At 44.7% G+C, this 115343-nt stretch carries 86 protein-coding genes (2 of these 86 running past the window's edge); 42 read left to right on the top strand and 44 right to left on the bottom strand.

Annotation, left to right across the window (positions count from 1 at the left end; genetic code table 11):
• The 3 genes from T426_RS0112730 to T426_RS0112720 all read right to left on the bottom strand — a co-directional run.
• Positions 1–808 carry the 5' portion of a hypothetical protein gene (locus tag T426_RS0112730; RefSeq protein ID WP_025863920.1) on the bottom strand. 338 nt of this gene lie to the left of the window's left edge, so the window shows 808 of its 1146 coding nt (coding positions 1–808); it begins with the start codon at positions 806–808; its stop codon lies beyond the left edge, outside the window.
• A gap of 191 nt (positions 809–999) precedes the next feature.
• Complete coding sequence (locus T426_RS0112725; protein WP_025863921.1) at positions 1000–1545, bottom strand: hypothetical protein; 546 nt, start codon at positions 1543–1545, stop codon at positions 1000–1002.
• Complete coding sequence (locus tag T426_RS0112720; protein ID WP_025863922.1) at positions 1542–1871, bottom strand: hypothetical protein; 330 nt, start codon at positions 1869–1871, stop codon at positions 1542–1544. The genes T426_RS0112725 and T426_RS0112720 overlap by 4 nt, the downstream gene beginning before the upstream one ends.
• Before the next feature lie 576 nt (positions 1872–2447).
• Between T426_RS0112720 and T426_RS23640 the strand changes: the two genes are divergently transcribed.
• Positions 2448–2828: an HU family DNA-binding protein gene (locus T426_RS23640; protein ID WP_036985438.1), complete on the top strand. Its 381-nt coding sequence runs from the start codon at positions 2448–2450 to the stop codon at positions 2826–2828.
• A 267-nt stretch (positions 2829–3095) separates the two neighbouring features.
• Here T426_RS23640 and T426_RS0112705 read toward each other — a convergent pair whose 3' ends face one another.
• The gene (locus T426_RS0112705) at positions 3096–4121 is read right to left on the bottom strand and encodes a class I SAM-dependent methyltransferase (RefSeq protein ID WP_025863924.1); all 1026 of its coding nucleotides are present in this window, start codon (positions 4119–4121) and stop codon (positions 3096–3098) included.
• Between the two features lie 954 nt (positions 4122–5075).
• Here T426_RS0112705 and T426_RS0112700 point away from each other — a divergent pair.
• Positions 5076–5438, top strand: a complete 363-nt coding sequence (locus T426_RS0112700; RefSeq protein ID WP_025863926.1) for an endonuclease domain-containing protein — start codon at positions 5076–5078, stop codon at positions 5436–5438.
• A gap of 413 nt (positions 5439–5851) precedes the next feature.
• Here T426_RS0112700 and T426_RS0112695 read toward each other — a convergent pair whose 3' ends face one another.
• The 3 genes from T426_RS0112695 to T426_RS0112685 all read right to left on the bottom strand — a co-directional run bounded on the left by T426_RS0112695 (position 5852) and on the right by T426_RS0112685 (position 8316).
• Positions 5852–6352 carry a GNAT family N-acetyltransferase gene (locus T426_RS0112695; RefSeq protein WP_025863927.1) on the bottom strand — a complete coding sequence of 167 codons (501 nt, stop codon included), beginning with the start codon at positions 6350–6352 and terminating at the stop codon, positions 5852–5854.
• A gap of 162 nt (positions 6353–6514) precedes the next feature.
• Complete coding sequence (locus T426_RS23635) at positions 6515–7456, bottom strand: aldo/keto reductase (RefSeq protein WP_027585795.1); 942 nt, start codon at positions 7454–7456, stop codon at positions 6515–6517.
• A 77-nt stretch (positions 7457–7533) separates the two neighbouring features.
• On the bottom strand, positions 7534–8316 hold the full coding sequence (locus T426_RS0112685) for an alpha/beta hydrolase-fold protein (RefSeq protein ID WP_025863928.1): 783 nt from the start codon (positions 8314–8316) through the stop codon (positions 7534–7536).
• Between the two features lie 376 nt (positions 8317–8692).
• Between T426_RS0112685 and pafA the strand changes: the two genes are divergently transcribed.
• Together pafA and T426_RS0112675 are read left to right on the top strand one after the other, a co-directional pair.
• Positions 8693–10345: an alkaline phosphatase PafA gene (gene pafA, locus T426_RS0112680; protein ID WP_025863929.1), complete on the top strand. Its 1653-nt coding sequence runs from the start codon at positions 8693–8695 to the stop codon at positions 10343–10345.
• 33 nt (positions 10346–10378) lie between these two features.
• Positions 10379–11365, top strand: coding sequence for a zinc dependent phospholipase C family protein (locus T426_RS0112675; protein WP_027585794.1), 987 nt, complete (start codon positions 10379–10381; stop codon positions 11363–11365).
• Positions 11366–11462: 97 nt separating this feature from the next.
• Here the strand turns inward: T426_RS0112675 and T426_RS0112670 are convergent, their stop codons facing one another.
• From T426_RS0112670 to T426_RS23630, 8 genes are all read right to left on the bottom strand, one after another.
• Positions 11463–12158: a LytR/AlgR family response regulator transcription factor gene (locus tag T426_RS0112670; RefSeq protein ID WP_027585793.1), complete on the bottom strand. Its 696-nt coding sequence runs from the start codon at positions 12156–12158 to the stop codon at positions 11463–11465.
• On the bottom strand, positions 12155–13204 hold the full coding sequence (locus T426_RS0112665) for a sensor histidine kinase (protein WP_027585792.1): 1050 nt from the start codon (positions 13202–13204) through the stop codon (positions 12155–12157). The genes T426_RS0112670 and T426_RS0112665 overlap by 4 nt, the downstream gene beginning before the upstream one ends.
• Positions 13201–13848 (bottom strand): hypothetical protein, encoded by a 648-nt coding sequence (locus T426_RS0112660; protein ID WP_027585791.1) that lies wholly within the window; start codon positions 13846–13848, stop codon positions 13201–13203. Before T426_RS0112660 ends, T426_RS0112665 begins: the two co-directional genes overlap by 4 nt.
• A 282-nt stretch (positions 13849–14130) precedes the next feature.
• A complete protein-coding gene (locus tag T426_RS0112655; protein WP_051568989.1) occupies positions 14131–16332 on the bottom strand; it encodes a xanthine dehydrogenase family protein molybdopterin-binding subunit in 2202 nt (733 codons plus the stop codon).
• Positions 16333–16336: 4 nt separating this feature from the next.
• On the bottom strand, positions 16337–17320 hold the full coding sequence (locus tag T426_RS0112650; protein ID WP_027585789.1) for an FAD binding domain-containing protein: 984 nt from the start codon (positions 17318–17320) through the stop codon (positions 16337–16339).
• Between the two features lie 23 nt (positions 17321–17343).
• Positions 17344–17946 (bottom strand): (2Fe-2S)-binding protein, encoded by a 603-nt coding sequence (locus T426_RS0112645; protein WP_027585788.1) that lies wholly within the window; start codon positions 17944–17946, stop codon positions 17344–17346.
• A 224-nt stretch (positions 17947–18170) separates the two neighbouring features.
• Entirely contained in the window at positions 18171–18683 is a 513-nt protein-coding gene (locus T426_RS0112640) for a membrane protein (protein ID WP_036984377.1), read from the bottom strand.
• A gap of 174 nt (positions 18684–18857) precedes the next feature.
• Entirely contained in the window at positions 18858–20264 is a 1407-nt protein-coding gene (locus T426_RS23630; RefSeq protein WP_036985437.1) for a methyltransferase RsmF C-terminal domain-like protein, read from the bottom strand.
• Positions 20265–20439: 175 nt separating this feature from the next.
• Here T426_RS23630 and T426_RS0112630 point away from each other — a divergent pair, with 175 nt between their 5' ends.
• Positions 20440–22212, top strand: coding sequence for a glycoside hydrolase family 16 protein (locus T426_RS0112630; protein WP_025863936.1), 1773 nt, complete (start codon positions 20440–20442; stop codon positions 22210–22212).
• Positions 22213–22366: 154 nt separating this feature from the next.
• Here T426_RS0112630 and T426_RS0112625 read toward each other — a convergent pair whose 3' ends face one another.
• From T426_RS0112625 to T426_RS23625, 5 genes are all read right to left on the bottom strand, one after another.
• Positions 22367–23293, bottom strand: a complete 927-nt coding sequence (locus T426_RS0112625) for a YitT family protein (RefSeq protein WP_025863937.1) — start codon at positions 23291–23293, stop codon at positions 22367–22369.
• 233 nt (positions 23294–23526) lie between these two features.
• Positions 23527–23880 carry a 50S ribosomal protein L19 gene (gene rplS, locus T426_RS0112620; protein ID WP_025863938.1) on the bottom strand — a complete coding sequence of 118 codons (354 nt, stop codon included), beginning with the start codon at positions 23878–23880 and terminating at the stop codon, positions 23527–23529.
• Between the two features lie 140 nt (positions 23881–24020).
• Positions 24021–25694, bottom strand: coding sequence for a dipeptidase (locus T426_RS0112615; protein WP_027585787.1), 1674 nt, complete (start codon positions 25692–25694; stop codon positions 24021–24023).
• 116 nt (positions 25695–25810) lie between these two features.
• Positions 25811–26863 (bottom strand): anhydro-N-acetylmuramic acid kinase, encoded by a 1053-nt coding sequence (locus T426_RS0112610; RefSeq protein ID WP_025863940.1) that lies wholly within the window; start codon positions 26861–26863, stop codon positions 25811–25813.
• Complete coding sequence (locus T426_RS23625) at positions 26860–28578, bottom strand: M23 family metallopeptidase (RefSeq protein WP_025863941.1); 1719 nt, start codon at positions 28576–28578, stop codon at positions 26860–26862. Before T426_RS23625 ends, T426_RS0112610 begins: the two co-directional genes overlap by 4 nt.
• A gap of 123 nt (positions 28579–28701) precedes the next feature.
• Between T426_RS23625 and T426_RS0112600 the strand changes: the two genes are divergently transcribed.
• The 3 genes from T426_RS0112600 to rny all read left to right on the top strand — a co-directional run bounded on the left by T426_RS0112600 (position 28702) and on the right by rny (position 30984).
• Complete coding sequence (locus T426_RS0112600) at positions 28702–28995, top strand: hypothetical protein (RefSeq protein ID WP_025863942.1); 294 nt, start codon at positions 28702–28704, stop codon at positions 28993–28995.
• 14 nt (positions 28996–29009) lie between these two features.
• A complete protein-coding gene (locus T426_RS0112595) occupies positions 29010–29303 on the top strand; it encodes a cell division protein ZapA (protein WP_025863943.1) in 294 nt (97 codons plus the stop codon).
• 121 nt (positions 29304–29424) lie between these two features.
• Entirely contained in the window at positions 29425–30984 is a 1560-nt protein-coding gene (gene rny, locus T426_RS0112590) for a ribonuclease Y (RefSeq protein ID WP_025863944.1), read from the top strand.
• Between the two features lie 50 nt (positions 30985–31034).
• On the opposite strand, the gene T426_RS0112585 is transcribed toward rny, so the two are convergent.
• Together T426_RS0112585 and T426_RS0112580 are read right to left on the bottom strand one after the other, a co-directional pair.
• Positions 31035–31895, bottom strand: coding sequence for a transglutaminase family protein (locus tag T426_RS0112585; RefSeq protein ID WP_027585786.1), 861 nt, complete (start codon positions 31893–31895; stop codon positions 31035–31037).
• A 9-nt stretch (positions 31896–31904) separates the two neighbouring features.
• Positions 31905–32780: a nucleoside phosphorylase gene (locus T426_RS0112580; protein WP_025863946.1), complete on the bottom strand. Its 876-nt coding sequence runs from the start codon at positions 32778–32780 to the stop codon at positions 31905–31907.
• Positions 32781–32924: 144 nt separating this feature from the next.
• On the opposite strand from T426_RS0112580, the gene T426_RS0112575 reads away from it, so the two are divergent.
• Positions 32925–33737 (top strand): prohibitin family protein, encoded by an 813-nt coding sequence (locus T426_RS0112575; protein ID WP_025863947.1) that lies wholly within the window; start codon positions 32925–32927, stop codon positions 33735–33737.
• Between the two features lie 61 nt (positions 33738–33798).
• Positions 33799–34263 (top strand): DUF4293 domain-containing protein, encoded by a 465-nt coding sequence (locus T426_RS0112570; protein WP_025863948.1) that lies wholly within the window; start codon positions 33799–33801, stop codon positions 34261–34263.
• A 72-nt stretch (positions 34264–34335) separates the two neighbouring features.
• Here T426_RS0112570 and T426_RS0112565 read toward each other — a convergent pair whose 3' ends face one another.
• The 8 genes from T426_RS0112565 to T426_RS23615 all read right to left on the bottom strand — a co-directional run bounded on the left by T426_RS0112565 (position 34336) and on the right by T426_RS23615 (position 42418).
• Positions 34336–34794 (bottom strand): GAF domain-containing protein, encoded by a 459-nt coding sequence (locus tag T426_RS0112565; RefSeq protein ID WP_025863949.1) that lies wholly within the window; start codon positions 34792–34794, stop codon positions 34336–34338.
• Between the two features lie 59 nt (positions 34795–34853).
• Positions 34854–35306 (bottom strand): aspartate carbamoyltransferase regulatory subunit, encoded by a 453-nt coding sequence (pyrI, locus tag T426_RS0112560; protein WP_025863950.1) that lies wholly within the window; start codon positions 35304–35306, stop codon positions 34854–34856.
• Between the two features lie 26 nt (positions 35307–35332).
• Positions 35333–36244, bottom strand: a complete 912-nt coding sequence (gene pyrB, locus T426_RS0112555) for an aspartate carbamoyltransferase (RefSeq protein ID WP_025863951.1) — start codon at positions 36242–36244, stop codon at positions 35333–35335.
• A gap of 305 nt (positions 36245–36549) precedes the next feature.
• The gene (locus T426_RS0112550; protein ID WP_025863952.1) at positions 36550–37164 is read right to left on the bottom strand and encodes a YigZ family protein; all 615 of its coding nucleotides are present in this window, start codon (positions 37162–37164) and stop codon (positions 36550–36552) included.
• 3 nt (positions 37165–37167) lie between these two features.
• Complete coding sequence (locus T426_RS0112545) at positions 37168–38028, bottom strand: DMT family transporter (protein ID WP_025863953.1); 861 nt, start codon at positions 38026–38028, stop codon at positions 37168–37170.
• A gap of 79 nt (positions 38029–38107) precedes the next feature.
• Complete coding sequence (dnaA, locus tag T426_RS0112540; RefSeq protein ID WP_025863954.1) at positions 38108–39538, bottom strand: chromosomal replication initiator protein DnaA; 1431 nt, start codon at positions 39536–39538, stop codon at positions 38108–38110.
• A gap of 352 nt (positions 39539–39890) precedes the next feature.
• Positions 39891–41150: an MlaD family protein gene (locus T426_RS23620; protein ID WP_025863955.1), complete on the bottom strand. Its 1260-nt coding sequence runs from the start codon at positions 41148–41150 to the stop codon at positions 39891–39893.
• A gap of 74 nt (positions 41151–41224) precedes the next feature.
• Positions 41225–42418 (bottom strand): N-acetylmuramoyl-L-alanine amidase family protein, encoded by a 1194-nt coding sequence (locus tag T426_RS23615; RefSeq protein WP_025863956.1) that lies wholly within the window; start codon positions 42416–42418, stop codon positions 41225–41227.
• Between the two features lie 151 nt (positions 42419–42569).
• On the opposite strand from T426_RS23615, the gene T426_RS23610 reads away from it, so the two are divergent.
• Complete coding sequence (locus T426_RS23610; RefSeq protein WP_157604990.1) at positions 42570–45215, top strand: putative LPS assembly protein LptD; 2646 nt, start codon at positions 42570–42572, stop codon at positions 45213–45215.
• 8 nt (positions 45216–45223) lie between these two features.
• Here T426_RS23610 and T426_RS0112520 read toward each other — a convergent pair whose 3' ends face one another.
• Positions 45224–46402 (bottom strand): serine hydrolase domain-containing protein, encoded by a 1179-nt coding sequence (locus tag T426_RS0112520; RefSeq protein WP_148303710.1) that lies wholly within the window; start codon positions 46400–46402, stop codon positions 45224–45226.
• Between the two features lie 85 nt (positions 46403–46487).
• On the opposite strand from T426_RS0112520, the gene T426_RS0112515 reads away from it, so the two are divergent.
• Positions 46488–46961: a superoxide dismutase [Ni] gene (locus T426_RS0112515; protein WP_025863959.1), complete on the top strand. Its 474-nt coding sequence runs from the start codon at positions 46488–46490 to the stop codon at positions 46959–46961.
• Between the two features lie 68 nt (positions 46962–47029).
• Here the strand turns inward: T426_RS0112515 and T426_RS26100 are convergent, their stop codons facing one another.
• Positions 47030–47965 carry an HD domain-containing protein gene (locus tag T426_RS26100; protein WP_244957741.1) on the bottom strand — a complete coding sequence of 312 codons (936 nt, stop codon included), beginning with the start codon at positions 47963–47965 and terminating at the stop codon, positions 47030–47032.
• A gap of 193 nt (positions 47966–48158) precedes the next feature.
• Here T426_RS26100 and T426_RS0112505 point away from each other — a divergent pair, with 193 nt between their 5' ends.
• Positions 48159–50729, top strand: a complete 2571-nt coding sequence (locus T426_RS0112505) for a tetratricopeptide repeat protein (protein WP_025863961.1) — start codon at positions 48159–48161, stop codon at positions 50727–50729.
• Positions 50730–50771: 42 nt separating this feature from the next.
• Positions 50772–51881 (top strand): cellulase family glycosylhydrolase, encoded by a 1110-nt coding sequence (locus T426_RS0112500; protein ID WP_027585784.1) that lies wholly within the window; start codon positions 50772–50774, stop codon positions 51879–51881.
• 37 nt (positions 51882–51918) lie between these two features.
• Here the strand turns inward: T426_RS0112500 and T426_RS0112495 are convergent, their stop codons facing one another.
• Positions 51919–52797, bottom strand: coding sequence for an AraC family transcriptional regulator (locus T426_RS0112495; RefSeq protein WP_025863962.1), 879 nt, complete (start codon positions 52795–52797; stop codon positions 51919–51921).
• Between the two features lie 188 nt (positions 52798–52985).
• Between T426_RS0112495 and T426_RS0112490 the strand changes: the two genes are divergently transcribed.
• The 6 genes from T426_RS0112490 (at position 52986) to T426_RS0112465 (ending at position 61711) form a co-directional block, all read left to right on the top strand.
• Positions 52986–55589 carry a TonB-dependent receptor gene (locus T426_RS0112490; RefSeq protein ID WP_025863963.1) on the top strand — a complete coding sequence of 868 codons (2604 nt, stop codon included), beginning with the start codon at positions 52986–52988 and terminating at the stop codon, positions 55587–55589.
• 59 nt (positions 55590–55648) lie between these two features.
• Complete coding sequence (locus tag T426_RS0112485; RefSeq protein WP_025863964.1) at positions 55649–56938, top strand: MGH1-like glycoside hydrolase domain-containing protein; 1290 nt, start codon at positions 55649–55651, stop codon at positions 56936–56938.
• The gene (locus tag T426_RS0112480; protein WP_027585783.1) at positions 56935–58515 is read left to right on the top strand and encodes a sodium:solute symporter family protein; all 1581 of its coding nucleotides are present in this window, start codon (positions 56935–56937) and stop codon (positions 58513–58515) included. Before T426_RS0112485 ends, T426_RS0112480 begins: the two co-directional genes overlap by 4 nt.
• 3 nt (positions 58516–58518) lie before the next feature.
• On the top strand, positions 58519–60198 hold the full coding sequence (locus T426_RS0112475; protein ID WP_025863965.1) for a sugar phosphorylase: 1680 nt from the start codon (positions 58519–58521) through the stop codon (positions 60196–60198).
• Between the two features lie 58 nt (positions 60199–60256).
• On the top strand, positions 60257–61378 hold the full coding sequence (locus tag T426_RS0112470) for a glycerate kinase (RefSeq protein ID WP_025863966.1): 1122 nt from the start codon (positions 60257–60259) through the stop codon (positions 61376–61378).
• Positions 61379–61441: 63 nt separating this feature from the next.
• Positions 61442–61711: a hypothetical protein gene (locus T426_RS0112465; protein ID WP_025863967.1), complete on the top strand. Its 270-nt coding sequence runs from the start codon at positions 61442–61444 to the stop codon at positions 61709–61711.
• Between the two features lie 16 nt (positions 61712–61727).
• On the opposite strand, the gene T426_RS0112460 is transcribed toward T426_RS0112465, so the two are convergent.
• Positions 61728–63284, bottom strand: coding sequence for an ArnT family glycosyltransferase (locus T426_RS0112460; RefSeq protein WP_025863968.1), 1557 nt, complete (start codon positions 63282–63284; stop codon positions 61728–61730).
• Positions 63285–63758: 474 nt separating this feature from the next.
• Here T426_RS0112460 and T426_RS0112455 point away from each other — a divergent pair, with 474 nt between their 5' ends.
• From T426_RS0112455 to T426_RS0112415, 9 genes are all read left to right on the top strand, one after another.
• Entirely contained in the window at positions 63759–64655 is an 897-nt protein-coding gene (locus T426_RS0112455) for an ABC transporter ATP-binding protein (RefSeq protein ID WP_027585782.1), read from the top strand.
• A gap of 50 nt (positions 64656–64705) precedes the next feature.
• Positions 64706–68047 carry a golvesin C-terminal-like domain-containing protein gene (locus tag T426_RS0112450; RefSeq protein ID WP_025863969.1) on the top strand — a complete coding sequence of 1114 codons (3342 nt, stop codon included), beginning with the start codon at positions 64706–64708 and terminating at the stop codon, positions 68045–68047.
• Positions 68048–68058: 11 nt separating this feature from the next.
• Entirely contained in the window at positions 68059–69546 is a 1488-nt protein-coding gene (locus T426_RS0112445) for a TolC family protein (RefSeq protein WP_025863970.1), read from the top strand.
• Between the two features lie 22 nt (positions 69547–69568).
• Complete coding sequence (locus T426_RS0112440) at positions 69569–70624, top strand: efflux RND transporter periplasmic adaptor subunit (protein WP_025863971.1); 1056 nt, start codon at positions 69569–69571, stop codon at positions 70622–70624.
• A gap of 41 nt (positions 70625–70665) precedes the next feature.
• Positions 70666–73761 carry an efflux RND transporter permease subunit gene (locus tag T426_RS0112435; protein ID WP_025863972.1) on the top strand — a complete coding sequence of 1032 codons (3096 nt, stop codon included), beginning with the start codon at positions 70666–70668 and terminating at the stop codon, positions 73759–73761.
• A gap of 70 nt (positions 73762–73831) precedes the next feature.
• Positions 73832–78559 (top strand): efflux RND transporter permease subunit, encoded by a 4728-nt coding sequence (locus tag T426_RS0112430; RefSeq protein ID WP_025863973.1) that lies wholly within the window; start codon positions 73832–73834, stop codon positions 78557–78559.
• Positions 78560–78587: 28 nt separating this feature from the next.
• Positions 78588–79322: a hypothetical protein gene (locus T426_RS0112425; RefSeq protein ID WP_051538697.1), complete on the top strand. Its 735-nt coding sequence runs from the start codon at positions 78588–78590 to the stop codon at positions 79320–79322.
• Between the two features lie 83 nt (positions 79323–79405).
• Positions 79406–80302, top strand: a complete 897-nt coding sequence (locus T426_RS0112420; RefSeq protein ID WP_025863975.1) for a DMT family transporter — start codon at positions 79406–79408, stop codon at positions 80300–80302.
• Between the two features lie 195 nt (positions 80303–80497).
• Entirely contained in the window at positions 80498–82393 is a 1896-nt protein-coding gene (locus tag T426_RS0112415) for a KamA family radical SAM protein (protein WP_081782407.1), read from the top strand.
• A 322-nt stretch (positions 82394–82715) separates the two neighbouring features.
• Here T426_RS0112415 and T426_RS23605 read toward each other — a convergent pair whose 3' ends face one another.
• Positions 82716–85031, bottom strand: a complete 2316-nt coding sequence (locus T426_RS23605; RefSeq protein ID WP_082229547.1) for a beta-N-acetylhexosaminidase — start codon at positions 85029–85031, stop codon at positions 82716–82718.
• 332 nt (positions 85032–85363) lie between these two features.
• Here T426_RS23605 and T426_RS25165 point away from each other — a divergent pair, with 332 nt between their 5' ends.
• The 5 genes from T426_RS25165 to T426_RS23595 all read left to right on the top strand — a co-directional run bounded on the left by T426_RS25165 (position 85364) and on the right by T426_RS23595 (position 92631).
• A complete protein-coding gene (locus tag T426_RS25165) occupies positions 85364–85909 on the top strand; it encodes a hypothetical protein (RefSeq protein ID WP_051568986.1) in 546 nt (181 codons plus the stop codon).
• A gap of 92 nt (positions 85910–86001) precedes the next feature.
• Complete coding sequence (locus T426_RS0112395) at positions 86002–89154, top strand: SusC/RagA family TonB-linked outer membrane protein (RefSeq protein ID WP_025863978.1); 3153 nt, start codon at positions 86002–86004, stop codon at positions 89152–89154.
• Positions 89155–89166: 12 nt separating this feature from the next.
• A complete protein-coding gene (locus T426_RS0112390) occupies positions 89167–90663 on the top strand; it encodes a SusD/RagB family nutrient-binding outer membrane lipoprotein (RefSeq protein WP_051538704.1) in 1497 nt (498 codons plus the stop codon).
• A gap of 842 nt (positions 90664–91505) precedes the next feature.
• A complete protein-coding gene (locus T426_RS0112380) occupies positions 91506–91703 on the top strand; it encodes a hypothetical protein (RefSeq protein WP_025863980.1) in 198 nt (65 codons plus the stop codon).
• Between the two features lie 460 nt (positions 91704–92163).
• Positions 92164–92631, top strand: coding sequence for a GNAT family N-acetyltransferase (locus tag T426_RS23595; RefSeq protein WP_025863981.1), 468 nt, complete (start codon positions 92164–92166; stop codon positions 92629–92631).
• A gap of 64 nt (positions 92632–92695) precedes the next feature.
• Here T426_RS23595 and asnB read toward each other — a convergent pair whose 3' ends face one another.
• Both asnB and T426_RS0112365 read right to left on the bottom strand, forming a co-directional pair.
• The gene (gene asnB / locus T426_RS0112370) at positions 92696–94363 is read right to left on the bottom strand and encodes an asparagine synthase B (RefSeq protein ID WP_025863982.1); all 1668 of its coding nucleotides are present in this window, start codon (positions 94361–94363) and stop codon (positions 92696–92698) included.
• A 310-nt stretch (positions 94364–94673) separates the two neighbouring features.
• On the bottom strand, positions 94674–95195 hold the full coding sequence (locus T426_RS0112365; protein WP_025863983.1) for a hypothetical protein: 522 nt from the start codon (positions 95193–95195) through the stop codon (positions 94674–94676).
• 339 nt (positions 95196–95534) lie between these two features.
• Between T426_RS0112365 and T426_RS0112360 the strand changes: the two genes are divergently transcribed.
• Together T426_RS0112360 and T426_RS0112355 are read left to right on the top strand one after the other, a co-directional pair.
• A complete protein-coding gene (locus T426_RS0112360; RefSeq protein WP_025863984.1) occupies positions 95535–96626 on the top strand; it encodes a glycosyltransferase family 4 protein in 1092 nt (363 codons plus the stop codon).
• 125 nt (positions 96627–96751) lie between these two features.
• On the top strand, positions 96752–97987 hold the full coding sequence (locus tag T426_RS0112355) for a hypothetical protein (protein ID WP_025863985.1): 1236 nt from the start codon (positions 96752–96754) through the stop codon (positions 97985–97987).
• Here T426_RS0112355 and T426_RS25160 read toward each other — a convergent pair.
• A complete protein-coding gene (locus T426_RS25160; RefSeq protein WP_025863986.1) occupies positions 97984–99450 on the bottom strand; it encodes a sensor histidine kinase in 1467 nt (488 codons plus the stop codon). The genes T426_RS0112355 and T426_RS25160 overlap by 4 nt on opposite strands.
• A gap of 313 nt (positions 99451–99763) precedes the next feature.
• Between T426_RS25160 and sfsA the strand changes: the two genes are divergently transcribed.
• The 3 genes from sfsA to T426_RS0112335 all read left to right on the top strand — a co-directional run bounded on the left by sfsA (position 99764) and on the right by T426_RS0112335 (position 102395).
• Positions 99764–100456: a DNA/RNA nuclease SfsA gene (gene sfsA / locus T426_RS0112345; protein ID WP_025863987.1), complete on the top strand. Its 693-nt coding sequence runs from the start codon at positions 99764–99766 to the stop codon at positions 100454–100456.
• Between the two features lie 30 nt (positions 100457–100486).
• Positions 100487–101716: a PNGase F N-terminal domain-containing protein gene (locus T426_RS0112340; RefSeq protein WP_025863988.1), complete on the top strand. Its 1230-nt coding sequence runs from the start codon at positions 100487–100489 to the stop codon at positions 101714–101716.
• Between the two features lie 112 nt (positions 101717–101828).
• A complete protein-coding gene (locus tag T426_RS0112335; protein ID WP_025863989.1) occupies positions 101829–102395 on the top strand; it encodes a hypothetical protein in 567 nt (188 codons plus the stop codon).
• 1 nt (position 102396) lies between these two features.
• On the opposite strand, the gene T426_RS0112330 is transcribed toward T426_RS0112335, so the two are convergent.
• Both T426_RS0112330 and T426_RS0112320 read right to left on the bottom strand, forming a co-directional pair.
• On the bottom strand, positions 102397–102786 hold the full coding sequence (locus T426_RS0112330; RefSeq protein WP_025863990.1) for an HU family DNA-binding protein: 390 nt from the start codon (positions 102784–102786) through the stop codon (positions 102397–102399).
• A 525-nt stretch (positions 102787–103311) separates the two neighbouring features.
• A complete protein-coding gene (locus T426_RS0112320) occupies positions 103312–104619 on the bottom strand; it encodes a cytidylate kinase family protein (RefSeq protein ID WP_025863991.1) in 1308 nt (435 codons plus the stop codon).
• A gap of 332 nt (positions 104620–104951) precedes the next feature.
• Here T426_RS0112320 and T426_RS0112315 point away from each other — a divergent pair, with 332 nt between their 5' ends.
• The 3 genes from T426_RS0112315 to T426_RS23585 all read left to right on the top strand — a co-directional run bounded on the left by T426_RS0112315 (position 104952) and on the right by T426_RS23585 (position 108257).
• Positions 104952–106184 (top strand): alpha/beta hydrolase family protein, encoded by a 1233-nt coding sequence (locus T426_RS0112315; RefSeq protein WP_025863992.1) that lies wholly within the window; start codon positions 104952–104954, stop codon positions 106182–106184.
• Between the two features lie 120 nt (positions 106185–106304).
• Complete coding sequence (locus T426_RS0112310) at positions 106305–107498, top strand: M24 family metallopeptidase (RefSeq protein WP_025863993.1); 1194 nt, start codon at positions 106305–106307, stop codon at positions 107496–107498.
• A gap of 135 nt (positions 107499–107633) precedes the next feature.
• Entirely contained in the window at positions 107634–108257 is a 624-nt protein-coding gene (locus tag T426_RS23585) for a histidine phosphatase family protein (protein ID WP_025863994.1), read from the top strand.
• A gap of 64 nt (positions 108258–108321) precedes the next feature.
• On the opposite strand, the gene T426_RS0112300 is transcribed toward T426_RS23585, so the two are convergent.
• The 4 genes from T426_RS0112300 to T426_RS0112285 all read right to left on the bottom strand — a co-directional run.
• Positions 108322–109626 (bottom strand): M16 family metallopeptidase, encoded by a 1305-nt coding sequence (locus T426_RS0112300; RefSeq protein WP_027585778.1) that lies wholly within the window; start codon positions 109624–109626, stop codon positions 108322–108324.
• A 30-nt stretch (positions 109627–109656) separates the two neighbouring features.
• On the bottom strand, positions 109657–111015 hold the full coding sequence (locus T426_RS0112295) for a M16 family metallopeptidase (RefSeq protein ID WP_025863997.1): 1359 nt from the start codon (positions 111013–111015) through the stop codon (positions 109657–109659).
• Between the two features lie 315 nt (positions 111016–111330).
• Complete coding sequence (locus T426_RS0112290; RefSeq protein WP_025863998.1) at positions 111331–113757, bottom strand: ABC transporter permease; 2427 nt, start codon at positions 113755–113757, stop codon at positions 111331–111333.
• 15 nt (positions 113758–113772) lie between these two features.
• Positions 113773–115343, bottom strand: the 3' portion of a protein-coding gene (locus T426_RS0112285) for an ABC transporter permease (RefSeq protein ID WP_027585777.1). 775 nt of this gene lie beyond the right edge of the window; the window shows 1571 of its 2346 coding nt (coding positions 776–2346); its start codon lies off the right edge, out of view; it ends in the stop codon at positions 113773–113775.

Here is a 115343-nt window from a genome sequence, read left to right as displayed (position 1 = left end):
TTTTTATGCAGTTTATAAATCCTGATTTAGTTCTAGAAATGTATGCGTCAATTCCAGATTGGATTATTTCTTTTTTATTATTTAAGACTGGATTCCTCCACCATCTAGCAACTATTTTACGTAAATGGTCATCTGTGAAAGAATCAACTACTTTCTCTGTATAGCTATTAAACTTCATGTCCTCTTCATAGTAAGCTATCAGATTATTAAACTGACCATTTAATAATCGAATAAATGGAAACCAGCCGTCATTAATCAATGATTTAAAATGTTTTTCAGTTGATAAAAACGAATACATTTCAAGATAAAGCATTTTCTTATAATGGTACCCTAGCTCACTCAACATTGCTGCTCTATCAAGCAACCTTGAAAAATCAAAGTGCAATCCAAAATGCCAATTATCTCTAAACAGCCATACAATCTGATCTCCTTTTTCGGGATTTAAATCAATCGTAGCATCATGAAATGATACATTATCTAAATCGGCAAAATCTCCAAACATTACAAGCTCTCCTTTTTTTAAATCACGAGAAGCTTTAATATTAATGCTCAAAGGGAATTTTGTGTAAACATATGCTTTGAAATCAGGTTTGATAATTACCAAAAGATTATTCAAGGAGTTTCCAGCATTCTGATTAAGAAAAAGTGAAATTATGTTATTGAAATGACGTGAAAAATTAGGAGATAAAGAGGATGTAAATTTTCTAACAATAATATTTCCACTTTGTCCAGGAGGAATAGTCCCATCTGCAATTCCCGAAACTCTCAGGTTGTCAATTATTATTGGTTTATAAAATTCATTTTCCATCGTTGCCGTTTATGGTTAATAGGGTGCTTTCAAATATTGTCTAACGTTAATAATATGAGCATGTAGCGGTCTTAAATGCGGTTTCGTATCAAGTTACAAAGTAGCCAAAGCTACGCAAAATTAAATAGTCAAATCCGTAGATTTGGCGGGGATGATTAGAACCACTACCGCCCGAATACCCACAGAAACAGCTATTGCTTATATTTATTGTTGTGGGTAGTTATTATTGTTCTCAGTTCACTTTTTTCAAAATATTTCACCGCTTCTTTGAAATTCTTTCCTTGCGAGTCAAGTAAAAGTTTCTCTGAATCAGTTTCTATCAGAAGTTCAAATCTTTCGTTGTAAAATCCTCTTGATAATAACCAATACTTTCTCAAAAAGCTTCTTTTAAATCCAATTGCATATAGAAATCCAGTCAAATTAATCGGGAATATTTTTTCTTCTCCTTCCTTTAAAATCATTCTTAGATTTTCATTTTTTGATAGCGGAAGAACATAATAATGTTGTCTGTCATTAATTCTGAGTAAGAGTCCATACTCGAAAAGTTCAAAATTGCAACGTGCATTTGGTTCAAGCTCAAAATCATTCTTTTCGTTGAAGATTCTTATGTCTCTGAGGTTGAACAAACAACTCCCCGTTATATTAATCAACTTGTTTTCCTTTTCAGATATAGGTCTACCAATTTGCTGATAAATTGATTTATTTAATTTTCCAGTATTGTCAATCTTGTGAATCATAAATCAATCCATTTACCATTTACTAATTTCTCAAGTTTACCCCACTCAGGTTTCCCAATCTCTCGTCCTTTTACTCTTACAGGTTCTATCCAATCGTGTTGGCAATTTTCCATAGGGTCTGGTATTTCTTGCCAATCATTTTGGTCAACACTGTATTCTTGTGAAGCTTCAATTGCATACTCTACTTTCTCAAACCAGTTGTCCCAAATTGCACTTGAATCAGTTTCTTTATCGTATCCAAATAGATACACGCCATCTTCAGAGTCGTAAATCATTAATCTTTTTACGTCTGAATCAGGATGTTTTATGTTTGCTGTTAGTCTCATTTTTAATTACCCACAACTAGTGTGTATCACCTATGGTTGTTATTTCTCTTTTAACAAATTTCCAGGTGTTGTTACACTACCCAAATCAGGGGTATAACAACACCTATTATGTTGAATCGATATTCTTCCGGGTTTTAGATTCCGTTGTATGGTTTGGCTTAATTCCATCCGTCAGTTTTACGACGTTCAAATTAGCAAAAACATATCATATCCCCATCGCATGGTAGCAGGTATTTATTAACTTAAAGTTGATAACCAGTCAGAAAAAGACCCGGAGGGGCGGAGTGGAAGCAGAGCAGAAGATTTCTTTTTCAAACATTTTGATATGTTATTCGGCAGTTTGAGGGTATGATTCGAAGAATTATTGCTAATTTATATCCCGAAAGAAACCAACAGATTATGACCACTAAATCGAAAGCCGAACTCCACTTGCGACCACATTGCGTAATTCCATGCCGGTATCTGTTCGTCGTGAGTGGAGTACCTGAGCGCGGCTAGCCGACCTGCTTTTTTGCCTGCCATCTTATCATTTCCGGGCTATCACCGGATTTTTCATTCATCTTTAAAACCTTTATTATGTCTATATTATATAGCAAGGTTCAGCGGATTAATCCACGGGACCTGCAAGCTCCGAAAAAATGGTACATCGTCCCGCAACGGATAGGGCAGAAAAGTGAAAAGGAAATAGCTGAAGCGCTTAGTAAGAACACGACTTTAAGTCGTGGGGAAGCCAGCCTGGTGCTGGACGAGGTAAAAGCCGTTATCATCAGCTCGTTGCTCGACGGTTACACCGTGCAGATGGGCGACTGGGGTTCGTTCCAGCTAACCCTTAGCAGCGACGGCGCTGACACGGAGGCCGATTGTACCGCCGATAAAATCAAAGCGGTGAACATCCGGTTTCGTCCCGGTAAGGGGATGAAAGAGGCCGTTGCCAAGGCTTCGTTCACTCCCCGTTAATCCGCTGAAGTGCTCCCGGAACCCGCCAGTTCCGGGAGTTTTTTTCTCGTTATTTTGTTCCTGTTTTTGCCTTCTCAAGTTGTCGCCCAAAACTTCTACGTATAAGTTCAAAAACTTCTACTGTTCTTTTCGGAAACTTCTACTTAGAAGTGATCCACCTTTCTACTTAGAAAGATGGCAAGAGAAACGTAGAAGTTTTTTCAGAGGGTTTTTTAGGGCACAAGAAGAGCTTATGGGGTAATATCCTATCGGGCTTACTTTTTTTATTTACAGCTTTTCAGCTTCAACAATACAGTAAAATGGTTCGATACCCAGTTTCTCTCCGAACTGGCTTATTCCTGTCATTCTTAATCCACATTCATTTAAAAATGATTCAACGGCTGCGTTAGGCTCATTTCTCATATCAATTCCGAATTTCCAGGGCTCCCTTTTTTCTATCATTCTTGCAGCTCTTTTAACTGTTTTTGAAGCTTCACCTGATATGAATGCCTGGGAATAAAAGTCTTGAGCGATGATACTTCCATCTGCACATAAATCAGCCATTTCCCTAAGTGTTTCTTTGACAAGCTCAGCTTCCAAGAACAGAGAGACGCTTTGCCAAAGGAACAAGGTCTTTTTAGTTTTATCAAAGCCAGCTCCTAATAGTTTATCAACCCAGGATTCATTTGAATAATCAACCGGGATATAGGTAATCCAATCATGCTTTATGCCGGTTTTTTCCAATGTTTCAACTTTAACATCCAGTGTTTTAACCTGGTCGAGTTCGAAGACCTTTATTTTCTTCCCCTTCGTAAATTGCAACGCGATTAGATCAAAGCCAGCTCCCGGAAGGACAAGCTGCTCCATTTCATCAATATATTTTTCCATTATGCAGTCGAACATGAGCACCCGTGGACCAGCAAAGGAAATAAAGGTCTCTTCACCCTTCTCATCGACTTTTCCCAACCTGGTGGTGAAACCGAATAACCGTTGAGAAATGATAAGAGCTCCAAAAGTCGACAACAAACCAAAATGTGATTCACACGGAAACTTTTTTGTGAATGCAATGGAAAGGGGATCCGGTCTGATATTAAAATAATGCATGAACCATTTGTATTGAAGCGAGCGGCATGCCGAGAAAGAGACCCCCATTTTCCTGCTTTTTATTATCCCCTTGTAAATTCCATCTGTTAGTCCAATAATAGCAACAGGAATGAAGATTATTTGAATGGGTATATAAAGGATGATTTGAAGCAACGTTTTTATGAAACTTAATATTTTGGGTGGCTGTTTATTTGTTTGGTTATCTGTCATCTAATTCTCGTTTCTGTGCTGATTTAGTAATATGGCATGGTTCATTTCCATTCGTCGGTTTTATGTAGTTCAAATTAGCGAAATCTTAGCAGAAAACCGAGTGGCTGGAAGTTGTTGTTTTTTTTGCTCTTTGTTGAAAACCAGTGTATATGATGTGTGTGACAGCTCGGGAAAAGATAGTAAAGAGGGGCTTGGCCGGTGGTTGGAGCAGCGTTTGGTTCCAATAGCTTTGCTGGTGGAGTTACGTCCCTGAAAATTTGCAGTGTCCTGAGCCCTCTCGATGTTAGAGAGGGTTGGGTGAGTAGAAAGTATTTGTGCAGCCTGAGACGGTTGATGTTTACTCACCCCATCCAGACTGCGTCTGAATTGCCCCTCTCTACAAGTAAAGAGGGGTGTGGCCGGTGGTTGAATCGACGTTTGGTTCCAATAGCTCTGCTGGTGAAATTAAGTCCTTGAAATCATGTAGTTTCCTAAGCCCTCTCTATGTTAGAGAGGGTTGGGTGACTAGAAAGTATTTGTGCAGCCTGAGACGGTTGACGTTTACTCACCCCATCCAGACTGCGTCTGAATTGCCCCTCTCTACAAGTAAAGAGGGGCTTGGCCGGTGGTTGAATCGATGTTTGGTTCCAATTGCTTTGCTGGTGGAATTAAGTCCCTGAGAATTTGCAGTGTCCTGAGCCCTCTCTATGTTAGAGAGGGTTGGGTGAGTAGAAAGTATTTGTGCAGCCTGAGACGGTTGACGTTTACTCACCCCATCCAGACTGCGTCTGAATTGCCCCTCTCTACAAGTAAAGAGGGGCGTGGCCGGTGGTTGAATCGACGTTTGGTTCCAATTGCTTTGCTGGTGGAATTACGTCCCTGAAAATTTGCAGTGTCCTGAGCCCTCTCTATGTTAGAGAGGGTTGGGTGAGTAGATCTTATTTCATAACTTGACTTTATTAAACCAGACTATATATGAGCGACAATTATTTTATCAAACGGGCCAGAAGGCTAAGGAGAAGTATGACGGATGAAGAAAAGCTTTTATGGAGCGTTTTGCGAAACCGGAAATTTCATGGTCTTAAGTTCCTTCGGCAGCATCCTATTGTATACCAAATTGACGATAATAAGCATCCGTTGTACTTTATCGCAGATTTCTATTGTGCAGAGAAAAAGCTGGCAATAGAAGTTGACGGCCGAATTCACGATTTTCAAAAAGGATATGATAATAACCGTGATGAAGTATTACGACACAATGGACTGCATGTTCTGAGATTAAAGAATGAAGAGTGTAAGAGTTTGGGGCAGGTGCTGAAAAGAATCGAGCAATTTATTTAGGTATCATCTACTCACCCCATCCGACCTGTGGCCGGATTGCCCCTCTCTACGAGTAAAGAGCGGCCAAGTTGGTGCTCCGATGTAGTTTTTATTCTAATTGGTCGTTTCTGAACAGGATTCTCGTTTTAAATTTAGGCGTCGATATAAGGCAGTGTCCTGAGCCCTCTCGATGTTAGAGAGGGTTGGGATGAGTAGAAAAGATTGTGCAGCCGGAAATGGCTGGTGTTCTACTCACTCCATCCAGACTGCGTCTGAATTACCCCTCTCTACAAGTAAAGAGGGGCTTGGCCGGTGGTTGAATCGACGTTTGGTTCCAATAGCTTTGCTGGTGGACTTAAGTCCTTGAGAATTTGCAGTGTCCTGAGCCCTCTCTATGTTAGAGAGGGTTGGGTGAGTAGACTATCTATCGACAATTAGGCTTCTTGCACCAACTCCAGCTCAACTTCTCCATCTGGTAGTTCTCTTACTTCTTTGAAGTTGAGTCGTTCGAATAGCTTCCTTGCTTTATGATTTTCGGTTGCGGTAGCCGCCCAGATGCGTCGGAGCTTCATGTGCCCGATGCCAAAGTCGATGGCTAACTGCATGGCGGCGGTCATAAAACCTTGTCCCCGGAACTGAGGCAACAAAACACATCCGAGTTCTCCTGCATCCTCGGGAAATCCCCGGTAAAACCCACACGTACCGACGATATCGCCGGATGCATTGTCGAAAATGCCCCAATGGATGGATTTGCGCTGCTCATAGTCTTGATTGATTTTCTCCTGCATTTCCATTGCTTCTTCCGTGGTTGAAGCTTTGACGGCGTCATAGAACGAGATGTCAATAATGGCCGGAATATCGGACGGTTGAATTTGGCGCAACGAGACTTTGTCACCCGAAATATTCGGGAAAATAGCGTAGGGAGGTAAGTTCATCTGGCTTTTTTCGGTCTGCTCTTTTTATTGAAACCCGCTGTGTGAAACTGCTTTTGCCCAGCAAAAAATCAAGCTTTTTACCCTCCCCGAACAGTCGGGGCTAAAAGGACTGAAAAATCATGACAGCCTTGAATTTCACACAACGGGTTGTTGAATGCTATTTTAGCTCCACTCGGGGAATTGCGTCTTATTCAGGTCGAGTGGGGCAATGGTTTGCATCTCGGATTCACTCAACTCAAAATCGAAAATGTTGAGATTTTCCATCCTGTGCGCATTCTGAGATGAGCGAGGGATAGCGATGATGCCTCGCTGGTAATGCCATCGTAAACTCACCTGCGCATTGCTTTTGTTATACTTTTTGCCAATGGCTGCCAGTGTTTCGTTGGTGAAGAGTCCGTTGCGGCCTTCTGCCAAAGGAGCCCAGGCTTCCATTTGAATCTTGTGGGGCTTCATATAGGCATTGGCTTTATTCTGCTGGAAGAACGCATGCGATTCGATTTGATTGACGGCTGGTGTAACGTCAAAATCAGCCATCAGCTCATCCAGCTGGTGTGGCTCGAAATTGCTGACTCCGATGGCCCTGATTTTGCCTTCCTTATACAGCTCTTCCATTGCCTTCCACGAACCTTTTACATCGCCCCGTGGCCGGTGAATAAGATAGAGGTCCAGATAGTCGGTTCCCAACTTTTTCAGTGATGTTTCGAAGGCTATCTTCGCCTTTTCATAACCCGAATCGTCAACCCACACCTTGGAGGTGATAAACAGTTCTTCCCGTTTTATCCCGCTTTGCTTAATTCCGGCACCAACGAATTCTTCGTTCCGGTAAACCGTTGCGGTGTCGATCAGGCGATAGCCCAGCGAGAGCGCATCGGCAACGCTATCCTTGCATACTTCACCATTCAGCCCGTAGGTTCCAAAACCGAGGATGGGCATTTTGACGCCATTGTTGAGCGTGACGTTTTCAATAGAGCTTTCCGGCAGACCGGGTGCGCCAAATAATCGCGATGTTCCCATCCCCATGAACATGGCTGTTCCGGCAAACGCAGCGCTGGTCTTCAAAAAGTCGCGGCGTTTGATTCCTTTGTTGTGATTCTTCTGATTCATCTTCGTCTTGTTAGTTTGATTTTGGCTCAAATTAGCGATTTTTCATTAAAAACGAAGTGCAAAACTTTGGCGTGGTGCTATTCCATTTCCCTGAAAAAGGCTTTAAGACCGTATGTGTAATTGGTCAGGATATGGGTAATCATTATGGAGTCGCTTTCCGCTGTATAAGTCCATTTCAGGTTATCAGGGGCATCCGATTCAAGTTTCTTCAAGAGGTTATTCATTCCCGCAGGTTTATTCTTTAAGGTGGTCCATGAAACTTGATAGAAAACGGTGTCATTACCCAGATTAGCAAAGCAGTTTTCGCGTTCGATCTCTTTCTTCAACAAGTCCACTCGGGGCACATCGGAAAGATATCCGTCAAACAAACCCGGCCTTGACAATAAGATGAAGGTGGTAAACATGCCGGAATAATTTTGTCCCCAGATAATTTTCTTTGAAATGTTATACTTCGACGCTAAATACGGGAAGAGTTCTTTTTCGTAGAAAGCCATTGTTTTTCCTCCGTTTATGGCATCCGACGTGTCATCAATAATTGGAGAATAGTCATTTTGTGCGTTTGTTGGAACGGCACATACAACAATACAAAAAGGAATGGTCCGGTTATAAGCCATGATTTCTGTGATACTTGACAAGGGCTTAAAAGCCATAACATCGGCCAGTACGACTAAGGGATATTCTTTGCTTTTGTCAAATTTAAAGGGAAGATGAATGAATACCTTTTTGGTCTGGTTCAATATGCCGGACTCAATCTGTACGGAATGACCGATTTGCGTGAACAGTGTATCCCGGTTATTTTGTGCGTATGAAAGGTTTAGTGACAGAATGAAAATCGCCCATACGAATGCTATCTTTTTCATGGTTTGTTTTTTGTGTCAGTTAGTTAATGACATACAAATTAGTGATTTTTCGCTAGTAATGAGGCGGAAGAATTACCAAATTAGGTAAAGGAAACGCTGAAAATGAAAAGAACGAATTTGACATGTTTTTGTCATCGTGTATTCATCTTTTGGTCATATTCGGTGAGGACACTAATTTTCAATGGTATTTCCCTTTCTCTTCCGGTATCTCATCTTAACAATTTTGTTACCAGCGAATTTGTTGTGAGTATCCGTGTTGGGCGTGTGCTTTGTAGAGGGGACTATTATTTTAAATAATTCTTAATAAGGAGCGTTTGTTGCAACTTTAGTTTAGTTTTGGAGCCAGAAATCTTAGACGAACGCTAAATTTTCAACAATGAAACTTGTCATAACGAGCATCGCTGTATTCCTGCTAACGGCGATTCATGCAGAGGCAAAAGCACAAACCAGGCAACCCTCTGCATTAAAACATCCCAAATTGGTCGTGGGTATTGTGGTCGACCAGATGCGATACGACTACCTGGCCAAATACTACAACAAGTTTTCGGACGGCGGTTTTAAAAAGCTCATGAACCAAGGCTTTAACTGCAAAGACGCCAACTTCAATTATGCCCCTACCTACACTGGCCCCGGACATACATCAATTTACACCGGAACTACACCGGCTTATCACGGAATCATCGGTAACAACTGGTACAACCGCACAACAGGTAAAACCATGTACGTTACTGATGATGCATCAGTTCAAACAGTAGGAAGTAACTCGGCTGATGTGGGCAAGATGTCGCCGCGCAACATGCTGGCTTCAACCATTGGTGACGAAGCACGGCTCTTTTCCAACATGAAATCAAAAGTCATTTCCATATCATTGAAAGACCGCGCCGCGATTTTACCGGGAGGCCATTTGGCAAGCGGAGCCTTTTGGTTCGATCCTAGCTCCGGAAATTTTGTCACCTCGACCTACTACATGAACGAGTTGCCGAAATGGGTGCGTGATTTCAATGCGCAGAAACTTCCGGAGAAGTATTTATCGAAACCCTGGAACACGCTTCTGCCCATTAGCGAGTATACCGAGAGTGCGCCGGATGATAATCCTTACGAAGGATTGTACAAGGGAGAAACGAAACCGGTATTTCCGCATAACCTGCCGGCAATGTACAGCAAAAACAATTACGGCATCATCCGCTCTACCCCGTTTGGCAATTCGCTAACGAAGGACCTGGCCCTTGCCGCATTAAAGGGAGCCAATTTAGGTAAGGGTAACAATACTGATTTCCTGATGGTCAGCTTTTCGTCGACCGACTATATCGGCCATAAAATGGGGCCTCAGTCGGTTGAGTTGGAAGATACCTATTTGAGGTTAGACCGCGACCTGGCGCAGCTGATTAGTGTACTGGACAAAACGTACGGAAAAGATAACTACCTGCTTTTTCTGACGGCCGATCACGGTGCCGCATACGTGCCTCAGCAGTTGATGGACCATAAAATGGATGCCGGTTACTTCAGCTTCAAAGATTTTGATAAGAAGTTAAAAGCACATCTGGCTGCCATGTACAACGATAGCAATCTGGTTTCCTACATCATCAACGATCAGGTGTACCTGAATCATCCGGAGATACATAAAAAGCAAATTGGTATCAACGCTGTTGCTAAGGAAATCGCGCGGTATGCTCAGACCTTTAAAGGAGTTGCCAACGCTTATACAGCTGAGCAGTTGACGGGAGCTACCCTGCAAAATCAATCGGGCCGGTACATACAGAATGGTTTTTACGTGAAACGCTCGGGGGATGTCTCCATTCTGCTTGACCCGCAATGGCTGGGGGATTACCCACATACCGGAACATCGCACGGAACCACTTACAGCTATGATACTCACGTACCGTTGCTTTGGTATGGCTGGCACATCAAGCCGGGCTATACTTCGAAACCGGTGCATACTGTTGATATTGCCCCGACTCTTGCTGCGTTCCTGAATATCGATGCGCCCAATGCCTGTACAGGTCGCCCCATTGTTACCTTAACGAAGTAAGTATAAATAGGAGAGTTACAAATGAAACGTTTTTTGAAAAATTATTGGAGCCGGATTATTCCCTTTTTGGTTTTGTCTCCCTTCCTCATGGCATGGGGCACATTCGGCCATGAACACATCAATCGCGCTGCTGTAATGGCGCTTCCTGCTCCCATGCAGGCGTTCTTTTTCAATCATATCGATTTTATGACAACGGAATCGACTATTCCGGATGTTCGGAAATATACGTTGCGTTACAAAGCCGAGAGACCCAGGCATTATATCGATTTGGAGCGTTACGGAACGATGGACAGCCTTCCGGCTACCATGAAGGAGGCCGAAGAGAAATATTCTCCGGAGTTTCTACAGAAGAACGGGATACTACCCTGGTACATCGAGGAGATGATGAAGAAGTTGACCACCGCCTTTAAGGAAAAGAGCAAAAACGAGATACTGTACCTTGCGGCTGACCTTGGACACTATGTCGGCGATGCTCATATGCCGTTGCATACGTCGGTGAATCATGATGGACAGTTGACCGGTCAGCGGGGGATTCATTCCTTCTGGGAATCGCAACTGCCCGAAATGTTTGGTGACCAATACAACTACAACTGCGGTCAGGCAAAGTATATTAAAAACATTCACCAGGAAGTGTGGAAGATTCTCCGCCATTCGCATCAGTTGGCCGATACGCTGTTGCTGGCCGACCGGGAACTGAAGAAACACTTTAAAGGGGATGTTTACGAGAAAGATGCATCGGGCAAAATCAGGAGAAACAAATATCATCAACCTATCCATACAGCGGCTTATGCCCGTGCTTATAACAAGGCGTTGAATGGAATGGTGGAGAAACAGCTTCGGAGTTCGATCAAGGAAACAGCCGATTTCTGGTACACGGCATGGGTAAATGCGGGAAAACCGGACCTAACCAGTCTCGACCCGGCAGAACAGACCAAAAGAAATCAGCCGGAGCTGAAGAGGGAACTTCAGTTGTGCCATCAGGGCAAACTGACCGACCTGAAAGGTGATAAGGAATTTTAGGCGATAAGCTTCATCGCTTAAGCAGGGAATCAATCATGTCGAACGGGGCTATCAACCCGGAGGCGTGTTGGTTCCCTGTTTTTATTTCTATACCGTTTTATTTATCGCCCAGGGTCTTGAGCAAATCATCCTTGTAGTTGGCTCCTATCGGGATGAGCTGGTCGGCTATCTTTACCTGGTTGCCGTCAATGTACTGGATTTTACTTAGCGCGATAATGTAGGACTTGTGGATGCGCAGGAATTCTTCTGCAGGCAATTGTTCGAGCATATTTTTCACAGTTTCGTGAACCATCAGGCATTCTTCGGATGTGAATACTTTTATGTAGTCGCCAAACGATTGCAGATAGTCGATGTCGTCGAAATTGACTTTATATACCTTCTTATCTGCCCTGAGTAAAACAAACCGGTTGCCGGCAGCAGTCTTCATGTTGGCAAAACTGATTTTCTCGACGGCCTTGTTGATGGCTTTCAGAAACCGTTCGAATGAAAAGGGTTTGACGAGGTAATCAACTGCATCCACCTCGAAACCTTCGATGGCATACTCGGGATAAGCGGTGGTAAAAATGACGAGCGGTGGGTTACTTAATGTTTTGACGAACCGGACACCCGAAAGTTTGGGCATGTTGATGTCCAGGAAAATGAGCTGAATATCGTCGTTCTGCAACTTGTCGTTTGCTTCAAACGCATCGAAACAAATATCGACCAGTTCGAGCATCGGGCTATCGGCGATGTATTTCTTCAGTACATCCTGCGACAAGGGTTCGTCGTCAACAATTAGGCAGCTGATTTTCATTTGGCATGAGTGATGGTTAGTTCCACTTTGAAGGTTTCGTTCCCGTCTGTAATTTTTAGCTGATGGGCGCCGGGATAGATCATTTCAAGCCGCTTTTGCACATTGGCCAATCCAATTCCTTTGTATTCCTTTTTCTCCACGTTGTCGGTTATGCCTTTATTATTCTCGACGATTAAAGTTACATGGTCACCAGTCATTTGCAAGTTGATGAAAACAAACGATTGGCTGGTGGCACCTTTGATGCCGTGTTTAAAACTGTTTTCAATCAATGGGAAGAAGAGCAACGGGGCAATCCGGATGTTTTCCGGGTCACCGGTTATTTCAAAAGTAATGGTCGCCCGGTTATCCGTCCTGAGTTTCTGCAGTTCGATGTAATCTTCCAGGTATTTGATTTCCTTCGTTAATTTAACCCGGTCGACATTGGCTTCGTAAATGATGTACCGCATGATATCGGAGAGTTTCAATACAATTTCCGGTGTTCTGTCGGAATGGCTCAGGGCCAGCGAATAGATACTGTTCAGGCTGTTGAAGAGAAAGTGCGGATTGATTTGTCCTTTCAATGCTTTTAGCTCAGTTTCCACTTTTTCTTTCTGTAGTTGGTTCAGTCGGTGTCGGGCTTCCGAGAGTTCGAACCACCCCCTGGATAACTTGAGCAGGGTGGTAATCCCGACAAATACTACCACAAATTTGACGATATCGAAGAACTCGTAATAAGAAATGAAATAGTATCCCGGTAAAATGTAGCTAACCCATTTATCGAAAAAGAGCAGGTTAAATCCGGCGGTAGCCAATGTTGTTATGGCCAGCAGTATTCCGTACATGAAATACCTTTTCCTGCTCAGATACCGGGGAATCAGAATGGATAAATTGACATAGATACCGGGAATGATGGTAGCCAGAAACAGGACCGTATAGATAATGTCAATCTTTTCAATTTTCCCGGAAGGGGTGAACAGGTTCAGTAAAACGTAATACGAAACACACCAAAACAGGATATGCTGTACAATCCTGTTTCGGTAGATGTTTTTTATTTTGTCTATGTTCATTGCTGAACCCGTTTCAAATAATAACACATGATTTCTTCCTTGTCTTTATCACCGGGATGATCTACAAAAGCATTCGGGTCGTTTCCGTATTTTATCAGAAACTTTTGCAGCTCATCGGTCGATGCCGTCAAGATATAGGAATCATCTACATACTTTTTGTGAATAGTTTCATGTGAGATACGGATTTTATTGTTTTTAAGCAAATCAGCCAGCCAGGCTTCGTTGAACCATTTGATGCTCAAACTGTCTTTTGATATTCCTATTTTGGCAATGCTATGTGCCTTCACCAGGTGAAAAGCGGTCAGGTCAGGAACATTGACATCATCCGGGTAGAAATCGACATATAGCTGATGGTCGAGCTGAAACAGGTGGACGATGAATTTCGACGTACCATCTTTATCGGTGTATGAAACTGAATAATTATTCTGTAACGAATCGGCCGGATTACCCGGAATCGGTCCACCCGGATGATGTACTGTTTGCTTAATGGTCCATTTATTCGATTCCTGGTCGAGCCAGGTTCCTACCAGTTCCTTTTTGAAGATGACATCCTCTTTCTTGTAAAATGGATGGAGCGACTTCACGATACAGCTGCTGACGATTACTGCCAGCAGGAAGGCTAAGAGGATCAGTTTTGTTTTCATGGCTAATTGAATTTTTTGGTTAAACAATCTGTAACCAAAGTAAAATCAACCGGTCGTTGTAAGCAATTTTTTTCGATGAACACCCTTGATTCTTCGATGAAATTGAAAAAGGACGGTGATTTTGCATTCGGATGCTTTCTTTAACACAAAAATCTTTGTGATCCTTGTGGTAGATTTTCTGAGCGGCGCATTCTTCGTTATTATCTCAATGGCATTTTAACTGACTTTCATAGAAAAAAGGCCGACAATTCCTGGTCGGCCTCTCTATCAGTTCAAATTTAGTTATGCGTTGAAAAACCGCTCTACTGTTATGGGGATATCACGTACCCGTTTCCCGGTGGCATTGAAAACGGCGTTGGCAATCGCCGGTGCGGCTCCAATGATGCCTACCTCGCCTAATCCCTTTGCTCCGGATGGATTGATGTTCGGGTCGGGTTTGCCGATAAAGGAGACTTCAATGAGCGGCACATCGGCATTGACGGCGAAGTGATAACCCGCCAAATCGTTCCCAATTAACCGCCCGGTTTTGAAATCAATTAGCTGTTCTTCCAGTAATCCCATGCCAATGCCTCCGGCTCCGGCACCAATCACCTGGTTAGCGGCTGCCTTTGGATTGATGATCCTTCCGGCATCGGCGACAATCACCATCCGGTCCATTTTGATTTTACCGGTTTTCTCGTGCACTTTCACTTTATAGAAATGAGCAGCGGAAGAGCAGAATCCGTACTTTTTTCGTTCTTCACCCGGTCCGGCAAATTCCTCGACTTTGATGTCATTGAGATTATTCTTGCCAAAAATATCGGCATATGGAAGAAAACTGTCCTTATAGGTAATGCCTTTATCGGACAACGAGATGTCATCTATATTCAAGGTATTGGCATCTTTATCGGGCCAGGCGTAACCGGCCACTTTTCGTTTCAGTGCCAGACTGGCGGCATATACTGCACTACTGACGGAAGCCATTCCCCGGCTACCTCCCTGGCTGGGAGCTTTGGGAAAATCGGAATTTCCCAGCTCGATTTTGATTTTACTTTTCGGAATACCGGTAACTGTGTGAGCTACGTTTTGCATGCCGGTTCCTGTTCCGGTCCCGATATCCGTCATAGCTGTGCGAACGGTGATGACTCCGTCTTTCTGCATGTCGATCGAAGCACCGGTGTAGGAACGGCCCGAGCCCCACATACCCACGGCAACGCCGTAGCCGATTTTGTAATCGCCCTCTTTCTGTGAGCCCGGGACGGGATTGCGGTTTTTCCAGCCAATCAGTTCGGCCCCTTTTTCGAGACACTCGTTCAGGTAGTTGGTCGACCACGGCAGACCGGTTTCCATTTCGTAAGGCGCAATGTTTTTCAGTCGAACATCCACCGGGTCCAATTTCAGCTCGTGACATAATTCATCGATGGCACTTTCCACACCAAAACAGCCGGTCGTGTCACCAGGCCCGCGGTTCCAGGTCGGCATGGGGACGTTCAGATCGACAATTGCCTCCTCTGTTTTTACGTTCTTAAAGCCATAAATCTTACGCGTCACGCGTGTAATTCCGTCGGAGAATCCCTGAATTTTGGAACTGATATTTTTCGCCTGATGAATGACACCAAGGAACTTGCCGTCCTTATCAGCTCCCAGTTTCACCCGTTGCCACGATTCGGGCCGATAGCCAACCATGGTAAACATCTGCGGACGCGTGAGCATCACTTTCACCGGGCGTTTGACCTGCTGGGCTGCCATTACCGCAGCGATGGTATGAGGCCATACCCGTAAGCCGCTGCCAAAGCCGCCTCCGACGAATTCACTGATGACATGAATGTTGTCTGTCGGAATGTCGAACAAACTGCTGATGACCGACTGCACCCGGTTTACGCCCTGGTTTTTGTCGTACAACACCAGCTTGTCGTTCGGTTTCCACTGGGCGATGGTGGCGTGCATTTCCATTGGGTTGTGAACTTCCGTCGCGATGGTGTATTCCTGGTCGACTTTATATGGCGCGTTTTCCCATGCCCCGACGCTTCCCCGGTCATTTTCGGTCTCTTTCAGCGATACCTCTTTGGCTTTCTTGGCGAAGTCAGTCTCCGGTATTGCTTCTTCGTATTCGGCTTTAACCAGCGAAGCTGCAAACATGGCATCCTCGATGGTTTCGGCTACCACCATGGCAATGGGCTGGTCGTTGTAGTAAACCTTGTCAGTGTAGAAAATGGGCAAACCAAATCGATTGTCCGGCATCTCTTTCATTCCGGAGAAACCGGATACATAAGGCTTATTTTCATGCGAAAGAATATCGATGACACCGGGAGCCTTCATCGCTTCTTCAATCTGCATTTTCAGAATTCTTCCGGAGGCTATGGTACTTCCGACCATCACTCCGTATGTTACATCGGGAATATCATATTCCGCTGAATATTTTGCTTTGCCGGTTACCTTCGCAATCCCTTCCACACGACCTTTCGGCATTTGTTCCGTATTTTTCGAGTCAAAAAAGTAGCTCATCACCTTATGCTTTATTCGTGAGACAAGTGTGTAATGCGGTTTCTATCGCGCCTTTCAGCAATGGAACCTTGAAGGCATTTGTCGATAGGGGAGCGGTATCCTCAGCAGCTATCCGTGCTGCTTCGGCAAAGTTCTCGGCTGTTGCCTGTTTTCCCTTCAGGAAGTCTTCTGCTTTGGTCCAGCGCCAGGGCTTATGAGCGACACCACCGGATGCCAGCCGTGCTTCGCTGATCTGATTCCCGTCCATATCCAACGCTGCAGCTACCGAAACCAGTGCGAAAGCGTACGATTCGCGGTCACGCAGTTTCAGGTATTCGAAATGTTTGCTGAAGTTGTTCTTCGGAACAAAAATGGAAGTGATCAAGGCGTTTTCCGGAAGGTTATTATCCTTTTCAGGATTGGTTCCCGGTAGCCGGTGAAAATCCAGAAAGTTCATCGTTTCTTCCGAACCGTCAGCTTTTTGGATATTGACCTTGGCATCCAGCGCGGCGAGCGCCACACACATGTCCGACGGGTGCACGGCCACACAGGCATCGGAATAGCCAATGATGGCGCCCATTCGGTTATTCCCTTTCAATGCACCACAGCCCGAGCCATTTTTTCGTTTGTTGCACGGAAGTGTCAAGTCGTAAAAATACGGACAACGGGTGCGTTGTAACAGGTTACCTCCGGCAGAAGCCATGTTGCGAATCTGGGGAGAAGCTCCCTTCAGAATGGCTTTGGAGAGTAATGGCCAGCTTTCCAGGATGATTTTGTTTACAGCGATGGCTGTATTCCGGACCATCGCCCCGATGACTACTCCGTTATCTTTTACTTCGATTTGGTCGGGTAAGGTGTTGGTTATATCCAGCAACTTATCCGGTTCATCAATTTCTTTTTTCATTAAGTCCACCAGGTTGGTACCACCGGCAATGTAGTGGGAATGCCTTGTTGCCGAGGACAGCGCTTCGCGGACCGTTTTGGGTTTCGTATATTCGAAAGGTTTCATCTGGCTATTTTTTCATGGACGTTTCATTTGGCTACTTGCTGGATGGCTTCTGTGATGCCGTTGTAAGCACCGCACCGGCAGAGGTTGCCACTCATGTATTCTTTAATCTCCTCTACCGAACCGGTGTGTCCTTCGTTGACACACGCTACTGCGGACATGATTTGTCCGGAGGTGCAATAACCACATTGGAAGCCGTCGTTTTCAATGAAAGCTTCCTGCATCGGGTGCAGGTTGTCTCCGTCGGCCAAGCCTTCGATGGTTGTGATTGCTTTCCCCTGGGCCATGGCGGCCAGGGTTAAACAGCTCAATGCTTGTTCGCCGTTTATATGCACTGTGCAGGCACCGCATTGACCATGGTCGCAGCCTTTTTTACTACCGGTCAGGTTTAACTCCTCCCGCAGTACATCCAGAAGTGTCGCCCGACTGTCAACCGTCAGTGAATATTGCTTTTTGTTGATTTCGAGCTGGATGGGAATCATCTGCTTTTTGACGAAGAACTTCTCTTTGACGTCCTGGTAAAAAGCTTTTACGCTGTTGGGAATGAATGACAATGCCGCCAGTGCAGAACTGGATTTCAAGAAGAAGCGGCGGCTCATCGACATGGCATTAGAATGGGAATGTTTCATCGTTAGCAATTAATTTGGTTAATGCCTTAGCAGGTCTCATACCCAAATTTATGAAATTTCAACCAGTCCCCGGACATTGACTTTTGAAATATTGGCTAATGAATAAGGCTGTAAGTCTTATGTTTAAAATATAGGAGATGGAATATGACAGTGTGAATAATCGACACGCAACCCTGCATATTGAGTCTCCGTTATACCATAAATTGTGGTAGCGGGAGTGGGATTTAGATAAACAGAAGTACAATGGCAATTACTACTCCCGAACCGGCTACCACCATGCCTTTTTTGAAGCTTTTTGCTTTGGGTTTGAACATCCATAGAGACGAGACGGCTAAAAAGAGCAGTAATATTCCAAAGATCGTGGCAAACAAGTGGGATGGATTTTGGCTTGCTGATTTATGGACTGAGTTCATTTTCGAAAGAATTGTAGGAAGTGCTTTGACTGTATAATTGGTTACCCCGGTGGCCTTATTGTAGGTGCCGTTTGCAAAATAATGCAGGTCGCCTTCCGTTTTGATGATTTTGAATCCTCTCATATGTAATTCGCTGCCTAATGCCGATTGGTCGAGATTTACCGGGAGTTTTCTCTCAACAACTGTTTCCTGTTTCAGAAAATCGGTATCCCGGTAAACCAGCATGATTCCGCTGATGGAATAGATGAGGGTAAAGCCTAATACGAAATAGCCTACATAGCGATGCAACGTTCGCATATAATAGTGGATGCTTCTTTTCTTCATTATTCAGGTTTTAGAACGAGTGAAAAGGTCAATCCTTCAAGCTTGTTATCGTTTGAAGGACATGTAATTGGATGAGGATTCCGGGTGAAGGTTTAACTCAACGTTTCAATTTTTTCATCGATTCGCAGAGGGAAGGGCGAGTAAAGAACTGAATTTCGGAGAAGTTTCCAGTGTCTACCTAATTGGAAATTTTGCTTTTTCTTCATCCAGCTTGCCGGCCAGGTATTCGGTGATGTCCATCCGGATACGCCACTCTTTGGGATAATTGCTGTTGAACCGGTTGCCCAGGTTTTTGGCCCATCCTAGCGGTACATCCCGGTAGGTGAGCAGGTGCCATCCACGCTCTTTTGCTTCGGGCCGGATGTCGTCACGGTGCAGGAACCTAATTGCTTCGTCCAGCGATAATTCGATTTCAGGGAACTTCCCGCGGTTGAGGATGGGAGAGAGAGCCAGTTCATGTGCTGGTAACACCTCTTTCTTTTTTAACTCACCGGTTTTAATGCCGGCATGCACAATGCGCAAGCTTTGTTGCAGCCAGGTCAGTTCGGCAGTATACCTTCCGGGAAACGAAAGCAGTGTTCCGTTCAGGTTGAGGAGTTCCATCTCGTCACTTGAGAGCCAATTCTCAATCAGCGCCTTTTCGTTGCGTGAAGCAGTTGTAAAAGCTGTACCCTTTATTTTCCTGGGTATACGGGCAGTTTCTCCGTCAAGTTTACGCACGACCGCCATAAAAAAGCCTTCACCTTTGGTTTTGTGCGGATAGAAACGATATCCTGACAGTCCGGCCGCTTCCGTTTCGGTAACACCCCATTCTGCCTTCACCGGAAGGGAAATATTTTCAACGTCGGCAAATTCGTTCAACCATTTCAGATTTTCCTCGTTCTCCCCCGGATTGTATGTACAGGTGCTGTAGATAAGTATACCTCCGGGCTTCAATGCCGGCCAAACATCAGCCAGGATGCGTTGTTGCCGCTGGGCGCAATGCTGCGTATTCTCGGGCGACCACTCAGTAATCGCATTTTCATCGCGCCGAAAAAGACCTTCGCCGGAACAAGGTGCATCCACCACAATTACATCGAAAAAGCCTTTGAAGGATGCAAAATCCTTGGGGTCATTATTGGTGACTACCACACTCGGGTTTCCCCATTTCTTCAGGTTCTCGGAAAGGATAACTGCCCGGCTGCGAATTACTTCGTTGGATACCAACAGACTATTTTCCGGCAGGAGAGACGCAATGTGCGTGGATTTACCACCCGGCGCGCCACACAAATCGAGCACCTTTACTGGTTCATTAGATAGTTGTTGAAAAGCCTGTTCTAGAAACATGGAGCTGGCTTCCTGCACGTAATAAACGCCGGCATGCAGAAAAGGGTCGAGCGTATAGAAAGGTCGTTCTTCGAGGTAGAAACCGGTTTTAGACCAGGGAACCTGATTGTCGTTAACGGAACCTGAAAATTTAGTTGTGTTAATCCGAACCGAACTGACGGCAGCGTCCGAAAGCGATTGTTGAAATGCTTCGAATTCGTTCCCCAACTGTGCTTGCATACGTTGGGTAAAACTTTCGGGAAGAAGTGTTGCCATGGCTGTTCGATTTCCTTTTAAAATTATGCAAAATTAGCTTTTTAAATCAGAGGGAAGTTCTAAATTGTGGCCCCGAAACGAAATATTTGGATTGTTTTCACGTTAGTTATTTGACAACATAAACTAATTAAGAATGCCGGAATATCCGGTTACACGCTCGAAATCAGTATAAAATATGTCAGGTTTTAGTTTGAAATATAAGCTGGGACTTATTCCTGGTACAGCAAAAATTGATGCAAAGTGGAATAAGTTGCTGGGCATGCGCGATGAGCTGCAGGAATTGGAGCAATCGGACGAACTGGCCCGTTATCGGGAATTGGATGCCGAACTGAAATCTGCCGAGTTCAGAGCCCGAAAAAAGGAGCTAACCCAACTGAAGTTCGAAGGGAGTCATGAGCAGAAGATGCTTAGTGAACTGGAACACCTGAACCGTTCCAAGTCGATGAAGCAGTATTTCAAAACATTGAGTTCAGAAAAACTGGCCCGTTTCAGGAATATTGAAAAAGGAGATAAGCTTGCCCGACTTAATGAACTCGACAAAGTTGTGACAACGCCTGAGTTCGTGAAACGCAGGAAAGACATGGAGAAGCTTCATTATAACGGGGCTCCTGAAGCTGCGAAACGGAAAGAATTTGAGTCGTTAAAGAACGATAAACGACTGAAACTGTATTATAACACGCTTGCCTCGGACAGTTATCGTTTGTATATGAAAGTGGAGGAGAGCGGAGATAAGCCGTCGGGCAAGGATGAACTGAAGCGCTACGAAAACTTCCTTCAGTCGAAAGACTACAGTAACCTGAAAGCGGTTGAAAAACAAAATCTGACCAAGCGATTCGAAGAGCTGCGCGGTGAAGTGCAGTCGGATGAATTTCTGGAGAGAGAGAAATTTCTTAAAAACAAAAAACGTTACCAGACTACCGATGACTATCGTTTGGTAGCTGAATACGAAAAATTGAGTAAAGATCCGGATGTCAGGTTTTACCAGAAATTTAGTAAATCGGCCGAATACCTCAACTATCAGAGAGTACACGATTCGAAAGAGCTGGAGCGATTGAATGAGTTGGAGGATTTGGTGAAGGACGAAGGCTTCCGGGAGCGTGTCGCTTTTCTGAAGGATAAAAAACGCTACGAGAAATCGGAAGATTTTAAGTTGGAGCAAGAGTTCAGTAAACTGGAGAATAGTGCAGCCATCAAGAAGTATTTCGAGTTACATAAAGCCAAAGAGCTTAATTTCTTCGATAAGTGGAAGGTTGCCTTTGATGACGAGTTTACCCGCGACGGTATCAATTACGAGCGCTGGAATTCGGGTATTTTTCCGGGTAAAGATGTTTTTGGGAACAACTACTCGCAAGCCAACGAGTTGCAATGTCTGAATGGTGAAGAGAACCTGCAGGTACACGGTGGCATTTTGTCGATTGTCACCCGAAAGGAACAGACTGAAGGGATGAGATGGAATCCGCAACTTGGCTTGATACCTGCTGAATTTGATTATACTTCATCGATGCTGAATACCGGAAATAGCTTTCGGATAAAACAAGGTATCATTGAGGCGAAGATACGCGTGAATCCGTGCGCTGAGATTGTCTCTGCTTTCTCTTTAAAAGGAGACGGAGCTTTTCCGCAGATTGATATTTTGCGCAGCGGAAAAAATGAGGTCAGCATGGGAGTCATTCGGGAACTGAAAGGGGAACCGATTTGGCAACACCAAACCATCACCGGACTGAACTTTAAGAAATTTCATGTGTATAGACTCGAGTGGGACGGACAGACGCTGACCTGGAAAATCAATGGCGCGGTGGTTCATCATACCCGTGTGGATGCTTCGTTCGATAACATGTTTTTGAACTTGCTCTCGAGTGTGCACGAAGAGGTGCATCACCAAAATCTGCCACATTATCTTGAGGTGGATTGGGTACGATGCCTGGTTCCACAGGCTGGGAATAATTAGAACACCGGCTCAGAGCTTCTTTAGAGAAAACGTTGGTTTAAGGTTTCTATATTCAAAACAAAAGGAACTATAGTCGTGCATGAAGCAATGATTATAGTTCCTTTTTGTATGATGATGGCGTCGGTCTGACACCTGTCGTTATAAACCGATAATATTACTTGTCGCTCATTTTCGTTCGCAGAGAACGGAAGCCTTCTCCCAGGATTTCACTGGCATCCATAATCGTAATAAAGGCATCCGGGTCCACCAGGTTGATGTGCTCTTCGAGGATGGCTACTTCACGACGGCTGACTACCGTGAAGATGATGTTTTTCTCCTCGTTGGTGTACATGCCAACACCTTTCAGATACGTACCACCGCGTTCCAGATTGACCAATATTTTATCTTTTATCTCGTCATGTTTATCGGAAACAATGATAAGTGCCTTATTGTAATTGGCACCTGCCATGGTCTGGTCGATGGCTTTTCCGGTTATGTAAATCACCAGCCAGCTGTAAAGTGGAATCTGCCAGTCTTTAAAAGCAAGCAAGGCCATCAGGACAATGGTAGAGTCGACATAAATCATCAATTGTCCGAGTGGCATGTTGGTGTATTTGGCGATGATCATGGCAATGATATCGGAACCGCCCGACGTGGCTTTTGACTTAAAAATCAAGCCTAATCCAAATCCAATGAGTACCCCGCCAAAAATACAGGAGAGCAACACATCGTGAACCAACGGGGCATCGCCATCGACGCGCAGGTAAGTAATACCATCCATGAAAACGGATGACAGGACAAATCCCACAATTGTTTTTACTCCAAAACGAGGTCCCAGTATTTTTATCCCGGCATAGGTGAGCGGTATATTCAATATCAATCCGAAAAGACCTATTGGGATTCCTTCGGGCCAGAAAGAAAAGATTCCGTGAGTGAGGTAGTGCACAATAATGGCAATACCATACACTCCGCCCGGCACAATCTTATGGGGAGAGATGAAATAGACAAAACCAACGGCCAAAATAAAAGAGCCGACAATGATGTACATGTAGTCGATAAACCAGCGCAGGGAAAAGACCCGCTCTTTCGGTAGGAATGCCATAAGTCTCTATGTTAATTTCGGGGGCAAAAATAGATATTTTAAGCAGTAAACCACACGATAAAACCTGATCCTTTTCTTAAACATTTTTGTCTGCATGAGCTGATGGAAACTTGTTTATATAAGACTTTTATAAAAGTCTGCCATTGGCTTAACAATCGTAATCCGACTCAGACTATTTCTGCAAAAAAAAAAGGCTTCCCGATAGAGAAGCCTTTTTAATAACATTGGTCATTTTAGAATCTTTTCTCTTTGATCCGGGCTTTTTTACCAGTCCGGCTACGCAGGTAGAACAAGCGGGCACGGCGTACACTACCTCTCCGGTTAACATCAATCTGGTCGATGAAAGGAGAGTTAAACGGGAAAATTCTTTCCACGCCTACGTTACCCGACATTTTACGAACAGTAAAGGTTTTGGTCAAACCGGAACCTTTGATCTGAAGAACCGTACCGCGGTAATTCTGAATTCTTTCCTTGTTACCCTCACGGATTTTGTAGTGAACCGTAATGGTATCGCCGGGACCGAATTTCGGAAGTTCTTTCTGTTGTTCCCCTAAAAATGCGTTTTCTGCTACATTAATGAGATCCATCGTATTTATTTTAAGTATTTGACGAACGCAATATTAACAGGTCGTCTGCCAGAGATTACGTACGGAAAATTCGCGGCAAAATTATGGATTTTTTTCTGAATCATAAAATAATAACCCGTAAATCCACTTTTGCTGTCTGTTTATTTTTCTTTTAAATGGTCGCCCGTTTGTTTGGCTACGTTGCGGTACCACCATTCCGGGTAACCGGGCTGATCGGGCATAGCCGGAAGCTTACCGCTCTCGTTGCGCTCGAACTTACCGTCTTTCTCTTTCATGATGTTGCCATCTTTGTACTTGATAATGAGGTAATGTTCCAGTTGTTTCCAGCGGTTTACCGTTAGGTTAACCTGTTTGTCTGAATATTCCGTCAGGAATTTACGGGCCATATTGTGCTGGCCTTTGTTCCATAAATCCATGGCAGCTTCATCAACTGCAGGTGTGAAATCAACAAATTTGGTTTCAAGCTCACTCTGTACCTTTTGGATGTCTTTAATCATGTAATCGTAACGCAGGTAAGCAAGGTTCGATACGGTGTTGAATACCCAGAAGGCGGAATTGTCCGACCAGGTAAGCATATCGCCGTTACCAACGCGAATGGGTTCCGGTACTTTCTGAATACCGCAATATACCGGCATGTAGCAGGTAGAATACGTATCATCAACGCCAAACCACATGATACCACCAATCGGATCGGGGTACTTGGAGCGCATTTGAGCGACGAAGGAGAAACCGGTCTGTTGGGTAGAGATAGCACGCTCGTTGACGTAAGTCGTCGAGTCAACTTTCCAGGTTAGCGGACGCCAGCGGTACGGCAGTTTAAATGGACCGGCACCCGGGTCTTTGGTCATATCCAGAGCAGTTCCTTCGAAGTGGTCGCGCATCATGCCCATTACATCTTTTACCGTTAACAGGGTATCAGGTTTTACCCAAAGCGGCATGCGGTTAGTTGCGTATCCGTTAGCACCGTGAGTGATTTTACCCAGGGCATAGTCCTGATATCTATCCATGTTGCTGGCTACTTTACGGAAACCAGCCCAAACACGTGCATCGCAGAAACGAGCTCCTCCGAAATCAACCGGAGCGTAAGTGCCCGAGAAGCTAAAGTCTTTGTTTTTGCCATCGAACCATCCTTTTTCACGTGCAAACGAAATAACATCGTTTGAATAGAGGCAGTTATCCGGATCGTTCAATGGGAAGGTGGTGATACGAGCTTGGTTGGCGTGTCCTGAGATATATCCGTCAGGAATGCGGCGAGCGACCCAAACAGCACCTTTTTCGGCTTCTCCTTTTCCAATCATTTCCAGAATCCATACTTCGTTCGGGTCAGCAATCGAGAAAGATTCTCCTTCGCTGGCATATCCGTATTTGGCAACCAAATCGGCCATGACATGAATCGCCTCACGAGCTGTTTTAGCGCGTTGCAAGGTCAGGTAAATCAAGCTACCGTAATCAACAATAGCTCCGGGTTGATGATGCAGTTCCTTACGGCCACCAAAAGTGGTTTCACCAATCGAAAGCTGGTGTTCGTTCATGTTTCCGGTTACCTGATAGGTATGTGGAATCTGTGGAATTTTACCCAGAAATTTGCCCGTGTCCCATTCAGTAACATCGACCATTTCACCCGGCTTATGATCGGCAGCCGGCCAGAAATACATTTCTCCGTATAGTGTATGTGAATCAGCTGCATAGGTAATCATGGTCGAGCCGTCAACAGTTGCACCTTTGGTGATGAGAAAGTTGGTGCAGGCGTCAGCCACGCGAACCTGCAGGGCCAGCCAAAGAAGGCCGGTCAGTAAGAGCGTTTTCTTCAACATAGTAGAAAGGAATTTTTTCGTTTTTCACAAAAATAGGAAAATAAATGAATGCGCTATTGTTGCAAATACCTACAACATAACCTTTTTATATGACATTTGTTAGGTTTCTTCCTGGTTTATGATAAATGGATGGTTCCGCCGGTATTGTCCCGCGATGCTCCGGTTACAGCAGCAAGGCAGTTGATCTGGTGTTCATTGGCTAATACACCCAGAAATGCAAATATGAGCGCTTCCTTAAAGTCGATGATCTCATTTTGGGGAATGATGACTTCTGCTTTAGAACATGCAGTAATGCGTTCCATTAGCAGCGGATTGTGCGCGCCTCCGCCAGTTACCAGCATCGTGCCCGAATTGCGGATGACTTCACCTATCTGTATGGCAATGTGTTCGTAGAGGGTCCTCATTTGGTCGGGGAGTGTAAGGGAACTCTTTTTCAACATCGGGATCAATTCACTGTCTAGCCACTCTTTCCCTAACGATTTGGGTGGTTTTTCGCGATAGAAAGCCAACTTATTCAATTCGTTCAGCAAAGCTATATTGACTTTTCCGCTTTGCGCGATAAGACTGTTGCGGTCGTACTCTTTGCCTACCTGTTGAGATAAAAAATTAAGAACGATGTTGGCTGGACCAATGTCGAAAGCAATACGCTGTCCGCCTTCCTCGTACGAGATATTGGAAAAGCCACCCAGGTTGAGGCAATAGTCATATTCAGCGAAAAGCAATCGATCGCCCATTGGCACCAATGGAGCACCCTGGCCACCCAGCGCTACATCCATATTCCGGAAATCGGCAATGGTTTTGATACCGGTTTCAGCAGCGATCACGGTCCCGTTTCCCAGCTGAAATGTAAAGTGCTTTTCCGGTTGGTGAAAAATCGTGTGTCCGTGCGAGGCAATAAGCTCGGGTTTTGTTTTACCGTCCAGAAAACGATTGATGACTTCTCCGGTATACCGTGCATATTCGTTGTGAAGTAACAAGATATCCTGAGCTGAACTGTTTTCTGCTTCGCGTAGTTTTCTTTTCCATTTGGCAGAGTAAGGAACGGTTTCAGAGGCTTCAACCCTGAACGACCAACCTGATTCGTTATTGTCGAAGCTGCATAGAGCCAAATCGATGCCATCGAGCGATGTGCCAGACATGAGGCCTAATGCGGTAATGCTTTTTTTCATTTGTAAAAGGTTGCTGTGTATACCGATTGATTGTCTTTTGCGTCAGTAATCGTCAGTTTCAGTTGGTGTGTCTTCCCGAGTTCCAGTCGCGAAGGATCAATGGTATAGGTTAGTAGGTCATATTTGGGGTCGTAGACAAACAACGCCCATTTTCCATCGATTTTGCCACGGTATTTGTCAATTCCCGATAGGTTGTCTTTTATTCTGAATCGAATATGCTTCGGGTTCATCAAATGCTTGTGTTCTTTGATGCTGAGTGAACGAATCGTTGGAGGAACAGTATCGACGGCTACACTGAAATTACCGAAGGAGCGTGGATAACCGACGACCCAACCTTTTTCGAACTCACCTCCGGCACTCCATTTTTGCCCATCGGGGTCAACCATGACGAGCAGGGCCTTATTTTGGAGTGAATCGGGAAGACTGTCCGGCCTGATGGCAACCCGCATGGCCTTTTGCAGTGGCGTATATTTGTCCTGTATTTTTTGCAAAGGCGCATAGCATCCTTCCGGAGTTTCCCCTTCCTCGAAATGAAATGGTAAATCATCATAGAGAGCGCCGGCCGGAACTTTCAGTTTCAGATTGTCAGCCTGGAAATAATTGTCTTTCTGGTATGAAAATATCCGCGCACCGTTATCGTGTCGTTGAGTACTGTCGGGTGGTGTACTTTTTACCTGAAACTCAAGGGTGGATTGGTTACCGTAAGCATCGGCCGTAATAACCTTCACGTTGTGTATCTTATCGTCGGTGAAGTTGACGATACCATTGTTTTTATCGACAGTATAGATATCGAGTTTGTTTCCCGGTTGGCGAAAAAGCCGGTGAACCCAACGGCCATATCGTTCGCGCTCGGCATAATCGGCCAGACTGTTTACGTAACGTGTTTCGGCAAATGAAATATCGCTTATCCGGAATCCAAAAATGGTGTCCTGGTCGACAATCAACTGCGCGCTGTATATCCCACATTTGCTCCAGCTGGCATTTAGGTAATCGACTGCCTGAATGCCAAAAGCTGTGGGGCCGTTCACTTTCAGTACCGGATTGCCTTTCAGGTGGTAAGCCGACGAGTAGTACACGGTAGGGTACCGCTTATCTTCGTAAACACCGGTTGAGGGGAATGAATACGCATAAAGTGAAATCATTTTGGGCGGTATGTTATCGGTAATCGGGAAGTGCCATTTTAAGCCATTCTGCGGACGCTGGGTTTGTGTGTCCCGGATTTCGAAATGCAGATGCGGACCGCCGGAACTCCCAGCATTTCCTGACCATGCTATTACATCTCCCTGTTTCACAGGAAACGAATCGCGGGGAATGGTCAGGTTCACGGCAAAGTGTTCCCGTTTATACTGAATTCGTCTTACATATCTTTCCAATCGCGGCATCAGCCGTTCCAAATGGCCATAAACTGTCGTTATTCCATTCGGGTGATTGATGTAAACAGCACGACCATAACCGGTCGGGGAAATCGCAACGCGTGTAACGTATCCATCAGCGACTGCATGAACCGGAACGCCTGTATGCCCGCCAGTCCGCATATCGAGTCCCGAATGAAAGTGATTGGGGCGCAGTTCTCCAAAATTACCCGAAAGGGAAATCGGTGGTTTAATCGGAGGTATCAACTTCTGTGGCTCATCGGGTGGTGGAGGGGCCTCCTGTCCATAAACCTGAAATGACCATATCCATAGCAGCACAAAAAGCGGTGTAAATAGCTTCATTCTCTTTCCCTTTCAGTTTGTTTCACGAAAATATAAACTTTATGCCGACCGTACCAGTATTATGTGTAACGAAATTTTTTCGATTTGATTTAAATATTAACTTTGTGTAGGAAATCCTGAAGTATGACAGAACGCGAAACTGTTTTATTAGGAGAGTTTAAGGAGAAAATCGATAAGCTTATTCGGCGTTGTGAAACGTTGAAAAGTGAGAACTATCGGCTCCTGGAAGAACAGGTTCAACTCCAGGATCAAATTAGGTTGTTGAGCAGTCGTAACGAGGAGTTGACTGAAAAAAATGAGCAACTGAAATTTGCTAAGTCGTTACTGGCATCTGACGGTCAATCGCACGATGCCCGTATCAAGATTAACCGAATAGTGCGGGAAATAGATAAGTGTATTGCTATGTTGAACAAGTAATACCACCTGCTGAAATGGAAGATAAGCTTTCAATCAATATTAATATAGCCGACCGTCGGTATCCGTTGCGCATCGATCGCAACGATGAGGAGAAAATACGGAAGGCGGCGAAAATTATTAACGACAAGGTTCTGCAGTACAAGCAGCGCTATGCCAATAAGGACAGCCAGGATTGTCTGTCAATGGCCACTTTGCAGTTTGTTATTCAGATGCTTGAAGTTGAAAAGCGAAATGATATTTCGCCATTGGTTGAAGAACTGGAAGAACTAAACGATTTTTTAGCAGAATATCTGGAAAAGGAAAGTTAATTAAGTCAGTTTAATTAATGATATTTGCCCGCATTTTGTCTTCTTCCAATTAGGGAAACTTGATTGGGAGAAGTTGGAATTGCGGGTTTTTTGTTAAAATTGAATTATAAATAATTGTGACATGACAACAATGGCGATCATAGCAGCTGTCGTTGGCTTAATCTTAGGAGGAGTGATTTCCTACTTTGTTTGGGACAAGGCACTGAAGAAGAAGAAAGACAAACTCATCGGCGAGGCAGAAGCCCGGGCTGAGATGCTGAAGGAGAAAAAAATGCTCCAGGCAAAAGAAAAATTCATCCAGCTGAAATCAGAGCACGAAAAGTATATCAACGAGAAGAATCAGCGGATTACAAGCACTGAGAATAAACTCAAACAGCGTGAAACGAATTTCCTGCAACGAAAAGAAGAGTTGCAACGTAAGGTAAAGGAATTTGAAACTACCCGGAAGGAAGTTGAAGTGATTCGTGAAAATCTTACCGCACAGTTGGAAGTGATTGATCAGAAGAGCGAAGAACTGAACAAAATGCACAAACAGCAGGTGGAGCAACTGGAATCCATTTCCGGATTGTCGGCTGATGAGGCAAAGGCTCAGTTGACTGATTCGCTGAAGAACGAGGCCAAAACCGAGGCGATGTCGTACATCCAGGAGATTATGGATGAAGCCAAAATGACCGCTAACAAGGAGGCCAAAAAGATTGTTATTAAATCAATTCAACGAGTGGCTACCGAAACGGCCGTGGAGAACTCTGTTACCATCTTCCACATCGAGAATGACGAAATCAAAGGTCGCATTATCGGTCGTGAAGGACGTAACATTCGTGCACTGGAAGCAGCTACCGGTGTCGAGATTATTGTCGACGATACGCCGGAAGCCATTGTTCTTTCAGCATTCGATCCGGTACGCCGTGAAATTGCCCGTTTGGCATTGCACCAATTGGTGACCGACGGACGTATTCACCCGGCCCGCATCGAAGAGGTGGTGAACAAAGTGAAGAAACAGATTGAAGAAGAGATCATCGAAACCGGAAAACGGACCTGTATCGACCTCGGAATTCATGGAATGCATCCCGAGCTGATTCGTTTGATCGGTAAAATGAAATATCGTTCTTCTTACGGACAGAACCTGTTGCAACACTCGCGCGAAACGGCCAACCTGTGTGCCATCATGGCTTCCGAACTGGGTTTGAACCCGAAACAGGCCAAACGTGCCGGACTGTTGCACGATATCGGTAAAGTGCCGGATGATGAGCCGGAATTGCCACACGCAATCCTGGGTATGAAGCTGGCTGAAAAGTACAAAGAGAAGCCGGTTGTAACCAACGCGATTGGAGCGCACCACGATGAGATTGAAATGACCAGCTTACTGGCGCCCATCGTTCAGGTTTGTGACGCTATTTCAGGTGCCCGTCCGGGTGCTCGTCGCGAAGCGGTTGAATCATACATCAAACGACTGAAAGATCTGGAAGCGATGGCTCTTTCTTATCCGGGCGTTATGAAGACTTATGCTATTCAGGCAGGTCGTGAATTGCGCGTGATTGTGGGAAGTGATAAACTGACCGATAAGGAAGCGGAAGAACTTTCGTACGATATCGCCAAGAAAATCCAGGATGAAATGACTTATCCCGGACAGGTGAAAATTACGGTGATTCGGGAAACCCGTGCGGTTAATTATGCCAAATAAGCATTTAGGATAGATACAAAAAAGAGCTTCGAAATTTCGAAGCTCTTTTTTTATGTGGTAATGATTTCTTTCAGTACGTCCAGCTGTTTTACCTTCTCCTCATCGCCTGCAGCCCGGTAGGCATCCTGCATACTTTCGATGAGGCCTTTCAGACAAAAACGATCGTCCATAATAATGTCCGAGCCCATTTCGATTTGTTGGCGGCTTAGGTAATAGTCCATCTCCTTGTGACCAATGATGGCTCCTTTGTTTGCCGGATTGATGTAAAAGAGGATGGGGGACGATGTCGTACCGAATGCTTCCTTCGACATTTCCGGGTCATAATAACCTAAAAACAGCACCCGCTTCAGATTCAGGTGATAAATCGGCAGGTTCAGCTTTCGGGCTACCAGGCAATAGAACAGGGTTAAGGTTGAAGGATTTCCCTTTCGTGATGAAAGTATGTCGTTGATAAAGCAGTTTTGCGGGGCTCCGAAATTTGCCACATTCAGGTCGAAGTGATACAACTCAAAAAGTATGTGATTCAGGATGGTGGTTTTTTCAAGCGAAGTCAAAGATTCATTCATCTCAAGCCACGCATCTGTTACAATTTGCTGTATCTGGATTTCCACATCTTTCGGCTCCAGGTCAGGATACTGAATTTGACTCAGAATGATCCATCCGTCGAGAAAGGAGGGAAGTTCCGATTCGTTCCAGTTTTTTATCCGGTTGGCCACTTTGCGGAACCGAAGGTGCGATATCACTTTTTCCAGGCGATCTTGTTGCAGAAGGGTGTCGGCATTCTCCCAGGCTGTTTCCAGTTCAGGAATCAGTAAAGGATCGACATCCATTAATTCTTGCTGCACTGCTTCGTAGACCGTTTTCTCCGGGTCTTCGAGCAACGAAATCATGGCCTGTAACTGCTTGTTCATTATTTTGTTTTACATAACAATTCGTTCTAGTACCGTTTGAACCAGATTTTTAATTACTGGCTTATAGTTTTCATTGGCTTCGCGGGTTACGCGGTTAGCAATGATGGCACAAATTGTCAGGGCATGGTGGCCTAATAAATGGCTCAAACCATAAATAGCCGAGCACTCCATTTCGTAGTTGGTAATCTTCATCCCGTTAAAACGGAAGGTTTCAATTTTATCGTTCAAATCAGGATCGACCGTTGGCAAACGAAGTTCGCGACCTTGCGGACCATAAAAGCCGGGAGCCGAAATGGTGACGCCTGAAACCATATCGTTACCTACTATCTTATTAAAAAGTGCCTGGTCACTTTCTACTACGTAGGGTGAAGTCAGCAAAGGATTCCATCCAGTATGCTCTTTGAAGGATTTTTCGAAATCTACATCGGCAAATTTTTCGCGGCCGGCATAAAAATTCAATAAGCCATCAAAGCCAATGGCTCGCTTAGAAGCAACGTAGCTGTTTACCGGAATATCTCCCTGAAGCGCTCCCGAAGTGCCAATGCGGATAATATTCAGCGCGGTATGCTCTTCCTTAATCGTACGGGTTTCCAGATCGATGTTGACCAGTGCATCGAGTTCGTTCACGACAATATCGATATTGTCAGTCCCGATTCCGGTGGATAGTGCAGTAATCCGCTTGCCGCGAAAAGTACCGGTTGCCGATACAAATTCCCGGTTTTCGGACGTGCATTCAATATTGTCGAAAAACGAAGAAACCAGTTGTACACGTCCCGGATCTCCTACTAAAATAATGTTCTCAGCAAGATTTTCAGGTTTGAGATGCAGATGGAAAATGGTGCCATCCGGATTGATAATAAGCTCAGATGCTTTTATTTTTTTCATAGATTTGTTCGAAATTGTTGTATATCCAAAACTATCGAAAAATAATCATAAATTCAAAGCTACGGATTACCTGCTTTTTCAGTATTTTCGAAGTACCAGACTATCTATTTCTACGATTGAATTTTCGAACTAATCAATTAACTTATGAATTTTAAACGATCCTACCTTATCCTTGCCGGAATTGCCATTATTGTTTTGGTGGTGTTTGGCAGCAGTATGTTTTTCACTATTCAGCCGGGCGAACGCGCTGTTATCTTTCGCAAATTTACCTCTGGACTGGATAAAGAACACGTCTTTCTGCCAGGCTTTCATATGATTGCCCCATGGAATAAACTTTACATTTATGATGTGAAGGAGAAGAAACGCGAAGAGACCATGGACGTGCTTGATAAAAGCGGATTGTCCATCAAAATGGATGTATCTATTCGTTTCAATCCGGTTCATAATCGCATTGGCTATCTGCACGAAACCTTCGGGAAGGATTATATCGACCAGCTGATTATTCCCGAAATCCGTTCAACGGTCAGACGTGTAGCCGGCCGCTATACGGCGGAGGAAATTTACTCGACCAAACGGTCCGAAGTGGAGGCGGCGATAATCGACGAAGCCCGCAAGGTGATGGAGCAGAATAACATTGATTTGCGTGCCCTGCTGATTCGTTCCATCAATTTGCCTAATGAAATTAAAATGGCCATCGAAAGTAAGTTGAAACAGGAACAGGAAGCGTTGGCTTACCAATTCCGACTGGATAAAGAGAAGAGTGAAGCCGAACGGAAACGGATTCAGGCTGAGGGAATTGCTGCTTACAACGACATCATCAATAAATCGTTGACAGATAAGATTTTGAAGCAGCGTGGAATTGAGGCGACGCTGGAACTCGCTAACTCGCAGAATTCAAAAGTGATTGTGATTGGTGCAGGGGATAATGGTCTGCCATTGATTTTGAACAATAATTAATTGGCAGATTTCTGTTGATGCTTACGGGTGAAAGTTTAATTTTGCAGGAAAAAGAATAACGATGTTACAACGAATACAATCCATTTATCTGTTGGGCGCGCTGTTGTTGATTGCAGCCCTGTTTTTCGTTCCCTTTGCCGAGATAATCGGTGGCGACGGAGCCATCTATGTTTTTGATAGAGCGGGCGTTTACCTGCAGGAAGCCAAGAACCCGGAAATCATCTATAGTGGACTTCCCATTCAGATCTTACTGGGAATTATCGCATTGGTAAACCTGGTCACTATTTTTTCATTCAAGAAGCGGATTCGTCAGATTCGGCTGTCCGTTTTTAATATCTTGCTGATGATTGGTTTGTCGGGCGTTATCTTTTATTTCACCTCGCACAGTGCCGGTTTACTGGATGGTAAGTACAGTTTTGAACCCAGTTTGGTGATGCCATTAATTGCGGTGGTATTGACCTATTTGGCCATTCGGAACATTGGCCGCGATGAAGCGTTGGTTCGTTCGGTCGACCGCATTCGTTAATTGAATAAACAAGAAGCAAAATAAAAGGCTGTCCCACATCAGGACAGCCTTTTTATTTGAATTAGACTCTTTCTAAAACTGTTCGGCCACCATTTCGCAAATGGCTCCCAGAAACTGCTCATCTTCTCCGGTAAACGGTGCGGCTGAATGTGAATCGATATCGATTTCGGCTACAAACTTGTCGTTTTTCATTACCGGAACCACAATTTCGCTTTGCACATCGATGCTGCAGGCGATGTAATTGTTTTCTGCGCTTACATCCTGTACCACTTTGCTCAGCCCACTTTCGGCGACTTGCCCACACACGCCTTTTCCTACCGGGATATGTGTGTGATCGGTCGGTTTTCCAACGTATGGACCAAGTACGAGTTCGTTATTGTTTTCATCCAGAAGATAAAAACCAACCCAATCGTAATGGTACACCTTCTCTTTCAATATGGCACAAATGTCGGCCAGCAGTTGTTCGCGGCTTTTTCCGGCATCAAACAACGGCTTTATTCCGTTCAGTATATTTTGAAAATCAGTTTGCATGATATCTGAAAATTAACATTTCTGTTTCCGGTTGAACCGGAAGTCCAAATATGATAATTCTATTTGATTTCCATCTGATCCTGATGCGTGATTTTTTCACAGTAGCGGCATTTCAACGCTACCGGCGATTTCGAAATCACTTCAAAATAGGTGTCGATGTTTTCGTGGTTGGTGATGCATTTGGGATTGAAGCAACGCGCTATATCCTGAATTTCATCCGGAATTTCCACCACGTATTTCCCAACCACTTCATAATCTTTGATGGTGTTGAGCTTGGCGTGTGGTGCCACCAGCGCAATTTTGTTAATCTCTTTGTCCTTGAAGAACCGGTTTTCCACTTTGATGATGGCTTTACCATCCATGACATTGCTGTCGAGGTTATTTCCAAAAGTCACCATGTCCTTGCAGTGGTCGAGTTTCAGTATGGAAATGACTTTAAAAAGAGCAGTGGAAGGAATATGATCGATAACGGTACCTTGCTTAATGGCACTTACGTTTAATTGTTTTTTCATTGTTCTGCTTGTTTTGCGTTTCGGTATTATTTCAGGTTCAACAGATGAGCGATGATGGCCATACGGGTATAAACACCGTTTCGGGCCTGATCGAAATAGTAAGCTTTAGGGTTGCTGTCCACATCGGTGTGGATTTCATTAACCCGTGGCAGTGGGTGCAGAATTCGCATGTTGTCCTTGGTGTGCTTTAACATCTTGTTGCGCAGAATATAAACATTTTTCACCTTCTCGTAATCCACCGGATCGGGGAAGCGCTCTTTCTGAACTCTTGTCATGTAAATAATATCGGCTTCGCTGATAATGTCAGTGAATTCAGTATGCTCGAAATAACGCATGCCTTTCGACTGGAGGTACAACTTGTATTCGTTGGGCATCGCCAGTTCAGGCGGTGCGATAAAGTTGAATATCGGGTTATTAAAATGCGACATGGCCATGAGCAGACTGTGTACTGTTCTACCGTACTTCAGATCACCTACCATGAAGAGGTTGATGTCGTCGAGGCGATCCTGCGTTTTCACGATAGAATACAGGTCGAGGAGTGTTTGCGTTGGGTGCTGATTGGCACCGTCGCCTGCATTTATCACCGGTACATCCGACACTTCGGACGCATAGCGGGCACTTCCTTCGAGCGGATGCCGCATGACAATCAAGTCGGCGTAATTGCTCACCATTTTGATGGTATCATGCAATGTTTCCCCTTTGGTTACACTAGACGAAGATGAATCGGTAAAACCAATGATTTCTCCACCCAAACGGTTAATGGCCGTTTCGAAACTTAAGCGTGTGCGGGTGGATGGTTCAAAGAAAAGGGTGGCTACCACTTTTCCGTCGAGAAGACGCTGATCGGGATTGGCTTCAAAATCGGCGGCCAAATCCATGATGCGCAGGTATTCTTCTTTCGAAAAGTCGGTAATTGAAATCAGATTTTTTGCGTTCATTGGAGCTACTTTTACAAGTTATTGAATGGTATTTTAAAATTGCGGACAAAAAAAAACCAACAGTTCCAATTGAAAATGGCTCTGTTGGTTTCTTTTGAAAGAAATATTTTTAGTCGAAACGATCGATGCATAAAATGGTGGAGAGAATGCCCTGCCCATCGCCTGAATTTGTTTCGAAAGCGAAAAGGTTCGTACAACCGAATGTTTTCAATCGCTAATGGCTGTTCATTCTTCATTAGAGACAAAGATAGGCAAACTGGTTTTGAAATATTTCAATTTCAAATCAAAATTTATTCACAATTTGCTCAGCGTGTGCCAATGCATTCGACCTTAGTTTGTTCCAGTGATGACAACTTTTCGGTGATGGTTTCGGTTTGCGACTGACGGATGGCCAGCACAATCCGGCACGAAAGCTCGAATTGTGTTTCGAGCTGCTCCAGACTATCGTCCTTGATAATTCTCATGACATCATTCATGGCCGGATATTCAAATTTCACTTCGACCAAATCTTCGACGATCCTTTCGGTGATTTCGGCCTGTTCCAGTGCATCGGCAGCGGCTGTTCCATAAGCTTTGATGAGACCACTCACACCCAGAAGCGTTCCACCAAAATACCGGACGACCACAATGAGAATATTGGTCAGCTCCTTCGATCGAATCTGTCCGAAGATGGGGCGACCGGCTGTTCCCGAAGGTTCACCGTCATCATTGGCCCGGTAGCGCTCCATATCTGCTCCCAATCGCCAGGCATAGCAATGGTGCCGTGCATTGTGGTGATTCTTTTTAAGCTCGTTCAGAATTTCCTTGATTTCGTCTTCCGTGAAAACGGGATAAGCGTAAGCGATGAATTTACTACCCTTATCCTTGTAGAGTCCCTCGGATGGTTCGGCAATGGTCAGATATGTATCGGTTGCTTCCATAAATCAGATGTAAACGAGAATAAATATACTGATGAATGAGAGAATAATACCGGTCCAGTTAACGGTACTCAGCTTTTCGCGGAAGAAGAGCATGCCGAGAATGGTGGAGAAGGCGACGATGCACATATTATTCAGACCGAAAACGACCGAGCTTGCCAGTCCACTATAAGAAAGGGCGTGCATCATGAAGTAGATGGACCCAAAGTTGGCGGCTCCCAGAAAAATTCCCCCGGCAATAACCGGCAGTCGGAAAAATTCTTTCCATCCGGGACGCTTGAACAGCGTTACCACCAATCCGATAATTCCTGCCGTGGCAAACAATACGGTTGTGAAAACAGCTGTGGTAGTTCCTCGTACGTATACCTGTTGTACGTATTTCACCATCGAATCGACTGCCCCGGTACCCATAAAAATGATGACCGGCAGCAAGATGGCACTCCAGTTGGTTTTGCCGTTTCGTTTATAAATTGCTAAAAGTACGGCAAGAATGGCGGTGGTAATTCCCAGTATCCGGAAGATGGTTACCCGTTCGCCAAAGAACAGAATGGAGTAGAGGATGGGGACCACCATCGAGAGTTTGGCGGCTAATGCTGTAATGGTGATACCCGCTTTTTGCGAGGAGCGGGCAATCAGGAAGAAGATGGCGATGAACAGAATGCCAATAAGCAGCGCGTATGGCAGCCAGCCGGCTTTTATTATTGTAGTTACCGACGGTAGGTGAGGCACCAGCCGGAAACCGAGGACTGATGCAGTAATGTAATTCAGCAAGATAACGAGGAACAGGTCGGCTCTGTATTTTTCCAAAAATTTGAATATGAAAAAGATAAGCGTCGACGACAGAATACTTAATAGTAGGTAGTGCATGAATTTGCGATGTTTTACGGACGCGAAAATATAAAAAAAGCAGACCCGGAGGCCTGCTTTCTCATCACTTAATGAAGCATTACATCTTCAGCTTGCGTTCAATTTCATCAATGTATACCCTGAAATTTTTGTCCGTGTCCTTCAGATTACTGACCGTTTTGCAGGCATGTAATACGGTCGCATGATCTTTTCCGCCAATTTGCGAACCGATAGATGCCAGCGACGATTTGGTCATGCTCTTCGAAAAGAACATGGCAATCTGCCGGGCTTGTACTATTTCACGTTTCCGTGTTTTTGCCTGTAAGTTTTCGACCGGCATTCCAAAATAGTCACAGACTACTTTAGTAATGAAGTCGATTGAGATTTCACGGCGGGTATTTTTTACCAGCTTGTTGACCATTTTAATGGCCAGGTCGAGTGTAATCTCCTTTTTGTTCAGGGTAGCCTGGGCGAGAAGCGAAATCAGCGCTCCCTCCAGTTCACGGACGTTGGTATTGATATGCGAAGCAACGTACTCGAGTACCTCTTCGGGAATTTCAATACCATCCTTGTAGATTTTCTTCCGCAAAATATTCATGCGGGTCTCAAAATCGGGGATCTGCAAATCAGCAGTTAATCCCCATTTGAATCGTGACAAAAGACGCTGTTCCAGTCCTTTCAGTTCAATCGGTGGCTTATCCGACGTTAGAATAAGCTGTTTTCCGGTTTGATGCAGATGGTTAAAGATGTGGAAAAATGTTTCCTGTGTCTTTTCCTTACCGGCGAATTCCTGCACGTCATCAATGATTAATACGTCAATCATTTGATAAAAGTGCAGGAAATCGTTACGGTTATTGTTCCGAGTCGCTTCGGCGAACTGTGTCTGGAATTTGTTGGCATTTACGTATAATACGACCTTTTCAGGATAACGCTCTTTCACTTCAATCCCGATAGCTTGCGCCAAATGGGTTTTCCCTAGTCCCGAGTTTCCGTAAATCATCAGGGGATTGAAGGCAGTTCCTCCCGGATTTTGTGCAACCGCAAAACCAGCACTTCGTGCCAGTCGGTTGCATTCACCTTCCACAAAATTATCGAAGGTATTATCCATTTTCAGTTGCGGATCGATGTGCAACTTCTGGATGCCGGGAATCACAAACGGATTCTTGATCGATTTTTCTTCCTGAGTGAGGGGAGCTGAAAGTGGCCGATTTTTAATGCTTTTGTTGTTATTGGTCGGCAACTTAACGGTGTAAGGCTTGCTGTCAACAGTGTTGTTGTTATCAACCACAACGCTGTATTCCAGCTTCGCACCCGTCCCTAATTCTTTTCGCAGGGTCTTACGTAAAATGTCAATGTATTGTTCCTCCAGATACTCGTAGAAAAACGGACTCGGTACCTGAATCGTCAATACATTCTCTTCCAATTTAACCGGAACAATAGGTTCAAACCATGTCCGAAAACTAATGGCAGGAACGTTGTCCTTTACAATCCTGAGGCAATTTTCCCAGGCCTTTTCATGGTCGTTGCTCATTTAGGCAGCAGGCTTAAAAGAAGTTCAACTTTGTTATTATTTCCATTTCCCAAGACAAAGGTTATAAAAAATTAGCCTGAAAAAAATTTCGTTGACGCTTGCATTTTAGTATCGGTTTAGACATCAGTTTATTAAAAATGTAAAAAAAAGTAAATTAATTAACTATCTAATAGTAAGGCAGTTGAGTTTTAGTGCGAGGCACAAAATCTTGGAATGTAGATTTTTGTATACTCAATTGCTTAGCTGTCTTCTGGAATCTTCCCGGTATTGATGCGGCAGGCTCTGTTACCGGGAGGGTATTTCCGACTATATTCAGCTATCGAATTTAAGAAAAATGAAATTGGAATGAAATTTATTTGTTAACCTTTTTTAACGCTCTCTCTAATCTGATTTTTTTCCCGTTTTTGAATGCTATGATCGAAGCGTCAGGAAAGACATTTTGTGCTTTATTTAGAATGGTTCTAATTTTTTCTATCGAAGAATCATTACCGGTAAAATAATTAAAGTACTTTCCTGATTTAACCTCCTGAACATCTTTAAATGTCTTAAATAGAGCTGATTCCATCGGTATTGCTGAAGTGCTGCTTACCAAAAGAACCCTAAATTTCACATCCTCATTGGGTTGCGTATTGTGTTTTGGGGTGAGGTAAATTTCCTTACCCAAGTCGAACGCAGAAAAATGGATAAAGCGTTTCGGATTTTGACGTAAATCGATTAATAAACGGTTCAGATTTTGACTAATCCGGTTGAGATTATTGTAAAGCATTGGATCGTTTACTAGCAGCCCCAAACTTCCCTCCTGGTTATTCACTTTGGCCATAATGGAGTCCAGGTTTGTCAGCATATTATCAAAACGGCTCAAAGATGCCTGTAGCTGCAAGGCTGAAAGGGTGTCGCTAACATTTGACAGGTTTTTCATGATATTATCAATGTTATCGGCGTTGTTATTCAGCGTTTCACTTATTTTCCGCATGTTCGCTATCGTAGCCGACATATTTTCCTTTTGGTCGGCCACTAACATATTCAGGTTCTTCGATGTTTCTTCGAGATTAAGAATGGTATTATTGATGTGTGCGAAACTTTCCCTGAGGTTGTCGCGGGTTTTATCATTGAATACATAGGTAACAACAGTAATAGCCGAATCAAGTGAGCCCAGCAGGTTTTCAGCTTTCGCTTTAATCGGAGCCAGCTCCTCGCTCACTTGTTGCTTTAGGTCGGCTTCAACTGATGTGCGCAGGGTATCGTAAGGCTGATAATATTCGTTGCTTTTTCCCAGGGTTAATTGTACTGAGCGGGAGCCTAAAATGTCCGTACTGACGATCTCTGCAACCGTTCCTTTGGGAATCTCAAAGTTCTTGTTGATGGCCAGTTTGACTATGAGGTCACCCGACTGGTCCTCTTTAAAATAGATGTCTCTGACATATCCGACTTTGAATCCGTTCAGGCGCACATCTGATGAGGCTTCGAGGCCACCTACATTGTGGTATTGGGCGTAGAATATGGTTTCGGATTTGAAGAGATCCCGTCCTTTCAGGAAGTTGACTCCCCAGATGAGTATGGCAAGGCTTCCCAAAGTGAGTAAGCCTATTTTCGTGGTCTTATTAATTTTCATGTGTGGCTAAGATTGATATAGAGTCTAAACAAAAGTAATGAGGAAAATCCTGATATAAAAAGCACTATTTTACTTTAGTGTTCCGCAGCGATTTTTTTGCGGGCTTTTTGTATTGATACAGGATGGCCATTTTCATAAGCTACTACATAGGCATCGGGGAATTTTTTCTGAACCTCTTTTAGTTGATTCTGAACCTCATCTTCTTTATTCGAAGCGCAGGTGAGGTATCTGTAAATATTGTTCGTCTTAATTCGATAGAGGTCGTTAACTCCTTTAAAATTACTGGATTTAGGTTTTAGTTCCCGTTTCGAAGCAGCAATCTGAATGGCAAATACTAATCCCTTATATAAATCAATTGTATCACGCCCCGAAACGGCAACCGAATCAATGGCTGGCTTTAGCTTCTTTTTTGGGGTTTCAGCAACCTGGGTGTGATACTTGCTGCGGGCCTCGATGGTTTTTTTGTAGTTTCTGAATGCACGGAATATCGCTGATGCTATCAGGGCTCTTCCGTTGTCGCTTTCCAGGTAATTCAGTTCTTTTTTGTTACTCATATAACCCGTCTCAATCAAAACACTGGGCATCGAGGTTTCCCGAAGTACAAGAAATCCCGCCTGACGAACTCCTCTGTCATGTCTGGCGGCTCTTGTTCTAAACTGATTTTGTACATCGGAAGCAAACATCAGGCTTTGGTCCAGAAATTCATTTTGAACCAATTCGAACATAATATATGATTCTGAAGAGTTGGGGTCAAAGCCTTCGTACCGTGTGGTATGATCCTTCTCCAGCAAAATAACACTGTTCTCCTTCTTGGCTACATCCAGGTTGTCTTCAGTTCGGTGTAGTCCCAGTGCATAGGTTTCGGTACCGTGGATGGAAGGACTGCCACAAATATTGACGTGCACAGAAATGAATAAGTCCGCCTTTATTTTATTGGCGATTTCTGCCCGTTTATATAGTGGGACAAAGAAATCACTGTCACGTGTGTAAACCACCTTCACATCTGGAAGGTATTCCTTTATATAATGTCCAAGCTTTAGTACAATGTCGAGCGCGATGTCCTTTTCCATTAATTTTCCTACCATGGCACCGGGGTCGCGCCCACCGTGTCCTGCATCCAGTACAACCGTCTTTAGTTTATATGCCGGCTCATTTTCTGATTGTGAATACACCGGACCGGAAAAAAGAATAACCATTCCCAGCAAAAGAGAAATGGTTCTCAGTGGCCTTAGTGCTTTTCGAAAGTGGAAGAGATTTATAATGTACATTTCGTCGCTTGCTTTATCATAACTACTACAAAAATAGAAAGATTAAATAATTTTTAGCGAGACCCCAATTCTAAAGGAGGTTTTTTTACTTTTGCACTACATAATTTTATCGCATATTCGGTAGGTTAAACGTATTTGAATAGACACGATTTTGGGTAAAAATCATCGATTATATTTTCTCTTTGTCATCCTGTTGTTTAACTCTTTGATGGCTTATGCTCAGGAACCGGTTGAACGGAAAACACCTCAGTTGCGTTCCGGAACTGTTAATCCTCAGGTGCAACCTGTAACTGAAAGGCCCTCTCAGCCTGATTCTTTGAGTAATAATAATCAGAAAGATCAGAAATCTTCAGAACAAGTACAATCCATTGATGCAGAAATCAGCTATACCGCTTCCGATTCGCTTGATTTTTCTATTAGTGGAAAAAAAGTGTTCATGTATGGTGATGCCCAGGTTGATTATAAGGATATTGAATTAAAAGCAGCCTACATCGAATTGAACCTCGATAGTAGTGAAGTATATGCGGTCGGTATGCCCGATTCAACCGGAACGATTCAGGGGAAACCAAACTTCAAGCAAGGTTCGGAAGAATTTCAGGCAGATAAGATCCGGTATAATTTCAAAACCAAAAAGGGAATTGTATTTGGTGTAACTACCGAACAACAGGGGGGATATGTACAAGCGGAAAGAACCAAGTTGGTCAATGATTCGACTTACTGTTTGAAAAACGGAAAATACACGACCTGTGATGCCGAACATCCGCACTTCTACCTGGAGATGACCAAAGCCAAAGTGATATCGAACAAGAAGATTATCACCGGTCCGGCCTACCTGGTAGTGGAGGATTTGCCCATTTATTTTGCTATCATTCCTTTTGGTTTTTTCCCAAATTCACCGAAATATTCATCAGGCTTTCTGATGCCTTCGCAAGGTGAAGAGAAAAACCGTGGTTTCTTCCTGCGCGATTTTGGTTATTACTGGGCCGCCAGCGATTACTTTGATGTGGCACTCCGGGGCGATATTTATTCGAAAGGCTCGAGGGGATTGAAATTTCATACCAACTATAAACTTCGCTACAAGTTCAGCGGAAGCTTTGACCTGAAATTTTATAAGAATGTGTTTGGCGACAAAGGCCTTCCGGGATATAAAACGCAGAATGATTTCGCGATTACCTGGAGTCACCGGATGGACCCGAAAGCAAGTCCCAACCAGACGTTTAGCGCCAGTGTGAATTTCTCGACCAGCTCGTATGATCAGAATAACTCTTATTCGACTCAGAATTACCTGACTAATACGAAACAATCGAGTATTTCATATACCAAGCGCTGGGAAAATTCGCCGTTCTCCATGTCAGCCAACCTGCGGCACTCGCAAAACAGTCGCGATACAACGATTAGCCTGACGATGCCCCAAATGACGGTGAACATGAACCGGATTTACCCTTTCAAATCAAAAGAGCGTGTTGGAAAGGAGAAATGGTACGAAAAGATTGGGGTCAGCTATACAGCAGACATTCAGAATAAAACCAATATGAAGGAGTACGACCTGCTCAATTCTTCATTTGTATCTGACTGGGAAAACGGTATTAAGCAATCCATTCCGGTCAGTACTTCCTTTAAGGCTTTGAAATTCATGACAATCAGTCCATCATTTAATTATACTGAGCGTTGGTATACCAAGCAGATCAGGAAGGATTATAACTACGATACCAATCAGATGCAGGTGACCGATACGATTTACGGATTTACCCGTGATTACGATTACTCGTTCAGCGTGGGGGCGTCTACCAAATTGTACGGTATGTACGTGCCGCGAAATCCAAACAGTAAAATCAAGGGTATCCGCCACGTGATGACGCCCAGCATCAGCTTCAGTATGCGACCCGACTTTAGTGATCCGCGTTATGGCATGTACGGAACAGTTGCTGTTTACGATTCCCTCGGAAGGCCTGAATATATTCGGTATCCGTACCATCAGAATGCCCTTTACGGTACGGCAGGGCAGGGACGTTCGGGTTCTATCGGCTTTAGCCTGAATAATACGTTGGAAATGAAAAAGCTGAAGTCGGAAAAGGACACTGCCAAAACGGACAGTAAGGATGCCTACAAGAAAATAAAACTGCTCGACCAGCTTTCGCTGAGTGGTTCATATAACCTGGCGGCCGATTCGCTGAATCTTTCAAATATCAGTGTGCGCGGGCGAACCAAAGTTGCCGGTACCAACATTAACTTCGGTGCTATTTTCGATCCCTACGCCATGGTTGACGGACGACGAATCAACACCTTCGAACTTAACCAGACAGGTAAGCTGGCACGCTTAACCTCGGCTAACCTTTCTTTTGGCTTGTCATTTAAGTCGAAGAAAAACGACGATAAGAACGGAAAAACACCGGGAGAGGAAGCTGTGGACAATGGACAGGGAAAAATATTGCCTGGTGAGTATCCCGAATACGAAGATTTCAATCTGCCATGGGATGTTCGCCTCAATTACAGCTTTCGGTACACTAAACCGAGACCAGATTTGAGTTCTAATATCACCTCGACCGTTGATTTTTCGGGTAATTTGAATTTGACGAAGAAGTGGAAAATTGGTTTTTCATCGGGCTATGATATTGGTAATAGCCAGGTGACTTTTACGCAGTTTAATGTATTCCGTGATTTGCACTGCTGGCAAATGTCTTTGAATCTCATCCCGTTTGGTTATCGGCAAAGCTATAGCTTCACCATCAGAGCCACTTCAGCACTGCTGAAGGACTTGAAACTGGATAAACGTCAAAGTTTCTACGACAACAATTAGGTTTTTCTTTAGAGAATAATGCCTGATGTTTGGAAGGCGATATCAAGTAATTGATAAAGCTCGGGAATATTGATGCGGTTAAAGTCGGGAGAACCAAGCTCCCCCTGCCGTACGACAATGATTCTTTCTTTTGGAACAATAATCAGGTACTGGCCCATTTGTCCGCGACTGAAAATGACTGTTCTTCCACGGTAGTGCGTCGTCCACCAATACCATCCCCAGTTGTTAATCTCTTTGCCCGCTGCATTGCGCAGATCATTTACCGGTGTAATCATATTCCGGAGGTAATCTTTCGGGACAATTTGTTTCCCATTCCAGTTTCCTTCATTCAGAATAAATTGTCCAATACGGGCCAAATCTCTTGCGGTTGCAAATAAACAGCAAAATGCTTTCACATTTCCAACATCATCAACCGACCAAAGGGCCGGGGATTCGCATCCCAGTGGCTTCCACAGTTTTTTCCCCAGGTAATCCGATATCGGCATGCCGGCTGCCCGTTCAATGACCATGGCCAGTAACTGGGCATTGGCACTGGTAAAATGCCAGGTTTCACCAGGCGGCTCGGAAGACTTCATTTTCAGAATCCGCTCGTTCAGATTGTTTGCGTAATAGGCCTGAAGGGAAAAGGGCCAGCGCTTGGTTATGCTCTGGGCTGGCTTCAATCCGGAGGTCATCTCGAGAAGGTGGCGGATGGTGATTCCCTGGTTCATTTTCTCGTAAAATTCGGGATAGAAATCGCTGACATGCTGATCCACATTTTCAATATAGCCATCCTGAATGGCACAGCCCATCAGCAATGAAAGAATTCCTTGTGTTAGATTATACGAGTTGGCCCTGAAATTTGCTCTGGCATCCTGAGAATAGTATTCTTTAACGATTTGATTTTGATGGACAACAACATAGCTGAAGGTGTGACCGGCGGACAGATAGATTTTCGATTTTTCCTTGAGGGGAATTTGGCTGGATTTAGGAAGTACGGACCAGGGAAGTACGTTTCCTGTTTTTACCTCACGGTTATCAAACAGCTTATAATCGTCGTAACCCGGTGTGCGGTACAGTAAGATTCTTCGACTGAAGCGGGGCATGACAAAAACAATAAATAACCCGATTAATACCAGGCTTAATGTGAAGAATATCCGTCCCCTTTGTCGTTTAGTTAGCGCCAATTCCTGTGTTTTTGTTTTCAAACAGTCGGACCAGATTATTGTTGAACAATGAGCGACTTACTGTGTTAATAATACGCAAATTAACTAACGATAAAAACCTGATATTATGAAAAAATTGGTATTTATTACCCTCTTTGCTCTCCTGGCTATGCTTTCGGGTGAGGCCAAAGCCCACTGCGAGATTCCCTGCGGAATTTATGGAGATTCACTTCGCATTCAACTGTTAAAAGAAGATATCCACACAGTGGAAAAAAGTATGCAGATGGTTACTCAATTATCGGGTGAAACGCCGGTTAATTATAACCAGTTGGTTCGCTGGGTGACCAATAAAGACGTGCATGCTACGAAGATTCAGGATGTTGCTACCCAGTATTTTATGTTTCAGCGTATCAAGGTGAGCGACGACCCGGAACAACAAAAGAAAAATGCTAAAATGCTGGGATTATTACACGAATTATGTGTGTACGCCATGAAGGCGAAGCAAACGACGGATTTGAAATACATTGGAATGATGAATGATGTAGTAGACAAATTTGCCGCTCTGTACTTCGAAGAAGCAGAGCATAATCATAGTCACTGATAGAAAGTTTAGGTAAGGAAGAAAGGCGGGAATTTTCCCGCCTTTTATTTTGTTATCGTTTTTTAGTTTTACAGAAATAGTTCACACCACTCATCGAAGCGATCGATGTTTCTCTGTCCGAACCGTCCCATCGAGTTCCGTATTTCAGTTAGCGATTTTTCTTTTTTCAGATCCTTGCTTTTGGAGAAGAATTTATCGGCAAAACAAATAATTTGTTCTTCTACCGATTCCGGCACAAAATCGCGCTCGGGCAGAGGTAGTTTGTTCTTTACCACTTCTTCCGCCGTAATGCCGACTCCGGTGTGACGTTCACATACCAGGGCGTGGTCGTTCAAACCTTCTGCTTCCAGCATTTCGCGCCCCAAATATCCGTGGCATAAATAAGGAAGTTCGCCAAAGCATCCCAGGTCGGGAGCATGGGTCTTGATAATGCCAATATCGTGCAACATGCCGGCTTCTTCAATAAACTCCGTATCGGGATTTAATTCGGGATGGCGTCGTGCTATCCACAGCGCTTTTTTAGTTACCAACTGGCTGTGGGTAACAAGAATATTGTATGCTTTTGAGTTCTTTTTGTAATAGCGGTCTATAATTTCCAGTGGTTCCATGGTCTCGGTGTTTGTGGTAAAATTAGTTGGTTGTTCGAAATATTTGCAATACTGCGGCCAATATCTTTTGTCATGCGGACGGTTTTCCACACCACATAGCGGACAGTCCCCACCAGTCAGCGAAGTCCGGCCACTACTTAGCGGGCGATCCCCACCGGTTAGCGGAGTCTGCCCACCACTCAGCGGACAGTCCCCACCGGTTAGCGGAGTCTGCCCACCACTCAGCGGACAGTCCCCACCAATTAGCGGAGTCTGCCCACCACTCAGCGGACAGTCCCCACCAGTTAGCGGAGTCTGCCCACCTCTTAGCGGACGATCCCCACCGGTGGTTACACCCGGGTGTGGGCCGGCCACCAACGCCATGGTACCAGTTGGCGTTGTGGAATTATGGTTCATTTTTGTAAGCAGTATTGGATTGGGATGTTGGCAATAAATCTTCCATTGATCCGGCAGGAAAACAAACTTAAATTGCCGGAACGATGGTGAACGAAGAGACAGCATATCAAAAAAATATTACAGAATTTCAGTTGAACAGTTTCATTCTGTTAACTGGTTAAGCTATTTTTAGAGTCTGTTAAATTGATAAGCAATGACTGAAAATATATTCCCTGAAAACAAACTATTTCTGAAAGGTCTGGAACTGCTGAAGAAAGAAAAAGTAGAAAAGGGCCTGAAGCGGATTCAAAAAGCTTTTGATTCTGGTTATAAGCCTGCCATGATATTCCTGGATTTTTATGAACAGGAGAGTTCGTGGGATAAAGCGAACAAAGCCTTTGAGGAGCTGATGGCTGAAGGATTCGAAAAGGCTGCTTTGACTATCGGGAAATGGTATTACACGGGAGAGAACCGGCAAAAGGATGCCAGTAAGTCGGTCCGCTGGTTTCTTGAGTCAGCCCGGGCTGGCGGTGCCGATGCTTGCAACTACATTGGTGAGATGCGGGAGACTGGAATCGGCCTGGAGGAAAATGACGAGAAAGCCTTCGAGTGGTACGAGCGTGGAGCCGAAAGAGGTGACATTGTAGCCAAATATAATTTTGGACGACTGGTCCGTCTCGGAAAAGGTGGTCGTCGCGATTTGGAAGAAGCGGTCGATAACTGGTACGAATCGGCGAAAGTCGGTTACGCCCCGGCCATGTACAAGATCGGTGAAGTATTCGAAGAGGGATTGTCGGTGCCGGTAAAGCTTCCCAAAGCGTTTGATTGGTATCTAAATGCAGCTGAACTTGATTATCCGGAAGCTTGTGGCAAAGTTGGCCGGTTTTACTACGAAGGACGGGGAACAGAACAGGATTACGCACTGGCTTATCATTGGTTCTCGAAAATTGATGATCCCCTGCCGGCTGATATTGCCATGAAAATGGGCAAAATACTCTTCGAAGGTCTGGGCGTCGAGAAGGATATCGAACAGGCAAAAAACTATCTGCAACAAGCTGCCGATGCTAATTTCATGGAGGCCATGTTTTTGCTCGGACGCCTGCTGGACGAATTGGGAGAATCGCACGACTGGTATCAGGTCGCGGCTGACAAAGGGTATGCACCGGCACAGGAAATTATTGCCAATCAATACCTTGAAAAAGCTGAATCGGAAGGAGCTGAATGGCTCGAAAAGGCTGCGTTGGGAGGTAATGCGGAGGCGATGCTTCGTCTGTCTTACCTGTGTGAAACGGGCGAGAATGTTGAGCAAAATACAAAGAAGGCCGTTGATTATGCCAAACGAGCTGCCGATAAAGGTGTCGTTGAAGCACAGTACCGCTATGCGAGTCTCTGCCTGGCAGGTGAAATTACCGATAAAGACGATCATGCGGCTGCCGATTATTTCAGTCGTGCTGCCGAGGCAGGCCATCCGAGGGCTGCTTACCTGGTTGGCATCATGCACGAGAAAGGCCTGAGCTATTGGTCCGATAAAGAGAAATCGTTTCAGTGGTTTATGGATGCGGCAGAGAAAGGTGTCCCTGGTGGAATGTTCCGGGTTGGTGTTTATTACGAGAATGGCATAACGGTAGAGAAGAATCCGGAAAAGGCATTTACCTGGTACCGGAAGGCCGCTGACGAAGGATATGCCCGTGCGCTTTTTAATCTGGGAGTACTGTATGAAGCCGGGCGGGGAACAGAATTCAATATTGAGAAGGCTGTGGAGATGTATCGCCTTGCGGCAGAAAAAGGTGTTCCGGAGGCGATGAATAACCTGGGGAACGCTTATCATCAGGGAAAAGGCATCGAGGCCAATTTGGAAGAAGCTGCCAAATGGTATCAGAAAGCAGCCGAAAACGGTTTCGCCTTGGGCGAATATAACCTTGGCGTGCTTTATTACATGGGCGAAGGCCTGGAAAAAGATTATTCCAAAGCTTTGCAATTGTTTGAAAAAGCCGCTGAGGAAGGCTCAGCGGAAGCAAAATACAACCTGGCGGGAATGTACTTTTATGGTGAAGGCATTCCGAAAGATCGGGAAAAGGCGTTTGCGCTCTACCGCGAAGCAGCCGAAAGCGGTTTCACCGAGGCTTGGCGAACACTCGGAGAGCTTTATTTAGATGGCGAAGGAACGGAGGCCGATCCGGTTCAGGCAGCTGAATGTTTTGCAAAAGGCGGATACGGAGGCGATAATGAATCGCGCTTTATGTTGGGGCGGCTATACTCCGGAGAAGATGAGAAGGCGGATTACCCTAAAGCGATTTCATTTTTGGAACCTGCTGCCAAAGATGGATTTTTGCCTGCTGCCAATTTGCTGGGAACCTTGCTGGTTTCACCCGAACTGGAAAAACGCAATCCGGCGGAAGCATTGAAGTGGTTGAACACCGGAGCAGAAGGCGGATTGCGCGCTGCAAAATTGAACAAAGCCACTTTCCTGAAAAGAGGAGAATTGAATGGTCCTGATTTTAAAGCTTGTTTGGAGCAGCTAAACGAACTGGCTAAAGGTGGTGACGAAATGGCCCGCTTTAATCAGGCTTTGCTGTATCTCGCTGGTTTGGGTGTTCGCAAGGACCTGGAGAAGGCCCGGGAGTTGTTGGAAGATGCGTCAGCAGGTGGTTGGCTCACGGCGGCCGAATTGTTGCACATGGATAAACTTCCTGAAGGTCCCGCAGCGCTGGAATACTGGATGCCTTACCTCGTAACCGATGCAGAAGGGAATATCTTAAAGGGAAACTTGAATCGGGCGAAATAAAAGACGATTTCCGGTTGAGCTGAACTAACAAACCTAACTACGATGGAAAGACGTGACTTTTTGAAACGAGCTGGTCTGGCAACTGCCGCGACCCTGCTTACTTCGGGCAGTACTTTGGCTTTCGATGAAGCAAAGGATATTCGTCCGGGGAACATTCCCCGCTGGTATGGTTTTAATTTGTTGGCCAAGTTTTCGGGAAATCAGCCCAACCGCAAATACGATGAGGAAGATTTCGCACTGATGCAGGAGTTGGGATTCAATTTTGCCCGGCTGCCCATGTCGTACTGGAACTGGTCGAAACCGGAAGTGGACAAATGGATGGATATCAATGAGAAAGTATTTCTCGATGTCGATCAGGCGGTGAACTTCGGACATCAGTATAATGTGCATATCAACATGAACCTTCATCGGATTCCGGGTTATTGTATTAATGGTCGTGGTCTGGAACCCATCGATTTGTTTTACGGGCCCGAGAAGGACAAGGCTCTTGAGGCGGCCATTTATCACTGGCGGTATATTACACGACGTTACAAGGGCATTCCGAACCGGCGTCTCAGTTTTGACCTGCTCAACGAACCTCCTGTCACACCCAATGAAAACTACGCCCGTGTGGTCAGAGCGCTGGTGGAAGCTATCCGGGAAGAAGATCCGAAACGACTGATTTTTGCAGACGGTATTAACGTGGGACGCGATCCGGTTCCGGAAATCGCTGATTTGGGCCTTGTACAGAGTTGTCGCGGTTACGACCCGATGCAGGTTTCACACTACCGGGCGAGTTGGGTCCCGGGATATACTCCCGATAGCTGGCCGAAACCTTCCTGGCCGTTTACTGATAAGAATGGTAAAACCTGGAATAAAGAGGTGCTCAGGAAGGAAAAGATTGATCCCTGGCGCCCGCTGATGAAGAAAGGCGTGAATGTGCATGTGGGCGAATGGGGATGTTATAAATATACTCCGCATGAAATTTGCCTGAGCTGGATGGAGGATTTTCTTTCGCTGTGGCGGGAAATGGGCTGGGGATGGAGCCTCTGGAACCTGAAAGGGGATTTTGGTATCTTCAATTCAGGCCGGAAAGATGTGAACTACGAAAACTTCCGTGGTAATCAGCTCGACCGGAAAATGCTGGAGCTGTTGCAAAAGTACCGGGCGTAATAGTGGATTGTGTGTTATTAAAAATTCTGTAGTAATTTTAGTCCTCCTTCTTCGAACTCCGGTAAATATTTCGATACTCTTTGGGAGTCGTGTGCATTATTTTTTTAAACGAACGATTAAAGTTTGAGAGGTTGTTAAAGCCACAGGCAAAGCAAATCTCGGAAATATACATGTCGCTAACGGCGAGAAGTTTGCAGGCCTCACTGACGCGGGTCTCGATTACAATCTCTGAGAAAGTCTTCTTGGTTACTTTCTTGACAAACTTACACACCGAACTCTTATTCATATTTAATTCCTTGCTTAGCTCCGTAAACGAAATGTCGTTCGATTGATAATTCTGCAAGATGTAGGAATAGATTCGCTCAATGCGGTTCGAAGCTTTCAGGCTGTCTTTCACTTCGTGATGAAAATGCGTAATGACTTCCTGTGTTTCGGAATTAGCCAGCAAATCTAGGAGACGGAAAAAATGCAGAAGCCGGTTGAACCCATTTTCGCGTTCAATCATAAACATTAATGGCAATGCTTTCGACGACGTTTCCGAATTGAAAAAGATGCCTTGCTGACTCTTGTCCAACAACTCTTCTATTTTTTTCATCTCAGGGGCATTCCAAAATGCATCGCCAAACATGTCCCTTTTAAAGTTGACTACAATCTGCTCCGTGTATTGATTGGTAATCCAGGAGTGGGGTAGGTTCTCACCAATCAGAACAAAATCACTTTCGGTATAGTCCGATATATTGTAGCCTACAAAACGCTTACCGGAACTTTTCAGTGTGTAAGTGATTTCAAAGTCGGGATGATAATGCCACACGCCTTCGTTGTGGATATCGGGACGTTTCGCCCTTACAATCCTTCTGCATAAAATTGACTGTCCCGGATCTTCAGTCAGCATTTCGATGGTCGGTCTTCCTGTCATTTATTTAGACTCGTTTTAACTTTATGTTATCAAAGTGGCATTGTGTTGACAGTAAAATTAACCATATATTAATAAAAGGCAAATAGAGTACCATAAATGGAAAATCAGAGTCAGGAGTCCGGGATTTATAGTTCATAGTTTTACCATCAGAAAATTCAATCCAAGTCCTTTTAAAAAATAGTAAACCTATGAAGACTAACATTTTTTTAGTTCATTTTCTTGCCTTAATGATGTTATCTCTGACATCAATGGCACAGGGAACAGGTACCTTATCAGGAAAGGTAACCGAAAGTGATAACGGCAATCCGTTACCTGGGGCGCAGGTATATGTCGATGGCACAACAAACGGTACCATCACCGATGGAAATGGCCATTATTCACTGAGCCTTCCGGCCGGAACGTCTACGGTCAGTGTTTCCTTTGTTGGTTATACAAAGCAAACCACAAAAGTAACCATTCAGGAAGGTAAAACACTTAACAAGGATTTTGCCCTCTCTGCCGACTTGTTTAACCTGAACGATGTGGTTGTGACTGCAACGTTTAGTAAACGGACGCAATTCGATTCTCCGTTGTCGATGACTGAAATGGACAGCAAGAAGCTGGAGAAACTGACGTCCAACAGTCAGGCTGATATTCTGCGGACGGTTCCCGGTATCACTGCCGAAGGTGGCGGTGGCGAGGTTGCCTCCAACGTGTTTGTACGTGGTTTGCCTTCCGGCGGACAGTATCAGTTTACCCCTATTCAGATTGACGGAATTCCGATTTTGAGTGCTTTCGGTCTGAACTCTTCGGCACACGATGTTTATTTTCGGAATGATTTAGGCTTCCGGAATATGGAATTTGTAAAAGGAGGTGTTTCTACCTTGTTCGGCGCTGGATCGGTTGCAGGTATTATCAACTATTCCAGTATTACAGGCTCAGCTATCCCCGAAAACAAAATTCAGCTCGAATGGGCTGATGGCGGTCGTGCACGAGCTGATGTACTCTCTTCAGGGCAGATTAATAAAACGACTTTCTATGCCTTTTCTGGTTTCCTCCGGTACGACGAAGGGCCTTTGAAGACAGGTCTGAAAACAGTTGGTGGACAATTCCGTGGAAATATCAAAAAGATGTTGAATGACGGCAAAGGTGCTTTTACTCTTTACGGACAGTACATCGATGACAAAGTAGTATTCTATTTGCCCTATCCGTTGAAAAACGACAACGGAAACTATTCCCGCCCGAAAGGAAATGACGGAAAAACAGTTTATACGACGCTGACAGGTGAGGCAACTGATTTCTCTTTCGATACTCCTTATGGTGTTCACAAATCGCAAATCAGCAATGGTGTAATGACCAAAGGTGGTTACCTGATGGCTGATTTCAACTACAATTTTGATAATGACTGGGTGTTGAAGGTGAAAACAAAATATGCCAGTTACCAGCATCAGTTTAACCTGTTTTTAGATGGTGACGGAGTACATAACGTTCCGGAATTGCAGTCTGATTACCTCGCTGCAAGAGGTTTGCCTGCCAATGCTACGTTCACGTATGTTTCTACCGGACAGCCGTTGAAACAGACAGATTTACTTTTCCAAAACCGTATTTTGGATCGCAATCGCCCGATGCAGGAATTGGTTGGTGAGTTTAACCTCTCCAAAAATTTCGACTGGGGAAGCGCGAATCATAATCTTACGATTGGAACGTTCAACTCATACACCTCTGCCCGCGACGATGATTACATTTACAGCTATCTCGGCGATTTCCGGAACCAACCGAAAATGGTGGACGTGACTTATCAGGAAAATGGCGTCACTCAGAACTATACTGAAGGCGGTTACATTGTCGGTTCCGGTTCGCAGACATCTAACAAAGTGAATGCGATGCAGAAATCGGCCGGTTATCTGGCAGACGAAATTAAGTGGAATCGATTCAATCTGGACGTCGGTCTCCGCTACGAGCATGCGAAAGGATTTATTACCAGTGAAACCGGAATCGGCTCCAATACTTTCGATAAAGGAACTGTACAAACCAATGGTTTTGCACTGGCGATGGCGGGTCTGTATAAATTGTCGCATCAAGCCAATTTGTATGCAAACTTCTCGAAAGGGTATTTCTTCCCCGAAATTCGTTCGGTGAAATTTATCAGTCCCGGTGTGACACAGTCATATAAACCTGAAAAAATTTATCAGGCGGAAGCCGGTGCTAAATTCGGATTTAAGAATTTTGCAGCCAATCTGGGCACTTACTACGTAACATTAGGCGACCGTCGTTCAGTTGATTTTGTGAATGATGGTGCTGGTGGTGTCACCGAACAGGTAAGTGTGCAAAGTACACGGACCATTGGTCTGGAGGCGTATGCAAGTTATTACCTGACCAAGAAGCTGAATTTCTACGGTAACTTAACTGTTCAGAATCACGAGTATACCAAAGTAGAAGGAAATCCGGATCAGGTTGGTAACTGGTTGAGAAGACAGCCCCGTGCCATGGGAATGTTGGGTATTGCCTACAATGATGGTGTGTTTGACGCCGGCTTATCAGATAATTTCATTGGTAAGCGTTTTGCCAACGATGCAAATACAGTGAAGCTGGATCCCTATTCCATCATGCGCCTGGATGCCGGCTACACGACGATGTTGGGCAAAACTCAGTCATTTCGTTTAGGTGTGTCGGTATTTAACCTCGCCAATTCAGTAGGCATTACCGAGGGATCGCCCCGTCAGGGAAATTCGCAGATTAGCGGTGGCGACTTTTTCGTCGGCCGTCCAATTCTGCCACGAAGAGTATATGTGAGAGCAACCTTTAATTTCTAATCAAATTTTCACTAAGTCGGTTATTCTCAAATAAGAATAACCGACTTTTTCTTCTCTATATGGAACTTGCAGATCAGTGTATACAGGTATTGGACAAAAACTGGAAAGGACGATTTACCATTCCGTCACCCCGTTTGTATCCGTTTCAATGGAATTGGGATTCGGGATTTATTGCCCTGGGAAACCTGCATCACAAGCCTGAAAGGGCGCTCACCGAAATGGAGGCATTATTTTCCGGACAATGGAAGAATGGATTTCTGCCGCATATTATCTTTCATAACGCGGAAAAATATAGTTCCTATTTTCCTTCTGCTGATTATTGGAATTCCGGGGTGTCGGAAGAAGCACCTGCTGATTTGAAGACATCCGGAATTACTCAGCCGCCGGTTCATGGATTTATTCTGGAAGAGTTATCCAAAGCCGGATTGGATATTCTGCGCATCAGCGAGCTGTTCGATAAAGTCAGTGCTTATCATCAATGGCTCTATCAATATCGTGAGCACGAATCCACCGGATTGGTGGCCATTTGGCACAACTGGGAATCGGGGATGGATAACTCACCGTGGTGGGATATTCCGCTGGAGCGGATTACATTGGATGAGCTTGAATATATTCAGCTCGAAAGAAAAGACGTTCATGAGGTGAAAGAAAGTGAATCGACCCGTCCAAAAGATTTGGATTACAAACGATATTTGTATCTGGTTGATACGCTTCGGGATAATAAGTATACTGAAGTTCCTGATGATTTTCCATTCCAGGTACTCGATCCGGTTTTCAACGGTATTTTGCTCGCATCAACGAAGAGTCTTATTCGCCTTGGGAAAGTGTTGAATAAAGATACTGACTGGCTTTCGCAGAAATTGAATCAGGGAACGGAAAGTTTCGACGTCTATTTTCTGGATGATGAGCAGGACCTTTATTTTCCTTACGACCTGGTTGGAAGAGAAAAACTAAAGCAACCCTGTTCAGGTTCTTATATTCCCATATTTGCCGGAATTCCTTCATTAGCCCGTGTTCAGCGGATGCTGAAGCCATACCGGGAGCAAACACAGATTCGTCCTTTCCCGTCATGCCACCCGGAGGGAGTGGGTTTTGAGCAGAAAAACTATTGGCGCGGACCGGTTTGGGTGAATATGAACTGGCTGATTTGGAAAGGTTTGTTAAATTACCATCTTTCCGATGAAGCTGAGTTGGTTAAGAATCAAACCATTGAAATGGTGAAGGAATACGGGATTTATGAATACTTTAATCCCTTTACCGATAACCAGTCGGGAACGGGCTACGGAGGAGCAGATTTTTCGTGGACCGCTGCACTGGTGTTGGACATGATTAATAAAACGACTTCATGAATTGGATAGACTATATTATCGTGGTGGTTTATGCCGGTGGATTTTTATTGCTGGGAAAACTATTCAGCAAAAAAAGTGGACGGCAGGACTATTACCTCGGAGGAAAATCATTTGGCTGGTTCCCGTTGAGTCTGTCGGTGATGGCTACGCAGCTTTCGGCTATTAGCTTCATCTCAGCACCTGCTTTTGTTGGAATTCGCCAGGGAGGTGGATTGCAATGGCTCAGTTATGAGTTTGGGCTACCACTGGCCATGATATTTCTTGGAGTATTTTTGGTTCCCAAATTATATAAAGCCGGAATTGTCAGTATTTACGAATATCTCGAGAACCGGTTCAACCGCTCAACACGCGTTTTGATTAGTATTGTTTTCCAGATAAGCCGTTCTTTTGGAACAGGAGTGATGGTTTATGCCGTAGCCCTTATTCTGATGAGCGTGTTGGGGATTCCCTTTTATCAGACCATTCTGGTGATTGGTGTCATCACACTCATTTATTCTTACCAGGGAGGTATGAGTGCTGTTGTGTATGGTGATATGATTCAGATGATTATTCTGGTCGGTGGAATTGTGGTTTCGTTATTTGTTGGCCTTGATTACCTGGGTGGCTTTCACAATTTTCTGGCTCATCTGGATCCTTCGCGTTTAAATGCGGTCAATTTTAAAGATTTTGGAATCGGAGAGGGAAGCGGTAGCGCTTTCGGATTTTTCCCGATGGTCATTGGCGGTTTCTTCCTGTATGCATCTTATTACGGAACCGATCAATCGCAGGTGCAACGTTTGTTGTCGGCGAAAAACATGAAAACGGCCCGGAATACGTTGTTGGTAAATGGTTTGCTGCGATTCCCGATTACGTTGCTGTATAGCATTATGGGGCTGGTGGTTGGTACCTTTGCCTTGATGACTCCGGCTTTCTCGAGCCTGATTCCGGCTGACAAGCCCGACCTGTTAATCCCGGTTTTTATTCGTGATTATTTGCCGCACGGACTTATAGGATTGTTGATCGTGGCCATTTTGTCGGCGGCCATGTCATCGCTCAGTTCAACTATCAACTCGTTAAGTGCTGTTACCACTGAAGATTTGCTGGTAGCCGGTAAGAAAGTCAGTGATAAGGCATACTTCAAATACTCTAAGCTTACCTCCGTATTTTGGGGAGTTGTGACCATCGTGCTTGCTTTTTTTACCGGGAATATTGCCGAAACGGTTATCGAAGCGATTAATAAAGTGGGATCCGTTTTCTACGGTCCCATCCTTGCTACGTTTATGGTTGCCAGCATGGTTCGCTGGGTACACTCGCGGGCAATGAATATTGGATTGGTCACTGGCGTCTTAGTTAACGTTTTTCTTTGGCTGGTTGTAGGTGATCATCTTTTCTGGTTCTGGTGGAACCTTATTGGTGCAGTGGTCACCTTCGCGGTAGCGTTATTCACTCAGAAGTTGACACAGAAGGAAAAAGTGTTAGCTGAAAAACAGGATGTTGATGAGGAACACTATCATTTCTGGTCGAGAAATACCATTATTTTAATCGTACAGTTTATTGTGATTGTACTGATAAGTCTGTCACTGAAATATCTATTGTAATTTATGGAATATATTAAGGAACTCTTGTCAGGTATTTACAAGCCTGAAGAGGTTACTTTGCTTTTGGATGGAATTGATAAACTTTGGAATAAGTACCAGTTTCTCGCTGAAGCGGAAGATAAAGTGCTTACGCAGAAGGATGTCGTTTTAATAACGTATGGCGATCAGGTTTATCAGGAAGGAGAGGATAAGCTGGTGACACTTAACCGGTTTCTGAATAGATATTTGAGCCGGCAGGTTTCTATTGTTCATATTCTTCCGTTTTATCCATATACATCGGACGATGGTTTTTCGGTAACCGACTACTATTCGGTTAATCCTGAACTGGGAAACTGGCAGGAAGTCGAAAAGATGTCGCATGATTTCCGGTTGCTGTTCGATGCAGTTATCAATCATAACTCGAGTCAATCTGATTGGTTTGTGGGGTTTTTGAACGGTGAGGAGCAATACCGCGATTTTTATATTGAAGTAGATAACCTGGACGGCTGTGAGAATGTTACGCGTCCCCGAACGTCTCCGTTGGTACATACTTTTACAGGAAAGGAGCGTGATTACCAGGTTTGGACAACGTTCAGCCGTGACCAGGTTGACCTGAATTTTGCCAATCCACAGTTATTGTTGGAGGTGCTTAATCTGTTGCTGTTTTACGTGTCGAAAGGAGCTTCGATTATTCGCCTCGATGCAGTTGGATTTATCTGGAAGGAGAAAAATACAACCTGCATGCATCTTCCGCAGGCGCATAAACTGGTTAAGCTGATGCGAAGCGTTATTGAGCATTTGAATCCATCAGTGATGTTGCTGACGGAAACCAATGTGCCGCATCCTGATAACATCGCTTATTTCGGTGATGGCGACGAAGCGCATATGGTGTACAATTTTACGCTGCCTCCGTTGTTGGCTTTTAGCCTGCTGAATGAAACGACGGAGCGCTTTAGTGATTGGGTTTCGAATCTGGTAGTTCCGCATAAAAACGTGTGTTATTTTAATTTTCTCTCCAGTCACGACGGTATTGGCGTGATGCCGGTAGATGACATTCTCGACCGAGAGGAATTGAACGTGCTCATCGATGCGGCGCAGGCTAACGGAGGTAAAGTTTCGTACAAATCCAAAGGGAACGGTGAGCAAGTCCCCTATGAGATCAACTGCAATTTCCTTAGTCTGTTACATGGGCCGGACCAGGATGAGGAGTTGGGCGTGAAGCGTAGTTTGCTGGCTCATGCTGTATTGCTGACGATGCCAGGTTTGCCGGCCATCTATTTTCATTCGATGGTGGGCTCAGTGAACGATGTGAAGGGAATGGAGGAGAGCGGACAGAACCGTCGAATAAACCGGCAGAAGTTCGACTACAGATACATGGAGGAGCTACTAGATAATCCGGATACCCGCCAGTCGGTCATTTTGAATGGATTGAAAAAGTTGATTGATATTCGAAAAAATGAGCCGGCTTTCGATCCGTACGGTGAATTTGAGGTTATCAGTTCGGGTAATGGTGTGTTCTCTTTATGCCGAAAAGGAAATTCTGAGGAACAATCGATTTATGCCCATCTTAACCTGACGCGACAAACGCAGCAAGTCCAGCTGTCGGGAAATACCGGTTGGATGGATATTATTACCAGTCGTAATTTTGATGAGGAATTACAAATTCAACCACTCGGGTTCGTTTGGTTGAAGAAAAGGCTGTAATCACATTTGGTGTTATAACTTTTTTGTTACTTCATCTTGTGAATCGAAAAATACAACAATGAGAATTCTGGTTGCCACCGATAAATTCAAAGGTTCCCTGACTGCCGTAGAAGCATGTAATGCAGTAAAAGAAGGAGTTATTAATGTTTTACCTTCCGCTGAAGTCGATATGTTGCCATTGGCCGACGGTGGCGATGGCACTCTCGAAACCATTGAATCGAAACTGCATTTTAAGCGGATTTACCTCGAAGTCACTGGCCCGTTATTCAAAAAGGTTGAGGCGTGGTACGGTTTGCAGGATGATACGGCCTATATCGAGATGGCGTCAGCTTCCGGTTTGTTGTTATTGAAAGACGAAGAACAACATGCACCTTCTGCTACGACATTGGGAACCGGCGAGATGATTGTTGATGCGTTGCAACGAGGTGCCCGAAAGATTTATCTGTTTGTGGGCGGTAGTGCAACTAATGATTGCGGTCTGGGCGTTGCGCAGGCCGTGGGTTATCGTTTCCTTGATGAAAATAACAACGAATTGCAGCCCGTTGGATCCTCATTGAAAAAGATTGTTTCCATTAGCGGAACAGCTCATGCGGGTATTGCGGACACGGAATTTATTTTGGTTACCGATGTGGAAAATCCGTTATACGGGCCGAATGGTGCTGCGCATGTTTTTGCGCAGCAGAAAGGAGCTAATCCGGAAGAGATAGAAATGCTGGATAGAGGGCTGAAGCATTTTAGCGAAATGATAAAACAGGAGTGGAAGTTTGATGTGGCTAACATTCCCGGAGCTGGAGCTGCTGGTGGTCTTGGTGCCGGAGCGATGATTTTCCTGAACGCGAAACCACAGAAGGGGATAACCACCATCATGGAAATTTTGCATTTTGATGAATTACTTCAGCAGGCAGATATGCTCATTTCGGGTGAGGGGAAATTTGATAAACAAACACTGGAAGGCAAAGTCGTCAAAGGAACGATGGAGCGTGCACAGGAATTCCATAAACCTTTTGGCGTGGTTTGCGGTATTTCCGAACTGGCGCCCGATGAAATCAATGATTTGCCTATCATTGCTGTTGAGGCCATCAAAAATGAGGAAACAACATTTGAAGACGCGATGCAAAATGCTTATGCACTTTTGGTAGCCCGAACGGAACGGCTTGTCAAAACGATGCTAAGACGCTGAAGTCCATAAATAACTAACACTTTTGCTCCTTTTATTTTTCGTTGCTTGATGTTGAGAAGTACCATGAACGATCTGATTCCCATTAAAGTCGAATGTCATTCCGGATACAAAGCTGATGAATATCCAACTAGCTTTTATTGGGATAAGGTGCGTTTTGATATCAAGGAAATACAGGATCGCTGGTACCAGGGCGACCGGAATCCGGATTGGCCGCCCGCCAATTACTTTAAAGTTATTACGACTAAGAACCAACACTTTTTGCTGAAGCATGATGTGAAAACGGATAGGTGGTATTTAGTCGTAAAGGGTGAACGTTTGAACCTTCAGGTCTGAAGCTTTTCAAGACAAATTAAGGCTTCCATTGATACACTTGCGTGGTTTTATTCTCAAACAAATCTTTCTGACGAACAATCTCTTTGAGTGGAAGTGCTTCCAACTCCTTTTGCACTTTCGTTATGGAAATGAGATATCCATTTGGATGTTCCTGAAAGAAAGCGCTCACTTCTTCCGGAGTTTTCATCTGAGGGATGTGTTTTTTCAGTGCGAAGGCAAAGGCGGGATTGAATCGTCCGTAATAGGCAACGGGGCGACTGATGTCCATCGCGGTTAGTGCTTTTTGTACCGGATTTTGCCGATTCACAGCCGGGAAGACGACCATGAAAAAGAGAATTCCGGCCATGATCCACCCAGCGGAGAGAGCCGTGAAAATTCGCTGTTGACTTCGTTGTTGATAAAAGTTATATAATGCCCAGACAGAGCCGGCAGGAATAACCAGAAAGAACCACGCCATATTGGCTACCGGAACCAGACTCTTATCCAGTTTCATCGCAATAAAGGCGCCAATCGGAATTAACAGACCAATTATAAGGCTGATCCACAGAGGTTTTTTCATTTTTAAATTGACATTGCTGAGGTAGTAACCAATCAGCACAGCAACGAAAGGATAGGCCGGCATGGGATAATTGGGCAATTGCGTGGAAGATATAGAGAAGAAAACGATGATGACCAACGACACTATCATCGAAAACAATATCAAATCGTTGTTTTTACGCTGGCGAAAAGCTTCCCGGTACGACTGAAAAAGAAAGATGGTGTAGGGAAGAAAAGCCAGCAAAACAAAGATGGCTGTCAGCAGAAAGAAACCACCGTGTCCTTCCATTTCGCTGGAAAAGCGGTCGAGATTATGCTTGAAAAAGAACTGACGGGTCCATTCGCCATGGGTCGCCAATCCAACTTTAACATACCACGGGATGGCTATCAATCCGGTGACCACCACGCCCAGAAGAAGCCGGAACTGTTTGATGGTTTTCCATCGGAAATCGCGTTTCATGATTAGGAATAACAAACCGTTTAGTCCGGCGAATCCAAGAGCGACAGGCCCTTTGGCTAGAATCGCCAGCCCCAGAGCGGCATACATCGTGATAAGCCAGGGCCATTTTCGGTTTTGGTAAAACTCGAAAAAAGCCCAATGTGTAAGTGTCATGAAGAAGATCAGATAAGGATCGGGGACGGCCAGGTGAAATTCGATCGAGAAATTTAGCGAGGTGATAAGGATAAGCCAGGTCAGTAGCGCCGTTTTCTCGCCGGCATATTTTTTGGTAAACAGAAATGTGATAAGTAGCGTAAGTGCACCCATGATGGCTGAAAAGAAGCGGGCTGCAAACTCGTTCACTCCGAAAATTTTGAAAGAAGCCATCATAAAATAGTAGTGCAAAGGCGGCTTGTCGGTGCGCAGACGGTCGTTGAACGTGGGAACTACCAAGTCATTGCGGGTAAACATTTCCCGGGCACATTCCACATTTTTCGATTCATCGAGTATGTATATCGGGTTATACCGGATACCGGCCGTATAAAGGAAAAAGGCTGCAAAAAATAGAAATATAGGAAGATATTTACCTGTTTTCATCTGTTTAAATTTTTTCGATTCCTGAATGTTCATAAAGTTTCTGCACATTCAGGAACTCACATCAATTTTAACCATCCTCGTGTGTATTATAGGATGATAAAAATTCATGTTCGTTTCATCATTTTCTAATCTTAAATTCAGGGGCAAAAATACTGCTTACGGGCTGTAATCATGTATTTTAGCTCAATTTTCTTGTTTCTTTTTGTAGATTGGTTGAAATACAGATGGTTAAAAATGGATTTATGATTACCTTTAAAATTCGTTAAAATTATTATGTAACGTTTTTAAACCTTTTACTACCAATAGAATCAAATAGACTGATCTTTCTAAAACGTTCCTTTCCTGTGAAAATGCAAGCTCCTGAATATCCGGTTATTCGGCTAACTACAACTGAATGTATTTTACATCTGCGGAATCGTTTTTCAAATATTAGCTTTTAAGCAATCGATTGTTAACACCTCAAAAACTACACGTGTGAACATTGAGATTAGAGATCTGAATAAGACTTATCCGAATGGAAATCATGCCCTGAAAGAGGTATCGCTCGAAATCGGAAATGGCATGTTTGGTTTGCTGGGACCCAACGGTGCCGGCAAATCAAGTTTGATGCGCATTTTGGTTACCCTGATGAAACCATCGAAAGGACAGGTGCTGGTGAACGGACTCGATCTGCAGAAACATCGCCGCGAAATCAGGCAAATGCTGGGGTATCTGCCTCAGGACTTTCGCTTTTTTGCAAAGCTAACAACCTGGGAATTTCTGGATTACAGTGCGCGGCTGGCAGGTATTAGTCAGCGGAAAGCCCGTTTGGGAGCCGTCGAACAAATGCTGGAAGAGGTGGGACTGTACGAAGCCCGTAACCGCATGGCCAATAAACTGTCGGGTGGAATGAAACGCCGGCTGGGGATTGCGCAGGCATTGATTGGCGAACCCAAAATCATTGTGGTGGATGAGCCTACGACAGGCCTTGACCCCGAGGAGCGAATTCGTTTCCGGAATTTGCTTTCGTCCATCAGCGAGCGGGAAGTTATTATCATTCTTTCCACGCACATTGTGGGCGATATCTCCAGTACCTGTACCGATATGGCACTTTTAAACAGTGGGTCACTGGCGTATCATGGTGCTCCGGACAAGTTGATTGAAATGGCCCGCGGAAATGTGTGGCAGATTTCAGCTACCGAAACAGAATACCAGGAGATACAGGAAAAATATCCCATTATATCTTCTATCCCAGCTGAGTCGGGATGGGAAGTTCAGGTAGTTGCCCGCGATGTGAACGGATATGCCGGAGAACAGATTGAACCGAACCTGGAGCATGCCTATGTGAATTTCATGGAGCATGAACTGAATCAACGCTGGCACGAAGAATAATCGTTTGCCGGAAAATATATTGAAATCCTAACGCTAAAGAAACAACGATCATGGCATCACTTCACCATATTCGTACCGTAGCCACCTATGAATCCAAGACCCTGTTCCGCAGTTGGTTCTTCCGGATTTTTGCCATTCTGGCGCTGGTATTTGTCTTCTTTTTCAATCTTTTTTATCAAACCAAGGTCGGATTCCCGTTCGACGATATGGTTGCTCTGCCAGCGAAGGTTCCATTCATGAACCTGTATATTATTAATATGGCGCAGGCCATTATCGCCATTTTCCTGGCTTCCGACTTCCTGAAAAGGGATAAAAAGCTCGACACCACCGAGGTTATCTATATGCGGTCCATGTCGAATGCCGATTACGTGATTGGGAAAACGCTGGGTAACCTGTACGTTTTTCTATTACTGAACGTAGTTGCGCTGGTGATGGTGGCCGTTTTCAACCTGATTTCGCCCTACAGTGCGTTCCGGTTGATGCCCTATTTCTACTATTTCTTCCTGGTAAGTGTACCAACACTGCTTTTCATCCTGGGACTGGCTTTTTTACTGATGTCGGTTATCCGGAACCAGGCGTTGACGTTTATTTTATTGTTGGGCTACATCGCGGCAACGCTTTTCTATCTGCAAGGAAAATTCCATTTCCTGTTTGATTACATGGCCTACCAGTTGCCGCTTACCTGGTCTGATTTTGTGGGCTTTGGTAACTTGAACAGCCTGCTGATGCAACGCGGAATCTATTTCTTCCTCGGCGTTGGATTTATTTGCCTGACTATTTTGTTGCTGAAGCGGTTAAATCAGTCGAAGACGGTAAATGGCGTGGTGACGGTTATTGGTGCTGGTTCGCTGATTTTTGCCCTCGTGTTGGGGTTCTTCTATGTGAACCGGGTATCGCAGTTCGATAATCACCGGAAGGAGATGATTGCCCTGAATGACCAGTATGCCCAGGCACCGGTCATGCAGATGACGCGTTGCGACCTGGATGTAAAACACAAAGGGAATACGATTGCCGCTGTGGCGGATATGGAACTGAAAAATTCCACCAACGAACCGGTCAAAGAGATTATCCTCACGTTGAATCCGGGACTATCAGTAACTAATGTCGAAGGAGCAGGGTATCAGCGCGACCAGCAGTTATTGAAAATTCAGCCGCAAACAGCGTTGGCACCGGGCGATTCGTTGCAAGTAAAAGTGAGTTATGCCGGTACGATTGATGAGTCGTTGTGTTACCTGGAATACGACCGGGAAAGACTAGATCTGATTACGCGGGACGATAATGCCACCATTGATAAGCGACACGCATTTGTGCGAAATAATTATGTGCTATTGACACCCGAAGTGCGCTGGTATCCCACACCAGGAGTGAATTACGCTTCGAAAGGATTAGGATGGTTGCATAAAGGTTTTACCCACTTCTCGCTGACGGTAGAACCGGCAAACGATAGTCTGAAAGTGTTATCGCAGGGTGAAAAAACAATTGGCCAGAACGGTACAATAACCTTCCGGGATAAAAAGCCGTTGCCACAAATTTCGCTGGTAATGGGCAATTATCAAACCCGTTCCATCACTGTCGACAGTATTCAATATAGTTTGACGTACCTGAAAGGTCACGACCGGTTCGATGAATTCTTCAAAGAGATAAACGACTCGCTGGCTCCGGTCATTCGCGATTTAAAAAATACATACGAAGCAAAACTCCAACTTCGGTATCCGTTCAGGCGACTCGAACTAATCGAAGTCCCGGTGCAGTTCTATTCTTATTCACACCTGTGGACAGCTGCCCGTGAACAGGTTCAGCCCGAAATGGTTTTTCTGCCGGAAGGCGGTTATATGGTTTCCGGAGCTAATTTTGCGCTGTCGAAACGATGGGCTGAGCGGAGAAGCAAGAGAACAAATGAAAGCATTACCGAAAGGGAATCGGAAGAGAACCTGTTTCGCGATTTTGTGAACCGTGCACTTCTATCCAAAGATGAAGGCAGGGGATTTAGGATGCGTATTGGCGGGATGGGCCGAAATGCAGATGATAATCCGAATCCGTATTTCATTTTCCCCGATTATTATAGTTACGTGAATGAAATTAATTCGCCGAAGTATCCTATCATGAATCGTGTTGTGGAATCCTATTTAGTAGAACGCACGTCAGATGATCGTCCGGGCTTCATGCGTAACTTTCTGGGCATGTCGAGCGACGAGAAAGGGAATATGGAACTTCAGGATAAATCGTTTGCACAGGTATTACAGGATCAGGACGATCCGGATATCGTGGACAATATTATCCAAACGAAAGGCGAATTCCTTTTCGCACTGATGAAAGCCGCAGCTGGCGAAGATAAATTCGATAATGTGCTAAACTCTTTCCTGGAGAAAAACCGTTTCCGGGAAACCGGAATTAACGACTTGAAGAATGATTTGGCTTCATCGTTTAATCTTCAGCTCGACGATTACCTTTCTTCCTGGTACAATTCGAAAGAGTTGCCGGGCTACCTGGTAAACGATGTGGAAGCGGTGAAAGTGAAGGATGGCGACCGTACGTCAACCATGGTAACGTTTCATCTGTCGAATACCGGAAAAGAACCGGGGGTAGTGAAATTTACCTTCCGGCTAGGTGGTCAGGGTAGACGAGGTAGACGTTTTGGCGGAGGCGGTGAAGAGGAAACTGTGGAACGAATTGTGGCCATTGCACCTCACCAAACCAAGCGGGTTGGCGTGCTGCTCAACGAAGAGCCTCGCATGATGATGACCAATACGTTCGCGTCGGCCAATATTCCAGCTGTATTGACGCAGCGTTTCGAAAAAATTGAACTCGACGAGAAACGAACTCCGTTCGATGGTGAAGAGGTGATTGACTATGATAACGGTACGGCTCCGAATGAGACGATTGTCGATAATGAAGATCCCGAATTTAAATTGGTACAGCCCGAGTCGAGCAGTTTCCTGAAAAAGATTTTCCAGGCTCAGCTAATGGATAATGAGGATCAAAAGTATAAAGGCCTGAACTTCTGGCGTCCGCCGGTGGAGTGGACCTTGACCACTAATACCAATTTCTACGGCAAAACGGTTCGGTCGGCGTACTACACCAAAGGCGGTACTGGTGACCGGGAAGCTATCTGGAATGTACCAATTAAAGATGCCGGATACTACACTGTTTTTGCTTATGTGCCGAAAATTAACATGCGCTGGCGCGGAGAAGATAAAGGCGAATACACATATACCATTCATCATGACGATGGAGAGGATCATCCGGCTGTGGATATCAAAAACACCGATGGAGGCTGGGTGGAACTGGGTGCCTACTATTTTTCGCCTGATACGGCCAAAATTGAATTAACGAATAAAACCGAAGCCAGTATTGTGTACGCGGATGCCGTGAAACTGGTCAAAGAAAAATAACCTGTAAATCCATGAAGAAATTAAAGTATCTCTATTTACTGTTGTTGCTGGGAGTGACCTTGCCACTTCATGCGCAGAAAATTCTGACGCTTGACGATGCGATGGCGATAGCTGTGAAGCATAGTCCTGACTTGATAGCTTCCCGTCTGAATCTGGAAAGGACAAGCGAGTCGCTGAATGCGAAGCGGGCTTCGATGAAATCTCAATTTTCGCTTAGTCTGAATCCGCTGCAATACAGTCAAAGCCGTTCATTCAACGATTTGATCTCACAGTGGAACACCACCGATAATTTCCAAACGTATGGAACGTTTACTGTTCAGCAACCGATTTTGCTCACCGATGGAACCATTTCGCTGAACAACGAATTTGGTTGGAGGAACAGTTACAGTGAATATAGCGGGGTCCGGGATAAGTCGTTTTACAACAATTTGTATGTCAGTATCACACAGCCGCTGTTTACGTACAACCGGCAAAAAATGGAGCTGAAGCAACTGGAGTTGGATAACGAAAATTCGATGCTGAGTTATGCCATGCAACGGTTGAATCTGGAGAAGATGGTTTCGCAGTTTTTCTACGATGTTTATCAGGCGCAGATGAGCCTGAACATCAAGGAGGACGAATATAAAAACACCCTGAAAAGCTACGATATCATTAAGAACAAGGTAGACGCCGGATTAGCCGCACAGGAAGAATTGTATCAAGCTGAAGTGAATAAGGAAACGGCACGTTCTGATCTGGACAATCAGCGTGTAACGCTGGAAAATTATAAGGATCAGTTCAAGCAGTACATCGGAATGGATATTAATGAAGAGATTACGGTGATGGCCGATGTTGAGGTGAAACCGGTATCGGTAGACCAGAAAATGGCTATCGATCACGGCTTGTCGTCCCGTATGGAAATCCGGCAACGGGAAATTAATGTGGAGAACTCGCAGTTTGATCTGATTCAGGTAAAAGCGGCGAATGAGTTTCGGGGAGATGTGAACATTACCTACGGTTTGCTGGGCGACAACCAGGAGTTGAAAAACGTATATGACAACCCGACCCGGAATCCGCGTGTGAACGTGGCTTTCAATATTCCGCTGTGGGACTGGGGCGAAAAGAAGGCGAATATTCGGGCGCAGGAAGCCGTGATCAAAACGCGGCAACTCAGTCTGAATAATGAGAAAATCCAAATCGTTCTGGATATTCGTCAGGTGGTGAGAAGTCTCCAAAATATGAAGAACCAGATTGGGATTGCCAAAATCAATGAGAAGAACGCGCAATTGACGTATGATATTAACCTGGAGCGGTACCAGAATGGAGACCTGACCAGTATGGATCTGAACTTATATCAGTCGCAGCTTTCGGAGAAGAAAATGGCTTATGCCCAATCGCTTATTAATTACCGTATTGAGCTGTTGAACCTGAAAGTACAGACACTATACGACTTCGAAGCAAAAAAATCGGTTGTGCCGGAAGAATTTCTGAAAGAATATCGCGATAGCCAAACGAAATAACCATTCCTGAAAAACTTGTAACATGAAGATATCAAATAAATGGCTGCTCGCTGCTCTCTTACCTGTAATGGCAGCATGTGGCAATCAGAATAACCAAACGGATAACGAACTGGCCATTCCGGTTTCAGTTCAGGATGTGAAGAAAAGCTCGATTGTGCAGTATGTCAGTACAACGGGAACGACGAAGGCCGCAAGCGAGGCCACGTTAAACACTGAGATGGCCGGTAACTATTATCTGGAGCGCAATCCGAAAACCGGGCACCCGTTCCGCCTGGGTGATAAGGTGCAGAAAGGACAGACAATTGTCAAGCTGGAAGATGAGGAATACAAAAACGGAGTTTCGCTCGAAACCAAGAAGCTGAACTACGAGATTGCCAAGTTGGAGCATGAGAAGCAGCAGTCGCTCTACGAAAAAGGCGGCGTCACCCTTCGTGAAGTAAAAAACTCGGAAGTATCGCTGAGCCAGGCAAAACAGGACTACGAGAATGCGCAACTTCAATTGGCGAAGATGGATATCCGGGCTCCGTTTACCGGAATTTTGGTTAACCTGCCTGATTACACTAACGGAACACGTGTCGCGTCGGGAACAGCGGTGGCTACCCTGATGGATTACAACACGCTCAATATGGAGGTGAATCTGCCCGAGAAGAACCTCTCTGTTGTGAAAGTTGGGCAGGATGTTGATATTACCAATTATACCCTTCCGGAAGATACCCTTTCGGGGAAAATCAGTGAACTATCGCCGGTTGTGAGCAGCGAAACCCGGACTTTTATCGGGAAAATCCGCATTGACAATCCCGACCTGAAACTGCGTCCCGGAATGTTTGTGAAAGCTGATATTCAGGTAGCGCGGAGAGATAGTGCCATTGTCATTCCCAAAGACATTATCGTTTCGGGTAACCGCGGAAAAACCGTTTATATCGTCGTGAAAGGTGCGGCACAGCAGAGGGTTATCGAAACCGGACTGGAGAATGCCAACGAGGTGCAGGTCACTTCCGGCCTGAAGGCAAACGACCGGGTGGTGACCAAAGGCTTCGAAACATTGCGTAACCGCTCGAAAGTAAAGGTAGTTAAGTAGTTATTCCGGCAGCGTCCGCTGACCAGGAAAATCATATTTCTATGAGAAAACTAACGAATTTTTCGGTGAATTATCCGGTTACGGTGTTGATGGCGGTACTGGCAATCCTGCTGCTCGGTATCATCTCGTACCAGAGACTGGGAATTGACCTTTTTCCCGATTTGAACTCGCCGCGTCTTTACGTGGAGATAAAATCGGGTGAACGCCCGCCTGAAGAGATGGAAACGCTGTTTGTGAAAAACATCGAAGCGCTGGCCATCCGCCAAAGCAAGGTAACACAGGTTTCTTCAATTATTCGCACGGGTTCGGCGCAGGTAACAGTCGAATATGCGTGGGGAAAAGATATGGACGAAGCTTTTCTCGACCTGCAGAAAGCTTTGTCGAACTACTCGCAGAACAGCGAAATTGATGAGCTGAATATCACTCAACACGATCCGAATACAGCGCCGGTCATGATCGTTGGTCTTTCCAACGAGTCGATTACCGATATGAATGACTTGCGGAAAGTGGCTGAAAACTATATCCGGAATGAACTGATCCGGCTGGAAGGGATTGCCGAAGTGGAGTTAGCGGGACAGGAAGAGCGGGAAGTCCGCATCGATACAGATCCATACAAACTGGAAGCTTTCAACCTGACGATGGACGAACTGAGTCAAAAGATCGAGGCTTTCAACCGGAGTATTTCAGGCGGTTCGATTACCGAAACAGGCATGCAGTATATCGTGAAAGGTGTGAGCATGCTTCGCGATATCGACGACTTCAATAACCTGGTGGTCGGTTATAAAGCTCCGGTTGCCGGCAATGAGACAATGCAGAAAACGCCTATTTTCCTGCGGGAAGTTGCTCATGTTTCTTACCAGAATAAAGACCCCGAAAACATTGTCCGGGTCAACGGAAAGCGTTGCATCGGACTGGCGATATACAAGGAAACCCGATTCAATACCGTAAAAGCGGTTCAGGATATTAACGAAGAACTGGCCAAGATCACCAAAGCGCTTCCGGGTTATCAATTCACGGTAGTGAGCAACCAGGGAACGTTCATCAAGAGTGCCATTAACGAGGTGAAGAACACGCTACTCATCGGTATTGTGCTGGCTGTGTTTGTATTATTCCTGTTCTTGCGAAGATTTGGAACAACGCTTATCGTCAGTTTGGCGATTCCCATATCCATCATTGCCACCTTTAATCTGATGTATTTTAACGGGTTAACCCTGAATATTATGACGCTGGGCGGACTGGCGCTGGGAGCCGGTATGCTGGTGGATAACGCTATCGTGGTGATGGAGAATATCTTCCGGAATCACGAAAGCGGTTTGTCGGTACGCGAATCAGCCATCGTTGGTACGGCACAGGTTGGAGGAGCTATCACGGCTTCCACGTTGACCACCATCGTGGTTTTTCTGCCCATCGTTTATCTGCACGGCGCTTCAGGCGAGTTGTTCCGCGACCAGGCGTGGACGGTGGCATTTTCGCTGCTATCTTCACTGGTGGTAGCCATTTTCCTGATTCCGATGATGTATCATCGCATTTACCGGAAGAAAGAAGCCACGCTGAAATTCCGTTCCGTTCAGGTAAAAGGATATGGAACTTTCCTGTCGAGGATTTTGGAGCGTCGCTGGTGGGTGATTGGCGGAGGAATTGCACTGCTGGCTATTTCAGCTTTGCTTTATCCTTTTATCGGAAGTGAGTTTATGCCCAAAGCGGACAGTCGCGAGTTCACCATCGAGGTAAAAATGCCCGAAGGAACACCGCTCGAACGAACGTCGGAAGGCGTTGCATCAATGGAAGCCCTGCTGAAAGAACTGTTGGGCGACAATGTACAGTCTATCTATTCCCGCATTGGCCCGGGTTCCGATTTGTCCGAAACAACGCAAAGTATTTTTGAAGGAGAAAATACGGCTGAGGTAAAAGTAGTGCTGAAGCCGAACGCGAAATACAATTCACGGAATGTGGTTGAGGCGGTTTCAAAATGGTACAAAGACAATCCGCAGTTTGAAGTCAACTTTGTACAGGACGAAACAGCGCTGCAGAGCATTCTGGGTACGCAGGATGCCCCCGTTGTTGTGGAAGTACAGGGAGAAGATCTGAATGTAATCGATACGCTAACAAAACAGGTTATGCAACGAATTCAGGATGTTCCCGGTTTGTATAACATGCGTACCAACATCGAAGACGGGTATCCTGAAGTAGATGTAGAAGTCGACCGTTTGATGGCCGGAATGCATAACCTCAGCGTGGAGCAGGTGGTCAGCCAGATTACTGCTCAACTCGAAGGTCAGGATGCCGGTCAGATGGAGAAAGAAGGCGAGATGCGTGATATCACCATTCACACGCCGAAGATGAGCCTCGCACAATTCCATAACATCGAGCTCAACAGCAATGGACAAGTTATCCGGCTCGATGAGATAGCCAAACTGAAGGAATCGGTTTCACCTAAAGAGATTTACCGGCTCAATCAAAATCGCATAGGAAAGGTAATGGCTGATTTGGATAAGAATGTGCCGCTGGATAAAGTCGTGACTCAGATGCGCAGCAAGCTGTCCGGCCTATCGTTACCCAACGATTATAAAGTAAAAATAGCCGGAGAAGAGCAAAAACGCGAGGACTCGATGCACAGTCTCGAGTTTGCGCTTCTTCTGTCCATTATTCTTGTGTATATGGTGATGGCTTCTCAGTTTGAGTCGCTCATCCATCCATTTGTTATCCTGCTGACGATTCCGTTCTCGATTGTGGGAACCGTGTTGTTGTTCTTTGTCATGGGACAGCCGTTCAATATTATGGCGCTAATCGGTGTGATTATGTTAGTGGGAATTGCAGTCAACGATTCCATCATTTTCGTCGATCGCATCAACCAGTTGTGGCGTGGCGGAATGGATAAACGGGAAGCTATCGCGGTAGCAGGACAACAGCGTATCCGTCCGATTATCATGACCAGTTTGACAACCATATTGGCATTACTTCCACTGACATTTGGCTTCGGCGAGAGCGCTGCATTGCGTTCGTCAATGGCGCTGGCTGTTATCGGAGGTTTGGTAACCAGCACCATTCTGACGCTGGTGGTGATTCCGGTTGTGTACGATTTGTTTACCGGAAAAACCATTCGTAGTCTCGATACTGTGACTGACGAGGAAGTGTGACGAATCACGGGATAAGGAATGTCCGGATTTGTGCCGAAAGGACCAACGGACGAGCTAAACTTGCGAACGAATGAACTTTATTATAAACAGAAAGACCCTTATCAGCATGTTATTCATCGGGCTGAGTTTGCTGGGATACATCTCCTGGCAAAATCTCCCCATGGAGCTGTTTCCTAATGCTGAGCTGCCCGTGCTTTTCGTTCAGGTGAATACCCAGACGGAGGTGGACCCGAAATACATGGAGAATCAGGCCATCATTCCGTTGGAAGGAGCGATTGGAACCATGCAGGGAATCGAAAATCTGCAATCGACAGCGCAATCGCAGCGGGGGACTATTGTCGTTGAATTTAAGAAAAACGTCAATTTCAAGTATACCTACCTGAAGCTGCAGGAAAAAATCGACGAGGCGAAACAATCGCTTCCGGAAGAATTCCGGGTAACCGTGATGAAGGTGGACCTGGACCAGATGAATAACCAGTTCATGGAGCTCCAGGTGCGCGGTTCGGGCGGTGTCGACAGAGTCCGGAATGAAACAGACCAGGAGGTTGTTCCTGATTTGGAAAACATCGACGGAGTTGCCGGTGTGACGGTTTACGGTGGGCGCGAGAAATCCATCGAAGTGCGACTGAAAAAGGCGATGTGCGAAGCCTATGGTATCACGCCGGCTACCATTCGCAGCAAAATTGCCCAGAGTTACCGTACCCGTGCTTTCGCCGGAAACGTGTACCAGTCGAACCGGCAATTCATTGTGCATGTCAATGCGGAATACACCGATATCAAATCGCTGGAGAACCTGGTGATTGCCGACGGTCCCATCTTGTTAAAGGATGTGGCGAATGTCTATTTCGGGGTCAAGGAAGAGACTTCCTATTCCCGTGTCAACGGAAAAGATGCGGTGACGGTCCGGCTGGTGAACGACGCTCAGGCTAACCTGATTGATGTTTCGCACAAAACGCTGGATGTGGTAAAGAAGCTGAACGAGAAACTGGCTTCGAAAGATATTGAGATTGTTGTCCAGAACAACACGGCACAAACCATGGAGGACAACATCAACCAGATTATTGAGTTGGCGCTGGTGGGTGGACTTCTGGCCGTGCTGGTACTTTGGATTTTCCTGAAAAACTTCCAGCTGGTTTCGGTTATTGCGCTGGCCATTCCCATTTCGGTGTATGCGGCGTTCAACTTTTTCTATGCGGCCGATATCACCATCAACAGCCTGACTTTGGTGGGAATGGCGCTGGCCGTCGGGATGTTGCTCGACAACAGTGTGGTGGTGCTCGAAAATATTTATCGATTACGATCCCAGGGCCTTCCTCCGGCGAAGGCAGTTATTCAGGGTACAACGGAAGTTTGGCGTTCGATTGTGGCAGCTACACTGACCACTATTACGGTATTTTTGCCCTTCCTCTTTTCCGATAATTATTTGATTAGCCTTATCGGGAAGAATGTCGGTGTATCCATCATCTCAACGCTCACCATCAGTTTGTTTGTGGCGTTGCTGCTGGTGCCCATGATGGCGCATTACTTCCTTACCAGGAAGAAAAGTACATCCATTAATTTCAACCAGATATCAACACGGAATCCGCTCATTCAGGGCTATGTGATGGTGCTGAAGAATACGCTGCGGAGTCCGGCCCGGACCATTATTGGTGCGTTGGTCTTTTTCTTTCTGACCATTTTTATTCTGTTGGCGGTCAGTGTCAATAATCTTAGCGAAGTTGAAACCAACGATTTTCAGATTTATGTGACCATGCCTTCCGGCTCTACGCTTGAATCGACCGATAAGGTGGTCTCACAAATCGAAAGCCGGTTAGAACCGATTGAGGAAAAGCAGGATGTCGTTAGTAAAATTGAGGAGGATAACGCGGTTGTAACGGTTACGCTGAAAGACGACTACAAGAAGACCAGCAAACGAAGCATTGCCGAAATTAAAAGCGATGTAGAAAATCGTGTTGAAAATATTTCGGGCGCTGAAATTAGTGTCGATGAAGAACCGGCTTCTGCCGGAAACCGCGGTGGCGGAGGCGGCGGTTCGTTCGGAGGAGGTGGAACCAGCTTCATGCGTTTGCTGGGCGTGGGAACCAACTGGGAACGAATTCTCATCAAAGGACAGGATTTCGAGACGATGAAGAATGTGGCGTCCGATTTTCAGTATTATCTCGAAAGTCTGGAGTCGATGCGCCGTGTACAGGTTAGCTACTCCGATAACCGGCCGGAAGTTCACCTCGAGTTTCATCCGCTGCTGCTAACCGCTTACGATATTCCTTTGGCGAACATCGCCTCCGAATTGAATTCCTTCAATCCGGAAATCAATACCAACGTTCCGTTCAAACAAGGAACCGACGAATACGACATCATCATTCGTGATGAAGATGCGAAAGACAAGAAAGAGCGTTCGGCTGATGATTTAAGGCATTTACTCATTACCGATGCGAATGGTGGTACGCACGAATTGCAGTCGGTAGCCGATGTGGTTTTCTCTTCCGGGTACGCACAAATCGACCGGGTAAACCAGGAAAAGCAGATTGAAGTCCGCTACCGTTTCATCGACGAAGCGCAGGATTCGAAGACATTGCTCGATGCTTACCGGATGGAAGTTGACCAGATAGTAGCCAATTACAATCTGCCTTCGGGAGTGGCCGTTCAGGTCATTCATGAAGAGGACGATTTACAGGAATTCTACTTCTTGATTCTGGCCGCCTTTGTTTTGATTCTGATGATTTTGGCCTCGGTATTCGAATCGTTGTCGACACCGTTTGTGCTGATGTTCTCGATCCCGCTGGCAGCTATCGGCTCGTTCCTGGCATTGATTTTTACCGGGAACAGTCTGTTTAATGCCAATACCTTGACGGGATTTCTGATTCTATTGGGAGTAGTTGTGAACAATGGAATTATTCTCATTGACTATACCGGTATTCTGCGGAAGCGTGGTTACCGAAAGGAGCGAGCGTTGATTACCGCGGGAATGTCGCGTATTCGCCCGATTTTGATTACCGCCATCACCACCATCGTGGCCATGATGCCACTGGCGATGGGCGATAATGAATACGTTGGTGCAATTGGTGCGCCGTTCGCTATTACCGTAATTGGCGGGCTAAGTGTCAGTACATTGCTTACTCTCATCTTTATCCCGACCTTTTATTTTGGCCTCGAAAATGCTATTAACTGGGTACGTAAGCTCGATCTTCGGATTCAAATCCTTCAGATTTTACTGTATATAGGTGGTTGTGTTCTCATCTTCACGAAAGTGGATACGTTCATGTGGCAGATGGTTGACCTGGTTGGATTAACCGTGTTGATTCCCGGAACAACCTGGTTTGTAAAAAATAGCCTGCGTAAGGCTACCGAGACAGTAATTGAGCCGGATGTGCCGATTCAAATCAGGATACAGAACCTCGTGAAAATTTACGATCGGGGCAACCGTTTTATCCGTGAATGGAAAGGCAACCGGAACATTCGCGAACGCAAAGGCGAGCTGAAAACTTACCATTCGTGGCGCGACTTCGACGATTTTGTCTGGGAACTGCCGCTATTGGGCTTCCTGACTTATTTCACATTCTCTTATCTCGATAGCGGTTGGTGGATGTTCGTCATGGCTCATTTTGTCTTCCTCATGGCTTTGTCAATCTGGAGAAGAGTACAATTGTTGCTGGCTTATTCTTCTGCGCAAAGCGGAAAAGACCGGCCGGTGAAAATAGGAATTATCATTCATCGCTTGCTGTATTGGGGACTTCCGGCAGTGGCATTGGCGCTGTTTTACCTGAAGTGGGAAACCATCGGTTCGGTGGTGATGATTGCTGTGCTGTGGTATTTCGTGCTGGCGGTGAAAGTGACAGCGGATAAATTGTACCGCGATAAGGTTAACATCGAACGATTGAAAGGTCGTTTTGCCGGCCTGCGCCGGTTGTTCTTCAAACTGGTGGAACAAATTCCGGTTATCGGTCGCAAACACGATCCGTTCAAAGCGCTGCGCGGCGTTTCTCTGGATATCGGTACGGGGATGATTGGTTTGCTGGGGCCGAATGGTGCCGGTAAGTCGACGATGATGCGCGTGATTTGCGGAATTTACGACCAGAGCTACGGTAAGGTCTGGATTAATGGTGTGGATACACAGCTTAAGCGCGAAGAGCTGCAAGGCTTGATTGGATATCTTCCTCAGGAATTTGGTACGTATGAAAATATGTCGGCATGGGAATTTCTGGATTACCAGGCTATGCTGAAAGGCTTGTCTGACAAAGAGGCACGTGAAGCGCGCGTTCAATATGTACTGGAAGCAGTTCATCTATGGGACAAGAAAGACGACAAAATTGGTTCGTTCTCGGGTGGAATGAAGCAACGCATTGGTATTGCACAAATCCTGTTGCACTTGCCGCGTATTCTTGTAGTGGATGAGCCGACGGCCGGACTCGATCCGCGGGAACGTATCCGTTTCCGTAACCTGTTGGTGGAACTGAGTCGTGAGCGCGTGGTTATCTTCTCGACGCACGTTATTGAAGATATTTCCAGTTCCTGTAACCAGGTAGCCGTCATTAACCGTGGTGAGCTGCGTTATACCGGCCATCCCAACAATATGCTGAAACTGGCTGACGGCCTGGTTTGGCAATTCCTGATTCCGGCCAAAGAATTTGATGCTATGGAAGGAAAAGACCGGGTGGTACATCACATGCGCGATGGCGACCAGATTAAAGTCCGGTATATCTCCGCAATGCAACCGGCTCCGGATGCTGTTCCGGTGAAACCGGTATTGGAAGAGGCTTATTTGTGCCTGTTGAAAGGAATTCAAAAAGAAAACAGTTGATTCAGTTCGACTAAATGAACGCTTGAAGATGAATACAAGATATATCGATAGAATTGTGAAAAGCCGTTGGTTGGATTTGCTTGTCCGCATGGCGCGGTACAACATGAAAATCATATTTGCCGGACGGTTTCTGTGGTTTTTCCTGGCATCGCTGGTGTTTTATATTCTGCTGGCCATCAACTTAGTCTTTAACGAGCCGGGTTACACGATGTCATCGGTTTACGGAATTCTGTATTTCCCGGCGGTGCTGCTCATCTTTTATCCTACGGCGTTTGGCATTCAGAACGATGCTGATGCGCGCATCCTGGAAATCCTTTTCGGGATACCCGATTACCGGTATAAAGTATGGCTGGTTCGTTTGGTCATGATATTCATCCTGGTTTGGCTGTTCTTGCTGGTGTTTTGCGTGCTGGGCTACTATGCGCTGGTGCCGTTTCCTATTATTTCCATGTCGTTACAGCTGATGTTTCCGGTTGTATTTCTTGGGTGTTTGTCATTCATGATATCCACTGTCGTGAAAAACGGAAATGGAACAGCGGTTATCATGGTTATCGTCGGGATTACACTGTTAATCCTGAGTGATTTCCTTAGCCGCACCCAATGGAATGTTTTTCTCAATCCATTCTCTATTCCGGATGATATGAATGAGTTAATCTGGAGTCAGATAACCCAGAAGAACCGAATCTTCCTGGCAGTTGGCAGCGTAATTTTCCTGTTAGCCGGATTAACGAACCTGCAGCGTCGTGAGAAGTTTCTGAAATAGGAATAAATTTTTATCTGCTGTATGTAAATTTATTTTGGCACTTGCGATTCCGCATTACCTTTGCAGAAACAGATAACCTGACAATGAAAAGCGAAACGCTGAAGAGCCATTTTAAGCTGCATTTTGTAGTCCTGATTTACGGATTCACTGCCATCTTGGGTAAGTTGATTACGCTGCCGGCCACACAGTTGGTTTGGTTTCGCATGTTAATAGCGGCTGTTTCGTTTTATCTGTATTTCCGTATCCGGAAGAAAAGTTTTCGCGTTTCCCGGAAGGATTTACTGCAAATTCTGGGTGTTGGACTCATTGTCGGTGCGCATTGGATTACCTTTTTTGGAGCGATCAAAATTTCCAATGTGTCCGTAACGTTGGGGTGTCTTGCTTCCACAACGTTGTTTACCAGTTTCTTGGAACCCTTGTTTTATCGTCGTCGGTTGAACCTGCTTGATATATTTATCGGTTTGATGATTATCGCGGGACTTTACATGGTGTTCCGTTTCGAAACACAGTATACGGCTGGAATCCTGGTTGCCCTGACTTCTGCATTTCTGGCCGGATTGTTTACCGTTCTGAATAAAAAACTGATTGCTCATAACAGTGCGTCGGTTATTAGCTTCTACGAAATGCTGGGCGGATTTGGCGGGATTTCTATATTCCTGGCGTTTACCGGTCAACTCAATTTATCTTCTCTCCAAATGACAGGCATGGACCTGTTTTATCTGCTTCTGCTGGCAATTGTTTGTACTGCATTTGCATTTGCCGTTCAGGTGGATGTGATGCGGGAGTTGTCGGCTTACATTGTTGCCTTGACCATCAACCTGGAGCCCATCTATGGTATTTTGCTCGCCTTCTTTATCTTTGGCGAGTCGGAACAAATGACAGCCGGATTTTACATAGGAACCGCGGTTATCCTGTTGGCTGTGTTTGGCTATCCAATCTATCACCATTATAAGCGAAAAAGAGCACTTCTTAAAATTTAATTCATTTATTGCATGCATATACTGATTTGATTCATTTTAGGGGCATTTTTTCAATTGCTTCATAATCAAATTTATATTATCTTGTATAGAGTGCAGTTTTGGTGGGGAAATTTTTAGCTAATCTTTAAAGCTTACGTCATGGTACATGCAGTTAATAAACGGAAGAGTTCTGTCAAAAAAAGAACGGAAAACCATATGGTACCCAAGCTAAAGTGGGCCGGGAGCAAGGTGCAGGACGATATTTTTTCGGATGATGTTAGTTTGTTTAAGTCGCATTTTGATATTGATTATGAGAACTATATCCAGCGGCTTTGGGACGCAAATAAAGATATTTATCAGATTTTAGTTGAGGCTGAAGATTTGGAACAAGCACGCGATCGGTTTTATATCTACTTAGATCGTACAGAGCGTCAGGTTTTTGATTTGGATAACAATTTGCATATCCTGGAAAAATCCACTGTACGTGAGTGTATCAGAGTATTGCGCAGTATAATTGGTCCTATCAATGAGTTTAGGACCGAGTTTTCGGCTTTGGATAGCTTGTGGAAATTAGCAAAAAATAAACGGACTGAACTGAAAGAAAAGATATCGGTTGGCTTTATTCTGGAGTTTATCAATCTTTTTCGAGGTGTAACTGGCAAGTCGTTTATCTATCTCGAAGATAAAGAGGTCCGCAAAGGAATTCCGGATTTTCTTCGAATGAAAGGTAGGGAAGCTGCTCTTTTGCATACCGAAATACTGGACGAAATGGGTTCCGGTATGCTGAAGTATTTCAAGAAATATCCATCCGGGCTGGAAGAGGAAGTAATAAGCTGGCGAACAGAGAACCGGGCGAGAATTCTACGGTATTTCAAAGGTTCCGAAAAGGATTGGAGTAATTACATGTGGCAAATCAGGAATGTCATTCGGACTTCTCAACCACTGGCTGATTTAATTGAGCTTTCAGCTGAGCAGCAATTGGCGATCGATAAGGCGGTTCAAAGCAACATCGCTTTTGGCATAACGCCTTACTATCTCAGCCTGATGGATTCACAAATATCTGTTGGATACGATCATGCTATACGGGCGCAGGTTATTCCGCCTAAGGAATATGTGGATAAAATGAGTGAACTCCGTCCCGGGCGGAAGCTATCATTCGATTTTATGGGTGAGCATGACTGTTCTCCTATCGATTTGGTGACTCGCCGTTATCCCATGATTGCCATCGTTAAGCCGTATAACACCTGTGCACAAATTTGCGTGTATTGTCAGCGAAACTGGGAGATTGAGCGGGTTTTAGAACCGCGTGCGATGGCGTCGAAGGATAAGCTTGAAAATGCTCTTTCGTGGTTTGACCAGCACAAAAGCATTGGTGATGTTCTGATTACCGGAGGCGATCCGCTGGTGATGAAAGATGCGCAGTTGGAAAATATGCTGGCTATCCTTTCGGAAAAAAAGCATATTTATCGTATCCGGATTGGGTCGCGCACACCGGTGGTACTACCTATGCGCTTTACTGATGAATTAGTTTCGATGTTGGCCAAATATCATCAGCCACCCCGTCTGCAGCTTTCCATTGTCACACATTTCGAGCATTCGTATGAAATAACACCTGAAGCAATGGAAGCAGTCCGGAAGCTTCGCAAAGCAGGAATTAGCGTTTATAACCAGCAGGTGTTTACCGTCGAGAATTCAAGGCGTTTTGAGACGGCAAAGCTTCGTAAGGACTTGAAATCAATCGGTATCGACCCGTATTATACCTTTAACATGAAAGGGAAAGAGGAGACGAAGCAGTACATGGTCCCAATTGCCCGTATTCTGCAGGAGAGAAAAGAGGAAGCACGTTTGCTTCCCGGCCTCGATCGAACGGATGAGCCGGTGTTCAATGTTCCCCGTTTGGGTAAAAACCATTTGCGTGCCGGACAGGACCGGCGTTTGGTGATGATTTTACCGGAAGGCTCGCGTGTGTATGAATTCCATCCGTGGGAGAAGAATATCAAGCCTATTCCGCCATATAACTACGTGGATGTTCCCATTTATGAATACCTCGAAGAACTGGCCTCTCGCGGCGAGAATATCCGCGATTACCGAACCATTTGGTTCTATTATTAACCTGTGGAAATTTCCTTATTGGCCAGCTCGTTGCAGCTTTCTGTTGACGGAGAATTTCACACTATGGGCGGTGTACATTTTCTATTATACCCATTAAATTAATGTATCGACGCGGTAAATAACTTCTTTGACGGGGTGCCGTGACCCCTTTCACGTAGTAAAAGACCTCGTCGACCCGGTCCAATGACCCCGTCGACGCACTAATTCACCCCGTGCAAGGGGTACCCTGACGGGGTAAACGCGGTTATTAGACGGGGCAGTGGAGTTACGTAACTTCCTCTTCCATTGACAAACCGGGGTCTGGTAGATGAAAATCAGATGGTCAATAAACCTCAATCTCATCGGTGAAAATAAACACGCCCTGGTGCGGAACACGTGCATACTTCGCTTTTACCCGGATGTATCGACACGACTGCTCCGGGAAATCAACCTTGATGGTTTTTACTTTCACTTCTGGTGATTTTGCACGATTCACCGGTTCGGCCTGTTTCCAGCTTTTGACATGCCGGTAATGCTTTCCGTCTTTCGATAGCCAGACATCCATGCCTACAGGGAAACGAATGCCGGCGCTCGACTGTTCGATACAATTCATGCCGACTTCATGAACGTTCATCACCGAATCGAGCCTGATAACCGCATCGAAATCTTTCCCGATGACACCAATCCATTTACCATTTCCCCAGTTATTACCGCCGAAATTCAGGTCGGTTAAGGTTTGTCCGCCCTGAGCACTGTATTTTGCCGCCGGTCGGCTTTTCAGCGTAACCTTTGCTCCCCGGGCTTTGTGAATAATAGCCTCTTTTATCTCGGGTTCTACCAGGATATTGCTATCTCTTACCGAAATAGCTTTAATCGTCGCCGGATGGTCGAGTAAAAAGGCTTGAGTATACCGTGTTCCGTTTTGGAGAGTGGGCTTTGAACCATCGGTGGTATAGATGATGTCGGCCGGTAGTTCCGTTTTGATTCCCACTTTCAGCTTCTTATTTTCCGGGTTAACCGAAAAATGGATGATGGGCCGGTAGGCACTTGGTGCGTAGTTGATGTTGAGTGCTTTATAGCGGTGCAGCATTCGTGCCATTTGCGTCCGGAATTGCTGCCAGTTTTTGGTGCCTTTCTGCTGCCAGGAAATTTCCGACAAAGCGGCGATTCGTGGAAAGACCATATATTCCAGTCGTTTGACATCTGGCACGTATTCGGTCCAAAGGCAGGCTTCCACGCCCATCAGGCGAGATGCTTCAGTCTGTGTAGCTCCTTTTGGTAACGGCTCGTAGTTGTATACTTTTTTCAGTGATGAGTAACCGCCATTAAATGCTTCGGGTTCGTTGTTGCTTAGGCTTTGTGGATGATTAAAATAGAGGTGTGACCCGGTGGCCAGAACTACCGGATGCCCCTTGTCGAGCACCCGTTTCACGCCATCTGCACCGCCCCAGTACATGATGCTGGCGGTAGGGGAGAGCTTACCTTGCAGGATTTCGTGCCAACCGATGAGCTTCCGTCCCTTCGATTTCAGGTATTTGTCGAAGTGGTTGATGAAATAACTCTGAAGGCCGTCAGGTGTCAGATGTTTTTCGCGCATAAGCTTTTGGCAGGAGGCGCATTTCTTCCAGTTACTCTTATTCACCTCATCGCCGCCAATGTGGATGTATTGCGAAGGGAAGAGCTTGACCACTTCATCAATCACATCTTCCAGTAGCTTATAACTCGCCGGGTTGCTGGCGCAATAAACACCGTTGTTCGGCAGCCGTTTTCCGTTTTTATCCTTGCATAGCAATTGGGGGTAGCATTGAAGAACTACTTCAGAATGGCCGGGCAATTCGATTTCCGGCACTACCGTAACAAAGCGCTTCTTCGCGTATGCCACTACTTCCTTGATTTGCTTCTGCGTATAGAAGCCTCCGTATTTGGGACGGTTATCACCCGGTTTCCAGATTTCAAAATCCTGCCACGGCTTTTTCCCCGGTTTGACGACTCGCCAGGCTCCCCATTTTGTCAGTTCGGGGTGCGACTTGATCTCAATTCGCCAGCCAATGCCATCGACCAGGTGCCAGTGAAAAACATTGAGTTTGTGCATGGCCAGATAATCGATGTACTTTTTAATGAAATCGACGGGCATGAAGTGGCGCGAAACATCGAGGTGCATTCCCCGCCAGGAGAAACGTGGCTTGTCCGTTATCTCAACAGCTGGTAAGGCCAGTGCCGGAAGCGTATCTTTTTCCACCGTTACCGGAAGAAGCTGCCGGATGGTTTCGACAGCATAAAAAAGCCCGGCTGTTCCGGACGATTGAACCAGTACTTGATTTTGGTCGATTGTAAGCGTATATCCTTCAGTTGTCAATGAATCGAGTGCTGGATTGTATTGAAGAATGATGGCTTTCTTCCCGGTAGGCAAATTCTGCGAGAAGCTGACAGGCAGATTCATTTTAGTTGTTCGCCGCAGCTGTTCTACCGCCGGAAGCATGGTGGAATCGCTGATGATAACAGGTGTTGAAGATTTTAGGATGAAGTCTGGCGCATCTTTTTCAGTTATTCGATAAGGTTGTGGAACTACCTCGATTGGCCGGATAGCCTTGGGAACCGGTCGACAAGAGAGCAATAAAAAGACGAGCGGAATACTTAGTAACGATACAAAAGACTTCATGTTATGGCAGGTTTATTATTCGGGTGACTAAAATAACCATTCGAACGAAAGCTGGATAAAGTTTTAATAAGATTGAGCCGATGAAGAAACTCTTTTTCGGGAGTATTTTCGGATGTTCTGGATTCATCTTGCCCGGCAGTAATCGGATTGAATTATTTCTGAAATGAATCTTCAATCATTTCCAAATGGTATGGTTACACGTTGATAAAATGCATTTAATACGTTCCATTTTTTCTCACCGTAGTTTTGAACCGGTAAAAATAACATCGTCTGATAATTGTGATGCTGTTTTTATTGTCTGATTTAAAGATTGTTGACTAAAACTGAGCGAAATGAAAAGGTTATTATTAGTTGTGCTGTTGCTCTTGCCGTTACAAGTCCTTTTGGGGCAGGATTTTGCAGCCAATATGAATGGAACGAAATTAAAAACCAAACATCCGGTAAATAAGGAAACTACTGCGAGAGAATACAAGTGGGAATTCTATTCGCCTGATTTGGATAGTTATACCAAGCCGACCACGTCGGTTGCCGACGGGAGTCGCTTCGATACATCGTTGTCCCCCCTGGTAGATATGTTTAATAAAAACTATACCGACCAGGAACCCATTGCACCGGGAAATCCGGCGACACGCATTGTTATTCGTAAGCCTGCTATTTACAATGCCGTTCGTAAGATTAATAAATACTATTCTAAACAGGTGGCTCGTGGTGAAATGAATTCGGCGAAAGCCCAAAAAGGCTTTGAGCGGGTGTTGACCATTGCGATTGCTGCCTTAAGCGAACGCAGCCAAAGTTTTGAAGACGCGCTGCAACAAAACCGGAAAAATCCGGAATCGCTGATAGCCCAGTTTAATCGGGTGAAATTGAAAGATATGTAATATGAAGAATAAAAGAAGGGGTTGCTGCAACAACCCCTTTCTTATGCAATAAGCTATTACAAATAACCTATTTATTTAACTGTTTTAAAGATATGAAAAAAAAGCTTTTTCTGTTTATGGCCTTTTCCTTGTTCCTTTTCGGACAACTGGCCTTTGCGCAAACAGAAATAAAAGGGTCTGTTAAAAGTCCGGACGGAGAATCGATTCCGGGAGTGAACGTGGTCATAAAAGGTACCACTGATGGAACGGTAACCGATATCGACGGAAACTATACCATTCATGCTCAGGGCGGAGGTGTGCTGGTATTTTCTTTCATCGGTTACACGCCACAAGAAGTTCCCGTTGATGGACAGCAAACTATCAATGTCGTTTTGAAGAAAAACACCGAAGCAATTGATGAAGTCGTAGTGACGGCATTGGGTATTAAAACCGAAAAGAAACGGTTGGGCTATGCAACGCAGGAGATTACCGGTAAGCAGCTCACCCAGGTGGAAGATGTGAACGTGATGAATACCCTTGCTGGAAAAGTTTCCGGATTGACTGTTCATACGAAAACCGGTTTGTTTCAGGCTCCTGATTTTCTCCTTCGCGGGAAAAAGCCACTGATTGTATTGGATGGCATTCCTATCTCAACTGACTTTTATGATATTTCGAGTGATGATATTGCCAGCATCAATGTTCTGAAAGGAACAGCTGCTTCGGCACTTTATGGCTCGCGCGGTAAAGACGGAGCCATCATGATTACCACGAAAAATGCGGCTAAGGGAAAACTGAATATTTCGGTTAGTAACAGCGAAATGTTCTCGGCCGGGTTTGTTGCATTCCCCAAAGTGCAGAGTGAATATGGAAATGGTTCCGGGGGACAATATAAATTTGTGGATGGCGCCGGTGGCGGTATTCACGATGATGACCTGATTTGGGGACCCAAACTGGATCAGGGAACGAACATTGTGCAATGGAACAGTCCGATCAAAGACACGCAAACTGGCGAGATGATTCCCTGGAAAGGTCCGGTTAAAGGGACTAAATATGATGACGCCAATCGTTATCAGCGCGTCGCCACTCCGTGGGTTTCGCATCCCGATAACCTGAAAAATTTCCTGGAAACCGGAATCGTATCCAACTCCAATTTCAGCATCAGCTCTTCTAATGATAAAGGTTCTGTTCGGCTATCTGGTAGCCATATGCATCAAAAAGGTATGGTACCCAACTCGCAGCTGAACAGCACCGGCATCAACTTGAGTTCGCAATATAAGATTACGAACAAGTTGACGTTGGATGCCAAACTCTCGTACAACAAGGTGTACACCGATAATTATCCTCGTCACAAGTATGGTCCGTTGAACCACATGTACACTATTGTGGTGTGGATGGGATATGATGTGGATGTTCGGGATATGCGCGATTACTGGATGAAAGGTAAGGAAAACTACAAGCAGGCCAACTGGAATTATTTGTGGTACAACAACCCCTATTTCATGGCTTATGAATGTACCCAGGGTTACGACCGAAACGTTGTAAACAGCAATGTTTCGCTAAACTACCAGCTTTTGCCGAATTTGTCTATCCAGGCGCGTGGTGCTGTGCGGAATCGTTTTCAGTACGAAAACCGGAAGACCCCGAAGAGTTATCTTTATTACGGAAACAGTGTGTTGGGGAATTTCGAGGACTGGAAAACCAAATGGAACTACTACGATTTTGATGTTTTGGCAACTTATACAAAGAGTTTTTCCGATAAATTCAGTCTCGATGCTTTCGCCGGAGGTTCTTCTTTCCGCTACGATCACGATTATCAGTATGCATCGACTGATGGTTTGATTACCGGTGGACTTTTTAATCTGGGTAATAGTCTTGGTCCGGTAAAAGCTGAAAACAAGATTGAAAAAAAGGCTACCCGAAGCGTTTACGGAAGTGTGAATATTGAACTGTTCAAGGCCTTCTACGGAACCATATCCGGACGTAATGACTGGTCATCCACACTTCCGGTCGATAACAACTCTTATTTCTATCCTTCGATTTCCGGAAGTTTTGTGTTGGATAATATCGTGAAGCTGCCTTCGTGGATGAGCCATGCGCAGGTGCGTTCCACATGGGCGCAAGTCTCTACTGACCTGGGTGTGTATAGCCTTTACAACACCTATTCCAATACATCAATGTATGGCTCTACTCCTGGTATGTCATATCCGTCCGGTTTGGCCAACAGTGAGATTCAGCCGGCAAAATCTACCTCGTGGGAACTAGGAGGAAATATTGGATTCTTCAAGAATCGTTTGAGAGTTGATGCGACCTACTACCAGGTAAAAGACGAAAATCAAATACTCGATCTCCCGATTTCTATTACGTCCGGGTTCGATTCCCGCAAGGTAAACGGTAACGTGTATAATACGACCGGTGTGGAGTTGATGGTGAACGTGGTCCCAGTGCTGACCAGTAAGATGCGCTGGAACATGGCGATTAATTGGTCCACGAATAAAAAGGTGCTGAGCGAAATTTATGGAGATGCTGAAAAATTTGGTTATACACGTGAAGACAAAACTCGTGTATTTTTACATAAAGGTGAACGTGTAGACAGCTATTATGCCACTGTTTGGCAAAAATCGCCCGATGGACAGACTATTATCGACCAGGCGAGTGGTTTACCTATTCGTGACCCGTTTGTGCGAAAATTAGGTCATCTCAACGCGAACTGGCAGTTTGGTTGGAACAACACGTTTACTGTTGGAAACTGGCAGTTCAATGCTGAGGTTGATGGTCGAGTGGGAGGAATCATGCCTTCGCTTACTGTGTCTAAACTCTGGTGGGGAGGAAAGCATCCCGAGTCGGTAGCTAACCGCGATGCGGAATACGCTGGTCAGCTTTATGTTCCGAATGGGGTAGGAGTAGTGAGTGGTGATGTTCAATACGATACCGATGGAAATATTACTTCGGATACCCGCGTTTTCGAGAAAAACCAAAAAGGATTGAAGTATTCCGACTGGGCCATGACCTATGGTTATCGTGCTAAAGAGATGGGCGTTAATACCTTCGATGCTTCGTTCGTTAAATTGCGCGAGGCTTCCATCAAATATGACTGTTCCTCTCTTTTTGCCGGAACTGTTGTCAAAGAAGCGTATGTACAGCTCATCGGACGAAATTTGGCGATGTGGAAGAAAGCGAAGCTGATTGATCCGGATTTCGGTAATGACGATAATCTGCAGGATCCTTCTGCACGTTATGTTGGTTTTGGACTGGGTGTTAAATTCTAATCAATGTAAATCATGAAATTCATACAAAAATCCATATTATTCTTCCTGTTGGCTGCCACACTGTTTTCGTGCGAAAAGTTGCAGGATATTAATGTTAACCCCAATAATGCACCGGAGACGCATCCTAAGCTGCTGTTGAAGGATATTGCCTGGAATGCCTTTAACGGGCAAGGTACCAGCTCTATGTTTGCTTCGCGGGTCATGGTGAACTCTGATGGTGCAAGCAACGAACAGTATTATACCTGGAATCGTGGTGATTTCGACCGCTATAATCAGCTTCGGGATATTACGAAAATGATTGAGGAAGCCGACAAGCAGGGAACGCCTGAATATGCTTATCTGGCGCATTTTTTCCGGGCATATCAGTTTTATGAACTCACCCGACGATTTGGTGATATTCCTTACTCGGATGCCTTGAAGGGCGAATCGGACGCAGTTTATACGCCACAATACGATGCGCAATCAGCAATCATCCCGGCATTGCTCGATGAGTTGAAAGCAGCCAATGAAGGTTTGAAAAGCGTAACCTACATTGATGGTGATATTATTTATGGTGGCGATCCGATGAAGTGGCGGAAGTTGATCAATTCATTTCGGTTACGTATCCTGATGAACCTGTCTAATAAGGCTGGCGATGCCACGCTGGATGTTGCCGGACGATTTCGGACAATATACCAAAACGAACCGTTGATGGAAAGTCTCGATGATGCCGGTCAGTTGGTTTATCTTGACCAGGAAGGAAGTCGTTATTTTGAATTCCTGGGGAAATTTGGTTCCGTAGGTATGGATTCTACATTCGTTAAAATGTTGAAAGATCGTCAGGATCCCCGGTTGTTCGTCTTTTGTCAGCAAAGCCCTAATGGTGTTTCAGCTAATTTACCGGTAAACGACTTTGATGCGTATGGAGGAGCTGACCCGACATTAACGTTTGGCGCTATTTCTGATGAGCGTAACAAAGGATACGTTTCGATGGTGAATCCCCGCTATTTTGATAATCCGATCAATGAACCGCATAAGTTGATGGGGTACGAGGAGTTGCAGTTTATTTTGGCCGAAGCAACCGTTCGCGGCTGGATTGAAGGTGGAGACTTGGCAAAGGCGAAAGAATTTTATGATGAAGGTATTAAAGCATCGTTTCAATTCTACCGAAAGTATGCCACTGATTACGCCCAATATTTGGGTGATGATGCAATTGCAGCGTATTTGAATGAGCCGATGGTTAATTTTGATAATGCCACGACATTTGATGATCGTATCAAATATATTATTACTCAGAAATATATTCAGTTCTATTTCCAAACTGGTTGGGAGCAGTTCTTTAATCATCGCAGAACTGGTTATCCTGAATTCCTCACAGGTGGTGCCGTTGGTAATAATGGTAAGGTTCCGGTACGCTGGATGTATCCTGAAAGCGAATATAATACCAATGCTAATAATGTTCAGGCGGCTGTTGGAAGACAATTTAACGGTGATGACAATATCAATGGACAAATGTGGTTATTAAAATAAAGTTGGTATGAATGCATGGTTGATTTATTTTTTATTTCATTCAGTAAATCAATCTATTCTGTGTTTGTAGTAAGTACCCAATTTCTCTTTTCGCAAAGTTTTTAGGTTGTTTAAGCGGAGTCTTCTTTAGAGGACTCCGCTTTTTCATTGGCAAACGATTTCAGGTCCTATAAAATAGGAGTTTTCACCACTGATTTAATGATTCATATTATAAGCTTTTCATTATTATAATACAATATTTTGAAATGTAAATATCTTGTCTTATCTTCAGGAATACAAACTGTTAAGACCATGTTTTGTACGGCAAACTAACATGTTTTACCAATTGATTTCATAAATTCAGGGAATAATCGCGATGGATTGTTATCAAGTAATTGCGCTTTTCCATCATTCAACAGGTATATGATTTAGTGATGACATAATCGAATTATTAGTATCGGTCCAATGGAAGCGTAGCAGGCTTAATTGTTTCCATTTTAGTTTGACCAACCCCTCCTGACTGCTCTGGTCTGGAGGGGTTTTTTGTTACTGTTTACCATATGAAATGTTGGAAAATTTGTTGAAGAATGATGAACTCTATTTCCCGAAAATGGGTGAAAACAACACGTATAAAAAATTTATAGAAAATAGCCAACTTTTTGATGAATGTACGGATCTGATATGTGAATGAACAGATCCTTTCGTTAAACGTAAAATATTATGAAAAATAAGAGATATAAATACATCAAAAACAAACCTTCTTGCTTACTCTAGATTTGTTAAAAAGCCAGGAGTGTACTATTTTTAATAATTGAAAACTAACTAACATATTATTTATTTACTGACTTGCTATTAAGTAAATCATGGCACCGACTGAAAGAAAAAACAGCACAGTAGGTATTGCGATGGCATTTGGGGTGGGGATTGGATTCATAGTAGAGCTATTTGCCTCATCAGAGATACCATTTGGAACCGGAATGATAATCGGGGGACTTATTGGTTTTCTCTTTGGTAATTTTATTAAAATGCTTGTGATGCCCTGGAGACAGAGACAGCGCTAAAAGAGTTTTTATATTTAAACCATTGCTTTTTATTGATTTAAAGCTCATCTTTTCGTCAGTGTAATCGATAAGTTGTTGTCTATGTGGGTGGTACCCTGTCAACTCGCATTTCGAATGTTTCATGATATCGTTTTGTCATTGCAAAAGAATAGATGCTTTCATTGTGTTATTGAATAACAAAGTGCATGGAGAATATGGTTCACCGGTACCTTCTTTTGACAGGGAAAAAACCGGTAAGCTCTCGTGGTGTATTCACTCCGCAAGAGTTAGAATATTAACAAGTTTGGGTGTTTTTGTTAGTATTCAACCGTGCTCCCCTCTGATGAATAATCGGAGGGGTTTTGGTTTTATAGGGCACCATCTTCTCAGTAGGAACAGATAAAACATTCCACTCCTGGCTAAACAATATGGATGCATTATGTTTTAATATGGGTGAATTCATTTAATTGTAGTAAGGAAGATGGTAAAAATCAGAGCGTATCGCAAGGAGGATTTCGATAAAGTAGTACGATTGCATCGGACAGCGCTTGAGGCCATTGGAATGTACCGGGGAGAAGGTCCGTGGGACGACGATTTACCTTATTTGGATACCATATATGGGGGAGATAACGGCTATTTTCTGGTGGGCGAGAATGAAGGTCAGATTGTGGCGATGGGAGCTTTCCGGAAAACAACGAATCAACTTTGTGAGATAAAACGTATGCGCGTTCACCCGGATTATCAGGGGACAGGATTGGCGAAGGAACTATATATGAATTTGGAGAAGGAAGCGGTTTCGCGCGGTTACTCTAAATTTCATTTGGAGACCTCGGAACCGCAAATTGGTGCCCGAAAATTTTATCAGAAAGTAGGTTTCCGGGAAACCGGAACAGCGATAATTGATGGCACGCTGAGTGTTTTAATGGAGAAGGATTTACCTCAAAAGTAAAACAGCCACCCGAAGCAGGAACGGGCAGCTGTTTGTGAACTAATACTGGGGTTAACTTTTTTCATCATTTATAGGCTTGTTGATGAACATTCTTTACTGCTCGTCCACTTGGATCGGCACTGTTGCGGAATGACTCATCCCACGCTAACGCTTCAGCCGTACTGCAGGCGATTGATGGTACCGACGGAACACAAGCAGCTGCCTGGTCCGACGGAAAATGTTCACTGAAAATGGCCCGGTAAAAATATTCTTCTTTCGACATAGGCGGATTCACCGGAAAGCGGAATTTGGCATTAGCCAATTGTTCGTCGGTAACCTGTTCCGCCGCCATGGTTTTCAATGTATCAATCCAGCTATATCCTACACCGTCAGAGAATTGCTCTTTCTGGCGCCAGACAACACTTTCGGGCAAATAATCTTCGAATGCTTTGCGCACCACCCATTTTTCCATTTTTCCATCCTTGGCCATCTTGGCTTCCGGATTCAAGCGCATAGCGACATCTAGAAACTCTTTGTCGAGGAAAGGAACACGTCCTTCAACTCCCCAGGCTGCTAACGATTTATTCGCCCTTAAGCAATCGTATAAATGCAGTTTGCTTAACTTCCGTATGGTTTCTTCGTGGAAAGATTTAGCATCCGGCGCTTTATGGAAGTAGAGGTAACCACCAAAAATTTCATCGGCACCTTCACCGGAAAGTACCATTTTCACGCCCATCGATTTGATGACTCGTGACAACAGGTACATCGGCGTGGAAGCGCGAACGGTTGTTACATCGTATGTTTCGAGATGGTAAATCACGTCTTTCACCGCATCTAGCCCTTCCTGTATGGTGAAGTGAACTTCATGATGAACGGTACCAATGTGGTCAGCCACTTTTTGTGCAGCAGCCAAATCGGGCGACCCTTCCAGACCGATGGCAAATGAGTGTAGTTGAGGCCACCAGGCATCCTTTTTATCTTCTGTTTCAACCCGGTGGGCGGCATATTTCTTCGCGATAGCGGAAATAACCGATGAATCGAGGCCTCCGGAAAGCAATACACCATAAGGTACATCGGACATAAGCTGACGATGAACAGCTGCTTCCAAAGCATCGCGTAATTCGTCGATGGATGCCGGATTGTCTTTTACATTATCATATTCCGTCCATTCGCGTTTGTACCAACGCTTCATTTCACCTTCGGTGCTTGACCAGTAATGGCCGGGCAGAAATTCTTCAATCTTGTTGCAGACTCCTTCCAGCGATTTCAGCTCAGAGGCAACATAGAAATTTCCGTGTTGATCCCATCCCATATACAACGGTATAATACCGATATGGTCGCGGGCAATCAGGTATTCATCTTTTTCTTTATCATAAAGTGCAAAAGCAAAAATTCCGTTTAATTCTTCCAGAAAATCTTTTCCCTTTTCGCGATAGAGTGGAAGAATTACTTCACAATCCGATTTGGTGAGGAAATCATACGAGTCTTCATATCGATCACGAATTCCCTGGTGGTTATATATCTCGCCATTGACAGCCAGTACCAAATTACCGTCTTTACTGTACAACGGTTGTCCTCCGGATGAAGGATCGACAATGGATAATCTTTCGTGAGCCAAAATGGCTTTGTCCTCGCAAAAAATGCCGGACCAATCCGGACCGCGATGGCGAATTTTCTTGGACATTTCCAGGACCTGAGGGCGCAGCTGCTGCGAATCTACTTTCAGGTCAAATACACCGACAATTCCACACATAATAAATCAATTGTTTGGTATTTATAATTCGTTTATCTAATATCTATAATAACTCTTTTTGAAAGCTTTTGTTGTGGTAAATATACATATTTCTTTTAAAAACCACCAATAACCTGACAAAATGCAATCAAACAACGAAATATTTAATACTAATGTAAGGTTTTGTGAAATTGAAAAATCGAGACTTAAAATAGGTAAATCTTAATTTTTTATAGGAAGAATGCGAATGAGAAGGGGGTGAAACTGCTAATCATAGCAAAATAAACCCGGCATTCATTTGAAATGCCGGGGGCAAGAAAAAAAACTGATTTTATTCAAATTTGTTGATGATTCCCTGATCGAGCATTGATTGTGTGATTCCTAAATCCTGCTCAAGAAACTCATCCAGCTCTTCTTCGCTTTTGAAATCAGCTACAAGACCATTGTAAACCAGGGTGAATGTGTCGGAAGCCTGAAGAATCTTCAGTCCCGGAAGTTCCTTGTTGAAATCTTTTACAGGATATCCCGGCTTTTCCTCTTCATCTTCTGCCACCTGGTCAAGGTAACTAACGTAAAAATCGTGACCTCCCTGCAGTAATACCTGAAGAATGTCGTCATCGTCCGCCCGGTCATAAAATTCGGTCACAGTCAGCCGGTAGATTTCCATGGCTCCTTCACCATTGATATAGAGAACATCGCCGAAAGGTTTATCTGGTCGGGTTTCCAATTCTTCAAAATCAAGCGCTTCCGCTTTGGCCAGAAAACGGGGTTGAGCGTTGTGCAGTACAAATTCGGCCGGTTCATCTTCGGAGGCGAAGGGATGGTGACAGATTAAAAAACGAGCTGTTTTCATTTTATTGAATTTAATTTTTCTTTTCGAAATTAATCAACACTATATGTTGTGTGAAATTTATTTACTGTTCCTTTTTTCACTATTTATTGAATTGTCCTACCTGACAGCCATTTGATACGTAAATGTGACAATCGGGAAGCATTACTAAATAATGCAAAAGTATGTTATGACGTGAGACTAACCAATGTAAGGTTAATTATTTTGGCGGAGAAGAATGCAAAATAATTTTAGCTTTGTATCCCGTAGACTTTGTGGAATTGAAGAACGATTGCTGCAGAACCGTTGAACTATTTGAGCAAAGGCCGATAATATATTGAGCATAAATTCATTAAGGGTAATATGAATATTTTACACATTGCTACTATTAAAGAGTGGCGAGGAGGTGATTCTCAGCTATTGAATACCTACGGTTTGCTCGAATCGCTACCGGATATTAAACAAACGATTCTTTGTCCAACGGGGTCTGTACTTTCTGAAAAATGCCAGGCAAGACAAATTAACCATTATACGGCTCCGGTTAATTCAGGCCTGTCAATTCCATTTATTAAAACGATTAAGAAAGTAATCAGCGACGAGCAGATTGATATCGTTCATGTCCATGATTCAAGTGCTTTTTCCATGATCTTGTTGGTGATTAACTTTTTCCCAAACGTCAAACTCGTTTATTCGAGAAAAAGGAACAACCGCATTGCCAATAATTTTTTCAAGAGAGTTAAGTATAATCATAAGCGGGTCAATAAGATTGTTTGTGTATCGAATGCGGTAAGAGATGTCTTTGACGGAGTAGTAAAAGACATGAATAAAGTGATCACCATATACGACAGTATTGATGTAAACTTCTTTGCTTCACAAAAAAATACTCATCGCCTAAAGAATGAATATAAGCTACCGGAGGACACGATACTTGTAGGGAATATTGCCGGATTAACGCCACAGAAAGATTTGTTCACTTTTATCGATACGGCAGATTTGATTCTTCAGAAGACAGATAAAAAGATCAAATTCGTCATCATTGGTGAGGGGGAATTGAAAAATGAATTGATAGCTTATTCAAACAATAAGAAGATTGGCGAACATATCATCTTTACTGGGTTTAGAAATGACGTTCATGAAGTTCTTCCCGAGTTGGAGGTTTTATTAATGACCTCAGTAGAAGAGGGACTACCTTTAACCATATTTGAGGCTTTTGCCGCAAAGACTCCTGTCGTGACAACAAGGGCAGGAGGAACTGCTGAAGCTGTTATTCACGATGAAACAGGTTATCTAACAGAAGTTAAAGCAACAGATGATTTAGCCAATGGGGTCTTGCGCATTATTGGCGATGATGCTTATAAAGAACAAATTTCGAAGAACGCCAGTGAGTTGGTGTTTGAGAAATTTAATTTGGACCGGATGCGGAATGATTATCATAACTTGTACCTAGGATTATAAAGAACAAAGCTTCTGAAGTTCGGTCTCATTCTATCCTTCGACAATTTCTAAACAGAAAAATATCGTTTGACAAAAATTTAATGCCCGGCAAATGTGCTTTGGTTTCATAGCTGTATTTTTGTCGTATGCTTGCTGATATTTATCTCTATAATCCGACCAATGAGCTGGCCATTGCCAATGGCGATCCCAATTATATGCCTCCTAAAAGACTGCTCCAATTTGAAAGAGATTTGAGCACCTTGCCGATGTTCTTTGCCGCAGAGACTGATATTGTGTTGGTTCACGAAGTTCCTTCGGAGTCATTTGTAACCCTTTGGCAAAAAGTGGGGAAGAATCTGCCACAGTTTTTGATGGAAGATGAAGCACTTAATGACCAGGCGTTTTGTCAGCAGCCAAAGGGATTTTTGTATCCATGGGGGTGGAGTCCGGCTGTTCACCGAAGGTTGAATCCTCTAAAAGAATTTTGTTCCGATGAATTCAGAAGCTCACCGATAGCTCAATGGACAGAATCTACCTGCGAGATTTACAGCCGGAAAACTGCCGCAGGAGTTCTATCGGAAATTTTGAGAGTGGCAGGAGAGAATGACTGGTTGTTACCTTTGGATGAAAGCCCTGTTTTATGCACGCAATTAGAGGAAATCATCAGCTTGCAGAGTAAGTGGGGGAGATTGGTCGTGAAGTCACCCTGGAGCGCTTCCGGACGAGGAATTCAAATGCTGAGAGCAAATGAGTTTAATCAGTCAAACCGGCAGGTTATTTCCGGATTTCTGAAGCAACAGGGCTACGTGATGGTAGAACCGTGGTTGAATAAAGTCGCTGATTTGTCCCTGCAATTCTATTCGAAAGGAAAAGGAGAAGTCGCTTATCGGGGACAATCTTCGTTTTTAACTGATGCCGCCGGGCGTTACCAGGGGAATTATATCCGTGAATTAACACCGGGCCTTTCGGCGGATGAAAAAAGCTTTTTAACGGATTACGTGCCTATTGTCAGGCAGCTGCTACAAAGTGTACTTTCCGAAAGTGTTTTTTCACATATGTATCACGGTTGGGTGGGAGTCGATTTGTTGCTGTACCGCGACGTGAAAAATAAGCTTCGATTGCATCCGTGCCTGGAAATCAACTCTCGCTACAACATGGGGGTTTTAACACTGGAATTGCGTGAGATGATTTCTCCTGAAAGTGACGGAAGATGGGAGATAACCGTTGATAGACCAGGCCGGTTTAGTCAGGATATCAAAGCACAAATGTCCCGTTTCCCTGTCAAAATGGTTGACGGAAAAATAGCCGAAGGCATTCTGCCGATGATTCCTCCGACTGACGATGCACAATTTGGCGTCTGGTTAAAAGTGGAACGTGGCTAACTTACGGTTGTTTTAATTGGTGCGTAAGGAATATTAAACCGGAAAGTCGTACCGTTTCCGGGACTTGATTCCACATCGATGTTACCGCCCATTTGTTCAACAAGCGCTTTGCAAATGGAGAGTCCCAGTCCGGTTCCCTGCGCAAACGGATCGAGTTTGGTGAAACGTTTGAATATCTTCTGCCGGTTGTCTTCTGAAATTCCAATACCTGTGTCGCTGACGTAAAATTCCAACAAGCGTTCCCGCGAATTCAGGTCGTAACCAATCCTGATTTCTCCGTTTTGTGTGTACTTTATTGCGTTTGACACTAGTTGTTTCAGTATTTGAACTAACCGGTCACAATCGGTTTTTATTGGCGGGAAGTGCTGTTTTTCAGATTTTTCATCAATAACGAGATTGACTTCCGGCAACAACTGTTTCTTCATTACTTCGATCACATCATCGCAGATTTCTGGTATGCTGCATTTAATGAAGTCAAGCTCGTATTTTCCGCTCTCAATTTTCGAAATCTCAACGATATCATTAATCTGACTGAGCATGTAATCGCTCTGCTGGTGAATAATACGTTGATATTCGGTCCTCTCTTCCTGTTCTATATCATCGTTTGATAACAGGTAAGCAAAGCCAATAATTGAATTAAGCGGTGTTCGAAGCTCATGGCTAAGATTGGTCAGGAAGGCCGTTTTTAATCGATCCGACTCTTCCGCCTTTTCTTTCACACGGATTAACTCATGCTCAATAATTCTGCCCCGTTCCAGCTCATGCGTCAACCGGTTGTTCTTTTGTTTGAGCTCCAGCGTACGTTGATTGATTTCTTTTTCACGGTTTTGGAAAGTCTCGTTAAGCAGATTTTGCTGTTGCTGACTTTGCAAATGCTGATGAAAATTTCGTCTGGCATAATATTCCAGATAATATGAGCCAAACATACCAATCAGGTTCATGGCCGTGAAGAAGAAGAAGGATATGACCAACAATTCCGAGAAGGTTTGCTGGGCAATTATTCTACCGGTAATGAACAAAATCAAGGTAATCCAGCCGGCAATGGACGCATACAAAAATCTGAGTCGTATGAAGAAATAGCCTGCGGCAAAGACCAGCATCAAACCTCCGTAATAAGTGAAGTTTTCCGGCTCAAGAATAAGCATATAGCTGATACCTGCTCCGGAAACAACGTAGCAAAGGGCCATTAATTCCTGCCATACTTTTTCGAAAAGATTGGTGTAGGAAAAAAACAATGTTCCGCCCATCAACGGAAGTACGATACCGAATCGGATGAGTAAGAAGGTTGTTAACCGGTTGGGGATGTAGAGATAATCTACAATACTAAATCCTGCGTACAATATAGTAAGCAACAGGAAGGCAAACCGAAACTGCGGTAACGAATCACGGAAATATTGTTTTCGAAAATCGGATTCTGTCTCAGGCTGGTCTGCAAACAACAATGTAACCGGATGAAGCCTCATTCGTTTTTCAGTTATCTGGGGGTAAAGCATGCTATTGTAAAAGGGTTAGAATTTATTTATGTGCATCTTCAAGTTACGGCATTCTCCTGATTTAAAACAGTCTTCCCATAAAAAAATAACATTTTGATTAATGAATATCCATTGCGATGAAGATAATTTGTTCATTCGACCCGATCTTTTAGAGAAACACAAACTTTATAAAGTTTTCTGTGGAAAACAAGGTATTGTTTAGTTTTGGACATATTCGCAGTTGGTATAACTTTAACAAGTTGGCACGATTTTGCCAAAAAAGCATAAAAGTAAGTATAGATATATGATTTTTTCTGAGAAACTGGTTCACGGCCGTTTAATCAAGCGGTATAAACGATTTCTGGCTGATGTAGAATTAGATGATGGTACCGAAGTGACGGCGCATTGCACCAATTCAGGGACGATGAAAAGTTGCCTGGAAGATGGCGCGGAGGTGTACCTGACTCCGGTAAACGATCCGAAAAGAAGGACGAAATTTACCTGGGAGATGATAAAGATTAACGGAGATTGGGTGGGTATTAACACCAATAATCCCAACAAAATTGCTTTTGAAGCCGTTCGTGACAACCAGATTCCGGAGTTGAGCGGATACGATACTGTTAAGCGGGAAGTAAAGTTTGGCGATAGCCGCTTCGATGTAATGGCGCAGAAAGAAGGGGAAACCTGTTTCATCGAAGTGAAGAATGTGACCATGAAAGTAGGAGAGGCTGCACTGTTTCCCGATGCAGTCACCACTCGCGGACGTAAGCATTTGAACACACTGATGGAGGTGAAGAAACAGGGAATGCGCGCCGTAATGCTCTACATTATTCAGCGCGTGGATGTCGATCGGTTTGGCCCGGCCGACGATATCGACCCGGAATATGGCAAAGCACTTCGTGAAGCCTACCGGGAAGGCGTAGAGATTATTCCTATGCAGGCCGAAGTAACGCCGGAAGGCATCGAACTGGTGCGAAAGCTCGAATTTGAATTGTAATATCATAAAACCAAACAATTGTTGAATCCTATGAAAAGAAGCTTTCTTTATCTGCTGGCCCTCGTGTTGCTGTCATCTTGCGGGCCGAAAAAAATACCGGCGGTGGGCGACCAGACCTATCTGGTTTTCGATAATAAGGTAGTGAATTTTGTTCCCGGTAAATATCCGAAAGACAGTATTCAACCAGATGCGAACGGTATCATTCATCTGGGTGACGGACGTTTGTTGCTGAAGAAAATCCATGTACCCGAATTTCAACGTTCGGTGAAAGTAACGGCAACGGTTACTCTGAAATCGCATGGCGACCGGTGGGACAAAGCGGGCTCGTTGTTTGTGATACCACAGAATTCGTCGACCAACTTTATGAATATATGGGCCGGAAAGAAGAAGTTTCCCGAGCCGGGGAAAGAACTGGAAGGTTTGCAAGGCATTGTTTCCGGTGACGATTACCAGCCGGTTCTCGAGCTTCTCCGTTTTATGACTCCGTTTGGCGTAGGCTTTTACAGCGACTCCACGTCGGCGCGTAAACCGGTGTACATCGATAAGTGGGCGAAGGAAGTTTGGTGGAAGGAAGATATTACCGACCGCATTTCGGAGCTGGAAGGCGACGTATGGATAGGCGTGTGGGTAGATACCTGGACAAAGGAAGGCTACCAGCTGAGCGCTACACTCGACTTCAACGAAAGTGATATTCCCTGCGATGCACAAAAGCCAACCCATGCCGAACCGGTGCTGAATACGGTGTACTACATCGGCCCACAGGGCTATCCGGATATCTTTGCCCGGAAGAACATCGACGTCGATGTCGACATCCCGGAAGGAGCAAAAAAAGTGCGTTTACAGTACATCGTTACCGGACATGGCGGTCAGGATGGCGGTGATGAGTTTGTGCAGAAGGAAAACATTATATCGCTGGACGGGAAGAAAGTGTACGATTTTATTCCGTGGCGTACTGATTGTGCTTCGTTTCGGCGGTTTAATCCCAGTTCTGGTGTGTGGCTCGAAAAAAGGGAAGTACAATACCTCGACTGGAAGGCGGGTAAGTACAAAACAAAGGAGATGGAAGAACCCATTGCTTCGTCCGATTATTCGCGTTCCAACTGGTGTCCGGGTACTGACGTTCCTCCGGTGACCATTCCGTTGGATTCCATCACTCCGGGTACGCATAAGATTACTTTTAGTATCCCGAAAGCGCAACCCCGCGAAGGCGATAACATGAACTTTTGGTTGGTTTCGGCCTGGCTCGATTGGGAGGAATAAGCTTTTGGGCAACTTTTCCAAGGCTCTAAACTTTGGAAAAGTTGTCTTTCGCGTGAAACTTTTGGGGAGACGGAACTCGTAGCAATATATACACGCGTTAAAGCAATTTGTTATGAAAATGATGCGTTCTATATCTCCCTTTATTACTACGTATCATGTTGTTCGCGAGAAGAAGCCCGTTACGTTTGCCTACCGGACGCCCCGGGGCGAGCTGTTTTTGCTGAGCCGCGACGCGATTCGGAGCGAAAGCGATTTTGTGCGGAATGTGAAATGGGAAGATTTGCTCGCTGTCGATGAAAGTCTGAGCGAGTTGGAAAAGCTATCTCCCAACTATGCAGCTTTCCGCAATACGCCAACCGAACCGTGGCAAATCAGTAAAATTGACAAGCAGACTGAAACCGGAAGTTACATCGACCAGCACCTCGAATGGATTAGCAAAATGTACGTCGACGGCTATTTTACCGGCGGAACGTATCCGCACTGGATTTACATTCCGCGCAGTTCGAAGAAGTATGCCTATGTCAATTTTCTCATTGGCGGTTTACTGGCTGTGCTCGGGTTTTATATTTTCTTTTCCGGAGGACAACTCATTAACGACAATGTGGTTGTTGCCTGGCTGGCCGGTGGTATTTTTATTTTAATGGGCGTACGGGTTTTGTCTCGTGCACGGAAGCGGTAATTTATTCCTTCTTTTTCTTGAAATTAGCCCGTTTCAAAGCTTGCTTTATTCGCTTATCAGGAAGAAAACTAATCCGCAAGTCATTAATGTTGCGCGACGTTACCTTATCGGGTGAATCTTCGGTACTCACTTTTGCGTGCAACCGGAAGGAACCAAAGTTATCGATTTTTACCGTATTGCCGTCAAGCAGTAACTCGGGTATTAAATTCACCAGGCCCGTTATTACAACCTGAATGTCAGCTTCCGATGCTGTCGAGCGTTTTTCCATTATCTCAGCAACTTGTTGCAGTTCGATTTTACGGGAGCCGGTTAACTTGGGAAACCAGATTCTTTCGTTATCCCCGGTTTGTCCACGCTTAATGGTAGAGATGATCTTGTATTGAAGTGACATAGTTTTGGGATAAAGGTTTAGTTATTTTACTTTGATTATAATTGCTAATTTATAAAATAATCATGATTAAAATATAATTTAATGCTGATTAAAAATTATTTTAACCATGATTAGAGTTGAAAATAATCCAGATTAAAATTTAAAATAATCAGGATTAAAATTTTGAAGGGAAATTATCTGTTAGATACGATATAAGTATGAAGCAGGTAGTTTTATGGCAGGTTGGCGCCCGGTTCCCCCGTGGAAAGTGGCTGGGCAAACTTCAGTCAGGTGATAGGTTCTTTCCGGTACAGGGCGGCAATCAGGGCTGAGTGGCCTTTTAGTTTGTCTGTGTTCACCGATTGAAATTTTTGTGCAAAATTACGTCCGGTGGTTCACTTCGGGGTAAAACATGTGTTAATTCATTGATACCGGTGTGTGCATTGCCCCAAATGCCGCGAATCTTACCCTGTAATTCTCTCCGGGAAAAAGAAAAAAACACCGGACCTGCGCAGTGACAAGCCCGGTGGTGAAGATCATTTGCGGTTAAGCCAGTGTCAGCTGTTTCGCCTTCACGGTTTCGACAATCAGGTCGGCTGTAGCTTGGATGTCCAGCAGCGAGCTGTCGACCGTGAGATGGTAGTTGGTTGCGTCGTTCCATACTTTGCCCGTGTAGTGCGTACAGTAGTTCGAACGTTCTCGGTCTGTCCGTTCCAGCACCTTGTCGGCCTTGTCGGGCTGAACACCGTATTCGTTTACGATTTTGTTTTTCCTGAATTCGCCGTTGGCGTGAACAAATACATTGACGCAGCCCGGCTGGTCTTTCAGTATAAAATTGGCACATCGCCCGACAATCACGCAGGATTCTTTCCGGAAGATTTCGCGGATGACTTTGCTTTGTACCAGGAATAAAGCATTCAGCGGGGGTTTGCGTTCGTTGATGTAGGCATATTCCTGTTCGTACAAATCGTACAACAGGGTATGCGCCAGTTTCTGTTCGTGTTGCTCGATGTACTCGCTGGTGAAACCGCTTTTCCCGGCCGTTAGCTCAATCAGGTTCTTGTCGTAGAACTTCAATCCCAGCTTTTCGGCCACCGCTTTTCCTATTTCGTGACCGCCGCTTCCGTATTCACGCGAAATGGTAATTACCAGGTGGGGAGCAACCGGTCCTTTGACATCCTTGTTGGGGGTTGCCTTTTCTTCTTCCGATTTAATATTCAGCCATACATCAAGGAAGTTAATCTTTCGGTTAAGGAACCGGACAATAAAACCAACCAGTACGGCTGCAGCAACTGTCCCTTCCCTGATTCCACTGATTCCGGACAAAAGACCTAACGAACTGACGATGCCAATTAGTACGAGCGAACTGTCTACGCCAATCTTTGTTTTCCCGAATTCAATCTTAAATGTTTGGGTAATGGCCATGGCCAGACCTTCGCCGGGCAGATAAGTGAGTCCGGCTTTTACTTCAAGAAACACGCCAAATGCCAGGATAACACAACCCAGCAGGCACGCGAAAGCCTGTCCCCCATAGCTGACCGGGTTAAGCCATGAGATGAGATGCAGGGTAAAATCAATGAAAATGCCGAAGAGGAAGATAACCGGAAACTGAATCAGTTGGAACAGTTGATACCTTTTTCGGAGTAAAACCATTTGCAGCAAAATGAGGAGAACATTCATAATAATGGTGGTTTCTCCCAGTGTCAGCGGGTATTTCAAACTAAAAACATATGGAACACAAGAAATGGGCGAAACTCCGAGTTTGGCTTTTACTGATAGAGCCACGCCAAAGGCCATTACAAAGAGTCCCAAAGCAAAAGTTAAAACTTTGGACAGGAAATTGTTTATTTTCATAGAATTAAGTTAAACCCACATCTTAGTGCAAAGATTTGAAAGAATTGCGAATTCAGATCTTAACAGTACGTGTTGTAACAAGAGAAGCATGAAAATGCAATTATTCGAACCGGAGCAAGTTTATTCGTTTCGGACGCCTTGTGAAATGTGGAAAAATAATCAGGGGCGAAATTAGAAAATTTAGGAAAGGCCAGATTAGGATAAGGGGACAAACCGGGAAGTCGGCGAGAAAATTTAATATTTCTTTTTCTTTCGTGGTGTTGGAGGGATTTAGGCAGGCGGAAGAAGGATCTCCTTTGTGTGGTTTGATTACCTTTAGCCATCGAAAAATCATGATGAGAATTATGCGTCCTGTTTCTGTTATCCAATTGTTTCTGGCGTTAACCCTTTCCGGCGTTACTTTTGCCTGCCAGTCGACTCATAAACGCAGTGAGCCGGTTCCGGCGGTGGAACGAACCGATTCCTGCCAGTCGAACCCGGAGCATACCTACGAGGTGTTTGTTCCGGCCCGTCAGTCAGCGGCTATCCGTTTACCTCTGTTGATTGCCATCGATCCGCATGGCTCGGGACAAACAGCGGTGAAGCATTTGAAGGAGGCGGCGTCGACTTATCCGGCGGTGCTGGTCGCCTCCAATCTTATTCAGAATGACGACCCGCATTATATGCAGGAGCTGAACCAGTTGATTGCCGACGTGCGAAAGCGTTTTCCGGTAGGGAAAGAAATTTACCTGGCTGGTTTCTCCGGAGGGGCGCGAATGATGTTGGGGTACGCGGCGAATCATCCGGTTGACGGGGTAATGGCGTGTGGTGCTTTCGCCAGTCCTGATCAACTTGCCGCCATAAGTTGCCCGGTTATGGGCCTTATCGGGATGGACGATTTTAATTTTTCGGAAATGGTTCGGTATATTCTTCAGCCCGGAAACAGGCCTGCCAATGTTCACATTGAGTTGATGGAAGCATCGCATGCCTGGCCTACAAAAAAACGGTTGACCAGTGTGTTTGGCTGGTTCAGGCTGTCGGCTCTGCCTGAAAAGGACGCCCCGAAAAAGGAGGTGGCAACGTATGTGAAAGCGCAACAGGTGCGAATCGATTCGCTGGCCGGAGCGGGAGCGTTACTGCAGGCCACCTGTATTGGCCGCAACATGGCTTCGGTGGAAGCGTTTGATAAGGCGGGTTCATTCCAAACCATGACGAACGAACTGACCGGCAAGCCGGCTTGCCAGGAACAACTGTCGCAGTTAACCGCCAGTTTACAGTTCGAATTTTCGCGGCGTCAGGTGTATCTCCAGTCCCTTTTTTCGAAGGATGAAAATTGGTGGAAGAAGGAGGTTTCGGCGTTGCATCAGGAAATGGTTTCGGAGCCCAATATGATGAAGCGAATGGCCTATAAACGACTGGGCGGTTTCCTGGGAATTGTCTGCTATACTTATTCAAAGCAGCTCGCCGAACAGAAAGATATTCCTCATCTGGAACAAATCCTGATGATTTACCGTCTGGCCGAACCGGAGAACACGGATATGAAGCATTACACCGAAGTGCTTGAAAAGCTACAGGCACAGCAATGAAATAGTGGTGCTGGGATTGTCCCAGGAAGTTCACACAAAATTAATGTTAGGCAATCAGGCCGGCATAAGCCCCGTCTTTTTCCATCAATCGCTTATTTTTGCTGATTAAAGCAATCTCTCATGAGCGAAAAAACACCTGTTTCAGAACTGAACGCACGAATGAAGGCCTTCCGCCAACTGATGGATCAACAGCATCCGGATTGGAAAATGGCCGTTGTGTTTAGCAAAATAAACCTGTTGTATTTCACCGGTTCCATGCCTGAAGGCATGTTGGTGATCGAACGAGAAAAGGACGCTACGGTGTGGGCGCGAAAGGGGTATGAACGGACCCTGGAGGAGTCGGAATTTCCGGCTATTGAGTCAATGAGCAGCTACCGCGATGCAGCGCAGGCTTATTCTCAGTTGCCCGGAGAAGTACACCTGGAAACGGAATTTGTGCCACTGGCCATGTTTCAGCGTTTTCAGAAGCATTTTCCTTTTTCTTCATATAAGTCACTCGATTTTCAGATTGCCCAGACCCGTGCACTGAAGAGTGCCTGGGAGTTACATTTTATGGAACTGGCGGGAGAAAATCACCGGAAGGTACTGGAAGATATTGTCCCCGGACTGCTCCGTGAAGGAATGACCGAAACCGATTTAGCCGCTGAGCTGTACGAGGCGATGGTGAAGGAAGGGCACCAGGGAATCGCCCGTTTTGCCATGCACGATACCGATGTGGCTGTTGCCCAGCTGTCGTTCGGCGAAAACTCTTTGTATCCGACCAATTTTGACGGCCCCGGCGGGAACCGCGGACTGAATGCCGCAGTGACCAGCTTTGGAAACCGTGACCGGAAACTGAAGAAGGGCGAACTGGTATTTATCGACATGGGATTCGGGATGAACGGATACCATTCGGACAAGACCATGACTTACATGTTCGGACAGTCGCTACCGAAAGAGGTGAGGGCTATCCATCAGCAATGTGTCGACATACACGACCGGGTTGCCGAAATGCTGAAGCCGGGAGCGATTCCTGAGAACATTTATGAGACCATCATGAATGACCTTACCCCGGAATTTAAACAGAACTTTATGGGTTTTGGAACCCGCCAGGTGAAGTTCCTCGGGCACGGTGTCGGGTTAACTGTGGATGAATACCCGGTACTGGCGAAAGGATTTAAGGCCCCGCTGGTAGAGAATATGGTTTTTGCCGTTGAGCCGAAGAAGGGTATCGAAGGTGTTGGTATGGTGGGAACGGAGAATACCTTTGTGGTGACCTCCGAAGGCGGGCGTAGTATTACCGGAAATAATCCAGGACTGATTCTGGTCGATTAAGAATGACAATGAAATCTGTTGTGCCAGATTCAAAACCGTAAAGAGGTCCCTGATTTAAGGTAGTGTTGATGATAAGTTTGCACTTTACTTACGAATGTTGATTTCCTTAGCTGGCGAAAAAGCAAAAGAAAAGTAATGGTTGATTTTTGGCTGATTAGACACGGAGAGACGATTGAAAATGCGCAGGGCATTTGCCAGGGCCAAACCCCCGGAACGCTTAGTGAAGATGGAATGATGCAGGCTAAAGCTTTAGCTGAATATTTAAAGGATGAAGAATTCGATGTGATATATTCCAGCGACCTGCGACGCACGATGAAGACGACGGAAGAAGTACTCCGGTTTCATCCCGGATACGAGATTATTCCTGAACCGCTTTTACGCGAACGTTTCCTGGCGGGATGGCAGGGGAAGCCGTTTCCTAAAAACTGGAACGAGGTAGACTTGCCCGAAGGAGCTGAAACCTCGGAAGATTTGATTGTGCGTGCCAAAGCTTTTCTTTCCCTGCTAAAGGAAAGGCATGAAGGGCAGAAGGTTTTTGCGATGAGCCATGGCGGTTTAATCCGTGCTTTTTGGACAGTGCTGCACAATCTCGACAATGATTCTTACTCCCGTTGGGATGCGCCGGAGAACACCAGCATTAGTCGTTTCGAGTTAAACGAGGACGGTTCGGTTAATGAACTGGTTCGCAACCTTGCCGAACATTTGGAGACCGTACCGGTGAGCAACAAAGCCAAAAACAAAAACGACTGGCAGTTATAAAAAAGAATCAGCCGACAGAAATGGTATCCTATCGGCTGACTTTGTTTGAATAAACGATACTCTTCTATTCGACTTTTCTATTGAAAACGTCTTTGTCAATCATGGATTCATCGCCAAGATAGTTCCAGTTAATTCCATTGGCATATTCGCTGAATACTTTTTGCATTTGTGGCAATGTCACTGCATCGATGTGATCGATAAAGTGAGTTGTCATGTCTATCGAACCTTTTATTTTGGCAACCCCCAAGGAGTATGCTGTGTTGTAGGTTGACTGTTTTCCCATGAAATAATAGGTCGTATACTCACTTTTTGAGTCTCTCAAATCGGTATCGGTAAAACCATCGTTTTTTAGCGTATCCATTTCGTTCACCATCACGGTTACCGCTTCGTTGGGTTTGGTTGTGGTGACATACACTGCAGAATAGGGGATAAAACCAGTCGAAGCGAAAGCTTGAGGAGCATACGACAGATTACGTTTGGTCCTTACCTCTTCGAATAATTTATTCCTCAGTATGTTGAAAGCTAATCGGAAAGCATAGCTATCGGGAGAGGTAAAAGCCGGTGCGCCCAGCATTCCCTGGATATAATTAGTCGACAATTTCCGGCTTTCAGTATGCAGCGAGTTGGTATCGATGGTGGTTGCAATGGCTGCAGGCATCGGCTTAACCGGAGTTGAAGGTAAACTGCCAAAGTCCTTTTCGACCATTTTCCTGATGTCCTGTTCTTCCAAATTTCCTACAATAACCAGTACCATTCGGTTGGCGTTTAGTAGTTTGTTGTAGTAATTTTTGACACCATCCTGTGTGAAGGCCTTCATTGTTTCAACGGTTCCGGGAACTTGATAGGCGTAGCGTGTACCCTGAAATGTATTCTTCATACACATATCAGACAGCGTGTTGTCCGGGTTGCTTTTCCTGTTTTGAATACCGGCAATCAGCTTTTGCTTCAATAAACCCAGTTCTTTTTTCTCGAATACGGGATGATTGACCGCTTCTGTAAAAAGCTTCCATCCCTCTGAAAAATAAGGTTTGACGCATTCCAGGCTAATGGCTGCATAGTCATACCTTGCTGAACCGTTTACGCTCACCCCATATTTGTCAGCCATATTTTTAAAGGCATCTTTTGAGTATTTCTGCGTACCACAATCGGAAGTGGCAGCCAGGGTTAACGCACCGATTCCTTGCTGCTTTGCATCATAGTTGGCAGTTCCCCCTTTGAAGAACATAATAGCTGCAACGGTTTGTTTCGACGATGGCATAAAAACAACCTTTAAGCCATTTACCGTCATTTCTTTTACCGAATTTCGGGCCTGTACCCCCAGTGATAAGGATACAAGCAACATAACGAATATATATTTTTGAATTTTCATAGTTTTTTATTTTGATAATGGCAATTGTGATTATTTCTTCCAAAAAGTCGCAGGATGCAACAGGGCTTCCGACTTGGTATTAATCAACAATCCGGCAGCGTAGGGCTTATCTTTAATGTATTTATCGACGTAATTAATCAGATCCTGTTTGGTCACCTTCTTGATGTTCGGGATGTAGTTGTAGTAATAGTCCAAAGAGGCCGAACACCAGAAATAAGCCATGGTATGCGACAGATCCGAAGTTACATCTGATTCCTGCAGATGGTTAATTTCGAGCTGACGTTTGGCGTTTTCCAATTGCTGATCTGTGATGTAGTCGGGCGAGTCCCACATGGAAATTTGTTTTTTCACTGCTTCGGCGCAGGCTGCTACTTTCGTTGGGTTAGGAACGACGATAGCACTAATAGGCCCGGTATATTTTAGTGTTTGATAACCAACATTTGCCTGTAGGGCCAATCCGCTATCGACCAACATCTTTTGGAATTTGCTTGAGTTTTGGCTCAGGATGGTGGAGAAGACATCGGCGACATACGTGTCGTGCACATCCCGACGGGTATCGGGTCCCTGCCATTCCAGCATCATGATAGGAACACGTGCGTAGGGAGATGTAACCACAAAATAGTTGGTAGAGTCAAGCGGTTGAAATTCTGGAATAGGCCATTTTTTAAACGGGTCAAAATCCGAAGGTTTCCAACTTGAAAAAATGTCTTTGACTTTAGCGAACACTTCTTTATGGTTGACGTCGCCGCTGACAATTAGCATGGAATTATTGGGCCAGTAATATTTATGCTGAATGGTATGCATTTTTTCTGGTGTAGCAGTCCTGATGATATGATGAATACCGATAGGATTTTTACGAGAGTATAAATTGCCCCACAATACATGCTTCATCGAATCGGATAGCAAAAAGAAGGGGTTCGACTCGAGGCGCTGAAACTCGCCGTCGACAACAATATTTTCTTTTTTGATTTCTTTCGAAAGAAACAAGGGATAACGGATGGCGGAGTTCATAAAATGCAAACCGTCTGTCCATTTACTCTTGGGAAGGGTGAAAAAGTAATTGACCCGCTCGTTTCCGGTTGTACCGTTGAAAGCAATTCCGAGCTCGTGAACTTTAGCCATAAAGGCTTCCTGGCTGGGATAGTCTTTATTGGCTTTAAAAAACATGTGCTCGTACAGGTGGCTTAAACCATTGAACTCGGGCGGTTCCGTGTAGGAGCCATTTTTTGTTGTGATTTCGACGGTAGCCAATGGCACACTATGGTCTTCAATAACCAGCACTTCCAGTCCGTTGGAAAGTTTAGTCGTGTAAAAATTGGATGGCTTTTGAGCTTTTGCGACTGATAATACCAGGAAAAAACTCAAAACTAAGAATGCTTTTTTCTTCATTTTATCGGTATTTTATGTAAAATATTCAAATCTTTTGAAAGATAAGATTTCCATATAAGTACAGGCCGGTACGGTTAGATAGCTATGGTTTGGTCGAATTGAAAATAAAGCTACTTTTTTTTCGTCTAACAACAAAGAGCTAAATAGCTTTAGTGTGTTACTGAAAGTTAAAAATCAATATTCCAGGGTTAAAAATACGGCTAAATCTAATGATAAAGGGAGTGTACAGATATATGTCTCCGCATTAGAGAATAGCAGTAATGGTGAAAACTAGTCAACTCACTGATCACATTACTTGTTTCCTAAATTAATTGGTTACTCGTAGCGTAATGCATCTATCGGATTTTTCGTGGCTGCTTTGTACGATTGGAACGAAACCGTCAGCATGGCAATCCCAACAGCCAGTATTCCGGACAGGGCAAATATCCACCAACTCAACGACGTCTTGTATGCGAAATTACTGAGCCATATGTCCATGGCATACCAGGCAACCGGAGTGGCAATGACAAATGCAATGGCTACCCATTTCACTAAATCCTGATTAAGCATGGTCATTACTTCGCTAACCCGGGCTCCATTTACTTTTCGGATACCAATTTCCTTGGTCCGGCGTTGTGTACTGAACGATGCCATGGCAAATATTCCCAGTGATGAAAGGATAATGGAAATCAGAGCAAACAACGAAAGTGCTTTTGTTTGGGCATATTCGGTGGAATACACTTTCTTATAGCTGTCGGCAATGTATTCGTACTGGAACGGGTAATCTGGGTTCACCTTTTTCCAGACTGCTGCGATGGTCGCTATCGCCTTTTTTCGTTGTGCCGGATTAATCCCGATAAGGAAGCAGTAGTTGAACATTTTTCTCGGGGTGATGACCAATGGCCGTTCCTTGCTGTGCAAATCGGTATAATGAAAATCGGGAACTACTGCCACAATTTTCCCTTCCGGGAAGAGGTCTGGGAGAAAGAAATTCAATCGAAAACGCTTACCAATGGCATCTTTCGGGTTACTGATGCCCAGCATTTTCAGAGCACTTACGTTGAGGATATATTTTTCGCTGTAATTACCAAGCTTCTTTTCCAGTTCGGCCATTTCTTTCTTATCCGGATTTTTGGCTGTGCGCATTTCGCTTAATGTGACGGCATCAGCTTCCCATTGCTGTGATGGGGTATAACCTAAATCCACAGTTCCGGCAATGGGATGAATGCCCATGGTAGAAAAGAAGTTGGAGTCAGTAGTGAAGATGTTGATAGCCTGGTTCGGTTTTTTCTCTACACCTTCCATGGTAAACCGGGCACCATCAAGGATATTGCCTCCCGGTTCTTCCATAGCTGCCGTCACGTTGGTAACGGAAGGATGTTTCAACAGTTCGGTCTTGAATGTTTCGTAACGTTGAACGGCATCCCACGGATTATTAGCCATCACCACCATGTTGGCATTTTCAGCATCTGGATGTTCGTTATTGATGTAATCGATTTGACGGTTGAGAACAAGGGTGCCTGTAATGGCGATCACGGCCAGGGTGTATTGCAAAACCATAGGGAAGGTGTACAAACTCATTTTGGTTTCGCTCACCTTTACGTCTGAAACGAGTTTGGAAGTGATTAATGGAACAACAGACAAGAGGGCCACTCCAACTATGAAGAGGAGACTAATTGCTGCAATGTTGTCCACCTGAGTTCCCTGAAAGATGGGAATATTCAAATAGCCGCTTATTTTATATGCAGCGACTAAACCAACGATGACAGAAAGTCCGGAAAGAATCAATGATTCGGATACCATTTCGCGGGCAATGATTGGTTTCGAAGCTCCGTTGATTCGCTTCACCTGGATGGACTTGATTTCGGAAATAAACTGAACGCGACTCAGGTTCAGAAAGTTGATCAGGGCGATGAACAGAATAATGATACCGCCGCTGATGAGAAGGAGGATAGATCGGATATCTCCGTTCTTTTCCATTTCCCGGGTTTTGTGGCTATACAGGTGAATATCAGTCAGCTTTTGTAAATCAAGTGTCGGAACCGGGTTACCTGTGTCATTGTCTTTTTCCCAATTCTTTTGAATCGTTGCCTGCAATGCTTTAGCATCAGTTCCTTTTTTTAGCAAAAAGTAAGTGTAGGCCCAGGGTGTTTGTCCTTTTACTTCGGTATATGACGTGAGCAGATCGGCGTGGAAATGCGAATTGACCGGAAAATCCTCCATCACACCGTCAATGGTGTAGACTTTGGGTTCGGGTTCCTGCTGATGCAGAATGGAGATCTCTTTCCCAACTACATTCAGGTTACCAAAATACTTCATAGCCAGGCTACGACTGATGAAAGCCCGGTTCGGCTGGTCGAAGGCTTTTTCCGGATCGCCGGACAGCACTTTGAAATCGAAAATATTGAAGAAGGTACTGTCGGTGGAGAAGGCATGCTCCGAATAAAATCTTTTGTCTCCAATCTTAATAATCGCTCTCCGGAAAGGGAAAAGCCGCACCATTTTTTCAATGGCCGGATATTCGGAAACCAGTTGTTTTGGCCAGTCACCGGTTACCCGTGCCGGGTGAATGGAGGTTGCGCCACTGTTGCTGTTAGTCGTTATACGGTAGATTTGGTCGGCTTTGGTGTTGAACCGGTCATAACTGAACTGTTGAGTTGTATAAAGATAAATAACCAGGGTACAAGCTACCGCTGTGCTGAGTCCAACGGCATTAATGGCAAACCATTTCCAATTGTGTTTTATCTTTCTGAAAAGCTTCATATGATGGTGTTTATTTTATTCGTATCGTAGTGCTTCAATGGGATTTCGGGCAGCTGCTTTCCAGCTTTGCCAGCTAACAGTGAGCAAGGCAATTCCTAAAGCCAGTACGCCTGCTACGGCAAAAATCCACCAGCTTAGGCTGGTTTTGTATGCAAAGTTCTCGAGCCATTTATTCATGACGAACCAGGCAATGGGCGTGGCTATGACAAAGGCGATGATTACCCACTTGATGAAATCTTTGTTGAGCATGGCCAGAATTTCGGTAACCCTGGCTCCGTTTACTTTTCGAATGCCGATTTCTTTGATGCGATGTTGGACATGCATAAGGATTACCCCCAACAGACCGATTGACGTGAGAATAAGCGCAATTGAACTGCCGGCAAATAAAAGATTTCTAAAACGTTTGTCTGCCTGATACATCCTTTCAAGCGAATTATTCAATGGCTGAAGATTAAGCGGTGATTGTGGATTGATTTTTTTCCAGAGGTTTTCCAACTCGCCCAACAAAACCTGATCGGGTTTTCGGTTTAGTTTAATCAATAAATTTTGAGCTCCCCAAAGATGATTTACAATAATCAATGGTTCAATCCTGGAGTGCATCGACCGGTAATTAAAGTCTTTGACCACTCCAACAATCTTGCCTTTGGTCCAACAGCTAAAATCAATAATAGCTCCAACGGGTTCTTTTAAATGCATTGCAGCAACTGCCTGTTCATTTACAATGTAGGCAACAGAATCAGATTGCAGTTTTTCTGAGAAAGGGACGCCCTGGATAATTTGCATACCCATCGTTGAGAAATAGTCTTTATCCACGACGGTATAGGCAAGTGGCAGTTTTTCCTGATGAGGATTGCCCGGCCAGGCAGTTATTACACAGTTTGTGTTAATCGATGTCGGCAAATTATAGGCAGCTGTTACATTTTTTACTGCATTGTTTTTCAATAATTCTTCTTTTAGAACTTCATACTTCCCACGATCACTGCCTTTTAGCGGAGTCGTAATTACATTTTCAGGATTTAGTCCAATATCCTTTCGGGAAATAAAATTTAGCTGTTGTGTCACCACAATAACTCCGATGACCAGTAAAATTGCAGATGCAAACTGAACCGTAACAAAAAATGATTGATAAGCTAGCTTCGTTTTTCCCTGTTTGTCTTTATGAGGTGGCTGAAATTTCAAATATTTCTTAAAGGCAATGAGTAACAGTCCCGAGCCAATAAGTAAAGCTCCAATAAAAGTTGCTCCCAGAACTTCCATCGAAAATAGATTGAAAATCGTACTACTGGAAAATTGTCTTCCGGCAAGTTGGCTGAAAAGAGGAAGAATTAAATTGGAAATTATTAGGGACAGGAACGTTGCTGTTGAAATCATTACCAGGCATTCAACAAGAATCTGGAAGAAAATCTGTTTCTTTTCAGCACCAATAATTCCCTTGATTTTAAACTCGAATGCCCGCTTTTGATATCTACCAACTAAAATATTTACGAAATTGAAAAAAGCGACCATAAAAATCACCAGCCCCAAAATCGTCATGATCCGGATATTTTTGATGTTGGTGGGAGTGCCTGAAACGGAATAAAAGTGAG

It is taken from the genome of Prolixibacter bellariivorans ATCC BAA-1284 (assembly GCF_000621705.1).
In the GTDB taxonomy this organism is placed as follows: Bacteria; Bacteroidota; Bacteroidia; order Bacteroidales; family Prolixibacteraceae; genus Prolixibacter; species Prolixibacter bellariivorans.
The sequence above is the reverse complement of the archived record's forward strand: the minus strand, read 5'-3'. Positions and strand labels throughout refer to the sequence as shown.

Bases quoted from the DNA above. Each gene is read 5' to 3' on its own strand.
- T426_RS23630 (WP_036985437.1), bottom strand. From the start codon at position 20,264: ATGGCAACACTTCTTCCCGAAAGTTTTACCCAACGTATGCAAGCACAG.
- T426_RS0112580 (WP_025863946.1), bottom strand. From the start codon at position 32,780: ATGAAAAAAATAAAAGCATCTGAGCTTATTATCAATCCGGATGGCACC.
- T426_RS23605 (WP_082229547.1), bottom strand. From the start codon at position 85,031: ATGAAGTCTTTTGTATCGTTACTAAGTATTCCGCTCGTCTTTTTATTG.
- T426_RS0112290 (WP_025863998.1), bottom strand. From the start codon at position 113,757: ATGAAGCTTTTCAGAAAGATAAAACACAATTGGAAATGGTTTGCCATT.
- T426_RS0112330 (WP_025863990.1), bottom strand. From the start codon at position 102,786: ATGTCACTTCAATACAAGATCATCTCTACCATTAAGCGTGGACAAACC.
- T426_RS0112300 (WP_027585778.1), bottom strand. From the start codon at position 109,626: ATGAAAATTCAAAAATATATATTCGTTATGTTGCTTGTATCCTTATCA.
- T426_RS0112380 (WP_025863980.1), top strand. From the start codon at position 91,506: ATGGCACCGACTGAAAGAAAAAACAGCACAGTAGGTATTGCGATGGCA.
- T426_RS0112565 (WP_025863949.1), bottom strand. From the start codon at position 34,794: ATGCAAACTGATTTTCAAAATATACTGAACGGAATAAAGCCGTTGTTT.
- T426_RS25165 (WP_051568986.1), top strand. From the start codon at position 85,364: ATGAAAAGGTTATTATTAGTTGTGCTGTTGCTCTTGCCGTTACAAGTC.
- T426_RS0112625 (WP_025863937.1), bottom strand. From the start codon at position 23,293: ATGGCATTCCTACCGAAAGAGCGGGTCTTTTCCCTGCGCTGGTTTATC.
- T426_RS0112445 (WP_025863970.1), top strand. From the start codon at position 68,059: ATGAAGAAATTAAAGTATCTCTATTTACTGTTGTTGCTGGGAGTGACC.
- dnaA (WP_025863954.1), bottom strand. From the start codon at position 39,538: ATGAGCAACGACCATGAAAAGGCCTGGGAAAATTGCCTCAGGATTGTA.
- T426_RS0112600 (WP_025863942.1), top strand. From the start codon at position 28,702: ATGACAGAACGCGAAACTGTTTTATTAGGAGAGTTTAAGGAGAAAATC.
- T426_RS0112395 (WP_025863978.1), top strand. From the start codon at position 86,002: ATGAAAAAAAAGCTTTTTCTGTTTATGGCCTTTTCCTTGTTCCTTTTC.
- T426_RS0112435 (WP_025863972.1), top strand. From the start codon at position 70,666: ATGAGAAAACTAACGAATTTTTCGGTGAATTATCCGGTTACGGTGTTG.
- T426_RS0112340 (WP_025863988.1), top strand. From the start codon at position 100,487: ATGAAAAGAAGCTTTCTTTATCTGCTGGCCCTCGTGTTGCTGTCATCT.
- pafA (WP_025863929.1), top strand. From the start codon at position 8,693: ATGAAACTTGTCATAACGAGCATCGCTGTATTCCTGCTAACGGCGATT.
- T426_RS0112440 (WP_025863971.1), top strand. From the start codon at position 69,569: ATGAAGATATCAAATAAATGGCTGCTCGCTGCTCTCTTACCTGTAATG.
- T426_RS0112490 (WP_025863963.1), top strand. From the start codon at position 52,986: ATGAAGACTAACATTTTTTTAGTTCATTTTCTTGCCTTAATGATGTTA.
- sfsA (WP_025863987.1), top strand. From the start codon at position 99,764: ATGATTTTTTCTGAGAAACTGGTTCACGGCCGTTTAATCAAGCGGTAT.
- T426_RS0112425 (WP_051538697.1), top strand. From the start codon at position 78,588: ATGAATACAAGATATATCGATAGAATTGTGAAAAGCCGTTGGTTGGAT.
- T426_RS0112415 (WP_081782407.1), top strand. From the start codon at position 80,498: ATGGTACCCAAGCTAAAGTGGGCCGGGAGCAAGGTGCAGGACGATATT.
- T426_RS0112665 (WP_027585792.1), bottom strand. From the start codon at position 13,204: ATGAACATAGACAAAATAAAAAACATCTACCGAAACAGGATTGTACAG.
- T426_RS0112630 (WP_025863936.1), top strand. From the start codon at position 20,440: ATGTCAGGTTTTAGTTTGAAATATAAGCTGGGACTTATTCCTGGTACA.
- T426_RS23640 (WP_036985438.1), top strand. From the start codon at position 2,448: ATGTCTATATTATATAGCAAGGTTCAGCGGATTAATCCACGGGACCTG.
- T426_RS0112705 (WP_025863924.1), bottom strand. From the start codon at position 4,121: ATGACAGATAACCAAACAAATAAACAGCCACCCAAAATATTAAGTTTC.
- T426_RS0112465 (WP_025863967.1), top strand. From the start codon at position 61,442: ATGAACGATCTGATTCCCATTAAAGTCGAATGTCATTCCGGATACAAA.
- T426_RS0112430 (WP_025863973.1), top strand. From the start codon at position 73,832: ATGAACTTTATTATAAACAGAAAGACCCTTATCAGCATGTTATTCATC.
- T426_RS0112365 (WP_025863983.1), bottom strand. From the start codon at position 95,195: ATGAAAACAGCTCGTTTTTTAATCTGTCACCATCCCTTCGCCTCCGAA.
- T426_RS0112700 (WP_025863926.1), top strand. From the start codon at position 5,076: ATGAGCGACAATTATTTTATCAAACGGGCCAGAAGGCTAAGGAGAAGT.
- T426_RS0112685 (WP_025863928.1), bottom strand. From the start codon at position 8,316: ATGAAAAAGATAGCATTCGTATGGGCGATTTTCATTCTGTCACTAAAC.
- T426_RS0112660 (WP_027585791.1), bottom strand. From the start codon at position 13,848: ATGAAAACAAAACTGATCCTCTTAGCCTTCCTGCTGGCAGTAATCGTC.
- T426_RS0112570 (WP_025863948.1), top strand. From the start codon at position 33,799: ATGTTACAACGAATACAATCCATTTATCTGTTGGGCGCGCTGTTGTTG.
- T426_RS0112360 (WP_025863984.1), top strand. From the start codon at position 95,535: ATGAATATTTTACACATTGCTACTATTAAAGAGTGGCGAGGAGGTGAT.
- T426_RS0112500 (WP_027585784.1), top strand. From the start codon at position 50,772: ATGGAAAGACGTGACTTTTTGAAACGAGCTGGTCTGGCAACTGCCGCG.
- T426_RS0112460 (WP_025863968.1), bottom strand. From the start codon at position 63,284: ATGAAAACAGGTAAATATCTTCCTATATTTCTATTTTTTGCAGCCTTT.
- T426_RS0112450 (WP_025863969.1), top strand. From the start codon at position 64,706: ATGGCATCACTTCACCATATTCGTACCGTAGCCACCTATGAATCCAAG.
- T426_RS23595 (WP_025863981.1), top strand. From the start codon at position 92,164: ATGGTAAAAATCAGAGCGTATCGCAAGGAGGATTTCGATAAAGTAGTA.
- T426_RS26100 (WP_244957741.1), bottom strand. From the start codon at position 47,965: ATGAACCATAATTCCACAACGCCAACTGGTACCATGGCGTTGGTGGCC.
- T426_RS0112315 (WP_025863992.1), top strand. From the start codon at position 104,952: ATGATGAGAATTATGCGTCCTGTTTCTGTTATCCAATTGTTTCTGGCG.
- T426_RS23585 (WP_025863994.1), top strand. From the start codon at position 107,634: ATGGTTGATTTTTGGCTGATTAGACACGGAGAGACGATTGAAAATGCG.
- T426_RS0112670 (WP_027585793.1), bottom strand. From the start codon at position 12,158: ATGAAAATCAGCTGCCTAATTGTTGACGACGAACCCTTGTCGCAGGAT.
- T426_RS0112615 (WP_027585787.1), bottom strand. From the start codon at position 25,694: ATGTTGAAGAAAACGCTCTTACTGACCGGCCTTCTTTGGCTGGCCCTG.
- T426_RS0112640 (WP_036984377.1), bottom strand. From the start codon at position 18,683: ATGAAGAAAAGAAGCATCCACTATTATATGCGAACGTTGCATCGCTAT.
- rny (WP_025863944.1), top strand. From the start codon at position 29,425: ATGACAACAATGGCGATCATAGCAGCTGTCGTTGGCTTAATCTTAGGA.
- T426_RS0112585 (WP_027585786.1), bottom strand. From the start codon at position 31,895: ATGAACAAGCAGTTACAGGCCATGATTTCGTTGCTCGAAGACCCGGAG.
- T426_RS0112320 (WP_025863991.1), bottom strand. From the start codon at position 104,619: ATGAAAATAAACAATTTCCTGTCCAAAGTTTTAACTTTTGCTTTGGGA.
- T426_RS0112310 (WP_025863993.1), top strand. From the start codon at position 106,305: ATGAGCGAAAAAACACCTGTTTCAGAACTGAACGCACGAATGAAGGCC.
- T426_RS0112720 (WP_025863922.1), bottom strand. From the start codon at position 1,871: ATGAGACTAACAGCAAACATAAAACATCCTGATTCAGACGTAAAAAGA.
- T426_RS0112545 (WP_025863953.1), bottom strand. From the start codon at position 38,028: ATGCACTACCTACTATTAAGTATTCTGTCGTCGACGCTTATCTTTTTC.
- pyrB (WP_025863951.1), bottom strand. From the start codon at position 36,244: ATGAACGCAAAAAATCTGATTTCAATTACCGACTTTTCGAAAGAAGAA.
- T426_RS0112505 (WP_025863961.1), top strand. From the start codon at position 48,159: ATGACTGAAAATATATTCCCTGAAAACAAACTATTTCTGAAAGGTCTG.
- T426_RS0112645 (WP_027585788.1), bottom strand. From the start codon at position 17,946: ATGAAACATTCCCATTCTAATGCCATGTCGATGAGCCGCCGCTTCTTC.
- T426_RS23620 (WP_025863955.1), bottom strand. From the start codon at position 41,150: ATGAAAATTAATAAGACCACGAAAATAGGCTTACTCACTTTGGGAAGC.
- T426_RS0112695 (WP_025863927.1), bottom strand. From the start codon at position 6,352: ATGAACTTACCTCCCTACGCTATTTTCCCGAATATTTCGGGTGACAAA.
- T426_RS23615 (WP_025863956.1), bottom strand. From the start codon at position 42,418: ATGTACATTATAAATCTCTTCCACTTTCGAAAAGCACTAAGGCCACTG.
- T426_RS0112495 (WP_025863962.1), bottom strand. From the start codon at position 52,797: ATGACAGGAAGACCGACCATCGAAATGCTGACTGAAGATCCGGGACAG.
- T426_RS0112515 (WP_025863959.1), top strand. From the start codon at position 46,488: ATGAAAAAATTGGTATTTATTACCCTCTTTGCTCTCCTGGCTATGCTT.
- T426_RS0112480 (WP_027585783.1), top strand. From the start codon at position 56,935: ATGAATTGGATAGACTATATTATCGTGGTGGTTTATGCCGGTGGATTT.
- T426_RS0112390 (WP_051538704.1), top strand. From the start codon at position 89,167: ATGAAATTCATACAAAAATCCATATTATTCTTCCTGTTGGCTGCCACA.
- rplS (WP_025863938.1), bottom strand. From the start codon at position 23,880: ATGGATCTCATTAATGTAGCAGAAAACGCATTTTTAGGGGAACAACAG.
- T426_RS25160 (WP_025863986.1), bottom strand. From the start codon at position 99,450: ATGAGGCTTCATCCGGTTACATTGTTGTTTGCAGACCAGCCTGAGACA.
- T426_RS0112485 (WP_025863964.1), top strand. From the start codon at position 55,649: ATGGAACTTGCAGATCAGTGTATACAGGTATTGGACAAAAACTGGAAA.
- T426_RS23635 (WP_027585795.1), bottom strand. From the start codon at position 7,456: ATGAATCAGAAGAATCACAACAAAGGAATCAAACGCCGCGACTTTTTG.
- T426_RS0112420 (WP_025863975.1), top strand. From the start codon at position 79,406: ATGAAAAGCGAAACGCTGAAGAGCCATTTTAAGCTGCATTTTGTAGTC.
- asnB (WP_025863982.1), bottom strand. From the start codon at position 94,363: ATGTGTGGAATTGTCGGTGTATTTGACCTGAAAGTAGATTCGCAGCAG.
- T426_RS0112295 (WP_025863997.1), bottom strand. From the start codon at position 111,015: ATGAAGAAAAAAGCATTCTTAGTTTTGAGTTTTTTCCTGGTATTATCA.
- T426_RS0112475 (WP_025863965.1), top strand. From the start codon at position 58,519: ATGGAATATATTAAGGAACTCTTGTCAGGTATTTACAAGCCTGAAGAG.
- T426_RS0112470 (WP_025863966.1), top strand. From the start codon at position 60,257: ATGAGAATTCTGGTTGCCACCGATAAATTCAAAGGTTCCCTGACTGCC.
- T426_RS0112595 (WP_025863943.1), top strand. From the start codon at position 29,010: ATGGAAGATAAGCTTTCAATCAATATTAATATAGCCGACCGTCGGTAT.
- T426_RS0112335 (WP_025863989.1), top strand. From the start codon at position 101,829: ATGAAAATGATGCGTTCTATATCTCCCTTTATTACTACGTATCATGTT.
- T426_RS0112655 (WP_051568989.1), bottom strand. From the start codon at position 16,332: ATGAGCTACTTTTTTGACTCGAAAAATACGGAACAAATGCCGAAAGGT.
- T426_RS0112575 (WP_025863947.1), top strand. From the start codon at position 32,925: ATGAATTTTAAACGATCCTACCTTATCCTTGCCGGAATTGCCATTATT.
- T426_RS0112610 (WP_025863940.1), bottom strand. From the start codon at position 26,863: ATGAAAAAAAGCATTACCGCATTAGGCCTCATGTCTGGCACATCGCTC.
- pyrI (WP_025863950.1), bottom strand. From the start codon at position 35,306: ATGAAAAAACAATTAAACGTAAGTGCCATTAAGCAAGGTACCGTTATC.
- T426_RS23625 (WP_025863941.1), bottom strand. From the start codon at position 28,578: ATGAAGCTATTTACACCGCTTTTTGTGCTGCTATGGATATGGTCATTT.
- T426_RS0112355 (WP_025863985.1), top strand. From the start codon at position 96,752: ATGCTTGCTGATATTTATCTCTATAATCCGACCAATGAGCTGGCCATT.
- T426_RS0112725 (WP_025863921.1), bottom strand. From the start codon at position 1,545: ATGATTCACAAGATTGACAATACTGGAAAATTAAATAAATCAATTTAT.
- T426_RS0112650 (WP_027585789.1), bottom strand. From the start codon at position 17,320: ATGAAACCTTTCGAATATACGAAACCCAAAACGGTCCGCGAAGCGCTG.
- T426_RS0112550 (WP_025863952.1), bottom strand. From the start codon at position 37,164: ATGGAAGCAACCGATACATATCTGACCATTGCCGAACCATCCGAGGGA.